Below are 111,098 nucleotides of genomic sequence, written 5' to 3'. Positions count from 1 at the left end.
GGCGGCAGCCTGGCGGATATCGCGGCCGATACGGGCTTTGCCGACCAGGCGCATTTCACCCGTCATTTCAAGAAGACGTTCGGCATGACGCCAGGCCGCTGGATGGCGCTTCGCAGGAGCGCCTGAGGCCGCCGGCCTTTGTGAAATTTCAGTCATCAAAGCTTCATCGAAGCGTCAATCTTCCATCACCTCGCCGTCATGCACTCACCTTAACCGGTTGGCGTCTTTGACACGCCAACCAACAGGTGATCCCATGACCAAATTTCTGCTTGCTACCGTAGCGCTTGCCGCGCTGATCGGCGGCTCCGCTTCTGCTGACGACAAGGTTTTCCCGGCCAAGCTCACCGGCCAGGCGATCCTTCCCGCCAACACGGTCGTTCCGGCTCCGGCCGATGCGCCGGCGTTCCTCAAGACCTCCGGCAAGTTCACCACCGCCGACCGCAAGCGCACCGACGCCCTCGCCACCCTGCCGGGCAAGGACGGCGCCCGCATCACCGACGTTAAGCTGCCGCTCGACGGCCAGCCGGTCCAGGGCTTTTCCGGCATCAAGACGATGGCTGACGGCACCTTCTGGACGCTGTCGGACAATGGTTTCGGCTCGAAGTTCAACTCGTCCGACTCGATGCTCTTCCTGCACCAGATGAAGTTCGACTGGGCCACCAACAAGGCTGAAGTCGTCAAGAACGTCTTCCTCTCCGACCCGAACAAGATCGCTCCGTTTCCGATCGTCACCGAAGCCACCGAAACCCGTTACCTGACCGGCGCCGATTTCGACATCGAATCCGTGCAGCCGGTCGCCGACGGCTTCTGGCTCGGCGATGAATTCGGCCCTTATCTCCTCAAGGTCGACACCCAGGGCCGCTTGACCGACGTCATCGCTACCACCGTCGACGGCAAGCTGGTGCTTTCGCCGGACAACCCGCTCATCCAGCTGCCGGGCAACCCTGCTGCCAAGATGCCGGTCTTCAACCTGAAGCGTTCCGGCGGCTTCGAGGGCCTCGCTATGGCGAAGGACGGCTCCAAGCTCTACGGCCTGCTCGAAGGCCCGCTCTACAAGGACGACGGCCAGGTCGAACAGGCTGACGGCAAGACCGCCATCCGCGTCATCGAATTCGACGTCGCCTCCAAGAAGTGGACCGGCCGTTCGTGGCTGTATCCGTTCGCCGACAAGGGCGCCGCGATCGGCGATTTCAACATGATCGATGCCTCAACCGCCCTCGTGATCGAGCGCGACAATGGCGCCGGCACCAAGGACAAGGCCTGCGCCGATTCGAAACAGCCGAAGCCGGATTGCTTCGACGTTCCGGCCGAGTTGAAGCGTGTCTACAAGATCGAGTTCAACGACGCCAATGTCGGCAAGGCCGTTCGCAAGATCGGTTATATCGACCTGATGAACATCCAGGACCCGGACAACAAGAAGAAGGTCGGCAGCGTCGCCGGCGTCTACGACATGCCGTTCGTGACGATCGAGAACGTCGACGTGATCGACGCCACCCACATCATCATCGGCAACGACAACAACCTCCCCTTCTCGGCAGGCCGCGCCGTCGACAAGGCCGACAACAATGAGTTCAGCGTGCTCGAAGTCGGCGAATTCATGTCTGCTAAGTAATTAGCAGGCGTCCCAACAGCGAAAAGCGTCCGGTGAAAGCCGGGCGCTCTTTTTGTTTGGGACACGGGGATAGAGCAGTGGCCTACGCAGGTGTTTCACCGGCGCCATTCATCCATTAAATGGCATTATGTTATGTATTTCGCACATCTACAGCAATAAAGCGTGTTGAGATAGGGTCTCCGTCATTGAGGTGGCGGCATGGGCTGACAGCTCTTGCCGCAACGTGAGCTTGCCTGCGTAGTCGGTAGCCAGTGACTGGAAAGGTTTGAACTCAAAAATGTCCACAAAAGAGAAGCCACTTATCGCGATTGTCGGGGCAACGAGCAAACAGGGGCGAAGCGTAGCCGCGACACTCCTTCGTAGCGAGCGTTTCCGTGTACGTGCTTTAACCCGGAAAAAAGATTCAACCGAGGCTTTAAGCCTGGAAAAACTCGGTGCCGAAATCGTGACAGTCCCTCTTGAACCTGGTTCTCAGAAGGATCTCATTGCTGCATTCAAGGGCGCGGATGGCGCATTTCTGATGACGCCACCCATCGCCCCGCCGCAGACAACCGAGGCTCCTCTCGGCCGTGAAATGGCGGATGCCACAGTTGAGGCAGGCGTCGGGCATATTGTGTTCAGCACCCTTGAGAATGTCGACAAGATCTCGGCCGGGACGAAGTATGCCCCGCACTTTACCGACAAAGCGTGCGTTGCAGACTACATTCGCGGCCTGCCGATCTCTCATTCCTTCATAATGCCGGCATTCTTTTACACAAACCTTCTCGAGTATTATGTGCCGCGCTTGGAGGGGGATACTCTGCTCTTGCCGGTTTATCTTCCTGAGGATTTCCGAGCGCCTTTTGTCGATCCGCTCACGGCGACAGGACCGGTTGTCCTCGAGATTTTTTCAAATCCCGGGCGTTACAATGGAAAGACTCTGCCGATCGTCGGCGATATCATTTCTCCGCGCGAGATGATCGAAACTTTTCAGCGCGTGACCGGCCTCAAGGCTGAGTATCGGAACGCGTTTACCAGGAATGGCCTTCTGCAATATTTTCCGGAGTTTGCCGCTAACGAACTTCTCGTGCGAGAGCTTCTAGGGATGGTCGAGTATGCTGTCGAATATGGTTATTTCGGCAAAGAGCATGATCTCGAATGGAGCCGTCGTCTGAACCCCGACACGCTCAACTGGGAGCAGTATCTGCGGACGACGGGGTGGCGTGGCCATAGGCGATCCTTCGGCCTCTAGTTCACGATGGCCGGATTCCCGGTAATTCAGAAACCTTGGCTACAAGAAAGTCGGCGAGAAGCCGGACGCGTGTAATGGCTGCGCGCTCTGGAACGATCAGCAAGCTCACCGGGACCGGTGGAGGACGATAGTCCCCAAGCACGATCTCGAGCTGACCGTCGTCCAGAAGATCGTGGACCAACCAGAGATGTGCAGGACCAATGCCGCGTCCGGCGGCAAAGGCTTGGCGCGCCGCAAGCCCGTGATCGACGCGCAATTTCCCACCGACTGGTATCATCAGGCTTGTGCCATCGTGAGAGAAAAGAATGATCTGATCGCTCCCCGCAACATTCGACATCACTACCGTTTCGAACCGTGACAGATCGGCTGGGTGCTCAGGCCGTCCGTGAACGGACAAATAATTCGGAGCACCCACCAGCAGCCGATGGCTTTCCCCGAGCGCATGAAGCTTCATCGAGCTGTCAGTGAGAGGCCCAAGACGGAGCGCAATGTCAACACCTTCGCGAACCAGATCGATGCGCTCGTCGGTCAGGTTGAGATCGATCCTGATGTCCGGATGCTTGTCCTGGAATTCAAAGATGAGGCGGGTGATGTGCATCACGCCGAGCGCTGCAGTACAGGAAAGCCGAACTGTACCCGCCGAAGCCTGACGGGCATTTCTTACCTCTTCGGCAGCCTGTTCGACCAGGCGCAATATCTGACGGCAATTCGTATAATAACGGCTACCTTCGTCCGTAAGAGTCACGCGACGTGTGGTTCGGCTGAGTAGAGATACACCGACCGCGTCCTCGAGTTCATTGAGGTGCCGTGTCACGGTCGATTGACCGATACCGAGTTCTCTTGCGACCATCGACAGGTTGCCGCGTTCGGCGACGCGAACAAAGGTGCGCATTCTGTCAAGAGACAGTCCCGCATTATCCATTTTTCAGCACAGCGATCCTCATTATGCCCCTATAGGGAATAATCTCGCCTGTGCCTAGTTCGAAGCGTAAAACCGCCTTCGAACACAGCCCGTTCACAGCTCTTCCACTCATCGCTCGATGAGCCGAGCGCCTCGCCGAAGTCTGGATATTGCGCCGGCATCGATGGCCCTTATCTGATCTGCGATATCCGATGATGCTTCCAACGCCTTCACTGTCGCGGGGTCGGCGGTCATGGGCGATCCGGCGAATGGAGGTTCAGGCGCATATTCCATCATCAGCTGGATTTTCCGCGCGACATCTTCACCTGCCAGTTTGGCGGCCATGACCAAGCCAAGATCGATACCTGCCGTGACGCCGCTACCGGTGGCTCGCGTCCGGTCAAACACGACCCGCCGATTTGCGGGAATTGCTCCGAAAGCTGAGAGCCTATGCAACGCCGTCCAGTGAGTGGTGCACTCGTAGCCCTGAAGCAGACCAGCGGCGGCAAGCACCAGCGTGCCTGTGCAGGCGGCCATCAAGAACTGACAGCCGGGCTCCTGGCGCTTTAGAAACGAGAGAAGACGTTCGTCCTGCATCGCATCGAGATGACCGGGCCCGCCCGGGACAACCACGATGTCGAGTTGACCGCATTCTTCAAGCAACATGCTTGGGACGATACTCAGTCCGCTCGCACTTCGAACGGGAGCGCGTCCCTCGGCCAGCAGATGGCAACGCGTATTCGGCAGCCGCGTCAGAACTTCCCAAGGTCCGGTCAAATCAAGCTGGGTCAGTCCGGCAAACAGGACAAAGCCGATCTCACGAGGGGGCGCGCTCACAGACATCGAAGCTTGCTCAACCAATTGACGGATAATATCGGTTTCGCGAGCATGCACATGAAGATGCCGGTGGACGCAACCGAAAAATCCACTGCCGCTCCAATCGCGAGTGATTGTTTATGGCAGGTTGGAAACCTACTTCGAGGTTCGGCTGCAGGCAGGCGCGCCTCCGGCAATCCGCTACTTTGCTCGATGCGAAGGACGCTGGACATCTCCTTGCCCAACAATGTGATCTTGAATTGTATATGGAAACATGCGCGACTGAATGATGACTCAGCCCTCATCGCCGAGGTGGGCAATTACAGATGTTTTTGGTTGTGCGGAGAGAGACGTGCGCCTCGCTTTTAACCTGATTTCGTTCGCTTTCTTTGCTTTATTGTCTTCGCAAGAAGCCCAGCTCTCCGGCCGATGGCAGCAGATTTCCTCCGACGCGGGATCATGCGCAGCTTGTTTTGTTGGGATCGTGAGGCAGGGCACAGTTCTTATCGTCAGCGCAAACAACGGTTGGTCTGCAACAGTACAAGCGGATCGAAACGGCCCTGCACACTTCGCCACCGGCCGGGGGCGGTGGAAAATGCGGCCCGGCACGATCTACAGCAACAAGGCTTTCGATGTTCTTTTCGCCCTTCGTGACGAGCAGCTGATGATGTTCATGGTCGTCGATCTCGGGAATGGTTCGAAACGGACCATTACAGCCGTTTTCGCCAGACCGGTCCCGAAACTCCCCGTGACCAGGGCCTAATGCACGTCTCCGGCCCCTCACCCGCGATAATTGAACAGCCATTTGATGAATGCGGCCGATATCGTCACGAAGGCCATCAGTCCCGCCCAGGTTTCCAGATAGAAGGGCGGCGGGGCCAGCAGCTTTCCTTCGATGTTGAAGTAACCCAGCGTCATCAGCGTTGCGCAGACGACGAACGCGAGCGTCGCCCAGATCCAGATATGCAGGTATGACATCCATCTCCTCCCTTTTGACGCGCCGTAAAATAAATCAACGGCGTCGCCAGGGAAGTCGTCCAATCGGAGTATGCTCTCAGGTCGAATGAGGGTGCTGAAGGCAGCCGGCATGGTGACGGCACTTGCTTGGCCCCAGTTCCATGCGTCCCTGCCCGGCCTACTCGAACCGGAACGCCAGCCGTCTGCCCGTCAGCCTCGCCAGCTGCTGCAGGCGGCCGTCCAGACGCTCGCCGGCGAAATCGCGGTAGGCGGAGGGCACGACGAATTCGAGATCAAGATCCGGTTCGAAGGACGGGCGGAAGGTCAGGTGGTGGACGAGACCCGGCATCGAGGCCGAGAAGAGGTAGACGACCCGGAGCAGACCGCCGAGCAGCTTTGCAAGATCGAGCAGGCGGGGCGTCGCGATCGTCGCCAGCGGGCCGGTGGCGCCGTCGTCGTGCAGGCCTTCGAAACGGTAGTAGTTTGCGAGCGCCAGATAGGCCCGGCCGGCATGGGTGATGCCGACGAAGGAGGAGTGCGCGATCAGGTTCAGCGCCTGCAGGCCACGATAATCCGGGTGGGCGCGCCAGCTGATATCGGCGAGCAGGCAGGCGGCCTGGCGATAGCGGCTTTCCTCTTCCGTCTCGACGATCCCGAAGGCCGGCACCATGCGGCCGGTCCATTCGGCAAGCTCGCGGGCGTGTTCGGGCGAACGGGCGCGCAGGATGGCCAGTTGGTCAGCGGCGACCAGCAGCGGGTCGCTTTCCCGCTCCTCGTCCGGCAGCCGCGAAAACAGATAACCTTCGCGAACGCCCTGGGCGGAAAAGCTCACCCTGGCCGGCTTCATGATGGCCAGCACTTCCTGCATGGCGATCGCGCCGAAGGGCAGCAGCGAACGGCGGTTTTTCGAAACCGCCTGCCAGGCGGGTTCCTTGCTATCCTTGGCGGCGATCACCTCGTCGAGGAATTTCTGCATCTCCTCAAGCGTAAGTTCGTAGCCCTGCATCATGTGCAGCGGATACTTGCTCATCTCCATGTGCAGTTTGGCGATGTTTCGCCAGGTGCCCCCGACCGCGTAGAAGGTGCGGCCCGCGCCGTTCTCCAGAAACCGCGCCGTGTTGACCTGCTTGCGGGCGAAGGCGCGCGCCTTGGAGAGCGAATTTCCGGAGGATTCCGACAGCCGCAGGCCCCCGAGCGGCAGGGTGATGCCCTTGCCGGATTCCTTGCCCTTGATATCGATCAGCTCCAGGGAGCCGCCCCCAAGGTCGCCGGCAATGCCGTCCGGATCATGAAAGCCGCTGATGACGCCGAGTGCCGAATAACGCGCCTCTTCCTCTCCCGACAGAAGCTGGATCTGCTGGCCGAGAATCTCCTCTGCCTGGCGGATGAAATCCGGGCCGTTCGACGCTTCGCGGGCGGCGGCGGTCGCCAGCACATAGACTTCGGTGGCGCGAGCCTGGGTGGAAAGCGCGCGAAAACGCTTCAGCGACGACAGGGCGCGCTCGACACCCTCGTCATCCATGCGCCCGTTCGAACCCAGCCCCTTGCCGAGGCCGCACAGCACCTTCTCGTTGAAGAGAACGGTCGGGGCACGGGACAGGCCTTCGTAGATGACGACGCGGACGGAGTTCGAGCCGATGTCGATAACGGAGACAGGAGCGACCCCCGGAAGGCGCCCCTGGGCTTCTGATCGTACCATAGTGCCTATTTCTTGCGTCCCGACACAAGGCCGGCGATGAGTTTCGGAGCGCTCGACTTCAGGGCTTCACCGCGCCCCGAGAGGCTCGGATTGGTCATGAAATAGTGCTGCGCGTTAAAAGGTTCCTCGCCCTTGCGCACTTCCATGCGCCGCGACGTGCCGTCGGCCAATATCTCGTAGCTCTGCTGGTTGTCAATCAGGTTGCCGAGCATGATCTGTGAAAGCACCTGCTCGTGCACGGTCGGGTTGAGGAGCGGCACCAGCGTTTCGACCCGGCGGTCGAGGTTGCGCGGCATCATGTCAGCCGAGCCGATATAGACCAGCGCCTTGTCGGACGGCAGGCCGAAACCGTTGCCGAAGCAGAAGATACGGCTGTGTTCCAGGAAGCGGCCGACGATCGACTTGACGCGGATATTGTCGGAGAGGCCGGCCACCCGCGGGCGCAGGCAGCAGATGCCGCGCACGACGAGATCGATGTCGACGCCCGCGCGGCTGGCGCGATAGAGCGCGTCGATGATCTCCGGATCGACCAGCGAGTTCATCTTCATCCAGATTGCCGCCGGCTTGCCTTCCTGGGCGTGGCAGATCTCCTCCTCGATATGGCGCAGGATGCGCGGCCGGAGCGTATAGGGCGAGACCGCCAGCTTCATGCTTTCGGCCGGCTCGCCGTAACCGGTGATGAAGTTGAAGATGTTCGCCATGTCGTGGGCGATCTTCGGGTTGCAGGTGAAGAAGGACAGGTCCGTATAGATCTTGGCGGTGATCGGGTGGTAGTTGCCGGTGCCGAGATGGCAATAGGTCCTGAGCTTGCCGTCCTCGCGGCGCACCACCATCGACATCTTGGCATGGGTCTTCAGTTCGATGAAACCGAAGACGACCTGCACGCCGGCGCGCTCCAGGTCTCGCGCCCAGCGGATGTTCGCCTCTTCGTCGAATCGGGCCTTGAGCTCGACCAGCGCCGTCACCGACTTGCCGGCCTCGGCCGCGTCGATCAGCGCTCGGACGATCGGGCTGTCGTTCGAGGTGCGGTAGAGCGTCTGCTTGATGGCGAGCACGTCCGGGTCGCGCGCCGCCTGCAGAAGGAACTGCACAACCACGTCAAAGGACTCATAAGGGTGATGGACCACCATGTCCTTTTCTCGGATGGCTGCAAGGCAGTCGCCGGCGTGTTCGCGAACCCGCTCGGGAAATCGGGCATTGTGGGTCTCGAAGCGCAGGTCGTCGCGTGGCGCCTTGGTGATCTCCGACAGGGTGTTGAGCGCCAGAAGGCCCGGCAGAACCGCGACGCGGTTTTCCGGCACGCCGAGTTCCTGCACCACGAACTGGCGGAGCGACGCCGGCATTTCCGAATCGGTCTCGATGCGGATGACCTTGCCGCGGCGGCGGCGCTTCAGCGCCGTCTCGAAGAAGCGCACCAGGTCTTCGGCCTCTTCCTCGACTTCGATATCGCTGTCTCGAATGATGCGGAACGTGCCGGCGCCCTTCACCTCGTAACCGGGGAAGAGCCGGTCGGTGAACATGCCGACCACATCTTCAAGGGTGATGTAGCGGATCGCCGAATTGAGGTCCGGCAGGCGGATGAAGCGGTCGAGTGTGGTCGGCAGGCGCAACAGGCCGGTCATCGGCTCCTTGCCGTGCTTGCTGTGCAGCTGCAGGCCCATCGAGAAGCCGAGATTCGGGATGAACGGGAACGGATGAGCCGGGTCGATCGACAGCGGCGTCAGGACCGGGAAAAGCTCGTCGTCGAAGGAGTTCGCCAGCCAGACGCTATCTTCGGCGGACAGCGCCGCGGGCCTGACGATCAGGATGTCTTCCTTGGCGAGATACTGCTGCAGCACGGCGAGCGAGGCCTGCTGCTCCATCTGCAGGTTGTCGATTTCCTGCAGGATATTATCGAGCTGTTCGGCCGGGGTCTTGCCGTCCGGGCTGCGGATGACGATGCCCTGGCGCACCTGGCCTTCGAGGCCGGCGACGCGCACCATGAAGAATTCATCGAGATTGGCCGCGGAGATCGACAGGAAGCGGACCCGCTCCAGAAGCGGATGGGCGGTATTCAGCGTTTCCTCAAGAACGCGGCGGTTGAATTGCAGCCAGGAGAATTCACGATTAATGAACCGGTCCGGACTGCTCATCAGGTCGAAGTCGGTATTGGCCGCTTCCAGACCAGGCTCGCGCGTTTCAGTCGTGATCGAATCCATCTCATCCATCCCATGCTACCCCCTAGGGCCGAATACAGTTTGACGAGGGAACTGTCACAGTCAATCGTCAGCGCCGGCACCGGTCCCGGAATTCCCAAAATCGTTCAGCACTTCCGCAGCCAGCGGACGCGTTATCTTCGTGCCGCGTGCCAGCGCCAGGCGGTCCAGCCGCTCGACGATCGTCTGCGCCGCACCGAGCGACCGCTCCATGCGGTTGACGATGTAGCCCACCAGTTTGTCGTCGATATAAAGCTGGCGGTCGGCGAACAGCTTGACGATCACCTGGGCCAGCAGGTCTTCATCCGGCTCGCCGATTTCCACGACGGTCGCCGCCTTCAGCCGGGATTTGAGGTCCGGCAGGGTGACGCCCCAGGAGACCGGCCACAGGCGCGAGGTCATCAGCAGGCTATGGCCGTTCTCGCGCACGCTGTTGATGACGTGGAAGAGTTCAGTCTCGTCGAATCCGCGGCGTTCGGCATCCTCGAACAGGACGGGACCCGCTGCAGCAATCGCCGCGGCATTCGAGCCGGCGACGGGATGGATCTCGGCCGCCCCCGCCTTTTCCCGCCAGATATGCGCCAGGTGCGACTTTCCCGACCCTACCGGGCCGGCCAGCACGACGACCGGCGACGGCCAGGCCGGCCATTCGTCGACGATCGCCACGGCCGCAGCCAGGCGTCCGGACACCAGGAGGTCGTCCCGGGTTCTCGCCGCATCATGAGTGAATTGCAGCGGCAGCTGCTCTTGTCTGCGCCGCTCGCGCTCGCTGGTCTCGGTCATTGGTCTTTCAAATGCTCTTCTGAGAGTCATTCGCTTGAGGATCATCCGGCGCTTGAGAATCATCCGGCGCGTGAGGATCATTCGGGGCGGTTATCTCTGCGCCGTTTTCGGCATGTTCCAGCACATGCGGCGGTTCGGCCTCTTCCCAGGGAAGAGCGGCCGCTCGGCCGTAATAGATGTCGCTGTCAAGATACCGCGACAGCACGAAACGGACAAGGACGCCGACAACGGCCGCAGCGGGCACCGCGATCAGCAGGCCGACGAAGCCGAATATGGCGCCGAAGGCGAAGAGCGCGAACATCAGCCAGACCGGATGCAGGCCGACACTTTCGCCGACCAGCTTCGGCTGCAGGATATTGCCCTCGACGAACTGGCCGACGAAGAAGACGCCGGCAACCGCCATGATCCACGGATAATCCGGCCAGAACTGGACCAGCGCCACGCCGACGGAGAGCACCAGGCCGATCAAGGAGCCTATATAAGGAACGAAACTGATCATGCCGGCGATGAAGCCGATCAGAAGCCCGAAATTCAGGCCGACAACGGACAAGCCGACCGCATAGAAGATGCCGAGGATGAGGCAGAGCGAGCCTTGGCCGCGAATGAAACCGGCGACCGACTCGTCCATTTCCCGGGCGATCTCGCGCACCGTCGCCACTTGGTCGCGCGGCACCCAGCTGTCCACTTTGGCGACCATCCGGTCCCAGTCGAGCAGGATGTAGAAGGCGACGACGGGCGTGACGATCAAAAGCGACACGACGTCGATGATTGCCTTGCCGGAATTCCAGATCTGGGTGAGCAGCGAACCGACGAAACCGGCGCCCTGGCTCAGCACTTCGGAGAAATTCTGCTTGACCGTCTCGATCTGGGCGCTGATCCAATGGGGCAGGAACGAACTTTCAGGGCTCGATATGATCTGCTGCAGCTGGGAAATATAGCCCGGCAGCGCGGCGGCGAACTCGGTGAACTGGTTGATGATGATCGGGATCACCAGCATCAGCGACAGCGCGAAGACCAGCACGAAACAGACGAGGATCACCACCGTCGCCATCAGCCGGCTCAAGCCCCGCCGTTCCAACCAGTCGGCCACCGGATCGAGGAAATAGGCGAGCGCCATGCCGGCCACGAAAGGCAGCAGGATCGAACGGAAGAACCAGAGAAACACCACGAAGACAATGAGAACGCCGACCCAGAAGAAGATGTAGCGCTTCAGGCTTGCGCCACTGATATGATATGCCATCGCCGCTTCCTCTGAATTGCCCGGGCGAAAAAGGGATAGGGAAGCCCGCAACCCAGGTCAAGGGTTTGGAAGCGGTGCAGCAAGACCTGTGAAAAGCCTTCGAAACCGCGTCCAACGCTTGCATCCGGCGCCATGTCGTGCAATTGCGGGCCGCTACAACGATCATTGGAGATGAACGATGAGCGAGGCGGGCAAGAACGGTCTCACCTATAGCGATGCCGGCGTCGATATCGACGCGGGCAACCTCATGGTCGAGAAGATCAAGCCGGCCGTGCGCTCGACCCGCCGGCCCGGCGCAGACGGCGAAATCGGCGGCTTCGGCGGCCTTTTCGATCTGAAGGCAGCGGGCTTCACCGATCCGATCCTCGTCGCCGCCAATGACGGCGTCGGTACCAAGCTGAAGATCGCCATCGACGCCGACTTCCACGACACGGTCGGCATCGACCTCGTCGCCATGTGCGTCAACGATCTGGTGGTCCAGGGCGCCGAGCCGCTGCTCTTCCTCGACTATTTCGCCACCGGTAAACTCGATCCGGACCAGGGCGCGGCAATCGTCTCCGGCATTGCCGCCGGCTGCCGCGAGGCGGGCTGCGCGCTGATCGGCGGCGAGACCGCCGAAATGCCCGGCATGTATTCCGACGGCGATTACGACCTGGCGGGTTTTGCAGTCGGCGCCGCCGAGCGTGGCCAGCTTCTGCCTGTCGGCGATATCGCGTCCGGCGACGTCATCCTCGGCCTCACCTCCTCCGGCGTTCATTCGAACGGCTTCTCTCTTGTCCGCAAGATCGTGACGCTTTCGGGCCTCGCCTGGGACGCGCCCGCCCCCTTCCGTGAGGGCATGACTCTGGGTGAGGCGCTTCTGACGCCGACCCGCATCTACGTGAAGCCGCTCCTGAAGGCGATCCGCGAGACCGGCGCACTCAAGGCGCTCGCCCACATTACGGGCGGTGGTTTTCCGGAAAACATCCCGCGCGTGCTGCCGAAAAACCTTGCGGCCGAAATCGATCTCGACTCCATCCCTGTCCCGCCGGTCTTCTCCTGGCTCGCCAAAACCGGCGGCGTCGAGGCGAAGGAAATGCTGCGCACCTTCAACTGCGGTATCGGCATGATCGTCGTGGTCGCGCCCGAGAACGCCCAGGCGGTCGCCGATATCCTGACCGGTGAGGGCGAGATCGTCGTGCCGCTCGGCCGCATGGTCGAGCGCGCCGAAGGCGGCACCGGCGTGATCTACCAGGGCACGCTCGGACTATGAGCGCACCGGCGGCAGAAACGGCGCGCAGAAAGCGCGTCGCCGTATTCATCTCCGGCGGCGGCTCCAACATGCTGGCGCTTGCCGATGCCTGCACCGCACCGGATTTTCCGGCGGAAATCGTCGCAGTCTTCTCCGACAAACCCTCGGCGGGCGGCATCGAGAAGGCGCAGGCGCGCGGCATCAAAACCTTCGTCTTCGAGCGCAAGGGTTTTGCCGGCAAGGCCGAACACGAGGCGGCGATCCTTGCGGCCCTCGACGAGGTCAAGCCGGACATCCTCTGCCTCGCCGGCTACATGCGGCTCTTCTCCGCCGAGTTCATCAGCCGATACGAAGGCAGCATCCTCAACATCCACCCTGCCCTTCTGCCGCTTTTCCCGGGCCTCCATACCCATGAACGCGCCATCCAGGCCGGCGTCAAGATCGCCGGTTGCACCGTGCATTTCGTGACCGAAGGCATGGACGAAGGCCCGATCGTCGCCCAGGGCGCCGTCCCGGTGCTTGCCGACGACACCCCCGAGACCCTGGCCGGCCGCGTGCTGACCGTCGAACACAAGCTCTATCCGCTGGCGCTGAAACTGCTGGCCGAAGGCAAGGTGCGGATGGAGGACGGTCGGGCGATCACCTCGCCCGGCACCGTGACCGGTATCGCGGATCAGCGGATCTTCTCGGCGGGTATCTGAACTTCAGGCCGCCAGCGCCCGGAGCGGGTGCAGCGTGCCGTCGCTATAGACGAAGCGGCCGGCGCGGAAGGTGGCTCGGATGCGGTGCACGTCGCCCTTTTCCACCACCACCAGATCGGCGCGCTGGCCGATGGCGATCTCGCCGCGGTCCGTCAGGCCGGCGGAACGGGCGGCATTGCCCGTCGCCATGGCGACGGCCGCCGGCAGGCCGCCTGCCGATACCTCTGCCAGCTTGAAGATGCCCGGCACGAAAGCGGCCGGATGGTAGTCGGCGGCAATCACCGTCAGCAGACCGGCCTTGGCGGCGTCAAGCGCGCTCAGATTGCCGGACATCGACTGGCCGCGCAGCGCGTTCGGCGCGCCCATCAGCGTCCAGAGTCCACGTCTGCGCGCCTCCTCGGCGGCCGGCAAGGTTACCGGGAACTCGCTGATCGTGACGCCGAGATCGAACATCTCGGCCACCTTTTCCACGCTGTCGTCGTCATGGGAAGCGAGCGACAGGCTGTGTTGCAAGGAGAGCGAAACGATTTCCTTCAGCTTCACGTCGATCTGTGGATCGTTGCGCATGGCAATGCGCTTCTGAACGATCTCGGCGGCCATTTCCTCGGAAATCGCCCGGCGTTCCGAGATGCTGGCGACGTAGGCTGCGATGTTGTTGTACTGGCCCTGGCCCGGCGTGTGGTCGGTCAGCGATACCATGTCGATTTCATCGGCCTTTAGCAGCCGTTCCAAAGCCGGCGCGGCGCCGACATTGGTGATCTCGTAGCGGGCGTGGACGCGGTGGTCGATCAGCAGGTTGTCGCGCAGGCGGTTGATGCCTTCGATGATGGCCGAGGTCGTTTCTAGCGAGCGGACATGGCCGTAGACGCTTTCGGTCGCGAAGGAAACAGCCGCATAGGCCGTGGTGACGCCGGCGGCGGCAAGCTTCTTGTCCAGTTCGTGGATGCCGAAATCGATCGGCATCTGGGCGTTCGGCCGCGGCGCGATCTCGCGCTCGATCATGTCGCCATGCAGATCGACGAAGCCCGGCATCAGCAGTCGCCCGCCGCCGTCGATCACGGCGCCGGCGACCGGTTCGGGGCGAATCTCGGCGATCACGCCATCTTCAATCCGCACAGAACCTGAGTTCACCACCTCGTTCGGCAGAACGAGGGTGAAATTGCCGAGCCACATGGCTTTCTCCTGACCATATAAGGATGATTATCAAGACGCAGCGCTTAGCCGCCATTCGTGACATTCATGTGAAATCCGGGCGGCTTAAGGTCAAGTCACATTCGCACGGCGTCTGAAACAACAGGCGAACGCGTCTATCGGGGCCTCAAGCATTGCGCGGCGGCACCGCCGGGACATCAGACGGTGAACGATGACCGGTTTATCACCGCCCATTGCAGCATCATGATTGTCTTCGCATCGATGATGTCGCCGTTGGCGATCATCGCGAAGGCCTCGTCGAGCGGCAGTTCGAGAACCTCGATATCCTCGTGCTCCTCGGCAAGCCCGCCGCCACCGTTCACCCGGTCGGAGAGATCGATCGGCGCGTGGAAGAAATGCACGAGTTCGGTAATTGCGCCGGGCGACATGAATGCCTTGAAGACAAACCGCACATCCCGCAGGCGGTAGCCGGTTTCCTCCATCGCTTCGCGCCGGATCGCCTCTTCCGGGTGGTCCTCGTCGAGCAACCCGGCCGGCACCTCGACCATCCATGCCGGCTTGCCGGTGAGGTAGGCGGGCAACCGAAACTGCTTCACCAGCACGACCATGTCGCGCCGGGCGTCGTAGAGAAGGATGCAGGCGGCCTCGGACTTATGGTAGATTTCGCGATGCAGGCGGTGCGTCTCGCCGCGGCGATCGGCGTAGTCAAGCTCGTAGCTCGAAAGCCGCGTCCAGCCGTCCGACAATATCTTCTCGCTGACGAGCTTCACCCGATCATCCTGCCCGGTCATGCAAAGTCCTTGCGAAGCCATACCTTGTTGTCGTGGAAGGCCGCGCCGCCATAGGGCGCCACGGCGTCGGCGCCGGTCAGCACGTTGATACCCTCGCCGTCGAGATGCTTGCGGTTTGGCCAAAGCCCCTCGGCGATCAGCACGCCCGGCCTTGCGCCGGCAACGATCTTCGCATGCAGGCGGATTTCGCCGCGGGTGTTGCCGAGCCGGACGATATCGCCGTCGACGATGCCGAGGCGCTCCGCATCGGTCGGCTCGATCATCACTTCCGGGCGCCCTTCCCGCTCGTAGGAGCTTTTCGTCTCGGTGAAGGAGGAATTGAGGAAGCTGCGGGCCGGCGATGTCGCCAGCCGGAAGGGATGCGCCTCGTCCGCCACCTCGATGACGTCAACTTGGTCGGGGAAGACCGGCAGTTCGGCGATCGGCCCAAGCGGCCCGACATTTTTCGGCGGCTTGTCCGGCGACGGGCCGTTCGCCCAGTCCGGCCTGAAGCGGAATTTGCCGTCGGGATAACCGAACCCCTTGATGTAATGGGCGGTTTCGAAATCCGGCTGCGCATCGATCCATTTGTCGCGCGCCAGATCCTCGTAGCCGCCCCAGTGGCTGGCCTTCAGAATGCGGTCGATATGCTGGCGTTCGTCGAGGCCGAAACCGGGGAAATGATCGACGCCAAGGCGCTTTGCCAGTTCCTCGATGACGAAGAGATTGGTGCGCACTGTCGACGGCGGTTCGACCAGCTTTGGCCCGAGCAGGATATGCTGCTGCCCACCGGCGCGGTAAAGATCGTCATGCTCGACGAACATCGTTGCCGGCAGGACGATATCGGCGACTTCGGCCGTATCGGTCATGAACTGCTCGTGCACCGCGACGAACAAGTCGTCGCGCAAGAAGCCCTGGCGGACGAGGCGCTGTTCCGGCGCAACGTTCATCGGATTGGTGTTCTGGATCAGCATGGCCGTCACCGGCCCACGGTCACGCAGCGCCTCGGCATCGCCGGTCAGCACCCGGCCGATCTGCGACTGGTCGAGCTGGCGGATATCCGGATCGGCATAGGCCGTGCCCATCAGTTCGGACTTGTTGAGTCGGAAAATTTCGCCGTTGTTGTGGAAGGCGCCGCCACCCTCGTATTGCCAGCAGCCCAGCACGGTCGCGATCGACAGCGCCGCATGCATGGCGACCGTGCCGTTGCGCTGGCGGGCAAACCCGTAACCGAGCCGGAAGAAGGTCTTTTGGGTCGTGCCGACGAGGCGGGCGAAGGTCTCGATCTCTTCCACCGACAGGCCGGTGATGGCGGAGGCCCATTCCGGCGTCTTCGCCTTCAGATGCGCTTCGAGGCCGGCCGGGTCGTCGGCATATTGGGCCATGTAGGCGCGGTCGGCATATCCGTCGCGAAAGGCGATGTGCATGACGGCGCAGGCGAGTGCTGCATCGGTTCCGGGGCGCACGGTCAACGCCATGTCCGCCTGTTTCATCGTCGGATTGTCGTAGATATCGATGACGACAATCCTGGCGCCGCGTTCCTTGCGGGCCTTCACCGCGTGGGTCATGACATTGACCTGGGTGGAGACGGCATTGGTGCCCCAGATCACCACGCAATCGGACTTCGCCATCTCGCGCGGATCGGGACCGCGCAGAGCGCCGGTGCCCATCACATAACCGGTCCAAGCCATGTTGGTGCAGATCGTGCCGAAGAAGCCGGAGTATTTTTTCGCATGCCGCAGCCGCTCGATCGAATCGCGCTGCACCTGGCCCATCGTGCCGGCATAGAAATAGGGCCAGATCGCCTCCGACCCGTGTTTCGCCTCGGCCTTGACGAAAGCGTCAGCGATCTCGTCGAGTGCGGCCTCCCACGAAACCTCCTGCCAGTTCCCCTCGCCCTTGGCGCCCAAGCGGCGCTTCGGGTGCATCAGCCGACCGGGGTGGTAGAGCCGCTCTGAGTATCGGGCGACCTTGGCGCAGATAACGCCGGCCGTATAGGTATTGTCGGCCGCGCCGCGCACGCGGCCGATACGGCCGTCGGCTGTGAGATCTATGTCCAGTGCGCAGGCCGACGGACAGTCGTGCGGACAGACGGTGTGTCCGACGGAATTGTGGCCGGACTTTTCTGGGGCGATTGGGGTTTTCGCGGTAATCGGGGTCGCAACGTTCATGGCTTTTCTATATTGCAAGCTGACGTCCGCAAAAAGCGTGATTTGCAGCGCATCAATTTAATTCAAGCGAGACACCAGCAACGATGAACTACCGGCACATCTATCACGCGGGCAATTTTGCCGATGTCCTCAAACACGCGATCCTGGCGCGGCTGATCCGCTATGCCCAGAACAAGGACAAGGCGTTTCGCATGCTGGATACCCATGCCGGCATCGGGCTTTACGACCTTTCCTCGGACGAGGCGCAGAAGACCGGCGAATGGCGCGACGGCATCGGCCGGCTAATGGAAGCGGAACTGCCGGCAAAGGTCGCAGACCTGCTGGAGCCTTATTTGACCGCAGTCAGGGAATTGAACCCGACCGGCGCGCTGAAACTTTATCCCGGCTCGCCGAAACTTGCCCGCATGCTGTTCCGCCCGCAGGACCGGTTGTCGGCGATGGAACTGCATCCGGAAGACTTCAATCGCCTGCACAACCTGTTCGAGGGCGATTTCCAGGTGCGCGCCACCGAACTCGACGGCTGGCTGGCGCTGGGCGCCCATCTGCCGCCGAAGGAAAAGCGCGGTATCGTGCTCGTCGATCCGCCTTTCGAGGAGGACGGCGAATACAGGCGGCTGGTGAAAGGCCTGTCGACCGGCTGGCGCCGCTTTCAGGGCGGCACCTTCTGCCTCTGGTATCCGATCAAGAAGGGCGCGCCCCTCAGGGCCTTCCACGACGAGCTGAAGGCGCTGGAAATCCCGAAAATGCTATGCGCCGAATTGACCGTCCAGAGCGACCGCGAGACGACCGGGCTGTCCGGCTCCGGCCTCATCATCGTCAACCCGCCCTTCACGCTGAAGGACGAGTTGCACGCGCTTCTGCCGACCTTGAAAACCATCCTGGCGCAGGACCGGTTCGCCTCGCAGCGCGCCTTCTGGCTGACCGGCGAGACCGTCGACAGCGACCTCGATTCGGAGTCTTGACCGGGCGAGGCTTCCCGCCCATGGTGCCGCGCATTGCAGGGGGCCGGCCGATGACCAACCGATTTATCGCTTTCCTTTTTCTCGCGCTTTTCGCATCCACTGCCTCCGCCCAGGAGCGCCGATCGGACAATCGGCAGGATCACGCAGGGCAGTTCGATTTCTACGTCCTGTCGCTTTCCTGGTCGCCGACCTTCTGTGCTTCGCAGAGTGGCGGCAAGAACGACCAGCAATGCAGCACGGACAAGGATTTCCGTTTCATCGTCCACGGGCTGTGGCCGCAATACGAAAAAGGCTATCCGGACTTCTGCGAAACGAAGGAACCGGGCCGCGTGCCGCAATCGCTCGGCCAGCCACTCTTCGACATCATGCCGTCGATGGGGCTGATCGGCCATCAGTGGCGCAAGCACGGAAGCTGCACCGGGCTCAGCCAGCGTGATTATTTCGGCAAGCTGCGCGAGGCCTTCTCGCGGGTCAAACTGCCCGCCGACCTGTCCCGCGGCGACTCGGCCGTGACGCTGTCGGCCGACCAGATCGAGGAAAAGTTCCTCGCTGCCAATCCGGGCATGAGCCGGCGCGGCATTTCGACGAGTTGCGAGGGCCGGCAGCTGGAGGAAGTGCGCATCTGCCTCAGCAAGGACCTGCAATTCCGCGATTGCGCCGAAGTCGATCGTGACGGCTGCCGGATCAGCCAGATCACCCTGCCGCCCGCAAGATGACATTTATCGAGAAGGACAAGACCATGAAGCTGCTGTATTCCCCGGCCTCGCCCTATTCGGCCAAGGTGCGCATGGCGGCGCGCCATCTCGGCATCGAGATCACTGAAGTGAAGACCGACACCAACGCGGCCCCGCCGGAGCTCGTGAGCAACAACCCCCTCGGCAAGATCCCGGTCCTGATCCGTGATGGCGAACCGCCGATCTACGACAGCATCGCGATCATGCATTGGCTCGATCGCCAGTCGGGCGGCAAGCTCTATCCGAAGAAGGACGCAAAGCGCACCGAGGCGGAAGTGCTGGAAGCGCTTTGCGACGGCATGATGGATTGCCTGCTGGCGATCGTCTACGAGCGTCGCTCGCGCGACGAGGACAAGGTCCACCAGCCGTGGATCGACAAACAGTGGGCCAAGGTGGTGCGCGGGCTCGATCACCTGGAAAATAACCTGCCGAAAACCGGCAAGAAACTGCATGGCGGCCATTTTGCGCTCGCCGCGTTGATCGGTTACCTCGATCTGCGCTTCAACGGCCAATGGGCCGCGGGCCGGCCGGAACTCGCCTCCTGGCCGGATATCTTTGCCAAGCGCTTCGCCTCCTACACCGCCATGAAATCGGCAGCCTGAAACAAAAAAAAGCCCGGACCGAAGCCCGGGCTTTCCCCAGCCTGTTAAGGCTATCGAACTTAGAACTTCACGCCGATACCGACCTTGACGCTGTGGTCGTCGAAGCCCTTCGAGACCGAACCGGAATCGAGCGAGTAGCTGTCCGAACCGTAATCGGTGTAGCGGTATTCGACACGAGCGGTGATGTTGTTGGTGACGAAAGCTTCGGCACCGGCACCGACCGTGTAACCCACACCGGTCTTGTTGTCGGACGAGGTCGCGTCGCGCAGTTCGTTGTCCTGCAGGGCGACACCGGCCGTACCGTAGATCAGGAAGGGGTTGAGGTCGTAGCCGACGCGGCCGCGAACCGAGCCGTTCCAGCCAGCCTTGCCTTCAAAGCCATCGTCCGTGGTGCTCTTCGTGCCGTTGTAACCGACGTCTGCTTCGACACCGTAAACGATCGAGCCGCTCTGGAAGTTATAGCCCGTATAAGCACCGCCGCCGAACTGGCCGTCGCGGTCGCCGCTACCGAAGCGACCCCAGTCATACTGACCATAACCACCGAGATAGAAACCCTGCCAGCTGGCAGCCGGGGCCGGCTCTTCGGTTGCAACCGGGGCCTGCGGAATTTGTTCGACGGCATCAGCGGCATTGGCCGCAGAGATGGCGATGAAGCTGACTGCCGAGGCCATCAGAGTTGCGATGAGAGTACGCATACATTTTCTCCTTTTACTGCTGCGCCGGGAATTCGCCGCGACAACATGGTTGGCGACACATTTGTTCCCTGCTCGCTGAAACGGAATGTGGAGGTCAATTGAGGAATAGAAAGAGCCGAAATGTGAATTGATTGTGGCACACAGAAGGCCAAACTTTGATGTTGCTGTATCGCAACACACGTTTGATTAACCTTAAGCAATGCTTACTTTAAATATAAAAATTTTTACATTTATAAATTACTTCTTAAATCCAAAGCACAACTCAGTCAATACACCTGCCAGCGCCAACCGGCGCGGGCGCCACTCGCCAAGTTCGACTTGTATTCGCAGCAAAACCGGATCGACCGCTTGTAGAAACAAAAAATTGATCAGAAACACGGACGTATTTCGCCTCTCCGCATGCGGGCGGCCGACGCCGACCGCCAGATTTCTGCCTTAAATATTCCACCGCGGGAACGGCCATTCCGGCCTTCGTCAAGAGCATGGGCGGAATTTTTGCCAGCGCTTTCAAAATCTGCCCCGAGACACTATTTCTCCGGCAGCGGCCTTTGTGCAGGGAATCGGGCCGCTTCAGCGCAATATTTTGACAAGCTGCCGTCGTCGGCACATGTCATGGACGCATGGTTCGAATCGGTGATGGCCGGATGCCGACATCCGGCGGAGACTAGGAATGAACGGAACGAAGCTGCCCGACGGCGGCGTTCTCTACGACGAGACGGAAGAAGAAGACGACGATGTGCTGGTGGCCGAGCCGGCCCAGGGTCCTGCTGCGTCGATTGACTGGAACGAAGGCTGGAAGAACGACAGCGGCCTGAAGGGCGCCGACCTGATCGCCGAATTCGTCAAGCACCTGCCGAACGCGCCGGGCGTCTACCGGATGTTCAACGATGCGCAGGACGTGCTTTACGTCGGCAAGGCGCGCAGCCTCAAGAAGCGCGTCGGCAACTATGCGCAGGGCCGCGTCCATTCCAACCGCATCGCCAAGATGGTGCGCGAAACCACCCATATGGAATTCGTCACGACGCGGACGGAGACCGAGGCGCTGCTGCTCGAGGCCAATCTCATCAAGCGCCTGCGGCCGCGCTTCAATGTTCTTCTGCGCGACGACAAATCCTTCCCCTATATCATGATCACCGGCGACCACCGGGCACCGGCGATCTTCAAGCATCGCGGTGCGCGGGCGCGCAAAGGCGATTATTTCGGCCCCTTCGCGTCGGCGGCCGCCGTCGGCCGCACCATCAATTCGCTGCAGCGCGCCTTCCTGCTGCGTACCTGCACCGATAGCGTCTTCGAGACCCGCACCCGTCCGTGCCTGCTGTTCCAGATCAAGCGCTGTTCAGGCCCCTGCACCCGCGAGATCAGCGACGAGGGGTATGCGGCGCTGGTGGGCGAAGCCAAGGATTTCCTTTCCGGCAAGAGCCAGAACGTCAAGTCGGCGATCGCCCGCCAGATGGCGGAAGCCTCCGAGGACCTGGATTTCGAGCGCGCCGCGATCTATCGCGACCGGCTGGCGGCGCTCAGTCACGTCCAGAGCCACCAGGGCATCAACCCGGCCGGCGTCGAGGAGGCGGATGTCTTTGCCATCTACAACGAGGGCGGCATGTCCTGCATCCAGGTGTTCTTCTTCAGGACCGGCCAGAACTGGGGCAACCGCGCCTATTTCCCGAAGGCCGATCCGCAGCTCTCCGGTGCGGAAGTGCTCAACGCCTTCCTCGCGCAGTTCTATGACGACAAGCCGGTGCCGAAACAGATCCTGCTGTCGGAAACCGTCGAGGAACAGGACCTGCTGGCGCTCGCCTTCTGCGAAAGGGCCGGCCACAAGGTGACGATCTCCGTGCCCCAACGTGGCGAGAAGAAGGACCTGACCGACCACGTGCTGGCCAATGCCCGCGAGGCGCATGGCCGCCGGCTTGCCGAGACCTCGTCGCAGGCGCGCCTGCTGCAGGGCCTGGCCGAGACCTTCGGCCTATCCTTCGTGCCGCGCCGGATCGAGATCTACGACAACTCGCACATCATGGGCACCAATGCTGTCGGCGGCATGGTCGTGGCGGGGCCGGAAGGCTTCGTGAAGAGCCAGTACCGGAAGTTCAACATCAAATCGACCGACATCACTCCCGGCGACGACTTCGGCATGATGCGGGAAGTGATGACCCGCCGCTTCTCGCGCCTCCTCAAGGAAGAGGGCATTCCGGACCGCACCGCCGTTGCCGGCGCCAGCGCCGAGGATGCGGCCGATGCCGCCTTCCCCGCCTGGCCGGACGTGATCCTGATCGACGGCGGCCAGGGGCAGATGAGCGCGGTACGTGCCATTCTCGACGAACTCGGCATTCGCGACGTGGTGACCGCGATCGGCGTCGCCAAGGGCGTCGACCGGGATGCCGGCCGCGAACGGTTCTTCGCCGACGGCCGATCCGATTTCTCGCTGCCGCCGCGCGATCCGGTCCTCTACTTCATCCAGCGCATGCGTGACGAGGCGCATCGTTTTGCGATCGGCTCGCACCGGGCAAGGCGCAAGAAGGAGATGGTCAAGAACCCGCTCGACGAGATTTCAGGGATCGGACCCGGCCGCAAGCGCAAGCTCCTGCAGCACTTCGGCACGGCGAAGGCGGTGTCGCGCGCCGGCCTGACCGACCTCATGGCAGTCGAGGGCATTTCCGAGGCTGTCGCCAAACAGATCTACAACCATTTCCACGAGAACCGGGCTGGCTAAATCGGCATGACGCCATCGGCTGCAAAAAAGCCGCGAAACCCTGTTGACGCCTTGGCCTCAACACATCAACTAGGAGCAAACATCCGGAAGGCTCCCCATGGCGTCGCGCGCATACAATATCCCCAATCTTCTGACCTACGCGCGCATCGTGGCCGTGCCGATCATCGTGGGCTGCTTCTTCATCGAAGGACAGCTTGAAAGCTCCGATGTGGCGCGCTGGACGGCGCTGGTTCTGTTCGCCGTCGCCTCGATCACCGACTATCTCGACGGGTATCTCGCCCGCATCTGGAACCAGACGTCGAATATCGGCCGCATGCTCGACCCGATCGCCGACAAGCTGCTGGTCGCCGCGGTGCTGTTGCTGCTCGCCGCCGACCAGACGATCGCCGGCTGGTCGCTCTGGGCGGCAATCACCATTCTCTGCCGCGAAATCCTGGTCTCGGGCCTGCGCGAATACCTGGCTGCGCTGAAGGTCTCCGTGCCGGTGACGCGCATCGCCAAGTGGAAGACGACGATCCAGATGGTGGCGATCGCCTTCCTGCTGGCAGGGCCAGCCGGCGACAAGATCGTGCCCTACACGACCCAGATGGGCATCGTGCTTCTCTGGCTCGCCGCGATCCTGACCTTCTATTCGGGCTATGACTATTTCAAGGCCGGCGTCAAACATCTGGTGGACGAAGAATGACCGTCAAACTCGTCTATTTCGCCTGGGTGCGCGAACGGATCGGCAGGCAAGAGGAAGACCTCGACCTGCCGGCAAGCGTCGTAACCGTTCGTGATTTGCTCGCCCATCTGACGACGCTCGGCGAGGAATATGAAAACGCGCTGCAATTCCCGAACGTCATCCGGGTGGCCATCAACCAGGAACATGCCGAACACGACGAACCGATCGCCGGCGCGCGGGAGATCGGCATCTTTCCACCGATGACGGGCGGGTGATAATGGCTGGGGCCGGCGCCAGTTGCAGAACATCCCACTTCTCCCCAGCGCGGAGAGGAAGGGGTTGCCCATGACCGCTCCCACCATTCGCGTCCAGTCCACTGACTTCGACCTGCAGGCCGAAATCTCAGCATTGACCGGCGGCCGCAAGAACGTCGGTGCCGTCGTCACCTTCACCGGCCTCTGTCGCGACGAACAGGGTGCATTGTCGGCACTCGAACTCGAACACTATCCAGGCATGGCCGAAGCGGAGATGTTTCGCATCGGGGAACTCGCGATCGAGCGCTTTTCGCTGCTCGGCCTCACCGCCATTCACCGCTTCGGCAAGATCATGCCCGGCGAAAACATCGTGCTGGTCATCGCCGCCGCCCCACACCGGCAGGCTGCCTTCGACGGCGCCAATTTCGTCATGGACTTTTTGAAGACCTCGGCCCCGTTCTGGAAGAAGGAACATACCGCCGACGGCACCCAAGGCGACTGGATCGCCGCCAAGGACGCGGACGACACCGCGCGGGACAAGTGGCGGTGATCTAAGGCACCACCCGCTCCCGCCGGCTCATCACCAAAACCAGGACCAGCATGGCGACAATCACCAGGTCGCGCCAGACGATCGGGCCGTAGCCGCTCCAGAGCGTCTCGGCAAAGCCGATGACGGCGGCGCCGGCGGCGGCACGCAGCGGGTTGGAATGGCCACCGGCCGCAGCGATCAGCACCACTTTCAGGCCGAACAACAGGCCGGCGCCAAAATCCATCGTGCCGTAGTGGGAGGTCGCGAGCACACCGCAGATCGAGGCATAGAGCGCCGCTGCCGCATAAGCCACGACGAAGACCCGTGCGGAATTGGCGCCGGACAGTTCCGCCGCCAGCGGATCGTCCGAGACTGCCCGCCACATACGGCCCCAATGGGTGCGCGCCAGCACCAGATAGCCCGCGCCGATAGCCGCCAGCATGATGGCAACGTTGGCGAGCTGGATCAACGTCAAGGTCACCGGAAAGCCGTCTGCATGCCAGAAGACGACCGCGTCGTTGAGGAAGGGCGGCAGCCAGAGCTCGCGGGTGTCGGCAGCGATACGGGCACCCTCCATCAGCACCATCAGCGCGCCGAGCGAGGCGACGATCACTGCATTCGGCGAGATTTTTGCAAGCGGGCGCATGACAATCTGCCCGATCGTCACCCCTGCCCCGATCCCACCGGCGATCCCCGCCGCAGCGCCCAAAGCCAGAGCCGCCGGCAGGACCAGCCACAGCCGGTTCCAGCTGAAATGGGCGAGGAGCAGATAGAGATGGCCGGAAAAGGCGAAGATCGCGCCATAGGTGATGTCGGCCCGTTTCGTCACGGCAAAGGCGATCGCATATCCGAAGGCGAGCGTCGCATAGAGCGCCGCCAGCGGAACCGCGTTCGCTAGTTGCTGCAAGAGATAGGCCATGGGCACTCCGATAGCGATAACGAATATAACTGGTCAATCCCATTTTACCAGTTATAATATCGCATGAGTTTCTCCTGGACCCCGCATCGTTTTGCCGGTGGCGCGCTGGCGCTGGATGTCGCCAACAGCGTCATCCTGCGCTTCGATCCCGAACGCAGCATCGACCGGTTCGCGGAACCGCCGCAGATGCATGCCTTTCCGAAAGCGGCCGAAAAATTCTCGGCCGAGCGGGCGCTGTTCGGCGATCTCGCGCCCGTTCAGGCCGAGAACCGCGCGCCGTTCATCGCGCTGCGCGAAGCGATAGACCGCTATTTTCGCGCCCGGGTGCTGGGCGACGACGCACAGACATTGCTTGCCGATTTCCTCGAAGCGACCGTGGCTATCCTTCGCCGTGCGGAGAGAAACTCATTGGAGGCGGCGACCGCCCATTCGGCGCTCCGGCTGCTTGCCGACGATGAACTGGCGCGGATGAAGATCTGCGGCAGTTGCGGCTGGCTGTTCATCGACCGAAGCCGTAACCGCAGCCGCACCTGGTGCGACATGGCGGTCTGCGGCAACCGCGTCAAAGCCAGCCGCCATTATCATCGCCGGAAGAAGGAGGCCGTGTCATGATGCGCCGGCTTATGGTTTTCAGCCTTGTAGTGCTTACCCTTTCCGCATGCCAGCGGGAAACCGAAAAGCTGGTGGAGGTGAGCGGGCATATTTTCGTGTTCAACTACCGGGTCGCCAGCGCCACCTATCTCGTGACGCTCAACAAGACCGGGCCGATACCGGACGGAACCGTGGCGATCGCCAAATTCGACAACCCCGCCGGCGGCGATCCGATCGTCATCAACGAAAAGATCTTCCCCGCATGGAACAAGATTACCCTGCAGAGCCCCAATGTCCGCTGCGTGCGCAAGGACAAGCCTTATTCCGTGGATATCAGGCTGGTGGATGCGGGCGGCCGGACATTGCAGGAATTGAAGACCCAGCTCGTCTCGGACGTCGACCAGTCGGTGCTTCCCAGCAAGCCGCTGGTGCTCGGCGCCGGCTACGAGCGGAACCCGGAAGTCTTCAAGCCAGACGGGACGGTGGACTACGGGCGGGACGACGACTGCCCGGCATGAACGGCAGCTCACGCCTGCTGCACGAGGCCGGCCCATAAAAAAACCGGAGCCAGGGCCCCGGTTTTGATGATTCCGATCAGAAGCTTGAGGCTCCTGACCTCAGATTTCAAATCAGCCGACAATCTCGGTTTCGGAGAACCAGTAGGCGATTTCCTGGGCGGCGGTTTCCGGAGCGTCGGAACCGTGAACCGAGTTCTCGCCGATCGACAGCGCGAAGGTCTTGCGGATGGTGCCTTCGTCAGCGTTGGCCGGGTTGGTGGCGCCCATGATCTCGCGGTTCTTGAGGATGGCGTTTTCGCCTTCCAGAACCTGAACGATGGTCGGGCCGGAGGTCATGCCTTCGACCAGTTCGCCGAAGAACGGGCGTTCCTTGTGAACGGCGTAGAAGCCTTCGGCTTCGCGCTTGCTCATCCACACGCGCTTGGAAGCGATGACGCGCAGGCCATTGTCTTCAAACACCTTGGTGATGGCGCCAGTGAGGTTGCGCTTGGTGGCATCCGGCTTGATCATCGAAAACGTGCGTTCAATCGCCATCGTTCTATCCTTCGTTTCCTGTGGCCCCGTGATTAAGGGGGAAAGTGGGCGGTCTTTACCCGCCCCTTTCACTGGAAACAAGGGGGTTCGGGCAATTTCACGCCGCTGTCACACTGCGCCCGACGCCATTATGCAGGTCGAGGCAGCGTTCGAACCACAACCCGACCGGGTCGTTGTCGGAAAACACCTTGGCCCCGGCGGTGACGCGCATCCATTGCAGCGCCCCGAACAGGATGTAGTCGACGAAAAGCGGGCCGTCGCCGCCGATGAAGTCATGATATTTCAGGGCGTGGCGGATCGGCTCCAGTTTTGGTGCGAAACCGTCGATCTCGGCTTGGCGGCTCGCTTCCATCTCCTCCAGCGTCCTGCCGAGCCGGGCCTCGCGGCTGGTGCGGAAATAGACCTGATCGGTCTCTCCGAGCATGTCATGAATGTTCTTGACCGCGATCTTGGTGATCGCCGTGTGCACCACCATCTGGGAAAAACCCTCGACGAAACGGGCAAGCGCCTTACCGGCCGGGCCGCCGAACAGCGTCGGCCGGTCCGGATAGGTCTCCTCCAGATAAAGCGCGATCTCGAAACTGTCGCGGATCAGCTCATTGCCGTCCCTCAGGATCGGCACCGTCTTCGAAAACCCGCCTTCGAGGCTGGGTATTTCGGTAAACGGCGTCGGCTTCTCGATGAAATCGAGGCCCTTGTGGGCGAGTGCCTGCACGACTTTCCAGCAATGCGGCGAAAACGGGCGGCTCTCGTCGGCGCCGCAGAGCGAATAGAGAATACGGGTCACGGCAGGCTCCTGATCTGGACATTCGGCTGGCGATATTGAAAGCAAATTGCTTTTTGAATCCAATCAGGAAATTTCATGGATCGCATTCGATCGACCGTTTCGACGGTCCCTTAACCGTAACTCCCGACGATCCGGCCCTTTTTAGCAAATGTTAAAACCGGTCCCGCATGGCTTGTTGCACTATCGAACAACTGTGGGGACGAGAGATGGCGGCCGAAGCGAGCAGAACGGTACAGGATCGCAGCCTGCAGGCTGTCGTCCAACTGATGGCGAAGCTGGACGTGAGCGGCCTGCCGCGCAATTACGAGCTCTTCCACGAGGCGCTGCTGGGCGGCGACCCCGCCCTTTCGCGCGAAGTGCTGGCGCTCACTGCCGGTCCTTCGCAGACGGTGCTCGACGAGATGGGGCTGCGTCATCAGCTCCCGGCCTTCGTGGCGCTCATGCCTGTCAGGGGGCGCGATCAGGAAATAAAGCTGCTGCTGGAACTTCGGGACAAGATGGCAAGCGGCGTTGCCCAGAAAAAGGGTTTCAGCCGGGTGCTGGAAACTGTAGCCCGCAGCCTGCGTCAGGACAGCACCGCGGGACCTGAGGATATTCTGGCCGAAATCGAATATCTGAGTGTCTCGCTCTCCGACGCCGTGGTCGCCGAAACCGAACTGGAAGCCATTCTTCGCTCCGGTGCCGATCGTCTCGTCAAGGCCGAACGCGAAGCGTCGGTTGCCCGCTCGGTGACCCTGCGCGACCGGCTGACCTCGCTGCCGAATCATGCGGCGCTTGCCGAACGGCTGGAGGCACTCTACGGTGTCGATGCCGACAGCCGCGATACCGCCCTCTTCATGGTGACGATTACCGACCTGCCGCATTTCGCCCGTACCTACGGCGATCCCGCCGTCAACCGGATCGTCAAGAAGGCCGCCTCGATCTTCCGCAAGGCGATCAAGAAGAACGATTTCCTGGCGCGCATCGGCAAGGGCGATTTCGCCTTCGTCTTTCGCGACGTCGGCCGCGACAGCGTGCAGCCGATCGCCGAACGGCTGATCGCCTCGATCACCGACAATCTCGTCTTTGCCGCCTCCGACGGCACAAGCGGCATCGGCCTGTCGGTCGGCGCAGCACTCACCGCAGACGCCTTCTCCCCACAGGAACTCCGCCTGCAGGCCGGCACGGCGCTTGAAACCGCCAAGGCCAATCCGCGCCTGATCGTCGCGGTTCACGGCGGCGGGCAGAAACGGACGTCCTAAGGGCGCATAGGGTTGTCGAACCAGAAGGCCGCGGTTGCCCGCGGCCTTCCATTTTGGCGAACGGTTGCCGGTTGGGGTAACCTCCGACAGCCGGCCCTCTTACCCCAGGCGGGGCCGCGGAATTATGCCGTCACGAACTGGTTCTGCTGCGTGAACCGAACGGAGACGTCGGTGACACCGGCAAAGCTCACCTCGAAGGCCGCCGAAGACGTGGCGGTGTCGATCACCTGTCCTTGGACGAAAGAGCCGGCGAGAATGTAATATTTCGGCTTCGGCGTGAATTGGTACAAGAGGCCGGGCTCGAGCTGGACGGCGATCGTCGGCTTGCCGGCCATGGCGATGCCGACATTCAGATAGACGCTCTTGCTGGCCTGCACCAGCACGGTCGGGATGGTGGCGTCGGCCTTGGCGAGGATGAGGCCTTTCGTAGAGTTGGACGGCCCCTCCGGAAAACCGGGGGCGCCATAGGGAAATGGCCCCTGATAGGTCACCGGCACCTGGTTCTGGCTGTCGATCATGACGCCGACCGAGCTCGCCGTCTGGAAGGAACGCGGCGAGCCGGGCGAGCCCTGCTGCTGGATGTAGCCAACCGTCACGGAATAGTCGATCGTCCAGTTGAAGGACGACGTGCTCGGCTGATCGGGGCTGCCAGAAGCGGCGCCGCCGACCATCCAGGCCAGCGACAGCGGGTCGACCGACGGTCCGATGACCTGAGGAATCGTCTGGAACAGGGCGAACTGCTGCCATTTCGCATTCTCGTTGAGAACCGTGAGGCTGTAGGGCTGGCCTGCCGCCTGTCCTTTGAAGGTCTTGATCGCGTTCTCGCCCATATAAATGGTCATAATACCTCTCCTCTTTCTGGTTGCCGCGACCACACCACGCGGTGACGGCGTCTGTGCTTCCGGCACCGGCTTCCGCGGAGCATCATTTGCACCAACACAACCTAGGATATTTAAATCTGAAAATATGTCACACAGGTAACAACCCTGATTTGCATTTTTGCTAAATATCAACCCTACAGACGGCAGCCATGTTTCCGATTTCAGGGTGGTCACGAGCAGATGAAAACGATGAAGAATCCCGCAATTTTCAACGAGATAAGGAAAATGGAATTATTCAGCGCCGCAGATGACGCCGTTATTTCCATGTTTGCAAAAAAGGTAAATATAAATACATACAACGATCAACAAACTCTCTTTTTAAGCGGCGATCCTTGCGATACACTTTATATTATACTCTCTGGAGGCATCTATCTTTATTTTATATCGGAGGAAGGCAATGAGGTGATTTTCTCCGACCTTCAACCGGGAGACGCAGTCGGCGAGATCGAGTTCGCTCTGAACTACCGGCATTCCTCGAACGCGGCGATCTGCGGAACGACGCGGTTGCTCGAAATCGACCGGAAGACCTTCAACGAACTCTCCACGATCCCGCAGGTGTCTTCATACCTGATGCGGACGATCGCCCGAAAGCTCCACCGCACCATCATGTTCGCAGAAGGGATGGCGCTTTACCCGCTGGAGACTCGCCTTGCGCGTCTCCTGCTCAATCTCGGCGCCTCGCACGGACGGTCGACCAGCGACGGAATCCTCATCGAAAAACCGATATCCCAGAGCCGCATGGGCCAGCTCATCAATGCCAGCCGGCCACGCATCAATGCGCAGCTCCAGGCCTGGAAGAGCGAGCGGCTGATCGGCGTGCGGCAGCACCGCATCGTCATTTTCAACAAGAGATCGCTGCAGATCATCTCGCGCCATTCAGACCCGGCGGCCTGAACGACGCGGATGCCGGCGAGCGTCAAGTCGATGCGGCGATGCGCGATGCCGCCGGCCCGTATGCTGCCATTCATGGGCAACCGTTCTTGACGATCGCAATCAGATCAGCGGTATCCTGGGTGAAACTCGGCCCGTAGACGCCGTCGAGCGCGCCGCTGGAGACAACGCTGACCGCCTTATGGACGTTGTTGGCGGTCACGAACCACGCCCCGCCGCTTGCGCCACCGCCATACATGGGATGTGGGCGAGCGTCATAGGCGGTGCCGGCCTGTACCACGATACGGGCGATTTCCCGGTACATATATTCGCCGCCGTCCAATCTCGCCGGGTAACCGGTGATCGTCACGTTATCATCGACATGAGCTCCATCGATGCCGAGTTCATATTTACCGACTGCGGATGCCACAGTGGTGCGCATCACCGAATAATCGAACTGTGATCGCGCGAGGCTCGGATTGTTGTCCGCGACCTCGGTCCAGCGCAACAGCACCGCCGCCTTGTCCATGCGGTAGAGCGTCCCGCCGCCGTTGGAATATCCCTGATAGAAGCGGATGTTGCTCGCCGCCATGTCGCCCTTCCAGAGACTATGGGCGGCGCCGATGACGATATTCGCATCCGCGACAAATTGGGCACTAGCGGTATAATCATGCCCGCCCCGTGTATAGAGCAGCTGCCCCCCGAACTTGTAGGGCGCGTCACCGATCGGCGCCCGCTCCGCATCGGATGGGAGGATATCTTCGCGGCCCTTTGAAAACCCGTCTGTGGGCAACGTCCGGATCGTCTCGCCGTCAGGGATTGCCGCGGCAATCCGTTCCGCAGTCCAGTAATCCGCGGCAGCGTTTGCCGAGGCCACGCCGTCAGGGCTCCAGCAGGTAAACTCCACCGCCCCGGCGCTGAGCGGCGTCATCAGTGCGGATGCCGACAGCAGTATCGACCACGTCAATCTTGTTACTCTCATGACATTCGCTCTCCCGATCGAAGTTCGGTCGCACCATCGCGGCCCACGGCGGCGCCGCCTCAATCATCTACCAGAGCGTGCAATCTTCTTCTGTTTCCCTCGGCACAGCGAAATACCGGCCCATCGGTGCCCTTGCCAACAAACAGGGTTTCGGCCAAAACCCCCGCCATGATCACGATTACCGAGCTTTCCGCCCGCATCGCCGGGCGCCTCCTCCTCGACAATGCCAGCGTGACGCTTCCGGCGGGCACCAAGGCCGGGCTCGTCGGCCGCAACGGCGCCGGCAAATCCACGCTGTTCAAGGTCATCACCGGTGAGCTGGGCTCGGAAACCGGTTCGGTCTCCTATCCAAAGAGCGCCCGGCTTGGCCAGGTGGCGCAGGAAGCGCCCGGCACGGAGGATTCGCTGATCGAAATCGTGCTTTCCGCCGACAAGGAGCGCGCAGCACTTCTGGCTGAAGCGGAAACCGCCACCGATCCGCATCGCATCGCCGATATCCAGATGCGGCTCGTCGACATCGACGCGCACTCGGCCGAGGCGCGTGCCGCCAGCATTCTCGCCGGTCTCGGTTTCTCCCAGGACGCTCAGTCGCGTCCCGCTTCGTCGTTTTCGGGCGGCTGGCGGATGCGCGTGGCGCTCGCCTCCGTCCTGTTTGCCGAGCCCGATCTGCTGCTGCTCGACGAACCGACCAACTATCTCGATCTCGAGGGCACGTTATGGCTGGAGGACTATATCCGGCGTTATCCGCACACAGTCATCATCATCAGCCATGACCGCGACCTCCTGAACAACGCGGTCAACGCCATCGTGCATCTCGATCAGAAGAAGCTGACCTTCTACCGCGGCGGCTACGACCAGTTCGAGCGGCAGAAGGCCGAGGCCGACGAATTGCAGACCAAGGCAAAGGCCAAGAACGAGGCTGCCCGCAAGCACCTGCAGAGCTTCATCGACCGCTTCAAGGCCAAGGCCACCAAGGCCCGGCAGGCGCAGAGCCGCGTCAAGGCGCTGGAGCGCATGGGGACAGTCGCCGCGGTGATCGAAGATCATGTGCAGCCAATCACCTTTCCCGAGCCGGAAAAACAGCCCGCCTCGCCGATCGTTGCGATCCAGAACGGCGCTGTAGGCTATGAACCGGGCAAGCCGATCCTCAAGAACATTACGCTGCGCATCGACAATGACGACCGCATCGCCCTGCTCGGTTCGAACGGCAACGGCAAGTCGACCTTCGCCAAGTTCATCGCCAGCCGCCTCAAGGCGGAAAGCGGCGATATCCGCCTGGCGCCGAACCTGAAGATCGGTTTCTTCGCCCAGCATCAGCTCGACGATCTCGTGCCGGCGGATTCGCCCGTTGCCCATGTGCGCCGGCTGATGCCGGATGCGCCCGAGGCCAAGGTTCGCGCCCGCGTGGCGCAGATGGGGCTTGCGACCGAAAAGATGGCAACGGCCGCCAAAGACCTGTCCGGCGGCGAAAAGGCGCGCCTGCTGATGGGCCTTGCCGCCTTCCACGCGCCGAACCTGCTGATCCTCGACGAACCGACCAACCATCTCGACATCGACAGCCGCCGGGCGCTGATCGAGGCGCTCAACGACTACGAAGGCGCCGTCATCCTGATCAGCCACGATCGCCACCTGATCGAGGCCACCGTCGACCGGCTATGGCTGGTCAACAACGGCACGGTGTCAAATTTCGAAGGCGACCTGGAGGAATATCGCAACCTGATCGTCAGTTCCGGTAAAAAAAAAGAAGAAAAAATTGAACTGACCGACGATCTCTCCTCGAAGGCGGACCAGCGCAAGGCGAATGCAGAAAAACGCGCCTCGCTGGCACCGCTCAAGAAAAAGATCAATGAAATCGAGGCCGTGACAGCCAAGCTCGAGAAATTGATCAAGGTTCTTGATAAAGAGCTTGCGGATCCCGCGCTCTATGAAAAAGCTCCCGCGAAGGCAGCCCAGAAGGCCAAGGAACGCGGCGAAGCGGCCGCCAAACTCTCCGCCGCCGAAGAGGAATGGCTGATGCTGTCGTCGGAATACGAAGAGGCGATGGCGAGCTGACCTTGCTCCTCTTGTGAATATTGCCTTCTGTCGTATTGATGAACGCGCGGGCCAACACGCCGATTAGGTCGAAAGAGCCTGAACGCTGTGGCCCCTTCAACGCGATTAATCCTTAAATTAGGAATGCATTATAATATGGTTTGATTGCTCACAGGGATGATCTTCAGACCTTATGTCGAATTCGCGGCGGCTTCTCGCTCTTTCTGGCCTGCTCGCGGATCGCCGCGGCAATATTGCCATCATGTTCTCATTGCTGCTCGTGCCGCTGATCACCGCCGTCGGTGCCAGCCTCGACTATGTGCAGGCCTATAACGCCCGCTCCAAAATGCAGGCCGATCTGGACTCCGCTTTGCTCGGCGCAGTGAAAAGCGTGGGAACGCTGGACAACGCGGCACTCAAGACGCGTATCCAGGAATGGTTCGCTGCCCAGACCGATCTCGGAAGCGGCGGCTACACGCTCGAAGACGTCGATATCGACACATCGAACCGTAGGATCACTGCGACAGCCCACGCGACGGTCAGCACGACGCTGCTCAGGATTGCCGGCATAAATGAAGTCGTCGTCGGCGCGTCGTCGTCGGTCGAAGGTCCGGGCCGCGCCTATCTCGATGTCTATATCATACTCGACAAATCAGCTTCGATGCTGCTGGCGGCAACGAGCACCGGTCAGTCCAGCCTGATGGCGTCTTCGGCGGCCTGCGCCTTTGCGTGCCACACGCCGGAAGGCTCGACCTTCACCTACAAGAGCAAGACCTACAGCAATGTCTACGACCTTTCGGTCGCGATGAACATCAAGCTGCGGGCCGATGTCTCGGTGGACGCCGCGCGAGAAGTGCTGGACCTCGTCGACACGGCAGACGCCGCCCATGAGCGCATCAGGGTAGGCCTCTATACTCTTGGCAAAACCACGACCCAGGTGTTGTCACCCACCTTCTCGACCGCCGCGGCCCGGACGAAGTTGAACGATAAAACCAGCGGCATGACGAGTGCGAGCTCGGAAGACGCGACCTATTTCGACTTTTCCCTGACGGCCCTAAAGCCCATGATCGGCACCGCCGGAGACGGGACCACCAAGGATGCTCCGCTGAAACTCGTGTTGCTACTGACGGACGGTGTCCAGTCCGAGCGCAACTGGGTGCTGCAAGACAATTCCGGGATCCGCTTTCCGACGGCAAAAAGCTCGCTGCAGACGGTCGTCACGCCGCTCAATTCCAAGTGGTGCAAGCCGGTGAAGGACATCAACGCCACGATCGGCGTCCTCTACACCGAATACCTGCCGATGACCTGGGATTGGGGTTACAACGCGACGCTCGGCAAGACGATGAGCAGCAGCGGCTTCAGCTCGATCTGGGGAGGCACGATCGCGTCCGGTAAGGGTAGCAATACCCGGACCGCCTATATCTCCAAGGCGCTCGAAGAATGCGCAACAAGCAGCGATCTGTTCCTGCAGGCGAGTTCGGCCGAGGATATCGCGGACGGCCTGTCCTCGCTCTTCAGGCAATACCTCTCCAAAGTCAGGCTGACAAACTAGATGGCGCGGATGCAACGTTTCAAAGCCCTCTTGAGGAACGAGCAGGGAGCCGCCGCGGTCGAGTTTGCGCTGCTGGTCTTGCCGTTCTTCATCTTCCTGTTTTGCATCCTCGACATGGCGCTCATGTTCTTCGTCGACAGTGCGCTCGATTCGGCCCTGCACACGGCCGCCCGTTCCGTCCGGGTCGGTAGCGCCCATTCGAACAACTGGAACCTCGCCACGTTCAAGAACAATGTCTGCGATGGCATGGCGTTCGCCTTTGGCTGCAAGGACGAGCTCCTCATCAGGACCACGGCCATGCCCGATTTCTCGTCGATGAGCTTCACGTCGCCCGTCAGCGGCGGCGTTCTATCCGTGACCGAGAGCTTTTCTCCGGCTGCGTCCGGAGATTACGTGATGATCCAGGCCTTCCTTCCCTGGAACAGCCTGCTGGCCACGGTCGGTGCAAATGTCAACACGCTCGCCGATGGCACCTATGTGCTCTCCGCCGCAGTGATTTTCAGAAACGAACCCTTTTGAGAAATCACTCGATGGCACAAAGGCATGATCCCGACCCAAGGAAGGCGAAACGGCGCAAAAGCAGCATGCGGGCCTTGCTCGCCGACCGCAAAGGTCAGTCCGCCATCGAATTCACCCTGCTTCTGCCCGTGATGGCCCTGCTGTTTGCCGGCACCGTCGATCTTGGAGAAGGCCTGATGGTGAAGCGGAAGATCAACCAGATCGCGGAAGTGGCAAGCGACATCGTCTCCCAGGAAACGAGCTGGAGCACCAGCGACCTCAATACCCTCCTCCAAGGGACCGCCTCCATTCTCATTCCCTTCGACAGCACCGCACTTGCAATCCAGGTGGCCATCATAGACTTCGACGCCGCCGGCAAGGCGAAGGTCAACTGGTCGAACGCCTATCAAACGAACGCGCAGGCATATGGGGACCCGCCGCCCTTCGAAATCCCCAGCGACCTGATTGAAAGCAACGTGCAGCTCGTCGCCGTGCAGGTGAATTATGCGATGACGACGCCCTTCACCTCGTTGTTTTCCAGCATCACCGGCTCCGGCAACTACAGCTTCGTCGGCAAGGCAATCTCGCGGCCGCGCGTCGGGGATAAAATCACGCGAAAGTAGGGCGTGCGGCAGAGATTGTTCCGGGTTGTGCTTTCAAAACGTCCGGCAGCTTCTCGGAGGCAGGGCGCCCGAGGGCAATCTCCGGCACACTCGAACCCGTCATCGCGAGGACTCCTTTCCTCATTCTCTACCGCATCCAGGCGGATAGGATCGAGATCCTGCGTATCTGGGACGGACGCTCGTTTCGCCAATTGAGCCCAACCGGCGACCCATCATAACCAGCCGTTAACCATAATCGGCGAATGTGACTTCACTTCAACTCCTTAGTCACTTTTTAGCCGAGTCGCTCCCATGTTTGTCCGCGTCCTTTGCGTCGCCGCTGCCGCCGCGTGCCTTCTTTCTTCCTGCGCCGGTCGCAGCCAAACCGAGAGCGGCTCGCTTGCCACCTCGTTTGCGCCCGCCAAGGCGATTTCCTCGGCCAACCCGGCCAGGAAGGCCGACGCGGATTCGCCGGTGGCGCTGACGCCCGTTGCCTGGGGGCGTTTCAACAATCCGGGCAGCCTTTCCGGCCGCACCCTCACCGTCTCGTCGCTTTCCGACATCAAGCTCGCCAACAAAGAGGTCGTGCTGACCTTCGACGACGGTCCGATGCCGAAGAAGACGGAGAAGATCCTCTCCATCCTCGACGAATACAACGTCAAGGCGACTTTCCTGATGGTCGGGCAGATGGCCAAGGCCCATCCGGAAATTGCCCGCAAGGTCGTCGATGCCGGGCACACGATCGGCAGCCATACCTATCGCCATGCCGACCTGCAGCACCTTTCCTTCGATGCGGCCATTGCCGAGATCGAAAAGGGGCGCGATGCGGTGATCAGCGTCACCCACGAGGATGCCGGCTTCTTCCGCTTCCCCTACCTTGCCGATACCGGGCGCCTGCGTCAGTGGGTGGCCTCGAACGGCATGGTCGTGCTGGACGTGCAGATCGACTCCAAGGATTATTTCGGCGTCTCTCCCGCCGCCGTCGCGACCCGGACGATGAATTCGCTGAGGGCAAACGGCAAGGGTATCATCCTGCTGCACGACATCCATGCCCGCACCGCCGCCATGCTGCCGGCGCTGCTGACGCAGTTGCAGGCGGAAGGCTACAAGGTGGTCAGGCTGCGCCACAGCAACTCATCGATGATGCTGGCTTCGCTCTTCGACTGAGAAGGGTCCACCCGAGGAGCTCGGGTCAGGCTTTCTTGACCCAGCGCCCCTCTTCCGATTGCTGCCAATAGGTCAGCGCATGCCCCTCGCCCTTCAGCTTCTTCCACTGGGCGCGGGCATTGTCGAGCTGGACGGCATCGTAGCCGTCGAACATGAAGACGATCCGGTCATAGTCTGCGATCGGTGGCGGCTCGGCACCATCCACCAGAAAGCGAACCGTCGCGCCGTTGCCGTTTTCGGCAGCGGATGTCAGAAGTACCGGCTGCGCCTCGGCCATCGGCGAGGCGTCGGTGCCATGCGGCAGAAAACTGTCCTCGCGAAAGGTCCAGAGATGCGCGTCGAGAAAATCCCGCCGCACATCGCCGCTCGTCTGCACCGCCACCTTCCAGCCGCGCTCGACGCTCTTTTCGAGCAGCGCCGGCAGCGCGTCCTCGAGCTTCGATTCGGTCAGATGATAGAAAAGAACCTCGGTCATTAGCTCTCGTAGTGCGCCCGCACGAGTTCGTCCAGCAGCCGGACGCCGTAGCCTGATCCCCACGATTGGTTGATCTCGCTCGACGGCGAGTTCATCGCGGTACCGGCGATGTCGAGATGTGCCCAGGGCGTTTCGCCCACGAAGCGTTTCAGGAGCTGCGCCGCCGTGATCGATCCTGCATAACGCCCGCCGGTATTCTTCATGTCGGCGAATTTCGAATCGATCAGCTTGTCGTATTCCTTGCCGAGCGGCATGCGCCACAGGCGCTCGCCGGTGACATCTCCCACACCGGTCAATTGGCCGGCCAGCGTGTCGTCGTTGGAGAACAGGCCTGCCTGCAGATTGCCGAGCGCCACGAGGATCGCGCCGGTCAGGGTGGCGAGATTGATCATGAACCTCGGCTTGAAACGGTCGTTGCAATAGTGAAGCGCATCGGCAAGCACCAGCCGGCCTTCCGCATCGGTGTTGATGATCTCGATCGTCTGGCCGGACATGGTGGTGACGATGTCGCCCGGTCGCTGGGCGTTGCCGTCAGGCATGTTCTCGACAAGGCCAAGAATGCCGATCGCGTTGACTTTGGCCTTGCGGGCGCCAAGCGTATGCATGAGGCCGATCACGGCTGCGGCGCCGCCCATGTCGCCCTTCATGTCCTCCATGCCGGCACCCGGCTTGATGGAGATGCCGCCGGTATCGAAAACGACGCCCTTGCCGATGAAGGCGACCGGCGCATCCTTCGGCTTGCCGCCCTTCCATTGCATGACGGCGAGCCGCGGCGGCCGCACCGAACCCTGCGCGACGCCGAGAAGCGCACCCATGCCGAGTTTCTTCATCTCCTTTTCGGTGAGGATTTCCACCTCCACGCCGAGTTTTTCGAGCTCCTTCGCCCTGTCTGCAAATTCGACCGGCCCGAGCACGTTCGGCGGCAGGTTGACCAGTTCGCGGGCCAGCAGCACGCCGCCGGCGATCGCTTCGGATTCGGCAAACGCCTTCTTGGCGGCGGCATGCGCGGCGGTGACGATCGTCACCTTGACGGTCTTCGGCGCCTTGTCGTCGTCTTCGCCCTTCTTGGTCTTGTAGGTGTCGAAGCTGTAGGCGCGCAGCAGCATGCCGAGCGCGAATCCGGCCAGTTCGGCAGCACCAACGGCAATGCCCGGCACGTCGGCAAAGATTGCAACCTTGGTCATCGACTTGACGGTGGAAGCCGCGACGCCGCCCGCCTTCAGCCAGTCGTAGGCGGTCAGCGTCTCGGCCTTGCCGAGACCCAATACGACCAGCCGATCAGCCGGCGACCCCTGCGGCGCGATGAGGTCCAGCGTCGACATCGGCTTGCCGGAAAACTTCGCGATCTCGGCCGCCCGGGTCACGATGCCGGCAGGATCGGCATCGGCGGCACCCGCCGCTGGCCCTTCGCCGGCAAGCTTGAACTGGATGGCAAGGCCGCCGTCGATCTTGGCGGACTTGGCGAAGGAGATATCGAATTTCACGGACATTGCGACTCCAGGAGGCTTTCGAAAGAACGCGGCGATCATCGCCGTTTCGGCCGCGAGCGCAAGGGCGAGATATCGCTACCGTCTCAGCCCGGAGGCAGGCTCGCTCTCCGACGCGTCAAAAAGCCCGATTTCGCAAGCGGACATTCCCTTCTATCGGTCCGCCACCCTTTCTATCGGTCGCCGGCCCTGTTCAAATCCAGCGCATCTTGCTCTAGGGTCGCGCCGCCCGACGACCAATGGATAAGTTCGCATGACCTCGCCCTCCCAAACCACCCCCGAATGGCTCGCCGCCATGCGGCGATTCCTTGCCACGCCGAGGGGATGGTTCATCGTGCTGATGGCGCTCTGGTGGGTGCTGCTTGCAGTCTTCTATCTGGTGCCACAGATAGATCTTGCGGTGGCGCGCGCCTTCTTCGAACAAGCCGCCTGCGGCGAGGCTATCGAACGTGGCCGCGTCTGCGGCAGTTTCCCCTATGGCGCCGAAACGCTCTTCATACTGATCCGGCGCATTCTCTTCTACCTGCCGGCGCTGGTCGCGATCTGTATCCTCTACCGGCTGATCGCCAACCTGCAGCACCATGGCACGACCTACAGCCCGCGCAAGACGCGGAATTATTCCATCGCCCTGATTTCCTTCCTGATCGGCCCTTACGTGCTGGTCAACCTGATCCTGAAGCAGGTCTCCAACCGTCCCCGCCCCTACGAGACCGACTTTTTCGGCGGCAGGGACGTGTTCACACCGGCCGGTGATTTCGGCGGCGCTTGCGTCGGCAACTGTTCCTTCATCTCGGGCGAGGCGGCCGGCGCCGGATGGCTGGCCTGCCTCATCGTTTTGCTGCCGAAACCGCTGCGTCCGGTGCTCGGTCCGCCGCTGATCGCCATCTCGCTGATCTCGCCGGCGCTGAGGACCTCCTTCGGGGGCCACTACTTTTCTGACGTGACGCTCGGCTGGCTGTCGTCGCTGGTGGTCTATGCGGGGGTGGCTGCGTGTTTCGAAATGTCACAGCGAGCAAGAAAACGGAATTCGCAAACAAATTTGTGACGCGACCCCTGTCGCAATGCTGATATCAATCGCTTAGATAGGCGCGACCGTCATCTCGGGGCAACAAGCTGTCACCATTCCCCGGGTGACGTTGTGCAGGGTATCCAGGCTGGAATGAAGCTTCTCGAAGTCTACATATTGCGCCGGATTTTTCAGATGTTCCTGGTGACGCTCCTGCCGGTGCTCACCATCATCTGGACCATCCAGGTGCTGGGACGCATCAACCTGGTCACCGATACCGGCCAGTCGATGGGCTCGTTCGCGACTCTTGCCACCTTCATCCTGCCCACCATCATCCCCGTCGTGCTGCCTTTCGCACTCGTCATCGGCATCACCCAGACGCTGACGGCGATGAACAACGATTCGGAATTGCCGGTCATCGACGCGGCCGGAGCATCGCGCAACATCATCTACCGGCCGGTGCTGATGCTCGGGATCGCGCTCAGCATGTTCTCCTTCCTGGTAACGAATTTCGTCGAGCCGCCCTCGCGCGTCGCCGCCCGCCAGATGGTCGCAGCCGCCTATGCGGACCTGCTCTCCTCGGTCATCGAGGAGAAGACCTTCCGCAGCATCGAGCCGGGTCTCTACGTGCAGATTTCGGAGCGCCATTCCGGCCGCGTGCTCAAGGGCCTGTTCGTCGTCGATTATCGCGACCCGAATTTCGATCTCATCTATTATGCCCGCGAGGGATCGATCGACGAAAGCGGCACCTCGCTCACCATGCGCGACGGCGAGGTCCATCGCAAAGCCGTCGACGGCCGCATCTCGATCATCAAGTTCGTATCCTACGCCTTCGACCTGTCGGCGATGGCGAAGGCCGAAGGCGGCCTCCCGCAGTATTCGTCCGACCGCAGCCTCTCCTTCCTCCTGAACCCGGATCCGAACGACCCGCTCTATCAGAAGTCGCCGGATGCCTACCGGTCGGAACTGCACCGGCGCTTGTCCGACTGGCTTTTCCCGATCTGCTTCGCGCTGATCTCGCTGGTCATCGCCGGCAGCACCCGCTCGCACCGGCAGACCCGGGTCCATCCGATGGTATTTGCGCTGTTCCTTGCGTTTGGCGTGCGCTGGCTCGGTTTCTCGGCCACCAACATGGTCGAACGCCACCCGCTCTACACTCCGCTTCCTTACGTGGTGCCGGTTGTCTTCTCGCTGATCGCAATCTTCATGCTTGCCACCAACCGGCAGTTCTCGGCGCCGCGCTTCATCACCCGCGGCATGTCGCGCCTGGCCAGCAGCCTGCAGCGCCGGATGCCCGCCTCGCGGACTTCGGGCGGAGGTGCGGCATGATCTTCACGACGCTCGGCCGGTATTTCTTCCGCCGCTATATCGTCACCGCGCTTTGGTTCCTGCTCGGCGTCAGCGCCATCATTTTCCTTGCCGACTTCAGCGAAACCAGCCGCCGCATGTCGGGCTTTACCGGCTACACGGTTTCGACCGGGCTGCTGATGACCGCCATGCGCTTGCCGCTCATCCTGCAGCAGATCATCCCGACGCTCAGCCTCTTCATCGGCATGACGGTGCTGATCGCGCTGAACCGCCGCTATGAACTGGTGGTGACGCGTGCGGCCGGCATTTCGGTCTGGCAGTTCGTCTCGCCCTTCGTCATCGGAGCGTTTCTGATCGGGCTCGCCACCTTGTTCGTGGTCAATCCGCTCGCCGCGTGGGGCCAGCGCGAATCAGCCTCCATGGAGGCTAGCTGGCGCGAAGCGAGCAACCGGTCGCGAGCATCCGCCTTCATCCCCTGGATCCGGCAGATCAGCGGCGACGACGATACGATCATCGGCGCCAAGAGCTATCAGGAGAAGGGAACGCTGCTCGTCGACGTGGTGGTTTTCCAGTTCGACAAGGACGGCCGCGTGGCCCTGCGGCAGGATGCCAAGACCGCAAAATTGGAAAATGGTTACTGGCTGCTTAAAGAGGTTCTGGAGAACCGGCCGGGCGAAATTCCGGTGCGTCGCGAGACAGCACAGGTTCGCACCAACTTGAAGCAGGAATACATTCAAGAGAGCCTGGCGCAGCCTGATACTGTTGCGTTTTTTGATCTTTCCAGAAAAATTGAGGTCAGCAAATCGTTCGGCATTCCCACAAAGGCGCTCGAGACGCAGTATCATTCGCTGCTCTCCCTGCCGATCCTGCTCGTGGCAATGACTCTCATTGCCGCGACAGTTTCATTAAAATTCAGTCGGTTCGCCCAGTCCCGCTCCGTGATTCTGGGTGGAATAGTTTCTGGCTTCGTGCTTTATGTCGTCACTGTGCTTGTGAAGGCATTCGGGAGCAGTGGGGCAATTCCTCCCTTCGTGGCGGTCTGGATTCCAGTGATCGTCGCGACGGCGCTGGGGACGACAATTCTGCTTCATCAGGAGGATGGCTAGTGGCGGTAAGTGACCGCAAACATATAAGACGGCTCGCCGCCGCCCTGCTGACAGGTGTGTCTGTATGCGTATTCGGCGTATCCGCAACGGTTGTGCAGGCGCAAGGTCTGGTGCCTCAGGCAGCGGACGGCGCCAAGATGCTGCTGCGCGCCAATGAGCTCGTCTATAATCAGGATGCCAAGCTGGTCACCGCAACCGGTGGCGTGCAGATCTATTACAATCGCTACAAGATGGTAGCGCAGCGCGTTCAGTACGATCAGAAGAGCGGTCGCGTCATGGCGACCGGCAATATCGAGCTGATCGAGCCGGGCGGCAGCCGCGTCTACGCTGAGCAGCTCGACGTCACCGACAACTTCGGCGAAGGTTTCATCAACGCGCTTCGCGTCGAGACCACCGACAATACCCGCCTTGCCGCCGAGAGCGCCGAGCGCCAGCCCGGCGACCTGATGGTGCTCAACAACAGCGTCTACACCGCCTGTCTTCCTTGCACCCAGACGCCCGGCAAAGCTCCGCTCTGGCAAGTGAAGGCACAGCGTATCGTTCGCAACGGCCAGACCCATACGATTCGCCTGGAAAACGCCCAGTTCGAATTGTTCGGCCTGCCGATCGGCCGTCTGCCGTTTGCGATCGAGGTTCCGGACGAAACGGTCGAGCGCAAATCGGGCCTTCTCTTCCCGCAATACAGCGCGAGCGACAATCTCGGCTTCGGCGTGACCGTGCCCTACTATCACGTGTTCTCGCCGAGCATGGATGCGACGCTCAGCCCCACCTATTTTTCCAATCAGGGACTGCTGCTCCAGGGCGAGATCCGCAACAAGTTCGAGACGGGCGAGCACACGTTCCGCTTCGCCGGCATCCACCAGAACGACCCGAAAGCCTTCGATCCGAATACCAGCGACAGTGCTGCGGACAACCGCTTCATGGCCGCCTCCAAGGGTGAGTTCAGGATCAATCCGCGCTGGACATTCGGCTGGAACGTCATGACCCAGAGCGACAACAACTTCTCGCGGACCTACAAACTGACGGGCGTCGGCGGCGGCACGTTTACCAATGACGTGTATCTCACCGGGCTGGGGACGCGGAACTATTTCGACCTGCACAACTATTATTTCAACATCCAGGACGACACCTATAGCAACACGGCCGAACAGAAGCAGGCGATCGTCTATCCTTCGCTCGACTATACCTACTACGCGCCGGAACCGATCCTCGGCGGCGAGCTTTCGGTCACCTCCAACATTACCAACCTGTCCCGTCGCGAAGACGACTGGTACAGGGAAGGCACGACCAATCGTTTCCCGGGCCTTGAAGGCAGCTACAGCCGCTTGACCGTGGAAGCCGAATGGAAGCGCACCTTCAACACGCTCGACGGCCTGCTGCTGACGCCGATCCTCGCCGCCCGCGGCGACGGCATCCGCCATACCGGTTCCGGCACTCCGGGTGCCTATTTCGGCGATATGGAGACTGAAGGCGCCAACGGCCGTTACATGCTCACGGCCGGTCTCGAGGCGCGTTATCCGATCCTGCTGACCACCGAAAACAGCAGCCATATCATCGAGCCGATTGCGCAGATCTTCGCGCGTCCCGACGAGCAGATGGCGGGCGGGTTGCCGAACGAGGACGCGCAGAGCTTCGTCTTCGACGCCACCAGCCTTTTCGAGCGTGACAAGTTTTCGGGCTTCGACCGTGTCGAAGGCGGCACGCGCGCCAATGTCGGCCTTCGTTATACCGGTACGTTCGCAAACGGCATCGGCGTGCGCAGCGTTGTCGGCCAGTCCTATCAGATTGCCGGCCAGAACTCGTTCGCCACCGAGGACCTGGTTCATGCAGGCGCCGATTCCGGTCTCGAAACGCGGCGGTCCGATTATGTCGCGATGGCAGCCATCGATCTGCCACAGGGCTTCACGATCGGGGCAAACGCCCGCTTCGACGAAAAGACATTTGCGATCAAGCGCACCGATGCCTCGCTCGGCTACACGACGCCGCGGGTAAGCGGCACGCTGGTCTACACGCAGGTCGATGCTCAACCGGAATACGGTTCGGACGACGCAAGGGACGTGCTGAAGCACTCGATGAGCTTCCGGATCAACGAAAACTGGGCGCTTGCCGGCACCGCGACCTGGGACCTTGTGGACAAGCAATTGATCCGGCGCGGCATTGGCATCAGCTATGCGGACGAGTGCACGATCTTTACGCTTGCCTATACGGACAAGCCGTCGGACACGGCCGCCAACGACTGGACTGTCAGCGCGCGCTTGAGCTTCCGCACGCTTGGCGATATCAGCGTCGGCTCCACCGAAGGTTTCGACCAGGACTACCGCAACTGACATGGCGGTTCGTCCGGTCGGTGAACCGTCATCGTTTCGCCGCAAGAATTGTGCAAGCGGTCGCAGATAGAGTATGAAATGCGAGGCCGGTCGGGTTCAAGTGCCCACCGGGGCGGGAAAAGGGATTGGTATCATGTTCGCAATGACCGCAACGCGCAAGCTGATGCTGGCCGCGGCCGCTTTGGCCGCCTCGGTCGTCATCCAGCCCGGCGTCCAGCAGGCGCAGGCCGCAAGCGAAGTCTCAGCCGTCGTCAACAGGACGGCGATCACCAGCAGCGATGTCGCCAAGCGCGTCGCCTTCCTGCGCCTTCAGCGCCAGAAGGCCGATGCCAAGACGGCGCGCGAGGTACTGGTGGATGAGGCGCTGAAGCGCCAGGAAATCTCCCGCGTGAAAATGTCGGTCAGCACCGAGGACGTCGACAAGGCCTTCGAGCGGTTTGCCGCCGGCAACAAGCTGAGCGTGGCGCAGATGAGCCAAATCCTCGATAAAGCCGGCGTCGGCGTCGAGCATTTCAAGAATTACATCGCGGTGCAGATGAGCTGGCCGCGACTGGTCAACGCCCGTTACGGCGGCTCGCGCGGCCGCATGTCGAGCCAGGAACTCGTCAAGCGCATGATGGAGAACAAGGAAAAGCCGGTCACCACCGAATATTTCCTGCAACAGGTAATCTTCGTCGTGCCCCCGGCCAAGCGCAACGCCATTCTCGCCAAGCGTCAGAAGGAAGCGAACGCCGCGCGCTCCAAATTCCCGGGCTGCGAGCAGTCGAAGGATTTCGCGGCGACCATGCTGGACGTGTCGATCCGCGACCTCGGCCGCGTTCTCGCCCCCGAACTGCCGGCCGACTGGAAGCCGCTGATCGAGAAGACAGCCGACGGCGGCACGACGGGGACCCGCGTCACCGAACGTGGCGTCGAGTTCCTGGCCATCTGCAAACAACGCCAAGTGTCGGACGATCTCGCGGCGGAAGTCGTGTTCCGCGCCGAGGATCTCGGCAAGGAGAAGAAGGGCGCTCCCGACCCCAACGACAAGAAATATCTCGACGACCTGCGCAGCAAGGCACAGATCGAGTATCGCTAAGAATATCGCTGACCTCGACATTAAGTCATTCCCGGAGCCGTAATGCCTCTCGACCGTCCGCTTGCGTTGACCCAGGGCGATCCTGCCGGCATCGGCCCCGATATCACGCTTGTCGCCTGGGCCTCGCGCCAGAAATACGACCTGCCGCCTTTCCTCTTCCTCGGCGATCCGGCCGTGCTCAAGGCCCGCGCCGTGATGCTCGGCCTCGACGTGCCGATCCGGGAGGCGGATAGCGACAGCGCGATGTCGATCTTTCAGGATGCCCTGCCCGTGCTGCCAATTGCCGCCGGTGCGGAGATCGCCGCCGGCGAGCCGCATGTGGCAACCGCCAAGGGAACGATCCAGGCAATCCAGACCGCCGTTTCGCTCTCGCTCGAAGGCAAGGCCGCCGGTACGGTCACCAATCCGATCGCCAAGTCCATTCTCTACCAGGCAGGCTTCGGTTTCCCCGGCCACACGGAATTTCTCGCCGACCTTGCCGAGCGCGCCACGGGCAAGAAGATCCTGCCGGTGATGATGCTGGCGGGGCCGAAGCTTAGGGCGATCCCCGTCACCATCCATATCCCGATCAGCCAAGTCCCGGCGGCCCTCAATGCGGACCTGATCGCCGAGACCTGCCGTATCGCCCATCACGATCTCAAGACCCGCTTCGGCATCGACAAGCCGCGGCTTGCGGTTGCCGGCCTCAACCCGCATGCCGGTGAGGATGGCGCGATCGGCCGCGAGGACCAGGACATCATCCATCCGGCGATCTTCAAGCTGCGGGCCGAGGGCCTGCATGTTTTCGGACCACTGCCGGCCGATACGATGTTCCACGACGAGGCGCGCGCTCGCTACGACGTGGCGATCTGCATGTATCACGACCAGGCACTGATCCCCGCCAAGGCGCTCGGCTTCGACACCTCCGTCAACGTCACGCTCGGCCTGCCGTTCATCCGCACATCGCCGGATCACGGCACGGCGTTCGGCATTGCCGGCCAGGGTGTCGCCCGCGAGACAAGCCTCGTCGAGGCGATCAAGCTTGCCGGCAATCTCGCTCTGACGTCGAAAGCCGGCTGATGGCCACTCTGGACGGCTTGCCGCCGCTACGGGACGTGATCCAGCGTCACGGGCTCGATGCCAAAAAGGCGCTCGGCCAGAATTTCCTTCTCGACCTCAATCTCACCCAGAAGATCGCCCGCAGCGCCGGGCCGCTACAGGATGCGACCGTCTTCGAGGTCGGACCCGGACCCGGCGGCCTGACCCGAGCCATCCTGTCGCTTGGCGCCAAAAAGGTGATCGCCGTCGAACGGGACAGCCGCTGCCTTCCTGCTCTCGCGGAAATCGGCGAGCATTATCCCGGCCGGCTGGAGGTGATCGAAGGCGATGCGCTGAAGACCGATTTCGCGGCGCTCGCGCCTGAAGGCCCGGTGAAGATCATCGCCAACCTGCCCTACAATGTCGGCACTCAGCTTCTCATCAACTGGCTGCTGCCTTCGCCCGACCGATGGCCGCCCTTCTGGGAAAGCCTGACGCTGATGTTCCAGAAGGAAGTCGGCCAGCGAATCGTCGCCGACGAGGAGGACGACCACTACGGCCGTCTCGGTGTGCTCGCCGGCTGGCGCACCGATGCGCACATGGTCTTCGACGTGCCGCCGCAGGCCTTCACGCCGCCTCCGAAGGTCACCTCCACGGTCGTCCACCTGACGCCGCGCCAAAATCCCCTGCCCTGCGACGTCGCCAAGCTGGAGCGCGTCACCCACGCCGCCTTCGGCCAACGCCGCAAGATGCTGCGCCAGAGCGTCAAATCACTCGGCGGCGAGGCGCTGCTGGTGAAAGCCGGGATCGACCCGGCGAGGCGGGCGGAGACGCTGTCGGTCGAAGAGTTCGTTCGGTTGGCGAACTGTCTCTGAGCGGCGGCAGTGACCGCTTTCAGCCCAACTGCAGTTGGCGATCTTGGCGTAGACGAGCGGCTTTATCCCTCAGGTCGGCCGCTAAGGTGATCTTTGCCGTCGCCTGATCGCAGACGTTGCCGGAGACCACCTTGGACAATCATATCGCGCCATTTCCAAAACCTCGCGAGAAGCGCCCTGAACGGACGCATCGCGGCGAGCGACAAGCGCCAGCTCCGCTCAGGTTCATCTAGTTTGGTCATGTTGCCGGCGCGCCTGCTCGATCACGTCCCGATTTGAATCTGCCCAGGTCACCAAGGCCATGACTGGGGCGAGAAGCGACCTGCCGACTGCAGTCAGTTCGTAATCCACGCGCGGTGGGATCGTCGGAAAGTGGGTGCGACTGATCAAGCCATCGCGTTCCAATTGACGAAGCGTGATCGTGAGCATCCGTTGCGAGATCCCGTCGATCTGCCGTCGCAATGCATTGAAGCGGACCGGCCCATCCTTCAGTGCCACGAAGATGTAAAGACTCCACTTATCGGCAATGCGATCGAGGATCTCCCGAACGGGACGGCAGTCGGCGTCTTCGCTTGGGGTAGGAAACTCTATGTCACTGAGTGTCACGAAAGTGCCTTCTTGCGAACAGTCAAACGGTTACTTTAATAGGGTCGGTCACAATTTTATACTACTCTAATCTCCCAGGAGCAACCAATGACCAACATCCTTCTCGTTACCTCCAGCCCACGCGGTCCTCAGAGCCTTTCCACCCGATTTGCCCGTGACATCGCTGAAAGCCTCAACGCCCGTTCTGCCGGCACAATTGTCGAACGTGATCTTGGGGCGGCACCGCTGCCGCATATCACAGCAGCCTATATCGACGGCCGCATTGCGCCGCCCGAGACACGTACACCCGAACAGATCGAAGCCGTCGATCTCGCTCAAAGCCTCGTTGATGAGATCCAGGCTGCCGACGTGATTGTCATTGGCTCGGGCATGATCAACTTCGGCCCGCCGACGCAGCTCAAGGCTTGGTTTGACTACATCACTTGGCCTGGCGTCACCTTTCGCTACGACGCAACCGGTGTAATGGGATTGTTGCCCGCCAAGAAAGTCTATCTCGTGACGGCAACTGGCGGCGTCTTTTCGGAAGGCAGGAACGCCCCGTTGGACTTCCAGACCACCTATCTCGTGCATCTTCTCGGTTTTATCGGACTGACGGATATCGAAGTGGTCCGCGTGGAAGGAACACTCGTCAGCCCGGACGCAGCCAAGGCTGCGGTCGCCTCCACCGAAGCACAGATCCGGGCTGCACTAGAGCGTGCCGCCTGACCGGCAAACCCATCAGTCAACTACCCAACAAGTTGGAGAATGGCCTGATGCGAGCGGGGTCGAAGAGTTCGTGCGGTTGGCGAACTGCCTCTGAGCAATCGTCTACGCCACCAGGGCCGCTGCCGGTTTCTTGAGACGTAAACCGAGAACCAGCGGGATGCTGGCGGCGTAGACAGCGACCACCGACAGCCAGATCGCACCTGGCCATTGCTCCCGGACGACGAAATAGAAGCTGGAAAAAGCCAACGGTCCCACGATCGAGGCCAGGCTCACGGCCGAGGCCAGCACGCCCTGGAACTGGCCTTGCTGGCTCTCGTCGACCTGCCGGGTCGCCAGAGACTGCAGTGCCGGAACGCCGATGCCGCCGAGGGCGAAAACCGGCATGATCGCGAAGATCATCCAGCTCTCGGTCGCAAAGGCCATGACAGTCAGTGCAATGCAGGCGCTGGCAACACCCGTCAAAATGGCAGTTCGCTCGCCGAGCAGCTTCACGGCCGGTCCCGGAAGGAACGCCTGGGCGAGCGTCTGGCAGACACCGAATGTGCCGAGCGAAAGACCGATCCAAAGCCCGTTCCACCGGAAAGCGTCGCTCCCCCAGAGGGCCCAGGAGGTGCCATAGGCCTCGCCGGTGGCGCTGAAGACGAAAAAGATGAAGACGATCGGCAGCAGGCTCTTCACCGAGAACACCCAGCGCAGCGGCGACAGCGGGTTGAGTGCTCCGAGGTCGATTTTCTCCCTTTTGGGTGTGCGTGACTCCGGCAGGATGAAGAATGCCAGCAGAAGGTTGCAGGCGTTGAGCATGGCCGCGGCCATAAAGGGTAGCCGCAGCCAATAATCACCGAGGGCGCCGCCAAGAATGGGGCCGACGATGAAACCGATGCCGAACATGGCGTTGAACAGGCCAAAGCGGCGGGCGCGCTTATCCTCGGGAGAAATGTCGGTGATGTAAGCGGCGGCCACGGACGTGTTGGCACTGGTCAGCCCGGCAATGGCGCGACCGAGCAACAACATCCAGAGGCTGGGCGCAAAGGCGAGGAACAGGTAATTGATGGCCGCGCCGGCAAGCGAGATCAGAAGCACCGGGCGTCGCCCGAGCCGGTCGCTCAGCGAACCGAGCACCGGTGCGAAGATGAACTGCATCACCGCGTAGAGGGCAGTCATGATGCCGATATAGGGAGCCACGTTTTCGGTGTGGGTGACGTCCTGCAGCAGCGAGGGCAGGATCGGAAAGATGAGGCCGATGCCGACGGCATCAAGGACGATGGCGGTGAAAATAACGATGAGGGATCTGTTCATGGCACGCTCCGGTGGACGCGAGCATGCAAGCGCCGCCGGGCGCCATCGCTCGCGATTAGGCCTGACGGACGTCAGGCGTTCTTTTCTGGGGAACGCTGGCCGACCCACGCTCGAAAGGGCATGAATGGCGTGTGCTTGACCACCTGGACGACAATTCGTCCACCTGTTTACTCCGCCACTGAGCGGATCAAGGGAAGCAGTCGCTTTTCGCGATATTTGCCAGTTACACCCGACGACTAAATTCGACAAGGCTCTTTTTTGCCGCCACTTCCGCCAACGACCGTCTTTGAAGTCCCGGGGGGCCAGCCACCACCGCATCTTTCTCCGCTTCGGATCCAGAATGGACAGCAGCGTTCAGCCTGCCGGGAACCTTTGGTGTTCCCTCTCGTTCGAATTTAAGAGCTGAGGACGCCTTGCATGGCGATTAGAACTGTTCAGTTTCTGGCAATCATCGTCTCTGCGCTCACGCTGATTCCGGCGGGAGCGCATCTTGCCGCTCTGCCCAACAAGATTGACTTGCCGCAGGCCGAGTATTTCACCGTGCAGGGGATCTACCGAGGCTGGGCCGCTCTCGGGGCGTTATGGGCACTTGCGTTGATCCTCAACATCGTGCTCGCATTTTTCGTCCGCTCGCAGGCTCGGCCCCTCGGATTTTCCGTGGCCGCCGTCGCTTGTTTTTCCGCGATGATCATCATCTTTTATCATTGGACGTTTCCGGCCAATCAGGCGACGCAGAATTGGACCGTTGCTCCTGCAAATTGGCAAGCGCTGAGGCAGCAATGGGAATACTCCCATGCGGCGAACACGGTGATCGCCTTCCTGGCTGTCTGCTTCGTTGCATTGTCCACGCTTTGTTGGAAGCCGCCTCACTGAGAGCTCCTCCGCAACTTGACCTTCGAATAGCTTAAAGCTTCGGCTCTTCCGTCAGCAGTTCGCTGACGAAATCGAACAGGCCGTGGCGGCGGTCGCGGCGGATGCGTTCGGCGTTGACGATGCAGCTGACATGCCCGAAAGCCTCGTCGAGATCGTCGTTGACGATGACGTAGTCGTATTCACGCCAGTGCTCGATCTCGGCGCGGGAATTCAGGAGCCGCGTGCGGATCACTTCTTCCGAGTCCTCGGCGCGGCGGTGCAGGCGCGACTGCAGCTCGGTCATGGTCGGCGGCAGCACGAAGATCGAGACGACGTCGGCCGCCATCTTTTCCTGCAGCTGACGGGCGCCCTGCCAGTCGATGTCGAACAGCATGTCGCGGCCCTCGCTCATCGCCAGTTCCACGGGCTCGCGCGGGGTACCGTAGAAATTGCCGTGCACCTCGGCCCATTCGAGCAGGTCGCCGGCGTCGCGCATCTTCTCGAATTGCTGCACGGTGATGAAATGATAGTGCTTGTCGGCGATCTCGCTCGGCCGCTTGGCCCGCGTTGTGACGCTGATCGAGATTTCGAGGCTGCGATCCGCATCGAGAAGATTGCGGGCGATCGTCGACTTGCCGGCGCCCGACGGCGAGGAAAGAACCAGCATCAGTCCGCGCCGGGCGATCTTCACGGGCGAGGACGGCTTGCCCTGGGACGATGGGGCCGGGCTCATGTCTTACTCCAGATTCTGGACCTGTTCGCGGAACTGGTCGATGACGACTTTCAACTCGATTCCGGCGGAGGTGACCGCGGCCGAATTGGACTTCGAACAGATAGTATTCGATTCCCGGTTAAATTCCTGTGCAAGGAAATCAAGCCGCCGGCCGACCGGGCCGCCCTTGTCTATAAGTTCGTTGGCAGCCGCCACATGGGCCTTCAGTCGGTCGATCTCTTCGCGTAGGTCCGCCTTGGTGGCAAGCAACGCCGCCTCCGCATGCAGCCGGTCGCGGTCGAGGGTCGGCGCCTCCTGGAGAAGCGCTGCGAGCTGGAAGGAGAGTTTGCGGGCGATCTCCTCCGGCGTGCGGGAAGGATCGGCTTCGACAACCTGGGCAAGCTCGGCGATGCGGGCGACCTGGCTCTTCAGCACGGCCGCAAGCGCCGTCCCCTCGCCTTCGCGCATCCGCTGCAGATGGCCGATCGCCTCATCGAGGCTCGTGAGGATCGCGGTATCGCGTGCCGCGACCGTCTCCTCGTCTTCTTCCGCCTCGCGGATGTCGACCAGGCCGCGAATGCCCATCAGCGTATCGAGCCTGAGCGGCGACGGATCGACGAGATCTCCGAGTTCGGCACGCAGCGCCAGCACGGCAGCCAGCGCATCGCGGTTCAGCACCGCCTCCACCTTGGTTTCTGCAACAGTGAGGGTGAGGGTCGCCTGCAGATTGCCGCGTGAAAATTTCTCCGTGATCAGCCGGCGGACATCCGGCTCCAGCCGTTCGAGGCCGGGCGGCAGACGCAGCCTCATGTCGAGGCCTTTGCCGTTCACCGAGCGCAGTTCCCATGCGTAACGGTTGCGCCCGCTCGTGCCTTCGCTGCGGGCAAAACCGGTCATGGACTGCAATGTCATCGGTGTCTCCAGATCATGCTTTAAAGGAAGCGGTCAGTTGCTCTTCGGCGGCTTTTCCGCTTCGTCGCCATCCGGCTGGCCGTCCACTACTTCCGGGTTGGCGGCACGCTCGGATTCCATTCTACGCCAACGGCGGACGTTGGCATTGTGTTCCTCCAGCGTCGCGGCGAACACATGTCCGCCGGTGCCGTCGGCCACGAAATAGAGGTCCTTGGTCCGCCAGGGATTGGCCACGGCCTGCAGCGCCGCGCGGCCGGGATTGGAGATCGGCGTCGGCGGCAGGCCCTTGATCTGGTAGGTGTTGTAGGGCGTCTGCTTGGCAAGGTCCGACTTGAAGATCGGCCGGTCGGAAGGTTTCCCCTCGCCGCCGAAGATGCCGTAGACGATCGTCGGGTCCGATTGCAGGCGCATGCCGCGCTGCAGCCGGTTGATGAAGACGGAGGCCACATGGGCGCGCTCGTCTTCCTTGCCGGTCTCCTTCTCGACGATCGAAGCGAGCACGACGAATTCTTCCCTGGTCTTGACCGGCAGGTCCGGGTCGCGGCGCTCCCAGATCTGGTCGACCATCTTCTGCTGCGCAACCCGCATCTGCTGGATGATGTCGGCACGCTTGCTGCCGCGCGAGAACTTGTAGGTATCGGGCCTCAAGCTTCCCTCGGCCGGCAGTTCGGACGGCAGGTCGCCTTCGAGCACCGTATCTTCGGCGAGCCGCAGCATCATCTGACGCACCGTCAGGCCTTCCGGCATGACGACCGAATAGAGGATCGACTTGCCGGATTCCAGCACACCCATGATGTCCTTCATGGAGGCGCGCGCCTTGATCTCGTATTCGCCGGCCTTCAGCGTGTCGCCCTTGCGCAGGTAGGTCGCCGTCACGTAGCGGAAGACGCGCGCATCGGAGATGATGCCGTTGCGCTCGAGATTGGTGGCGATTTCCGCAAGCCCGTTGCCGGGGCGGACCATGAAATGAGTATTGGCTTCGAGCGGGCCCGGCTGCTGGAAGGCCGAGATCATGTAGTAGAAGCCGGCAATCCCGATCACGCAGAGAACGACGACCATGGTCATCACGAAATTCAGGAAGATGACGACCTGGCTGCGCGCCTTCTTGGAACGGCGGGGCGGTTCCGGAACACGTTCGGGCTTCAGGGCCTCGTTCGGCGATTTCGGAATAATCGGCCCCCTGCCATTGCCGGGCGGCAGTTCACTGACATGATTCGTATCGTTCAACCGCGCCCCCCGGGGTTAACGCCCCCTACAGACTCAAAGACTTGCAACCCGCTGTTTGGCCAACCAATGCGGCGAAAAACAGGTCCAGAAGATGATACGAGCCGGCTCGCGAGTCCAGCCGGCATATGTTTCAGGGGCCGAAACGATCCATGCCCGAAAAGTTCGGCCCCAAAGATCGGGCGCCAGAGATCAAGCCAGAAAGATCAGGCCTCGTAGCGGCGCAGCACGAGTGATGCGTTGGTGCCGCCGAAACCGAAGGAGTTCGACAGCGCCACGTTGATCTCGCGCTTGCGGGCCTTGTGCGGCACCAGGTCGATTGCCGTCTCGACATCGGGATTGTCGAGGTTGAGCGTCGGCGGCGCGATATTGTCGCGGATGGCGAGCGCCGAGAAGATCGCCTCGACCGCACCGGCAGCACCGAGAAGATGGCCGATCGCCGACTTGGTCGACGACATCGAGATCTTCGAGGCCGCATTGCCGACCAGGCGCTCGACTGCGCCGAGCTCGATCGTATCAGCCATGGTCGAAGTGCCGTGGGCATTGATGTAGTCAACGTCCGACGCCGAAATACCCGCACGCTTCAGCGCCGCGGTCATGCAGCGGAATGCGCCGTCGCCGTCTTCCGAAGGCGCGGTGATGTGGAAGGCGTCCCCGGACATTCCGTAGCCGACCACCTCCGCATAGATCTTGGCGCCGCGGGCCTTGGCATGTTCCAGCTCCTCCAGAACCACGATGCCAGCGCCCTCGCCCATAACGAAACCGTCGCGGTCCCGGTCATAGGGGCGCGAAGCCTTCTGCGGATCGTCGTTGTGCTGGGTCGAAAGCGCCTTGCAGGCAGCGAAGCCGGCCAGCGCAATACGACAGATCGGCGATTCCGCACCGCCGGCGACCATCACCTCCGCATCGCCGAAGGCGATCATCCGGGCCGCATCGCCGATGGCGTGCGCGCCGGTGGAACAGGCCGTGACGACCGCGTGGTTCGGACCGCGCAGTTTGTGGCGGATCGATACCTGGCCGGAGACAAGATTGATCAGCCGGCCGGGAATGAAGAATGGCGAAATGCGGCGCGGGCCCTTGTCGCGCAGGGTGTAGCCTGCCTCGACGATGCCTTCGAGGCCACCGATGCCCGAGCCGATCAGCACGCCGGTGGCGATCTGGTCCTCGTCGGTCTTCGGATGCCAGCCGGCATCTTCGAGCGCCATCTCGGCGGCGGCCACGCCGTAGATGATGAAGGGATCGACCTTGCGCTGTTCCTTCGGCTCCATCCACTGGTCCACGTTGAACGTGCCATCGGAGCCGTCGCCGACAGGAATGCGGCAGGCAATCTTTGCGGGAAGGTCTTCGACCTCGAATTCAGTGACGACGCGGGCGGAATTTTCGCCGGCCAGCAAGCGCGACCAGCTGACTTCCGTTCCGCATCCGAGAGGAGATACCATGCCGGTACCGGTGATAACGACCCGTCTCATCGCCAGTGCCCTACCCTATAATTTTTCTCGATTTTTCAGGGCCCAAGCCCCAATTGCTGAAACGGCCCGAACAAGCGGGCCGTTTTCGGGATCTGCCTTGCGACGTCATCCCCTCTATGTCGGGTCGATCAGGCCTGGGCCTTCTCGATGAACTTCACAGCGTCGCCGACGGTCAGGATGGAATCGGCAGCATCGTCGGGGATTTCAACGCCGAATTCTTCCTCGAAAGCCATGACCAGTTCGACGGTGTCGAGCGAGTCCGCACCAAGATCGTCGATGAAGCTTGCGCCTTCGACGACTTTGTCGGCGTCGACGCCGAGGTGGTCAATAACAATTTTCTTAACGCGTTCTGCGATATCGCTCATGTCGGTTTCCTCGACCTTTGTCTTTATCGAATGCCCGATCGGCATCCGCACCCTGTTAAAAACCTGCGACCGCCGCTTGTTCAGCGCCGATGCGGGCAAACCCGTTCTCCCCTTTTCAGGTTCCAATCCTATCGCGCTCACGCAATATGACGGCCTGCATATCAGGGTGACCATTCACAGTCATGGCCCGCTTAACATGGTTTCCCTGTTCAGCAAAGCCAGAATTTGTTCCATTGCACAGCCGCCAACAACCGATTGTAACGTGTTTTCTTGAAGGCGGCACTCAATCAGATCATCGCCATGCCGCCGTTGACATGCAGGGTCTGGCCGGTGACGTAACCAGCCTCGCTGGAGGCGAGATAAAGGACCGCGGACGCGATGTCCGATCCGGCACCCATGCGCTTCATCGGAATGGCGCCGAGGATCGCCTCTTTCTGCTTGTCGTTGAGCTTGCCGGTCATCGCGCTGTCGATGAAGCCCGGCGCCACGCAATTGACCGTCACGTTGCGGGTGGCGATTTCCTGGGCGAGCGACTTCGAGAAGCCGATCATGCCGGCCTTCGAGGCACAGTAATTGGTCTGGCCCGGATTGCCGGTGACGCCGACCACCGAGGTGATGTTGATGATGCGGCCATAACGGCGGCGCATCATCGGATGGGTGAGTTCGCGGGTCAGGCGGAAGACCGCCGTCAGGTTGACTTCCAGGACGTTGTCCCAGTCGTCGTCGCTCATGCGCACGAACAGGCCGTCCTTGGTGATGCCGGCATTGTTGACCAGGATGTCGACCCCTTCGAGCTCGACCTCGGCCTTCTCACCGAGCGCCTTCACTTCGGCGCGGTCGGAGAGATTTGCCGGGAAGATCTTGACGCGCTCGCCGAGTTCGGAGGCCAGCGCCTCGAGCTTCTCGACGCGGGTGCCGTGCAGGCCGACGGTGGCGCCTCGGCTGTGCAGCATCCGGGCGATCTCTTCGCCCAGCCCGCCGGTTGCGCCCGTCACCAATGCCTTGCGGCCGGTCAAATCAAACATGATCGTGTTCCTTCGCGTGTCTTTGGTTTCAGCCGAGAATGGCTGTGAGCGCGGCTTCGATATCGGCCGGCGTGTTGACGGCAATGCCGGAGATATTCTTGTCGATACGACGGGCAAGGCCGGTCAGCACTTTTCCCGAACCGATCTCGTATAGGGTCGTCACGCCGTTGGCGCCGAACCATTCCACCGTCTCGCGCCAGCGGACTTGGCCCGTCACCTGGGTGACCAGCAGCTTGGCGATCTCTTCGGCGTCATAGACCGGCACGGCGCGCACGTTGGCGATTACCGGCACGACCGGATTATGCTTCTCCACCTTGTCGAGCGCGTGACGCATGGCGTCGGCCGCCGGCGCCATCAGGTCGCTGTGGAAGGGTGCGGAGACCGGCAGCATGATGGCGCGTTTGGCACCCTTTTCGGTCGCAAGCCCGGCTGCCTTCTCGACAGCCGCCTTGGAGCCGGAGATGACGAGCTGGCCGCCACCGTTGTCGTTGGCAATCTGGCAGACGCCGGCATCGCGGGCCGCAGCGCAGATCGCGTCGACGTCGCCATGTTCGAGGCCGATGATCGCCGCCATGGCGCCCTGCCCGACCGGGACCGCCGACTGCATGGCATCGCCGCGGATGCGCAGGAGGCGCGCCGTGTCAGCCAGCGAGAATGTGCCGGCGGCACACAGCGCCGAATATTCGCCGAGCGAATGGCCGGCCACGAAGGCAACCTTGTCGGCGAGCTTCAGGCCGCGCGCTTCCATCACCCGGATCGCTGCGACCGAGACCGCCATCAGCGCCGGCTGCGCATTGGCGGTCAGCGTCAGCGTTTCTTCCGGGCCGTTCCACATGATGTCGGAGAGCTTCTGGCCGAGCGCCTCGTCGACTTCATCGAAGACGGCGCGGGCTTCGGGAAAAGCCTCCGCCAGATCCTTGCCCATGCCGACAGCCTGGCTGCCCTGGCCGGGGAACGTGAATGCGATCGTGCTCATGGGGATGATTTCCTTCCCTTATGTTTTGCCTCTCCATTCACATTCCGGCCCGGAGAGTCAAGGGCAGCGCGGTTTTCGAGGCCTTTTACAACCTGTTGTCCCCTTGCGCTTCATCAAATCCGGCTTAGAGTGCCGCCGACTTTTTGAGAACGGGATCTCATTTCCATGAAGTATAAAAAACTCGGCCGCACGGACCTGTCCGTGTCGGAAATCTGCCTTGGCACCATGACCTGGGGTACCCAGAATTCGGAAGCCGAAGCCCATGAGCAGATGGACCACGCCTTCGAGAACGGCATCAACTTCTTCGATACCGCGGAGCTCTATCCAACCACGCCGGTAAGTCCCGCCACCCACGGCCGCACCGAGGAATATATCGGCACGTGGCTGAAGAAGAGCGGCAAGCGCAAGGACCTGGTCCTCGCCACGAAGATCGCCGGCAGCGGCCGTCCGCATATCCGCGATGGGCGCGACATCGAGCCCGCCACCATCCGCCAGGCGGTCGACGCCAGCCTGACCCGCCTGCAGACCGATTATCTCGACCTCTACCAGATCCATTGGCCGAACCGCGGCACTTTCCATTTCCGCAATTCCTGGACCTTCGACGTCTCGCAGCAGAACCGCGACAAGGCGGCGGCCGAAATCGCCGAGATCCTGGAAACGCTCGGCGAACTGGTGAAGGAAGGCAAACTGCGCGCCGTCGGCCTTTCCAACGAAAGCGCCTGGGGCGCGATGAAGTACCTGCGGCTTTCGGAGAAAAAGGCCCTGCCGCGCATCGCCTCGCTGCAGAACGAATACAATCTCCTCTATCGCCACTTCGATCTTGACCTCGCCGAGGTCGCGCACCACGAGGATGTCGGGCTGATGGCCTATTCGCCGCTCGCCGCCGGCATCCTCACTGGCAAGTACCAGAACGGCGCAAGGCCGGAAGGCTCGCGCGCCACGATCAACAAGGACCTCGGCGGCCGCCTGACGCCCTATCAGGAGCCGGCAGTGAAGGCCTATATCGAGGTCGCGGCCAAACACGGCCTCGACCTCGCCCAGATGGCACTCGCCTTCTGCCTGTCGCGTCCCTTCATGACATCGATCATCGTCGGCGCGACGTCGATGGCACAGCTGAAGCACGACATGGCCGCCGCCGACCTGACATTGTCGGACGAAGTCTTCGCGGACATCGCCAAGGTCCACCGACAGTATCCTATGCCGCTCTAGCAAATGCCAAGGGCCGGAGGACATCTACCTCCAATAGGCGACTTGCTCCGGCCCGCAAAAGGACCGCTAATCAGTGCCCTCCATATCCGGAGCGACGCGCTGAAGCCATGCAATCCGTTGTGCCCCGAAGAGAGTTCGCCCGGCGTCGGAAGCAACTTAAACTGACGCAGAAGGAACTTGCCTCGGAACTGGATCTGCCGCCGGACGAGCTGCGGAAGCTGGAAAAAGGCGACCAGCCGGTGCGCAGGCTTCACCTTCTGGCCCTCGACCAGCTGAGGCTGGAGGCCGCGGTGCGGGATTCAGCCCTCGTGACCGCAGCGATGCTTCTGAACGCCGAGCAACTCCTGGAAAGCGTCGGCTACCGTATCATCCGAAGCCAAGACACAGGCAGCGAGTGGAGCCCGGACTAGGGGCGGGAATAGCGCCGGAGACCGGATTTCGAACCTTCCCCTTGCCATCTCGCCAAAAATCCGTATAAGCGCGCTGTTCGCAACACCCGGTCTTCTGGCTGGTGGCTGAACGGAGGGCAGGTTTCTTTGAAAAAAGAAGCCGCAGGGACCATAGGGTCCAAGCCTCCCGTGTCTCCGCTCTCGACCGTCTCGATACAACACTTTTCTTGCCTCGGGTTTTCCCGTCCAGGAGCAGTCGTTGAGGCTTAGCCGCCGAGGTCCGGGTAGACAACCGCAAGAAAAGGCAAAGCTTACATGGCTCTTTATGAACACGTATTCCTTGCCCGGCAGGATATGTCCGCTCAGCAGGTTGATGCCCTCGTCGAACAGTACAAGGGCGTCATCGAAGCTAACGGCGGCAAAGTCGGGCGCATTGAAAACTGGGGCCTCAAGTCCCTCACCTACCGCATCAACAAGAACCGCAAGGCTCATTACGCCCTGATGGACATCGACGCACCGGCTCCGGCCGTGCACGAGATGGAACGCCAGATGCGCATCAACGAAGACGTTCTTCGCTACATGACGATCGCCGTCGAAAAGCATGAAGAAGGTCCGTCGGCGATGATGCAGAAGCGCGACCGCGACGACCGTCCGCGCCGCGATGGCGACGACCGTGGCCCGCGCCGCGAATTCGGCGACCGTCCTCCGCGCCGCGAAGGCGGCTTCGGCGACCGTCCGGACCGTGGTCCGCGTGAAGGCGGCTTCGAGCGCCGTCCGCGCGAAGACCGTGCGTAATAGAGGCTAAGGAGAAAAGACCATGGCTGACGTATCATCATCCTCCTCCCAGGCACGCCGTCCGTTCCATCGCCGCCGCAAGACCTGCCCGTTCTCGGGTGCCAATGCGCCGAAGATCGACTACAAGGACGTACGCCTCCTGCAGCGCTACATTTCCGAGCGCGGCAAGATCGTTCCGTCGCGCATCACGGCCGTTTCCCAGAAGAAGCAGCGCGAACTCGCCAAGGCGATCAAGCGCGCCCGTTTCCTCGGCCTGCTGCCCTACGTCGTAGCGTAATTACGAATACCGGACCCGCTGATTAAGAGTCAGCGGGTCTATCCCTTCCGCGATGGGCGCGGATCGGAACTTCAAAATCCCATGTTGGGGATGATGTACCTGAGAGAATTCATCAGGTGTGATCCCCTAACTGCTTCAAAAAGCAGGACAGCGAGACCGTGACGGACAAGATACAGACAGTGCTGCCCACCGGCATTCTTGCCGGCATTGCCGCCACCCTGCTCGTGCTGGGTGCGAATGCGCAGCTGTCGTTTGCGTCCTTGCTTTACGCCGCCTCCTCGCTTCCGATCTTCATCGCCGGCCTCGGCTGGGGCAACCGCGCCGCCGTCATCGGCATCGTGACCGCCGCCGTTCTCGGCGCCATCCTCGTCTCGCCGATGTTTGCGGTCGCCATGGCGGTGTTCACGCTGATCCCGGCCGGCTGGCTTTCGCATCTCGCCAACCTGGCGCGTCCCGCTTCCGAACTCGGCGGCCCGGACAACCTGATGGCCTGGTACCCGATCTCGGATATCCTTCTGCATCTCTGCGGCCTGGTGACGATCGCCGTCATCGCGCTGGGCGTTGCGATCGGCTACGGCCCGGAACTCACCGACCAGATGGTCGACGCGATGACCGCGGCCCTCAAGGCCCAGGAGCCAGCCTTCACGCCGGAACCGGCGGGCATGGCGCAGACCAAGTCGCTGCTGGTGCTGATGTTGCCGCTCGTCCAGGGCGGCGTCTGGGTGACGCTGCTGTTTACCGCATTCTATATCGCCGTGCGCATCGTCTCGCGCTCCGGCCGGGCCTTGCGTCCGCGCGAGGACATGCCGTCGGCGCTCCGGATGAACCGGCATGCGATCTTCATCTTCCTCGGCGGCATCGTGCTCTCCTTCCTCGGCGGCGTTCCAGCGATGATCGGCGCAACGATCTGCGGCACGTTCGGCGCCGGCTTCCTGATGGCCGGTTTCGCCTCCTTGCATTTCCGCAGCCTCGGCAAGGACTGGCGCATCCCGGTCCTCGTCCTCTGCTACCTCTCTTCAATGCTCGTCCTGCCGGCGATCGCGATCCTCATACTGGGGCTTTCCGATACGAGGCGGACGATCGCGCTCACTCCGCTCAAGGCCGACGCGAGCCCCGACAACAAGACCACCGAAAACAAGAACTGAAAAACAAGAACTGAAAAACAAGAACCGACTGATCGAAAGGAAATCTAACCATGCAAGTCATTCTGCTTGAACGCGTACCGAAGCTTGGCCAGATGGGCGAAACCGTCAAGGTCCGCGACGGCTTTGCCCGCAACTACCTTCTGCCGCTCGGCAAGGCTCTCCGCTCCAACGAAGCCAACAAGAAGCGCTTCGAATCCGAGCGCGCCACGCTCGAAGCCCGCAACCTCGAGCGCAAGGGCGAAGCCCTGAAGGTCGCCGAAGTTCTCGACGGCAAGTCCTTCGTCGTCGTGCGCGCCGCCGGCGAAACCGGCCAGCTCTATGGCTCCGTCGCTGCCCGTGACATCGTCGACGCGTTGGCTGCCGACGGCTTCACCATCGGCCGCAACCAGGTCGACCTCAACACGCCGATCAAGGAAATCGGCCTGCACAAGGTCTCCCTGCACCTGCATGCGGAAGTCGAAGTTTCGGTCCAGCTGAACGTCGCCCGCTCGACGGAAGAAGCTGAACGTCAGTCCCAGGGCGAAAGCCTCACCTCGGCCGACGCCATCTACGGCGTCGACGAAGATGCCCTGCGTCCGGAAGACTTCTTCGATCCGGAAGCCGACGGCGCCGGCGAAGACGAATAATCGTCGCTTCCAGAGCATTTCAAAGAGCGCCCGGTCCGAAAGGTCCGGGCGTTTTTTTGTCTTTTTCGGGCTATAAAAAGGGTGAGCTTCCCCGAGTCGATTCGCTCCGGGACACAGTCAAACGGATTTACGGTTTCCGACCATTTTTCGCTTCGCGGCGCGCTTTTGCCTGTGAACTACTGTGGGAATCGATATTGCCGTTTCGTGACAGGCCAGACACCTCTAAGGGTACTGCCGGGGTACAGGGACAGAACGGAAAACACCATGAACGACGCAGTACGCAAGCTCGCCAACATCCAGCCGGCAGAGCCGCATTACCGCGAAGCCCCGAACAATATCGAGGCCGAACAGGCGCTTCTCGGCGCGATCCTGGTCAATAACGACGCCTATTACCGCGTCTCCGATTTCCTGAAGCCCGTCCATCTCTACGAGCCGCTGCACCGCAAGATCTTCGAGGTCACCGGCGACATCATCCGCATGGGCAAGACCGCCAACCCGGTGACGATCAAGACCTTCCTGCCCGCCGACGACAAGGTCGGCGACCTGACGGTGGCGCAATATCTCGCCCGCCTCGCCTCAGAAGCCGTGTCGATCATCAATGCGGAGGACTACGGCCGGGCGATCTACGACCTGGCGCTCCGCCGCGCGCTGATCACCATCGGCGAGGACATGGTCAACATCGCCTTCGACGCGCCGCTCGACATGCCGCCGCAGACCCAGATCGAGGATACCGAACGGCGGCTGTTCGAACTCGCTGAAAACGGCCGGTACGACGGCGGCTTCCAGTCGTTCAACGATGCGGTGGCGCTTGCCATCGACATGGCCGGCCAGGCCTTCGAGCGAGACGGCCATCTTTCCGGTGTCTCGACCGGCATCATGTCTCTCGACAGCAAGATGGGCGGGCTTCAGCGCTCCGACTTGATCGTGCTTGCGGGACGCCCGGGCATGGGCAAGACCTCGCTTGCGACCAACATCGCCTATAACATTGCCGCCTCCTACGAGCCGGAAGTGCAGCCGGACGGCTCGTACAAGGCCAAGAACGGCGGCGTCGTCGGCTTCTATTCGCTCGAAATGTCGGCCGAACAGCTCGCCACCCGTATCATCTCCGAGCAGACGGAAGTCTCCTCGTCAAAGATCCGCCGCGGCGACATCACCGAGGCGGATTTCGAAAAGCTCGTCGCCTGCAGCCAAATGATGCAGAAGGTGCCGCTGTTCATCGACCAGACCGGCGGTATCTCGATTGCCCAGCTTTCCGCCCGCGCCCGCCGACTGAAGCGCCAGCGCGGCCTCGATTGCCTGGTGGTCGACTATATCCAGCTGATGACCGGCTCGGGCAAATCCGGCGAGAACCGCGTCCAGGAAATCACCCAGATCACCACCGGCCTGAAGGCGCTCGGCAAGGAACTCAACGTGCCGATCATCGCGCTGTCGCAGCTCTCGCGCCAGGTGGAAAGCCGTGACGACAAACGCCCGCAGCTCTCCGACCTTCGCGAATCGGGCTCGATCGAACAGGACGCCGACGTGGTGCTGTTCGTGTTCCGCGAGGAATACTACGTGAAGAACATGGAACCCCGCGACATCGCCGACCCGAAATATCCCGAATGGGAAGCGCTGATGGACAAGGTGAAGGGCACCGCCGACGTGATCATCGCCAAGCAGCGCCACGGGCCGACCGGCACCGTCAAGCTCGCCTTCCAGTCCGAATACACCCGCTTCGCCGATTTGGCCGATCCGAGCTTTACGCAATACGAAGAGCATTGATCGGGGCGTTTGCCCATCACCCCTAACTCTCTCCCCGCTCGCGGTAGGGCGATCATATGAGGGTGCGTGGAGCCCTCCCCCTTGTCGGGAGGGGTTGGGGAGGGGACTTGGCTCGCAGCGTCGCCTGAACTCCCCATGGCCCAAAAGATTGTGCAGCGCGAAGGATTTTGCGGGCATGGTCTTTTTCCTGCCTTCGAAACCGGTAGGATCGCTGCAACCGTTCTCATCCCCCGATCCTCATGCCCTACGAGCCGACATGACCGATTTCGACAGCGAGCTTTCCTATCCCGACGATTTCGATATCGCGCCGGTCCGGCTGACGGTCGACCTGGGGGCGCTTGGCGACAATTGGCGGCAGATGGCGCGGCGGTCGGGAACGGCGCGGACGGCGGCCGTCGTCAAGGCCGATGCCTACGGGCTCGGGCTCGAGGATTGCGGCATCACGCTTTACGAGGCCGGCGCCCGGGATTTCTTCGTGGCGGTGGTGCAGGAAGGCATGACGCTGCGCACCTATGCGCCCGACGCCCGGATCTACGTGCTCTCCGGCATCTGGCCCGGCCAGGAGCGGATGTTCTTCGAACACGATCTGGTGCCGGTTCTGGCCTCGGAAGAACAGCTCGCCTTCTGGATGTCGGTAACATCGGAATATGGCGACCACCCCTGCGCGCTGCAGGTGGACACCGGCTTCAATCGTCTCGGCCTGCCGCTCGAGGATGCCATTGCCTTTGCCAACGACGTGTCGCGTCCGGCAAGCTTCTCGCCGGTCCTGGTGCTGTCGCATCTCCATAGCGGCGACACTCCCTCTTCGCCGCTCAATCAGAAGCAGCTTTCGGCTTTCCAAAGGGTTGCCGAGGCTTTCGAAGGCATCGAGACGAGCCTTTCGGCTTCCGCCGGGATCTTCCTCGGCCCCGACTATCATTTCGATCTCACCCGCCCCGGCATCGCGCTTTACGGCGGCGAGGCGGTGGCCGGGGTGCCGAACCCGATGAAGCCGGTCGCCAAGGCGGAAGCCCGCATCATCCAGATCCGCGACGGGAAAAAGGGCGAGACGGTGAGCTACGGCGGAACCTACCAGCTTTCCCGCGACAGCCGGCTGGCGGTCGTGTCTGCCGGATATGCGGACGGCTACAAGCGCGCACTCTCCGGCTCTGGGGTGCCGCTACGCAAGACAGTCGCCCAGGGCGGTTTCGGCTTCGTCGCCGGCCGCAAGGTGCCGGTCATCGGCCGCATCACCATGGACCTGACGATCTTCGACGTCACCGATATCCCGGCATCGAACATCCAGGCCGGCGACTATGTCGAACTGTTCGGCCCGAACGTCGCCCTCGACGACGTTGCCCGCGCCGCCGGCACGATCGGCTACGAGCTGCTCACCAGCCTCGGCCTGCGCTATGAGCGGCGTTATATTTATCCCGACGACTGATCGGCATCCGCTTGCCTCTTGGAAGCGGAAATCCCTCGTGCTATATGAGAACAAAAGGAGATCGAAATGACCGAGATCCATCTCAGCGACGAGGACCGCGACTTCATCGAGGAACAGGTGAAGGCCGGGATTTATAAGGATGTCGACGAAGTCGTGGCAGCGGGACTGCGACTGCTTGGGAGCAAGGAAGGCAAGCTCGTCGAGCTGCAGCGCCTTATCCAGGAGGGGATCGATGACGTCGAAGCCGGCCGTGTCCATCATTATGCTTCCGGGGAAGACTTGCTGAACGACATCAAGCGCATGTCGGCCGAACGCAAGCAGAAGACGGGGACCGGCCATTAAAACCCGAGACGCCGTCTGGACCACCACAGCGCGTGCCGACTTGATCGAAGATCACGCCTATATATCTCTCGAAAATCCCCCCGCAGCAGATCGGTTTGTTCTCGACATCTTTGCAAAGGTTCACTCCTTCGCCGAGCTCGGTCTGACCGGTGTCGAGCGAGAATTCGGCACCGGCATCCGTAGCTTCGCCTATCGAGAACGGATCATCTTCTTTCGGATCAGCGAGACCGAGTTGACCGTTCTCCGCGTCCTGCACGGCCACCAGAACGTCTCCCCCGACGATTTCACGACAAGCGAAACCTGAAATTCCCCATGGCAAAATCCAAAACCCAATTCGTGTGCCAGAACTGCGGCACGGTGCATAACCGCTGGGCCGGCAAGTGTGACGGCTGCGGCGAGTGGAACACCATTATCGAAGACGACATGATGGGCGGCATCGGTAGTGGGCCCGGCAAGGTGCCGAAGAAGGGCCGCGCCGTGGCGCTCACCACGCTGTCGGGCGAGACCGAGGAGGCGCCGCGCATCTTCACCGGCATTTCCGAGCTCGACCGAGCGACCGGCGGAGGTTTCGTGCGCGGTTCTGCGGTGCTGGTCGGCGGCGATCCGGGCATCGGCAAGTCGACGCTGCTGATGCAGGCGGCGGCGGCCCTTTCCCGCCGCGGCCATCGGATCATCTATGTCTCGGGCGAAGAGGCGGTGGCGCAGGTGCGGCTTCGTGCCCAACGCCTGGATGCCGCCGATACCGAAGTGCTCCTCGCCGCCGAAACCAATGTCGAGGATATTCTCGCTACCATCGGCGAGGGCAAGCGCCCCGACCTCGTCATCATCGATTCGATCCAGACGCTGTGGAGCGACACCGCCGATTCGGCGCCCGGCACCGTCACCCAGGTGCGCACCGGCGTCCAGGCGATGATCCGGTTTGCCAAGCAGACCGGGGCCGCCATGGTCCTCGTCGGCCACGTCACCAAGGAAGGCCAGATCGCCGGCCCGCGCGTCGTCGAGCACATGGTCGATGCGGTCCTCTATTTCGAAGGCGACCGCGGCCACCACTACCGCATCCTGCGCACCGTCAAGAACCGATTCGGGCCGACCGACGAGATCGGCGTCTTCGAAATGTCCGACAAGGGCTTACGCGAAGTCACCAACCCGTCCGAACTCTTCCTCGGCGAGCGCAACTCGAAATCACCAGGCGCTGCGGTCTTCGCCGGCATGGAGGGCACAAGGCCGGTTCTCGTCGAAGTGCAGGCGCTGGTCGCGCCGACCTCGCTCGGCACGCCCAGGCGCGCCGTGGTCGGTTGGGATTCGTCGCGCCTGTCGATGATTCTCGCGGTGCTGGAAGCCCATTGCGGTGTGAAGCTCGGCCAGCACGACGTTTATCTGAACGTGGCCGGCGGCTACCGCATCACCGAACCGGCCGCTGACCTTGCGGTCGCTTCTGCGCTGGTCTCGTCGCTTGCCGGTCTTGCTCTGCCGGCCGATTGCGTCTATTTCGGCGAAATCAGCCTCTCGGGCGCGGTGCGGCCGGTTTCACAGACTGCGCAACGCCTTAAGGAAGCTGAGAAACTTGGTTTTTCAGGGGCGATGCTGCCGGCCACGTCCGCCGAAGTGCCGAAGGGTGCCAACGGACGCTGGGTGACGATCGAGGACCTGCCGGATCTGGTATCCCGCATCGCGGGTTCCGCCGCCAAGCTGAGACAAACGCCGGAAGATGATTGATCTTCCGTTAACAAGCCCGCTGATGTATGACGGCTGCGGTAAGGCGGGGCGCCGGGCTTGAAGCCGGCAAGTCTTGAAGTCGGCAAGTCTGGAGTAGATCATATATGCCCATCACGATTTTCGATGGTATCGTCATCGCTGTGACGCTGTTTTCCGCCGTTCTCGCCATGGTTCGCGGTTTTTCGCGAGAGGTGCTGTCGATAGCAAGCTGGGCCGGCTCGATCGCCGCCGCCTATTACCTCTATCCCCTGGTTCTGCCCTATGTGAAGCCGCACCTCAGTGACGAGCGCATCGCGATCGCCGCGTCCGCGGGCGCCATCTTCCTGATCGCGCTGATCGTCATCTCGTTCATCACCACGCGGATCGCCGATTTCATCATCGACAGCCGCATCGGTGCGCTCGACCGGACGCTTGGTTTCCTGTTCGGCGCCGCTCGCGGCATCCTGCTGCTCGTCGTCGCTGTCGCGTTCTGGAACTGGCTGGTGGCCGCCAATGCCCAGCCGACCTGGGTGACACAGGCGAAATCGAAGCCATTCCTCGATACGCTGGTCGCCCGCCTCGAAGCCGTGCTGCCCGCCGATATCGAGCCGCAGATCCGCGCCCGCATCCTCGGCAAGGAAGCAGCGCCTGCCGATGGCGCTCCGGCTCAGGATCAGCCGGCGGCAGATGACGCGCCTGCGACAAATAATTGACGTGATCTTGCGCTTGATGCAGCGCAAAACGTCACCATTTGTGGTATCATTCGCATCTAAGTGAAAAACAGGCTGGTTTCCGGGGAGCTTCTCCCCCGGCCGGCCTTTCCATTTTTCCGACAGGGACAGGTTGTCCACAGGGATAAGGGGCCAAGATGAAACAGCCGGTTTCCGAGACATTCGCCGAGGACAGCGTCAATGAGTGGGATGGCGATACGCTGCATGAGGAATGCGGCGTGTTCGGCATTCTCGGCCATCCCGAGGCCGCGACGCTGACGGCGCTCGGGCTGCACGCCCTGCAGCACCGCGGCCAGGAAGCGGCCGGCATCGTCTCCTTCGACGGCTTGCGCTTCCATTCGGAACGCCGCATGGGCCTCGTCGGCGACCATTACACCGACCCTGTCACCCTTGCCCGCCTGCCCGGCAATATTGCCATCGGCCACAACCGTTATTCGACCACCGGCGAAGTCGCGCTGCGCAACGTCCAGCCGCTGTTTGCCGAACTCGAAGTCGGCGGCATCGCGGTTGCCCACAATGGCAATTTCACTAACGGCCTGACGCTGCGCCGGCAATTGATCGCCGGTGGCGCCATCTGTCAGTCGACCTCCGATACCGAAGTCGTCCTGCACCTCATCGCCCGCTCCCGTTATTCGTCGACCGCCGACCGGTTCATCGATGCGATACGGCAGATGGAAGGCGGTTATTCGATGCTCGCCGTCACCCGCACCAAGCTGATCGCCGCGCGCGACCCCACCGGCATCCGCCCGCTGGTCATGGGCGAACTCGACGGCAAGCCGATCTTCGCCTCGGAAACCTGCGCGCTCGACATCATCGGCGCCAAGTTCGTCCGCGACGTGGAGAATGGCGAAGTCATCATCTGCGAGATCCAGCCGGACGGTTCGATCTCGATCGATGCCCGCAAGGCCGGCAACGGCCAGCCGGAGCGCCTCTGCCTGTTCGAATACGTCTATTTCGCCCGCCCCGATTCCGTCGTCGGCGGCCGCAGCGTCTATGTCGCCCGCAAGAACATGGGCATCAACCTCGCGAAAGAAGCGCCGGTCGAAGCCGACGTCGTTGTGCCGGTGCCGGATGGTGGCACGCCCGCTGCCTTGGGTTACGCGCAGGAAAGCGGCATTCCATTCGAATACGGCATCATCCGCAACCACTATGTCGGCCGCACCTTCATCGAGCCGACCCAACAGATCCGCGCCTTCGGCGTCAAGCTCAAGCATTCCGCCAATCGGGCGATGATCGAGGGCAAGCGCGTCGTGCTCGTCGACGATTCGGTGGTGCGCGGCACGACGTCGCTGAAGATCGTCCGGATGATCCGCGATGCCGGCGCCAAGGAAGTGCATCTGCGCGTCGCCAGCCCGATGATCTATTATCCGGATTTCTACGGCATCGACACGCCGGACCGCGACAAGCTGCTCGCCAACCAGTACGACAGCCTGGAAGCCATGTGCCGGTATATCGGTGCGGACTCGCTGGAATTTCTGTCGATCAATGGCCTCTACCGCGCCGTCGGCGGCGAAGACCGCAACAACGCCCGCCCGCAATTCACCGACCACTACTTTACCGGCGACTATCCCACCCGCCTGCTCGACAAGGACGGCGAGACGATGGGGCGCAAGGTTTCGGTTCTGGCCAGCAACGGGTGAGGTGAGCTTCTCCCGAAGCTGAAATCAAACGTCGAGCCAGATCGCCCCCCTCTGCCCTGCCGGGCATCTCCCCCATAGGTGGGGAGATTACAAGCGGCATGCTCTTCCCGCCAAACTCCTGATGCGATTGACAGCAACGTTTGTTGTTTGGGGAGGGCGGTGCGCCCATCCGATCTCCCCACCCGTGGGGGAGATGTCCGGCAGGACAGAGGGGGGCTGGCTGGTTCGGCGCTCAATGAACAGGGTCTCCAATGACGACGACGCCTCTCCACCGCGCAAGGACTTGCGTAGGCTGGACCGCTGTGACAAGCACAGGGATGAGGGAGTCCGAGGCCGAACCTGTGCGAAAGAGGCCGCCTCCTCCACGAAATATCCACCGGCAACGCTAACCCGTTGCATGTATTGTTAAGGGCGGAAAATCATGACTATCGATCTGAAGGGCAGGATCGCGCTAGTGACCGGCGCGTCGCGGGGCATCGGCTATTTCACAGCGCTCGCTCTGGCAAAAGCAGGCGCGCATGTGATTGCCACCGCCCGCACGGTCGGCGGCCTCGAGGATCTCGACGACGCGATCAAGGCGGCCGGCGGCACCGCCACGCTGGTTCCCTTCGACATCACCGACATGGCGGCGATCGACAAGCTCGGCGCCTCGATCTTCGAGCGCTGGGGCAAGCTCGACATCCTCGTGGCGAATGCCGGCATCCTCGGCGTCATCTCGCCGCTCGGCCATATCGAGGCAAAGGTGTTCGAGAAGGTGATGCTGACCAATGTCACCGCCATCTGGAGGCTGATCCGCTCGGTCGAGCCGCTCTTGACCAAATCCGATGCCGGCCGCGCGCTGATCATGTCATCGGGCGTCGCATCCAAGGCGCCGGCCTTCTGGGGGGCCTATTCGATCTCCAAGGCCGCCGTCGAGAACATGGCCCGCATCTGGGCCGCTGAGACCGATCACACGCCACTCAAGGTCAACATCGTCAATCCCGGCGCCACCCGCACCGCGATGCGCGCCCAGGCCGTTCCCGGCGAAGATCCGGAAACCCTGCCGCATCCCTCGGAAGTTGCCGAAAAGATCCTCTTCCTCGCCTCCCCCACCCTTCAGGATACCGGCCGTCTGTTCGTCGTGCGCGACAACAAGTTCGCGGACTTCCGCGCGCCGGAATAACGGCAACTCCTCTGTCACGGGATATCCGCGTTTGACAGAGGTCGTTTATCCGCGCCCGATAGGGAACACCTGAAACGGTGCCCCGGTAATGCGAGAAAGCCTATGCCTTCGCCTTTGACCAACGAGCAGAGAGAACAAGCGACAGCGACCGCCAATCTGGTCGCCGCAGCGATGGCCCGCCTTCACCGAGAGCACGGCGAGGCAGCCGTCATGGAAGCGATGCGGCTGATCAGTTCCGCCATGACCGACGATGCGCGGCGCAAATCCATCGCTCAGGCCCTGCTCGACAACAGCAATCCGCCGACTGACAAAGGCCGCTGACGCGGCCGCTATCGGCCTAGACGTTCTCCGCCTCCTGATCCAGCGTCTTGGCGCGGCGTTGCAGACTTTCGCTGAGCTTGCGAAGCTGCTCCTCGTCCAGTTTTTCAATGCCGATGAACTCGTTGGCGGCCTGGCTCGACAGGATCAGCTCGTCGAGTTTCGCCTGGACCGCCTCGCCGTCCCTGTTCTGGGAATTTTGCAGGACGAAGACCATCAGGAAGGTGATGATGGTCGTGCCGGTATTGACCACAAGCTGCCAGGTTTCCGAAAATCCGAAGAACGGTCCGGTGACGCCCCAGACGACGATCAGGACGACGGCCGCCACAAACGTGACGGGCTTTCCCGACCAAGAGGCTATGGCGCTCGAAAAAATATCGAAGATGTTGTGTTGTCTATTGGAGGCGGCCATTTGATACCCATCCGGTTGGCAGGATTCGTGCCAATCAACGTGCGAAGTCCACGTTTTGATCCCGGCGGCGGATCGGACACCGGCCCGGCGAATACCCCATGTATAAAGATCCGCTTTTCCGCTATAGTGCGGGTCCTGCGATCGGGCGCAGGAACTTCATGTTTCGGGGGGAATTCTGATGAGAAACATTGCTTTCTACTTCTTCGGCGCAGCCGTGCTCTGTGTCACCGTCGGCATGTTCTGGGGCATTCACATGGCGATTTCAGGCGACCATCTGATGGCGCCGGCGCATGCGCATCTAAACCTGGTCGGCTGGACGACGATGGGGCTTTTCGGTCTCTACTACACGGTGACCCCGGCGGCGGCCAATTCCGTGCTGTCGAAGGTCCATCTCGGTTTTGCGGTTCTCGGCGTGCTCTGTATCGTGCCGGGCATCGCGATGGCGGTGTCCTCGGGCGGCGAGGCGCTTGCCGCGATCGGCTCGATCCTCACCGTCGTGTCAATGCTGATCTTTCTGTTCACCGTTGCCCGGAACGGCATCGGCCGCAAGACGGCGTAGGGCCGGTTAGGACATCCCGCGCGGGTAAAGCCCACTTGACCAAACGGCTTGCCCGCGCCATAACCACCTCCATGAAAACGGCGATTTCCATTTGTGGGATCATTATCCGCTAGCGTTCGCGCTGGCCCGGCCGTTTTCGTCTCTCGAAAAGCCTTGAAGACAAACGACCCGGCCGGAGCCGGATGCTTTCGTGTTTCCTGAACGCGAAAGCATCCGGCTCCTAGTTGATAGTGAGAGCGGGATGTCGTCCGAAAACCGCGTACACTTTTCGGCATCCCGCTCGACCGGATGCTCGCCGTGCGAGACTTTTGGGGAGATTTTTCGATGAGCATTTCGCTCAGGTTCTACAATACGCTGACCCGTGAAAAGACGGCGTTCACACCGATCGACCCCCAGAACGTACGCATGTATGTCTGCGGCCCGACGGTCTACGACTATGCCCATATCGGCAATGCCCGACCGGCCATCGTCTTCGACGTGCTTTTCCGGCTGCTCCGCCATGTCTATGGCGAGGCCAACGTCACCTATGCCCGCAACATCACCGACGTCGACGACAAGATCAACGCCCGGGCGCTACGCGACCATCCCGGCCTGCCGCTCAACGAGGCCATCCGCCTTGTCACGGAAAAGACCGAGACGCAGTACCACGAGGACGTCGCCCTGCTCGGCAATCTGAAGCCGACCGTCGAGCCGCGTGCCACCGACACCATTGCCGAGATGATCGAGATCATCGAGAAGCTGATCGGCAATGGCCATGCCTATGTCGCAAAAGGCGAAGTGCTGTTCGACACCAAGTCGATGGCCGACTACGGCCAGCTTTCCAAGCGTCCGCTCGACGAACAGCAGGCCGGCGCCCGTGTCGCCGTCGATGCGCACAAGAAAAACCCCGGCGATTTCGTGCTGTGGAAACTCTCCTCCCATAACGAACCCGGCTGGGAAAGTCCCTGGGGCCGCGGCCGTCCGGGCTGGCATATCGAGTGCTCGGCGATGAGCCGCCGTTATCTCGGCGAGGTGTTCGACATCCATGGCGGCGGGCTCGACCTGATCTTCCCGCACCATGAGAACGAGATTGCCCAGTCGCGCTGCGCCCATGGCACGGACGTGATGGCGAATGTCTGGATGCATAACGGCTTCGTGCAGGTCGAAGGCCGCAAGATGTCGAAGTCCGAGGGCAATTTCATCACCATCTACGACCTGCTGCACACCGAAAAATTCGGCGGCCGCCAATGGCCGGGCGAGGTGCTGCGGCTGGCCATGCTGATGACGCACTACCGCGAGCCGATCGACTTTTCGGTGAAGCGGCTGGAAGAGGCCGAGCGCCTTCTCGCCAAGTGGCCGACGGCGGAAGCCTCCGGTGCCGCCCCTTGCGATGCGGTGGTGAACGCGCTTGCCGACGACCTCAACACGGTCGCAGCCGTGCAGGCACTGCACGCGTTGGCACAGGAGGCCCACGGCGATCCGGACGCGCTTGCGGCGTTTGCCGCCAGTGCCGCTTTTCTCGGCGTGCTGCCTGAGAAAACCGAGGTCGACGAGGCGCTGGCATCCGCCGTCGACGCCCTGGTCGCCCTGCGGCTCGAAATGCTGAAGGCGAAAAATTTCGCTGAGGCCGACCGCATCCGCAACGAACTGTCGGACAAGGGCATCCAGTTGAAGGACGGCAAGGACGCGGCGACGGGCGAGAGGGTGACGACCTGGGAGGTGAAGCGGTAAGCTTCACTTCCAGAACAACGCAGGAGGAGCAATGCGATGATCGATCACATGGGCATCAAGGTCGCCGATTTCGACCGGGCCAAGGCATTCTACGACGCAGCCTTCGCGCCGCTCGGCGCCTCGCTGCTTTACATGGTACCGGCTGAATATACGGGCGGCGTCAAGGTCGGCGGCTACGGACGCGAGCGGCCGATCTACTGGCTGCACGAGGACAAACCGGCAGGCGGCCATTCGCAGCACGTCGCATTTACGGCGCGCAACCGCGCCGAGGTGGACGCCTTCTACAAGGCCGCGATCGCCGCCGGCGGAACCGACAACGGTGGCCCCGGCCTGCGCACCCACTACCACCCTAACTATTACGGCGCCTTCGTATTTGATCCCGACGGCAACAATATCGAGGCGGTGTGTCACGCGCCGGAAGGTGTGTGATGGTGCTGGAGCGGTAGGATGGCTATGGCGGTTGTGGCTACCCCCCTCTGCCCTGCCGGGCATCTCCCCCACAAGGAGGGAGATCGGCTGGGCGCGCCCGCTTGCCCGGGCATTGATCGACTTCTTCCCCGCGCTTACGCCCTGAGATCTCAGCACTCCAATTCGCAGCAGCGTATCAGCTCTCCAAATTTGGAAACTCGGCTTGCCTTGCGAGAACACCTATCCCAGATTGCGGCATCCAATGTAGGCGAGTGTGTTCGCCACACTCCGATCTCCCCCCTTGTTGGGGAGATGTCCGGCAGGACAGAGGGGGGTAGCCGCGCGCGCCGCACCGATAAGGAGCATGACATGCCACATGCCCCAATCCCGCCGCAGCGCCGCGCCAATGCCCGGAGAATGCGCAAAGCACTCACCGATGCCGAACTGAAACTCTGGAACGAATTGCGCGCCCACCGCCTGATGGGTCTGAGCTTTCGCCGCCAACTGCCGATCGCGGGTTACATCGTGGATTTCGCCTGCCCGACGCACCACCTCATCGTTGAGGTCGATGGTTCGCAGCACGGCAACGACGAGGATCTTCGGTATGACGCAGAACGAACCCGGCGCCTGGAACAGGATGGCTGGACCGTCCTGCGCTTCTGGAATGACGACGTCCTGAAAGACATCGACAATGTCTGTCTCCATATCCTGAAAATTGTTGGGGAGGCCTGAAGATGACCCAGATCCACACCGGCGGCTGCCAGTGCGGCGCTGTGAGGTACCGGGCGGAAGGGGAGCTCGGGTTTCCGCATCTGTGCCATTGCCGCATGTGCCAGAAGGCGGCCGGCAATTATTTCATGCCGCTCGGCGGGGTGATGTACGAAAACTTCAAGCTGACGCGCGGCGAGCCGGCCTGGTTCCAGTCGTCGGAAACCGTACGCCGCGGCTTCTGCGAAAAATGCGGCACGCCGCTCTTCTATGACGGGTCGAGCGACCATATCAGCATCACGCTCGGTTCGCTCGACGATCCGCAATCGGTGAAGCCGGAGGTGCAGACCAATCTTGCCCACAAGATGCCCTGGTTCGGGACCCTCGACAGCCTCCATCACGATGCAAAGATGGACATGACGCCGCAGGAGGAAGAGACGATCTCGGCAAGCAGCAACCAGCACCCCGACCACAACACCGAGGTCTGGCCGCGCGGGAACGGGGATGCGGAGGGTCGGTCATGAGCGATGTCGTCCGGACCGGCGGCTGTCAGTGCGGCGCGATCCGCTTCCGGCTCTCAGGAGACGCGCCGGATGCCTCGATCTGCCATTGCCGCATGTGCCAGAAGGCGTTCGGCGCCTATTACGCACCGCTGGTGGCGGCCGGCGAGGCGGAACTGACCTGGACGCGGGGCCAGCTCAAATATTTCCACTCGTCGAACCATGTGCGGCGCGGCTTTTGCGAAAACTGCGGCACGCCGATGACCTACGAGGCGGCCGACGGGATCGCCATTTCGGCCGGCAGTTTCGACGAGCCGGGCCAGCTTCCCCCCGTCGTGCAGTTCGGCGTCGAAGGCAAGATCGGCTTCGTCGACCGCCTGCATGAACTTCCCGAGCGAGATACGATGGATGACATCGCCTCGGCGCCGTTTCTCGACGACATCGTCTCCTACCAGCATCCCGACCACGACACAGACACCTGGCCGAACAGTCCCAAGGAGGACAAACAGTGACAGAAACTTTGAGAACAGGCGGCTGCCAGTGCGGCGCCGTGCGCTTCCGCATCCACGGTGAACTCGGCCGCGCCTCGATCTGCCATTGCCGCATGTGCCAGAAGGCCTTCGGCGGCTTTTTCGGACCGCTGGTCACCGCGCCGAAGGACGGCGTCGAATGGACCCGCGGCGAGCCGAAATATTTCCAGTCTTCGGTGAATATCGACCGCGGCTTCTGCGAAGACTGCGGCACGCCGCTCACCTACCGTTATCCCGGCGGGCTGGAACTGGCGATCGGCGCCTTCGACGACCGCGGCGACCTCGCCCCGAAGATCCAGGTGAACTATGCCTCGCATATCCCGTGGGTGACAACGATCTTCGACCAGCCGGTGCGCGACAGCGGCGAGGACGCCGTCAAGCAGGAGCAGATCATCTCCTTCCAGCATCCCGACCACGATACCGAAAACTGGCCGGCGAAAGGACTGCACCTGTGACCGAAGTTCTGCGTACCCTCTATCCCGAGATCGAGCCCTACGCGACCGGGCAGCTCGATGTCGGCGACGGCCATGTGATCTATTGGGAGCGGGTCGGCACCAAGGGCGGCAAGCCGGCCGTCTTCCTGCATGGCGGCCCGGGCGGCGGCTGCAATCCGAACCAGCGCCGTCTCTTCAACCCGGAACTCTACGATGTGCTGCTGTTCGACCAGCGCGGCTGCGGCAAGTCCACGCCGCATGCAAGCCTGGACGCCAACACCACCTGGCATCTGGTCGCCGACATCGAGCGGCTCAGGCAGATGGTCGGCGTCGAAAAATGGCAGGTGTTCGGCGGCTCCTGGGGTTCGACGCTGGCGCTTGCCTATGCTGAAACCCATCCCGAGCGGGTCACCGAACTTCTGGTGCGCGGCATTTATACGCTGACCAGGCCGGAGCTCGACTGGTACTACCAGTTCGGCGTCTCGGAAATGTTCCCGGACAAATGGGAGGCCTTCGTCGCCCCTATTCCGGAAGCCGAGCGCCACGAGATGATGGCCGCCTATCACCGCCGCCTCACCGGCACCGACAAGGCCGAGCAGATCCGCTGCGCCAAGGCCTGGAGCGTCTGGGAGGGCTCGACCATCACGCTTCTGCCGAGCCCCGAACTGGCGTCGGACCACGACGACGATCATTTTGCGCTGGCCTTCTCGCGTATCGAAAACCACTTCTTCATGAATGCCGGCTGGCTGGAGGACGGGCAGCTCCTGCGCGACGCTACGAAGCTCAAGGGCATTCCGGGCGTCATCGTGCACGGCCGCTACGACATGCCCTGCCCGCTGAAATATGCCTGGCAGCTTTCGAAAGTCTGGACCGAAGCGGATTTTCACATCATCGAAGGTGCGGGACATGCGGTCTCGGAACCCGGCATCACCGACCAGCTGATCCGCGCGACGGACCGGTTTGCGGGGAAGATTTGACCATGGAACCCGGGGCTACCCCCCTCTGCCCTGCCGGGCATCTCCCCCTCAAGGGGGGAGATCGGCAAGACGCACCGTTTCCCCAATATGCTCGCCGTATCGGCAAGCCTTCCGGCAGTGAGCCGGCACAGATGGTGACGAGGCATTGCTACTATCCAATCTCCCCCCTTGAGGGGGAGATGGCCGGCAGGCCAGAGGGGGGTGCCGCCGCCGCCAATGTAATGATACCGCTCCAGGAGGAGCACCCATGACACGCGAACGCATCTATCTCTTCGACACCACGCTGCGCGACGGGCAACAGACCCCGGGCGTCGATTTTTCCGTCGAGGACAAGATCGCCATCTCCAACCTGCTGGACGAGTTCGGCCTCGATTATGTCGAGGGCGGTTATCCCGGCGCCAACCCGACCGACACCGCATTTTTCTCGGAGAAGCGCACGGCGAAGTCGAAATTCGTCGCCTTCGGCATGACCAAGCGGGCCGGCATTTCCGCCTCCAACGATCCGGGCCTGGCCGTGCTGCTGCAGGCGAAAAGCGACGCCACCTGTTTCGTCGCCAAGAGCTGGGATTATCACGTCCGCGTCGCGCTCGGCTGTTCGAACGAAGAGAACCTCGAATCGATCCGCGACAGCGTCGAGGCCGCTCGCGGCGCGGGCAAGGAGCCACTCGTCGACTGCGAGCATTTCTTCGACGGCTACAAGGCCAATCCCGAATACGCGCTCGCCTGTGCCAGGACGGCCTACCAGGCCGGCGCGCGCTGGGTGGTGCTCTGTGACACCAATGGCGGCACCCAGCCGGGCGAGATCCGCGCCATCGTCGAGGCGGTGATCGCGTCCGGCATTCCCGGCGCCTCGCTCGGCATCCATGCTCATGACGATACCGGCCAGGCGGTCGCCAATTCGCTCGCCGCGATCGAGGCGGGCTGTCGGCAGATCCAGGGAACGCTCAACGGCATCGGCGAGCGCTGCGGCAATGCCAATCTGGTGACGATCATCGCGACGCTCGCCCTGAAGGACGCTTACGCCACACGGTTCGAGACGGCGATCGATGCCGAGCGGCTGACTGGCCTCACCCGCCTCAGCCACGCCTTCGACGAACTCTTGAACCGCTCGCCGAACCACCAGGCGCCTTATGTCGGTGCCTCCGCCTTCGCCACCAAGGCCGGCATCCACGCCTCGGCGCTGCTGAAAGACCCACGCACCTACGAACACGTGACGCCGGAAAGCGTCGGCAACCTGCGCAAGGTGATGGTGTCCGACCAGGGCGGCAAGTCGAACTTCATCAACGCGCTGAAGCGCCGCGGCATCGAGGTCGGCAAGGACGATCCGAAGCTCGACCAACTGATCTCGATCGTCAAGGAACGCGAGGCGACCGGTTATGCCTATGAGGGCGCCGACGCGAGTTTTGAGCTGCTCGCCCGCCGCACGCTCGGCACCATTCCCGACTTCTTCGCTGTCGAGGGTTTTCGCGTCATGGTCGAGCGCCGGTTCGACAGCCACGGCAAGATCAAGATCGTCTCGGAAGCGGTGGTCAAGCTCGTCGTCGACGGCCAGACGCTGATGTCGGTCGCCGAAGGCGACGGGCCGGTCAATGCGCTCGACCGGGCACTGCGCAAGGACTTCGGCAAATACCAGCACGAGATCGACGACCTAGTGCTCGCCGACTTCAAGGTGCGCATCCTGAACGGCGGCACCGAGGCGATCACCCGCGTGCTGATCGAATCCACCGATGGCGACGGCGTGCGCTGGTGGACGGTCGGCGTCTCCGAGAACATCATCGACGCCTCCTTCCAGGCGCTGATGGATTCTGTGATCTACAAGCTGATGAAGAACCGCCAGCTGGCGGGGAAGATTGCAGCGGAGTGAGGGTCCGTAAAACACAGCGGCCTGATCGGCGTTGCCCGACCGGCATATGCTGCGCGAGTCGATCGTTTCCTCGACTTCGGCGGCATGCTGGTTTAATGCTCCGACGTAACAACGAATGGTCAGAGGTTTTGGTCAAGCCAAGAGCCGGCACCTTTGCACCCGATCTGCGGCTCTTCCCCGGATGAGCGCAATCGCAACCTGCGGAAAGCCTACCCATGACGGCGTCCCCGAATTTTCGTATCCGACCTTGACCGGCTCCAACCCACCCTCATCGCTTGAACTGCTCGGCTGGTCCGATTTCTTTGCGGCTCAGGTCGAGCCGGGCGAGACCGAACTCCTGGTCCGGCGCATTGCCTCGGTTCATCGGGCACGCATCGACGCAATCGACGTCAGCGGACCGGTCGGGATCGAACTTCCGCCCAATAGCAATACCGCGGATTTTGCGGTCGGCGACTGGGTTCTTGCCGACCCGCTGACGGGCATGCTCGTGCGCCGTCTCGACCGGAAAACCGTGTTTCAACGGCGCGCGGAAGGCGGGCATGGCCAGCAGCTTGCCGCAGCCAATGTCGATACGCTGTTTATCGTCACCTCGTGCAATGCCGATTTCAACCCGGGACGGCTGGAACGCTACCTGATCATGGCCAACCAGGCCGGGACCGATCCGGTGATCGTGCTGACCAAGGCCGATACCGTCGAAGATGCCGGGCCGTTCGAGCAACAGGCCAAGGCGCTGCAGCGCGACCTGCCGGTCGTCGTCCTCAATGCGCGCACAGCGGATGCCGTTGCCTTGCTGAAGCCCTGGTGCGGCGTAGGGCAGACGGTGACGCTGGTGGGCTCCTCCGGCGTCGGAAAGTCGACGCTGGTGAACACCCTTGCTGGGCCTCAGTCCGACACGATGCAGAAGACCGGAAGCATTCGTGAACGTGATGCAAAGGGTCGTCACACCACGACGGCACGATCGCTGCATGCGATTGGCGGCGGCGGCTGGGTGATCGATACGCCGGGTATTCGGACGCTCTATGTCAGCGACGTTACCGACGGCATCGATACGCTGTTTGCCGAAATCACCGATCTGGCGCCGAATTGCCGGTTTCGCGATTGCACCCACGCCCACGAACCGGGCTGCGCCGTGCAGGCGGCCGTTGCCAAAGGCGAACTTTCCGCCGATCGCCTGGAACGCTGGCGCAGCCTGCTTGCGGAAAACCGCGACAGAACACCGGTGCTGAGCGGGCCAAAGGGCAACAAGATCGTCCGCAAGAAGAAATACTGAAGGTTTCGCGCGCGAATACCGTCCCTGCAGGAGTTGGCAGGCGGCCCCAAATCCTGTGGCCCCGATCCGGCCCATTGTATTTCAGCGGCTTTCGTACCATATAGACGGCACATTGAGGCAGCCGCTCGCGGTAATGACGTAGCAGCGCCTGGCAACCAACCCCCTCACTATTTCATTAATCCAAAGAGGCTTCGGCATTCTGCCGGAGCATCGAGATCGGAGACGTTCATGTCTGATAAAAAAGCAAACACCGCGGACCAGCCTTACGAGCCTATCCCCTTCGCCAAGAAGCATCGCATTTCGGTTGAGGATGCGAAGGCGATCATCGAAAAGCACGGCGCAGACCGGAAGTCGGCCGACAAGGAAGCACGGCGCGTAGCCGTCTAATCCTTCTCGCCTATAAGACGACTGGAAGAACCGGAGACTGAGGATGCCGCACCCGGCTATTGAACCTTCAGTCCCAGTTCCGCCAGGATATCCCCGGCCTGTTGCCGCGAGATCGTCGCTCCCTTGAACTTCTTGGCATCGATCAGCTTCAGGCCGCCGAGGTCCGCGCCGCGCAGATCGGCCCCTTCGAACCTCGCATCGACCAGGCCCGTGTCGCGAAGGCTGCATCCGTCGAACACCACATCGCGAAAATCGCATTTCGACAGATCGGCCATGCCGAAATCGACCCGCTCGATCCGGGACTTCCGGAACGACAGTGCGGGAAGCCTTGCCTGCGCCAGGATGGTCTCCTTGAACGACAGGCCGAGCGAGGCAATTCGCGTCAGGTTGGCACCCGTCAGCTTGCAGCCGACGAACCGGGTGTCGTTCATTTTGGCTTCCAGGAAAGCGGCGTTGTTGAAGTCGCAATTCCGGAACTCCGCCTCCGCGAGGTTGGCGCCCGTAAAATTGGCGAACGGTCCCCGGCATCCCTCGAACTTCGCCCCTTCGAGGTCGGCGGCCCGCAGATTGACGGTCGTCATCCGGCAGTTTCTGAATTCCCAGCGCTGCAGATCCAGCCCCGACAGGTCCGCTTCCTCCAGAATGCAGCCGCTCAGGACCACAGTGCTTCCTGCGGCGGTAAAGCCAAGCATTTCCGCGCGTCCGATCCGCTGTTCGGAAACCTCGATCGGGCTCTGCTCCGACATGACATTCGCCTCCACCGACATCCGTTTGTCTGATTGATCAGAGATTCGGCTTGGAAACAACCGGCTGCGCGCGGTGGTGAAGACCTGCTTTCGTCACCGGCCATCTTGGCGATATCGATCGTACTCTCCGCACTCTCGCTGTTGATTGGTACGCCTGATGAAGTCGAATATCAGCGCTGCGGCTTCGGCTGCATGCGTCTCGAACAGCAGGTGGCCCGCGTCGAGTACGTGGGTTTCCATTCTCGGCAGAGCCCGCATCCAAGAGAGGACCTCAGCAAGGTCAAAGAAGGCGTCGTGCCGTCCCCAGACCATCAGCGAGGGAGGCTGCCGGCGCGCGAGATATTCCGCAATGGCGTCGAAGCGGGCGACGTGGTTTCCGTAGTCGGCGACGAGGGCTCGCTGCACCTCCGTCCGGCCTGGCAAACACATGATCCGCCAATCTTCTTCCCAGTATTCTGCCGGGATCCGCGCGGCAACATCCCGCGGGACGCCCGCAACATACTGGTCGCGCGTGCCCTCGAATGTCAGGTGTGTGGTTGCCGCCGCCTCGTTTTCCGGGCTCGGGTCAGCCCAGAATGCCTGCGTCGCGGCCCATTCCGGCCCGAGCCCCGTCCGATGAGCGTTGGCGTTCTGAATGATGAGACCCAGAACTTGCTCCGGTGCGTTCATGGCAATGTGTAGTCCCACAGGGGCGCCGAAATCATGGAGGTAGACATAGCGCGGCCCGACTTCGAGCCGATCCAGCAATTCCCGGATTGCCTCGCCGAAATCGGAAAACGAGACCCTCGGCAGAACGTCGGATTGCCCGAAGCCGGGCAGATCCGGCGCGATCACGTGAGCGATCTGCGACAGCTGCGGTATGACCTCCCGGAACATTCGAGAAGAGTTCGGGAACCCATGGAGGAGTAGCACGGCGGGCCTGGAGGTCTCGCCTGCCCTTATGAAGGACAATTCTGTGCCGCCCGAAAGGCGAAGTCGCTGCGGGGTGGCCGGACACATTGCGGGCTCCTCTTATCGACTGTCTCAAATCCCGGAATGCCCAGCTCCGGGAAACGTTCCAACAGGTGGCGCGGAGACGGTTCTTGCAACTTGGCAGATCACGCCCGCACGTACTGACTGACGCGCTTGCCGCGGGTGGTGATCAAGCAAAGCGTGCCTTCGATGCGATGATAACCGTGAGGAAGATCGACGTTGGGGCCGATCGAAGCGGGGCTGTCGCCTTCATACCTCCTCGAAACTCAGCCCCCAATCCTCCTCGCCGTACCACTCGCCCTCCTGGGGCGGCTCCCGCCAGCGCAGGCTCCGCACCTGATAGCCGCGGCGCGAGCGGAAGGCTTCCGCCAGTCCTTCGTGGCGGCCCGGCGGAGGTGGTTGCTGGCCTTCGGCCCAGACGAAGGAGACCGGCTGCAGGAATCTGGCGCCGAAACCTTTTGCGCGGTGGTCGATCATCAGGAAGCCCGCGCGGCCGGTAAAGCCGCTCCGCCGGCCGTTGTCGATCGCCGGAAAGCCGAGCGGGAAGAGCGTGCGCCCCGAGACCGCCAGATTGTCGATCCAGGCGGCCGGCGGGTGGTCCAGCGCGAAATTGGCGTAGATCACGTCCGCATCCTCCTTCGGCCATTCGGTCGCGTCGCCGCGGACGAGCTCGACATTCGCGTAAGCCGCCAGGTTCTGCCGCGCCTTTTCCGCGAGAGCCTCGTCGTATTCGACGGCGATCACCCGGCCCGACGGCCCCGCCAGCTCCGCGATGATGGCCGTGTAATATCCGGTCCCGGCGCCGAGATGAGCGACGGTCTCGCCGTCGCGGATGCCGAGCGCGTGCAGCGCGCCGGCATGCAGCGACGGCATGCCGTTGTTGACGCCGCGCGCCGTGTCCAGGCCGACCAGCACATCCTGGTAAAGGACCAGCGGATCGGTCGAGGCAAGCTCGCGATAATTGCGGAAATCGTTGTAGACCCAGGGCGGCGGGCCGACGAATTGTTCGCGCGGCACCGTGGCGAAAGCGGCGAGGAGCCGGGCGTCTGCACTCACGCCGGCCTTGGCCAGGATCTGGCGGGCGTAGATCTGCCGGTGCAACGGCTGGTTTTCGAACTCCATCCAATTCCTCCGTTCTGACAGGGAATCACTATCGCAAGCCAAGCCGACAGAATCGCGACAAACGATAGGCTCTTCAATGAAATGAATTGGTCCGGCTCAACCTATTCGTTTAAATGGGGGATAACCAGAACAACATACCGGAAACACCCCGCATGACCACCGACATCGCCCCGGCGACAATAGCGAAGAACGAGGATACCCCGCGCGGTTTCGCCTTCGGGCTGACGGCCTATTTCCTCTGGGGCTTCCTGCCGTTCTACCTGAAGGCTGTTGCCCATATTCCTTCGCTCGAAGTGCTGGCGCACCGGGCCATCTGGTCGGTGCCTGTGGCTGGAATCGTTCTCCTGATCCTGCGTCGCACCGGCGATCTCAAGGTGGCGGTGCAGAACCCGCGCATGCTGGCCATGGCATGCCTCACCGCCCTTATCATCATGGCGAACTGGGGCATCTATGTGTGGGCGGTCGCCGCCGGCCGTGCGCTCGACGCGGCGCTCGGTTATTTCATCAATCCGCTGTTCAGCATCTTCCTCGCAGCCGTCCTGCTCAAGGAAAGGCTGGCGCCGGTTCAGCTCGCCGCGATCGGCCTCGTGGTGGTCGCGGTGGCGATCCTCACCTATGACGCGGGCGGATTGCCCTGGGTTTCGCTGGCACTCACCGTCACCTGGGGGTTCTATGCGCTGTTCCGGAAAACCCTGCCGATCGGTCCGAACCAGGGTTTCTTCCTGGAAGTGCTTCTGATCAGCATTCCCTGTCTGCCTTATGTGATCTGGCTGGAATCGACCGGCCAGGGCCATCTCCTCAATTCGACCGGGTGGGACACGTTCATCCTGATGGCCGCCGGCATCATCACCGCCGCACCGCTGATGATCTATGCCAATGGCGCAAAACTCCTGAAGCTCTCGACCATCGGCATCATGCAATATATCGCCCCGACGATGATCTTCCTGATCGCGGTTTTCGTTTTCCACGAGCCGCTCAGCCTGGTGAAGCTCGGGGCCTTTGCGCTGATCTGGGTGGCGCTCGCCGTCTACACCTGGTCGATGCTGAAACAGACGCGCGGCCGATAACCCTTTCCGGAGCATAAGAATGCAGATCAGCGACATTCCGTTCAGCACGACCGACTGGAGCAGGGTGCCCAAGACCGAGCACAAGGGCGAGACTGGCCTCACCACCTGGCAGACATGCCATTTCGGGAAGATCCGGTTGCGGATGGTCGAATATTCGCCCGGCTATCTCGCCGACCACTGGTGCGTCAAAGGCCATATCCTGCTCTGCCTCGAAGGCGAGCTGACGACTGAACTCGCCGACGGCCGGGTCTTCGTGCTGAAGCCCGGCATGAGTTATCAGGTGGCTGACGATGCCGAGCCCCACCGCTCCTCGACAGCGGTCGGCGCAAAACTCTTCATTGTCGACTAGAGCTTAAGCAACGGCGCTCAAAGCCTTGAAATCACAGCGTCCTCGCCGCTGGACGGCGGACGCTCCTCGCCCTGCTCCAGGATCGCCGGGACGATTTCCTCGACATTGGCGATGACAAGCGGCTGGACCAGATGGGCGCGGTGGATAAAACCCTGCTCGCGCATGTGGGTGATGAGGTCGAGCATCGGATCCCAGAAACCGCCGATATTGGCAAAGACCATCGGCTTCTCATGCCGTCCGAGCTGCGCCCATGTCATGATCTCGACGATTTCCTCCAGCGTGCCTATTCCGCCCGGCAGGGTCACGAAAGCGTCAGCGCGCTCGAACATCTTGTGCTTGCGCGCATGCATGTCCTCGGTCACAATCAGCTCGTCGAGCTGGCCAAGCGAATGGCGCGTGGCCTCCATGTCGACCAGGAATTCGGGAATGATGCCGGTGACCTGACCGCCGTTCGACAGAACGCCGGCCGCGACCGCACCCATGATACCCTTGGTGCCTCCGCCATAGACAAGCCGAAGCCCATGGGCGGCGATGGATTTTCCGAGCGCACGGCCGGCCTCGATATAGGCGGGATCGCGTCCCGGCTGCGAACCGCAGTAAACGCAGATGGATCGAATCGGCACAGTTTTCTCCATAAGGCATTTCAAGTAGAGGGCCAAAGCGAGCCCCGGTCGTCAAAATTGACGGGAAATGCCCGGAAGAGCAAGGGTTTATCGTGTGAAAAGCTTGTGAATGCGGGAGGAAAAGGTTAATCCGGATATGCGATGGCTATAGCTGTCGGGAGAGGCATTGATGATGAAAAACCGCGCCGGCTGGCTGGCTCTGATCGTATTGGCTATCGCATCGCTGCTGATGGTGTTCTTCGTGATGCCTGCGATAAACAAGGATTCAAAGCCGATCGGCGACGCGATCAATGCTGCAGGCAATGCCGTCAAGGACGCGGTGACGGAACCACAGCAGGCAGCCAAGGCGCCTGATGCCGCAAAGCCGGCCGACCCGGCCGCTGCGCCGCAGACGGCCCCGCCCGCAGCGGGCTCCCAGGCGGCCTCAACCCAGACGCCCCCCACTCAGGCTGACGCGGCGATGGCGCCGCCCTCCTTCGACGTGTTGCGGGTCGAACCGGACGGTTCGACCGTGATCGCCGGCCGCGCCGCGCCGCATTCCAAGCTCGAAGTCACCGATGGCACCACGGTCGTCGCCAAGGTCGATGTCGGCCCGAGCGGCGATTTTGCCGCCATCCTCGACAAGCCGCTGCCGCCCGGCGATCACCAGCTGGTGCTGAAGGCAACCGGCAAGGACGGCAAGGCCACCGTTTCGGAAGAAACCGCGACGGTTTCCGTGCCTGCCGACAAGAACGGCAAACTGCTTGCAATGGTCACCAAACCCGGCAAGGCAAGCCGCCTGATCGCCACACCGACCCCAGACACCGCAAGTCTCCCTTCTATGGCTGCAGCGCCGCCGGCGGCTCCCCAGGGCGCGACTTCGGCCGCGACCAATCCGGCTATCGCCGGCCCCGCTCCAGCGCTTGCCGCACCCTCGTCCGCGCCGTCCACCTCGGTTGCGACGCTGCCGGCACCGCCCTCCGGCTCATCCACTCTCGCGTCGTCCGCGCCGAATATCCCGGTCTCGGCGTCCGCCTCCCCGGGGGCGGCGGCGCCTGAACTGCGCGTCACCGCCGTCGAGATCGAGGGCAACAAGATTTTCGTCGCCGGCAGCGCGAAGGCCGGCACGTCGCTGCGCGGCCAGGCCGACGGTCGGCCGATCGGCACCGCCCAGGCGGGCCAGGACGGCAGTTTCGTTATCGAAGGGACTATCGACCTTGCGGTCGGCGACCACCGGATCGGCGTCGAAGCGCTCGGAGCCGGCGGCCAGGTTCTGGTACGGGTCGAAGTGCCCTTCAACCGCCCGGCCGGCGATCAGGTTGCTGCCGTAGCGGCGCCGCAAGCCCCCAATAACGGCATGTCTGCGGCCGACAGCGGCGCCTTCGACAAGCTGCGCAACGAAACCGTACGCGCCTTCAACCTGCTGCGCGCGCTCTACGACAACGGCCGCGTTCCTTCGGCGGAACAGATGGTCGCCGCCCGCTCGGCCACCTCAATCGCGCTGAAGTCGCTCTCCGAATACCGGCTGCAAGCCGACGCTGTGGCCTCCGCCCGCGTGCTTGCCGAAACCACAGCCCAGAATGCTGCGGCAGCGGTCGCTGCCCTCGACGCGCTTCCCAAGGATGTCGCAGGCGTCGGCGCCGGCCTGAAGCGGATCGGCGACATGATCGCCCGCGCCGTCGGTCCGATCATTGCCCGCGAACTGCACGGCGTCGAAGTGGCCACCGCCGCTCCGATGACCGCAACCGATGCCGGCGGCGCCCGCACCATACAGCAGGAGGCGCTGACGCAGAGCGAACGCAGCTCGGTCATCATCCGCCGCGGCGACACGCTCTGGCAGATCTCCCGCCGCGTTTATGGCCAGGGCGTGCGCTATACGACGATCTACCTCGCCAACGAGGCCCAGATCCGCAATCCCGACGTCATCCAGCCAGGCCAGATCTTTGGGGTCCCGGACGAGGCACGGCCGGACGCAGAAGAACTCCACCGCCAGCGGATGATGCACCGCCGGTCGTAAGGGCCAGAATTGGGGTATCATTACCCCTCCTAGCCCATTCGGGACGTCGCTTGGGACTGCGGCGGGTCCCCAATCTCCCTCATTCCTGTGCTTGTCAGAGGAATCCAGCCGCGCCGCGTCGGCGGTGCGAAAGACTCTTGCAAGCCGTAGTGACCACTGCCACTCTTCAACCATGAAGGGTTACGTCTACATTCTCGCCTCGAGGCGCAACGGCACGCTCTACATCGGCGTGACACGCGATCTTCCTGGCCGCCTCTACGAACATCAGAACGAACTGACACCCGGCTTCACATCGCGATACGGCGTTAAGACACTCGTCTGGTTCGAGGAATACGACCTCCTCGTTGACGCGATCACCCGCGAAAAGACGATGAAGAAATGGCCGCGGAAATGGAAACTCAACCTTATCGAGGAACGCAATCCGGATTGGGAGGACATCGCCTCGCATCTGCATTCGTTGTGAGGATAGAGTCCCTGCCGCGCAGACGCGCGGCTGCTGGATTCCTGTGACAAGCACAGGAATGAGGGTGGGTGGGGCCGAGGTCTTCATCCAAATCCGATGTGTCTGCGGAAGCTGGTTTCCAGACTGCCTTTGCAAAGAAGAGCCAAAGCACGCGGGGCGTAGAGTCTGGTCGGGACGGCTCCCCAATCTCCCTCATTCCTGTGCTTGTCACAGGAATCCAGTAGCACCTCGTCTGCGGTGCGAAGACTCTTCCCGGACACTTCCTTCACCCGATAACCGGGGACAATTTTCCCCACCCACAAAAAAACGCCCCAACGCCGTCAACCCCTTACCGGCATTCACGTCCCCGTCCATCCCCGTCTCCCGAACCCGCTCCACAATCAACCCGTCATCGGATGGGAAACCGGGTTCGCGAACCGGCCTCCTCCTCAGGGTTCTCGGACCCCGGTTTCCGGTGATGGCTGCAACGATGATCGACGTGGGCTCGGAAATCCTCGAAAGACCATCGAAACAGTCGGGGCAGGCGGAAAGCCTGAATACCCAATATACCGAAATACCCCGCCTGCCCCATTCCCAAACCAAAACCGCGCCGGGATGACGCCCGGCGCGGCCAAAACTGCTTGCAGTTCGAAATCGCGGCTGGCTGGGCCGGCACGGCCTGCCATAGTGCCGTCCGGGTTTGCTGAGTCGCGCTATCAGCCGCGTTTTTCCGCCCCTCGTGATGCCGCCTTACCACCGCCATATCCCCAGGATCGTCCGGAAACGCTCGTTTCGGGACTCAAGCTCCCGCCTGCTCCGTTTCAGCCAGCCTCGCGCAGGTTAGGGGGAATACCGCGGTGATCAGGCGGCGTGCTCGCATATTATCTCCGACTCTGATCCATGCCGCGCGGACAGGAGAAGAAAATGGTTTCCAGCATTAATTCCGTTCGGATTTGGTCCTCTCAGGCGGCCCTCAATGCATTCAAGGATGTCTCCGACAACAGGACGCCCGGCAGCCCGACGTCCGGCTCGTCCTCCTCGTCGCTCGCCGACATGCTGTTTCCCGGCAGCAGCGGTGGTGACGACTATGAGGACGACAAGATCGCGGCGCTGATCGCCTCGCTGCAGCGGACGATGAACGGCACCGTCCCCGACGAGACGGCCGGCGACGGTTCGGTCGGCGACATGTCCAGCAAGGCGTTCATGAAAGCGCTGCAGGAGAAGCTGGACGCGCTGAAGGCGAACCCCGACAGCAAGGCGATGGCCGAGGCGATGCAGAAGGCGCTCGACGCCGGCACACTGAAGATGACCGACGCGGTCGCCGGCGACCAGATCACCGCCTGGGACATGACCGACGGCAAGCAGACCTCGACCAGCGTCACCTCGGTCGATAAATCCGACTGGACCCAGTTCCTGAAGGACCGCCTGACGCGGGACGACGGCGGCAAATTCGTGCGCAACGCCGATGGCAGCTATATCGAGAAGGCAACCGGGGCCAGCTCCTATTTCGGCATGGTCGGCGAGGCCTATTATTACATTTCCTGGCCGACGCCGGCAGCGACCACCAAGCCCGCCGCAGGCACCACGCCCGCCGCCTCCACCAGTACCAAGTGACACGACAGGCCAAGGCGGGCGAAAATCCCGCCCGGCCTTCCTTCCGTCCTCCGCCCGGCCTTTGAACTTTCACGAAACCGTCATTGCAACATCCGCCGCCGGACCTTATGTGCGGGAGGCGTTTTGACGCGCCCGTTATCGGGACAGTCGTATTTGGGAACGCCCCTCATCCGCCTGCGTCCTGCGGACCCCTCTGCCGTTTGAACGGGAAGAAGGGCGCAAGCCGTCGGCTTTCTGCCTCCCCCAGCGATGGTGCGGGACGGCTTGAGGCCAGCGGCTTCTCCTGCCGAGGGTCGGAGCGAGAGGCAATTCCATATGCGGCTGACCCGCGCCCGCTCCGGAGACATCGATGGCGAATACCAAGAAGACCATTTCGGCGGATGCCAGCAATCCGCTCGGCACGCTCGTCAACCTGTGGCCCTATATGTGGCCCGAGGGTCGCGCCGATCTGAAGGCCCGGGTCATCTGGGCGACCTTCTATCTGTTCCTCGCCAAGTTCGTGCTTCTGACGGTACCTTATTTCTTCAAATGGGCGACCGATGCGCTGAACGGCAAGCTGGATATGGCCGGCATCCTGCCGGCCTTCCTGCTCGGCGCCGTGGTGCTGGTCATCGCGCTCAACTTCACCCGCATCCTGCAGGTCGGCCTCAACCAGCTGCGCGACGCGCTGTTTGCTTCGGTCGGGCAATATGCCGTGCGCCAGCTCGCCTACCGCACCTTCGTGCACATGCATCAGCTGTCGCTGCGTTTTCATCTGGAGCGCAAGACCGGCGGCCTGTCGCGGATCATCGAGCGTGGCACCAAGGGCATCGAAACGATCGTGCGCTTCACAATCCTCAATACTGTGCCGACGCTGCTCGAATTCGTGCTGACGGCCGTGATCTTCTGGGTCAGCTACGGCTTCTGGTATGTCGCGGTGACGGCGGTCACGGTGGCGCTCTACATCTGGTTCACGGTCAAGGCCAGCGACTGGCGCATCGCCATCCGCCGCTCGATGAACGACAGCGACACGGACGCCAATACCAAGGCGATCGATTCGCTCCTCAATTTCGAGACGGTCAAATATTTCGGCAACGAGGAGATGGAAGCCAAGCGCTTCGACAGTTCGATGGCCCGTTACGAGAAGGCGGCGACCGACGTCTGGACCTCGCTCGGCTGGCTGAACTTCGGCCAGGGCGTCATCTTCGGCCTCGGCACGACCGTGATGATGGTGATGTCTGCGCTTGCCGTACAGCGCGGCGAGCAGACGATCGGCGATTTCGTGTTCGTCAACGCGCTGCTCTTACAGCTTTCCGTGCCGCTCAACTTCATCGGTTTCGTCTACCGCGAAATCCGCCAGGGCCTCACTGACATCGAGCAGATGTTCGAGCTCCTGGAAGTGCAGCCCGAGGTCGTTGACCGGCCGGATGCCAAGCCCCTCGACATCGCCCAAGGGTCGATCTCCTTCAAGGACGTGCATTTTTCCTATGATGCGGCCCGGCCGATCCTGAAGGGCGTCTCCTTCGACGTGCCGGCCGGCAAGACGGTGGCGATCGTCGGGCCATCCGGTGCCGGCAAGTCGACCATTTCGCGCCTGCTCTACCGGTTCTACGACATCCAGGACGGCTCTATCACCATCGACGGGCAGGACGTGCGCGACCTGACGCAGCATTCGCTGCGCGCGGCGATCGGCATGGTGCCGCAGGATACGGTGCTGTTCAACGACACGATCGCCTACAATATCCGCTACGGCCGACCTTCGGCCACCGAGGAAGAGGTGCTGGCCGCCGCCGACGTGGCGCAGATCGGCCACTTCATCAGCGCCCTGCCGGACGGTTTCGAGACCAAGGTCGGCGAGCGGGGCCTGAAGCTGTCCGGCGGCGAGAAGCAGCGCGTGGCGATCGCCCGGACCGTCCTCAAAGCTCCGCCGATCCTGATCCTCGATGAGGCGACTTCGGCGCTCGACACCACGACCGAGCACGAGATCCAGTCGGCGCTCGACGTGGTCTCCAGGAACCGCACGACGCTCGTCATCGCCCACCGGCTTTCGACCGTCATCGGCGCCGACGAGATCATCGTCCTGCGCGACGGGCGGATTGCCGAGCGGGGCACGCATAGCTCGCTGCTCGACCAGAACGGGCTCTACGCCTCGATGTGGAACCGCCAGCGCGAAGCGGTGCAGGCGGAAGAACAGCTGCGCAAGGTGCGCGAGAGCGACGACCTCGGCGTGGTGCTGCGCGGCGTCCCGGCGGCGGAATAGGCCGGTGGCGGACACGAACTCCAAAACAGGACAGATCTCAACGTGAAACGCTACCTCACCCCCCGCATGCTCGTCCTCGGCAGCGTCGCCATCGCCTATATGCTGGTGCTGGTCTTCTTCGGCTCGCCGCTGCTCGCCTTCACCACCTGGATGGGCTGGGTCGATCCGCAGGCGGCGCGGTAAGCGGACGCACTGTTCACAGGGCGATGACTGTTCATGTCGCCATCGGGATGCCATCTAACGTGTAACTTCAGACACAATAAATTCAAGGTGGTAGCACAATGAAAAAGATCGGCTTTCTCTCCTTCGGGCACTGGACACCCTCGCCACAATCTCAGGCGCGGTCGGCATCCGATGTCCTCCTGCAATCCATAGAACTGGCGGTGGCTGCCGAGGAGCTCGGTGCCGACGGCGCCTATTTCCGCGTCCACCATTTTGCGCGGCAGCTCGCCTCGCCCTTCCCGCTTCTGTCGGCCGTCGGCGCCCGCACCAAGCGCATCGAGATCGGCACCGCCGTCATCGACATGCGGTATGAAAACCCGCTCTACATGGCGGAAGACGCCGGCGCCGCAGACCTCATCGCCGGCGGACGCCTGCAGCTCGGCATCAGCCGCGGCTCGCCGGAACAGGTGATCGACGGTTTCCGCTATTTCGGCTACCAGCCGGCGGAAGGCGAGACCGACGCGGATCTCGGCCGGCGCCATGCGGAAGTGTTTTTCGACGTGCTGCGCGGCGAAGGTTTCGCCAAACCCAATCCTCGGCCGATGTTCCCCAACCCACCCGGCATGCTGCGCCTGGAGCCGCATTCGGCGGGCCTGCGCGACCGCATCTGGTGGGGTTCCAGCTCCAACGCGACCGCCGTCTGGGCCGCCAAGCTCGGCATGAACCTGCAGAGCTCGACGCTCAAGACCGACGAGAGCGGCGAGCCGTTCCACATCCAGCAGGCCGAGCAGATCCGCATCTACCGCGAGGCCTGGAAGGAAGCCGGCCATGCCCATGAACCACGCGTCTCCGTCAGCCGCAGCATTTTCGCGCTGATGAACGACACGGACCGCGCCTATTTCGGTGGCAGCGGCGAGAGCCAGGACCAGATCGGCAATATCGACCCGCAGACCCAGGCGATCTTCGGCCGCTCCTATGCCGCCGAGCCGGACAGGCTGATCGACCAGCTGAAGGCCGACGAGGCGATCGCCGAGGCCGATACGCTGCTTCTAACGGTGCCGAACCAGCTTGGCGTTGAGTATAACGCGCATGTGCTGGAGAGCATCTTGAAGCACGTGGCGCCGGGGCTGGGGTGGCGGTAACCAAGCGCAACCGCAACTAAACCTTGGACAGTACCTAACGACGGCTTGACGTACGGAGCCGTCGTTCCAGTGCACTCATACGCGCTAACTATCATCAGCATCCGCGATGTATCCACCGGTCTGCCGCTTCCAGAGCCGGGCATAGAGTCCATCGCGGGTCAGCAGCTCGTCGGGCGTTCCCTCTTCGACGATACGGCCTTTGTCGAGAACGATGATCCGATCCATTTTGGCGATCGTCGACAACCGGTGAGCGATGGCAATCACCGTCTTGCCGTTCATCAGCACGGCCAATTTATCCTGAATGGCTGCCTCCGATTCGCTGTCGAGCGCGGAGGTCGCCTCGTCGAGCACGAGGATCGGTGCGTCCTTGAGAAGGACCCTTGCAATGGCGACGCGCTGCCGCTGGCCGCCGGACAATTTGACACCGCGATCACCAACGAAGGCATCGTATCCCTTGCGCCCTTCGCCGTCGGTCAGTTCGACGATGAAACCGTCCGCCTGGGCGGCGCTGGCCGCCTGTTCTATTTCCTCCTGCGACGCAGGCGGCCTTCCGTAGCGGATGTTGTCTCCGACCGAGCGATGCAGCAGGGCGACATCCTGGGAAATGACGCCGATCTTCTCCCTGAGACTTGCCTGAGTGACCGAGCGAATGTCCTGGCCGTCAATCAGGATCGAGCCGCTCGTCAGGTCATAAAACCGCAGAAGCAGGCTCACCAGCGTCGTCTTGCCCGCCCCGGAAACCCCAACCAGTCCCACCTTCTCGCCTGCCTGAACCTTCAAGGTCAGGCTATCGAGAACCTTTCGGTCGGCGCGATATGCAAAGCCGACATTCTCGAAGCAGATCTCGCCGCGCGAAACGACCAGCGGCGGCGCATTCGGTGCGTCGTTGATGGTTGGCGGCGTGGTCATTACCGGCATGGCGTCCCGGATGGTGCCGACGGCCTGGAAAATCTGCTGGCCCATCTGCAGAAATGCGCGGGCATTTCCCGACAGGCGCTGGGTGATGTAAAGCGAGGCGACGAACTGGCCGGTGCTGACAAAGCCGGCGATCATGCCCCAGAAACCGACGGTGAGCATGGCAAACCACAGGAGCACATTGAGGGTTATGATGCCGGTGTCGGTGGTCAGGTAGATACGCCGTTCTTTCTGCTGCGTTTCCACGACATTTGCGAAGACGTTGCGCAAGGCACCGGCTTCGCTGTCTTCCGCGGCGAATTGCTTCACCATCTGAATATTGCTGTAGAGATCGGTCATCGACCCCACGACCAGGCTGCGCTGGCGGGCCGAACGGCGGGAGCGCTCGGTGAAATGGGGGACCGCTATAACGGCAATAACAACGCTGGCGGCAATCCAGATAAAAGCCGGCAGCGCGAGCGGCCAGGCCACGGTCCCGAGCAGGAACAGCGACCCGATAAACTGCACGAGGAAATGCGGGATCGTCTGAAAGGCCACGACGACCTGCTGCTGGACCGCGGATGCGACCTGAGACAGGCGCGAGGCCACCTGGCCGGCGAAAAGGTCATGGAAGAACCCGAGGTCCTGTCTTTCCACGGCTTTATGCCCCTGCCACTGGATTGCCACCGGCATGCAGACTGCGACCGCTTGCGAGGCAAGCGTATTGGCGAAAAACGCGAAGACAGGCAGAACCGGGAATAGCAGCACTCCCATGGTCAAAAGCAGGCGCCACTGATCGTGGAGAAAGGTTGCGGCTCCTTTTGCAGCGACGCCGTCAACGATGATCGACAGGCTCCAGATCAGGAAAAGGTTGATGCATTCCACCAGCATGGCAAACACCGAGATGGAAATCAGAACTCCCCGGAACATTTTGATGAAGTGCAGGAGCAGCACGAAAGGGCCGCGGGAGGGCAGACGCTCATGGGGGATTTCGAGGGGCCGGATCAGGGTTTCGAAGGGACGATAAACGAAATCTGAAAAGGACATGACAGCTGAAAGACCATCTTGAGATTGAATCGTCGAAAGATTTAGCGCACCATTTAACCACAGATTGTTTCTCGGCGCGAAGCTTCTCTTAGGTCGTATTCTCTGGAGAAGATCAATTCCTGTGCTCGCTTCGCCCTGCAACCGGCGCTGGCCACCGTGCGGAACCACACAAGCGCGATCGCCGCGAAAGCGATTGCGACCGAACCCGTCAGTTGCGTCTTGGAACCGCATTGCCGCAAAAACGGTTTCGCTGTAGTCAGGTGACCCTGACCATACGGGAGAAAACGTTGATCAACCTCTTCGACACCATCCGCAACACGCTCGTGCCGATCCATAAGGAAGGTTACATCTTCGTCGCAGCCTTCTTCATCGCCTCGCTGATCCTTGGCTACCTCGCCGAGCCGCTGTTCTGGGTCGGCCTGGTGCTGACTTTATGGTGCGCCTATTTCTTCCGTGATCCGGAACGGGCGGTGCCGCAGGACGACGACCTGATCCTCAGCCCCGCCGACGGACGCGTCAGCCATGTCGCCATGGTCGTGCCGCCGGTCGAGCTGCAGCTGGGTTCCGAGCCGATGCTGCGCATCTCGGTGTTCATGAACGTCTTCGACTGCCACATCAATCGCTCCCCGGTGCGCGGCCAGGTGTCGCGCATCGAGTATCGCCCCGGCCAGTTCGTCAATGCCGAACTGGACAAGGCAAGCGACGACAACGAGCGCAATGGGCTGGTGATCGACACCCGCCATGGCAAGGTCGGCGTCGTGCAGATCGCCGGCCTGGTGGCGCGGCGCATCGTCTGCTGGGTGAAGCCGACCGAACCGGTCAATGCCGGCGAACGGTTCGGCCTGATCCGCTTCGGCTCGCGGCTCGACGTGTTCGTGCCGGCCGGCGGCCAGCCGCGCGTGTCCGTCGGCCAGCGCGCCATCGGCGGGGAAACCGTGCTTGCGGAATTCGGCTCCGCCAAGGGCCCGACCCTCAGCCGCCGAACGTAAAGGGAAGACAGAGCATCATGGAGACGCCCGCTTCGCCGCCCTCGCCCCCTCATTCGCACACGGAGCCGAACCAGCAGAACGAAGAGGCCCGCGGGCCCCGCCTGCGCGAAATCCCGCTCCGGCTGCTGGTCCCGAACCTGATCACCGTGCTCGCCATCTGTGCGGGCCTGACGGGCATCAGGCTCGCCTTCGAGGGGCGCTACGAGCTGGCAGTCGCCATGGTGCTGCTGGCCGCCTTCCTGGACGGCATCGACGGGCGTGTGGCGCGGCTCCTGAAGGCCACGTCGAAATTCGGCGTGCAGATGGATTCGCTCGCCGACATCATCAATTTCGGCGTCGCTCCGGCGCTGGTCTCCTACGCCTTCCTGCTCGACCAGGCGCATTCGATGGGCTGGATCGCCGCCCTGCTCTATGCAATCGCCGCCGGCCTGCGCCTCGCCCGGTTCAACGTCATGGAAGACCGCAACATCAAGGCCGACTGGCAGTCGGAATTCTTCGTCGGCGTGCCGGCGCCGATGGGCGCCATGCTGGTATTGCTGCCGGTCTATCTTGGCTTCCTCGGGCTCGAGGCGACGCCGATCTTCGTTTACGCAAGCGTCGCCTATACGCTGCTGATCGGCTACCTGCTCGTCTCCCGCCTGCCGGTCTGGTCCGGCAAGTCGAGCCGCATCCGCCGCGACCTGATGCTGCCGATCATGCTTGCCGTGGTGCTCTATGTAGCGCTGCTGATGAGCTATACTTGGCAAGTGCTGTCGACCACCGTCGTCGCCTACCTCCTCGTCCTGCCGTTCAGCGCCCGCGCCTGGCACCGCCGTTACGGCACGATCACCATCGAGGACGACAGTACACATGTCTGAGTCTGCGCGAACTCGGTAAGCTGCAACTTTCGCGCAACAGTTTCCCGCAAGATGACAGTTCTACGAATGCCGGGCGGCAGTGCCGGCTTGCCGGCCACGATTCCGCCCGCTTTTATGGGAAAAGCCGCGATCGCAAAAATGCAAACAAGAGATTCGCGTGTTGAGGAGACAGCCATGAGCACCGAGAAGAAGATCGAATCAAAACCGGAAATGACCACGCCCTACCGTCCGCTGGGCTTGAAGGCCGTGGTTGCGGCCGCCCTGATGTTGAACCGCAAGCCGAAGCTTACTCCGGCGGGTTGATCAGTCGGCTGATCGGCGTCATTCGCCGCTGAAAAAGCTCCACAGGAGCCCGAGCGCGAGCAGGCCCATGACGATGCCGATAACGACATCCAGCACCCGCCAGGCGGCGGGTCTGGCAAACAGCGGCGCCAGGAAACGTGCGCCGTAACCGAGCCCGAAGAACCAGACGAACGAGGCCAACGCCGCACCGGCGCCATAGGCCACCCGTTCCGCTCCTTCGAAGGCCGCAGACAGGCTGCCGAGCAGGACGACCGTATCCAGATAGACATGCGGGTTGAGGAAGGTGAAGGCCAGGCAGGTCAAGACCGCCGCCTTCAGCCCCATCGGCTCCGGCGCGCCTGCGACCATCGCGGCCGGTTTCAATGCCCGGCGGAAGGCCATGAAGGCGTACGTTCCGAGAAACACCGCACCGCCGAGCGTCACCACCGAGATCAGCACCGGCGACCGAGAAACGAGGGTGCCTAGCCCGCCGACGCCGGCGGCGATCAGTGTCGCATCCGAAAGGGCGCAGATCAGGCAGAGGATGAAGACATGGGAGCGGATCAGCCCCTGACGCAGGATGAAGGCGTTCTGGGCGCCGATGGCGATGATCAGCGAAGCACCGAGTGCGAGGCCGGAAAGGCCGGCGGAAAACAGGTTCATGAAATTGTCCGTCTGAAGGAAGAGAGCCGAGGGTCAGAAAAGCGACATCTGGGTCGAGTCGGGTGTCGGCTTTTTCGGCGGCTCCTCTTCCGGCTGCGCGACCGCGACCGGTTTCTGCAGGTCCGGCCCCATGTTGGCGACCTTGTTGACGAGGTCGGAAACCGGCAGCGCCTCGAAGAAATCTTCCTGAACCGGCCGGATCAGGTCGGCCACCTCACGCGGCTCCTGCGTCTTGCAGTCGAGCCACCGGGCAAAATCCTCGGGCTCGATGACGACGGGCATGCGGTCGTGGATGTGGCGAATGCCGCCGTTGGCCGCCGTCGTCATGATCGCTGCGGTATCCACCTCGGAACCATCGGCAGAAGACCAGGTCTCCATCAGACCGGCAAAGGCGATGACGCCGCCGCGCTTCGGGCGGATCCAATAGGCCTGTGGCCTGACGCCGCTTTCCTTCGGCGGCCGGCGCCATTCGTAGAAACCGCTGGCGGGGATCAGGATACGGCGATGGCGCATGGCGGCGCGGAAGGACGCCTTGCCGATCGCCGTCTCGGAGCGCGCGTTGATCAGCAGCGGAAACTCCTTCATGTCCTTCACCCAGCCGGGGATCAGGCCCCAGCGGGCAAGGAAGGCGCGGCGCTCCGGCAGGTTGCTGCCCGGCTCACGCTTTTCCGACGACATGACGACGAGGATCGGCTGGGTCGGGGCGATATTGTAGCGGGCCGGGAAATCATCGAGATCCGCCAGGTTGAAGAATTCAGAAATATCCTTGGGGGTCGCCGTCAGGGCGTAGCGTCCGCACATGCAGACTATGTGGCATCGGGCCTTGGAAGGGTCAAGCGCTGATGATCGGGCGCCGATGTCATACGCTTCTGGGACCGAAGAGGATGATCGCGCCGCCGACGAGGCACACCGTGACGCCGAGAACATCCCATCGGTCCGGCACCCGGGCCTCGATAGCCCAGAGCCAGAGGATCGAGGCGAGGATATAGATGGCGCCATAGGCCGCGTAGGTGCGCCCCGCCGCCTCGCTCGGCACCAGCGCCAGCAGCCAGGCGAAGACGATGAGCGACACAACGCCCGGCGCCAGCCACCAGACCGGCTTTTCCAGCCTGAACCACGCCCAGAAGGCGAAACAACCGGCAATCTCGGCAAGCGCGGCGATGGCGTAGAGGATGTAAGTTTTCATGGGAGACGTGGGCTTGAAGGAGATGGCATCTGGGGCACGTTTTCATATGATCGAAACGATGGAAACCGAAATCTGCGCGATCCCGTCATAACGCGGGCATGCACGGCCACATGTAAATTATTCGCTTACAGCCTTGACCTCGTGTAAGCAATATACTTACATGCTGCATGATCAGATCCTTCAGGAACAAGGCGCTGGCTGCCCTGTTCCAGAGCGGCAAGACGAGCAAGATCGACGCGAAGATGCACAAGCGCATCCTTGTGCGGCTGGACCGTCTTGAAGCGGCCGAGCGCCCGGAGGACATGAACCTGCCGGGGTTTGATTTTCATGCCCTGCATGGCCTTGATCCGACCCGCTATACCGTTCACGTCAACGGGCCGTGGTGCATCACATTCGAATTCGACGGCAAGGACGCCGCCCGTGTTGATTTCGAGCAATACCATTGAAGCGGCGGTTTAGGGATGAGATCGATGGCGGAATATGACGTGAAAAGGCCGATTGAACGTTGCCCGTCGCATCCCGGGGCGCTGCTTGATGAGATCATCCCCGCGACAGGCAAGACGAAGGTCGAGATCGCCGAACTGCTCGGTATCTCCCGCCAGCAGCTCTATGACATCCTGCGCGAGCGCAAGCCCATCTCCCCAAATGTCGCGGCCCGACTCGGGAAGATGTTCGGCGACGGTGCCGCTATCTGGCTGCGCATGCAGGCCGCCTATGACGCCTGGCACGCGGAACGCGAGGTGGACGTCAGCAAGATTCCGACATTAAGTGCCGCCTAATAAGACAAGACGCAAAGACCGTAGTATGCCCCAATCCCCCCAAGCCGCGTCCTCCGCCATTCTCGAACGCGATGGCCGGTTTCTGCTGATTCGGCGTGTGAACCCGCCGTCGATGGATCTGTTCGCGTTTCCGGGCGGTCGGGCCGAGCCCGGCGAGACGCCGGAGCAGACGGCAGTGCGGGAATTTTCCGAGGAGACCGGCATTACGGCGCGCAATCCCGTCCTCTTCGCCACCTATGATCTGAAGAACGAGAAGCAAGGCGGGCAGCATTTCTTTCTGTCGGTCTTTCGCGTGGAGGCGGACCCCGACACCCAGGCGATCGCCGCCGACGATGCGGCCGATGCCGGCTGGTATACGCTTGAAGAGATCCGCGGCCTGTCCGTGCCGGCGAGCGTGCTCGAATGCGCCGAGAGGCTGGCGGCGGAGATCAATGCCCGCTAAGAAGGCTCGCTAAGACCGGCGCAATCGCGCCGCATCGGGACCCGTTCATGAAGCTCATTCAGCGACTTGGCTGCCTGACACTGGTTGCTATCCTCGCGGCAACGCCGCTTGCCGCCCAGTCGACGAAACAGCAGCCGTCCGCACCGCCACCGCCTCCCCCGGCGGCCGAGGAAAAGCCGGCGCCCTACGACGGGCATCTGACCCGGCTGGCGGAAGTGCTCGGCTCCATCCAGTATCTGCGCGCGCTCTGCGGCGCATCGACGTCCGAATGGCGGGCCTCGATGCAGCAGTTGCTGGATGCCGATACCGGCACCGAGCCGAAGCGCCGCGAGAGGTTGACTGCGGCCTTCAACCGCGGGTATCGGTCGTTTGCAGCCGTGCATACGTCCTGCACGGATGCGGCCAGGACAGCCGAGGAGCGTTATCGTATCGAAGGCGCAACACTTGCGACAGAAATCGCAGCGCGCTTCGGAAATTAGAGGATTATTTACCTCTTTTGGCGGGAGGCCGTGTCGTTTTGATAAAAGGCTGATAAAGTTTTTAACGGGCTAGTAATTAAACGGGCACCGAGGACGACAGAATGCAGACAGGCCGCAACGACATCGACGACATGATTGTGCATGAGAAGATGCAGGCTGCCTTGGAATATCAGAGCGAGGCATGGGCAGACGGCCGTGCCGACGGTATCGAGCCAGAAATCATTGCCGACGCAGCTCTGGTACTTGCCATGCGGGAAACCATCCGCATTCATGGAGAAATGGGCGCCGAAGCCATGCTTGATTCGCTCAAGAGCCGCATGCTCGCCGGCGAATTCTCCCCCGAGCGCACTGTTCAATAAACGATAGAGGTTTCCCGTGCGAAACGCGGCGGAAACGACGATGCCCAAGCTCTCCATCCGCCTTTCGGCGGCAATCGTGCTTGCCGCCGCCATGACAATGGCGGTCGGCGGCCAGGCCCTGGCGCTGTCCGAGCTGCGCCCGAGCGTCGAGCCACAAGAACCGGAGCGTGGCCAGAGCCGCGCCATCGTCCAGGCTTTCGAAGGCACGACCCTGCCGCAGCCGGGACCCGCAATCAATCGATCTGCACAGGCCGGCGACAGCACCAAGACGACCGCTCCGCCGGCAAACCCGAACACCGCGCCGAGCGACGACAAGCCGGCGGAAATCATCCGCGACATGACCAAGCTGCCGGCGCCGGTCAAGCAGATGCGTGAAAAGCTCGTCGAGGCCGCGGCCTCGGGCGATGTCACCCGCCTGCGCGACCTGATGGGAACAGGGGCCACCCAGACGCAGGTGATGAACGGCGAATTCGAGGATCCGATCGAAACGCTGAAGAGTTTTTCGGGCGATGCGGACGGCCAGGAAATCCTCGCCATCCTCCTCGATATCCTTTCAACCGGCGCGGCGCATTTCGACATCGGCACGCCGGAAGAAGCCTATGTCTGGCCCTATTTCGCCGGCAAGCAGCTTTCGAAGCTGACGCCGCCCGAACGGGTCGACCTTTTGCGCATCGTGACGGCCGGCGACCTCGCCGGCATGGAAGAGAACGGCAACTACAACTTCTTCCGCGCCGGCATCAGCCCGGACGGCAAATGGAAGTTCTTCTCCGGCGGCGACTGAGCGGGCGACTCGCGTTTTTTTCGCGTCAGTCGCCACCACTGCATTTGCCGAACCGTCGCTACCCCCCTCTGTCACTTCCGTGACATCTCCCCCTCAAGGAGGGAGATCATGGGGATTGCCGCATCGGGTCCATCCCAATAATAACGTCCCAAAAAGATAACCTGGCGTATTGGACCCCAGGCGGTACCCCCAGCCAATCTCCCCCCTTGAGGGGGAGATGCCCGGCAGGGCAGAGGGGGGTGTAGCGGCATATTCGGCCGCCACCGCATTTGCCGCCCGGCATGCCTTGCCGCCGCCCCTGCGAAGACTTAACTCTCAGGTTCAGAACAACCGGATTCCCGCGCCATGCCCGCCGCCTTTCTTCCTTCGCGAAGCCTGATCCGCCTCACCGGCAAGGATGCGCAGGATTTCCTGCAGGGGCTGATCACCACCGACATCGATTCGCTACCGGAAGGTGAAGCCCGGCCGGGTGCGCTGCTGACGCCGCAGGGCAAGATCCTGTTCGATTTCCTGGTCTGGCGGGAGAGAGACGGGTTCGTCATGGAGACCGAGACGGCGCAGCGCGAGGCGCTGATGCGGCGGCTGACGATGTACAAGCTGCGCGCAGCCGTGGATATCACGGCCGGTCCGGAAGACGGTATCACCGTGTTCTGGGGTGATGATTCGGGCAAGGGCTCGGTGAAGGATGCGGCCTTTGCCAAGGCCGGCATCGCCCTCACCCGCGCTCCCGGCAATCTGGATGACGGATCAGAAGAGGCTTATCACGCGCTGCGAATCGAAGCCGGCATCTCGATCTCCGGTCACGACTATGCGCTGCAGGATGCCTTTCCGCACGACGTGCTGCTCGACCAGACGAGCGGGCTTTCCTTCCGGAAGGGCTGCTATGTCGGGCAGGAGGTCGTGTCCCGCATGCAGCATCGCGGCACGACTCGGCGACGGGTGGTGATCGTTTCGGGCGATGCCGCCCTGCCCGCTTCCGGCACCGAGATCGTGGCAGGCGGCAAGCCGGTCGGGACGCTCGGATCGGTTTCCGGCAACAAGGGCCTGGCGATCGTGCGCATCGACCGCGTCGGCGACGCTTTGGCGCGTGGTGTGGCGCTTTCAGCCGGCGACGTCGCGGTCAGCCTGGCGCTTCCCGCCTGGAGCGGGCTCTCCTTCCCCGCCGAGGCTGAAGAGGCCGAGACGTGAGCCCAGTGGTGACGGCACCACGTGCCTGGCAACGAATGCTGTCGGGACGCCGGCTCGACCTGCTCGACCCCTCGCCGCTCGACATCGAAATCTCCGATATCGCCCACGGACTTGCCCGCGTCGCCCGCTGGAACGGCCAGACGCGCGGCGACCACGCGTTTTCGGTCGCCCAGCACTGCCTTGTCGTCGAGGAGATCTTTCGCCGCTGCAACGAGGCCTGCGCGCCCGATGCGCTGCAGATGACGATGCTGCACGATGCGCCGGAATATGTGATCGGCGATATGATCTCGCCGTTCAAATCAGTGGTCGGCGGCGGCTATAAGGCGGTCGAGCAGCGGCTGGAGGCCGCGATCCACCTGCGTTTCGGCCTACCGCCGCATCCGAGCCGCGAACTCAAGGCGCTGATCAAGAAGGCCGATACGATCGCTGCCTTTTTCGAGGCCACGGAACTTGCAGGCTTCTCGGTCACGGAGGCGCGAAAATTCTTCGGCCAGCCGCGCGGCATCACCTCAGACATGCTGCCGATCCAGCCGATGCCGGCGCTGACGGCGCAACAGCTTTTCCTCGACCGATTCCATCAGATCGAGGCCGAGCGCAAAGCCCTGGGCAACGCACCATGACCGCGATCGTCGTCTGCCCGCTGAGTTCCATCGCCGAGACAGCCGTCCGGCACAAGGCGCGCGAAATGGTGAGCCTGATTGCCGAGGGCCAGGACTTTCACCGGCCGGGCGTGATTTCCGCCGAGCGCCACTTGAAGCTGGCGATGAACGATATCGGTTTTGCCGGCACGGGAGGCCTGATCGCCCCGAGCGAGGTGCATGTGGAAAGCCTGATCGGCTTCGTGCGCAATTGGGACCAGTCGGCGCCGATCGTCATCCATTGCTGGATGGGTGTCTCCCGTTCTCCGGCCGCAGCGGTGATCGCCGCGCTTTCGCTACACCCCGAGGAAGACGACTTCGCACTGGCTGCAAGGCTTCGCAGCGTCGCGCCGCATGCGACGCCGAATACGCGACTGATCGAGATCGGCGACCGGCTGCTTGGCCGCAACGGCCGGCTGATCGCCGCCATCAAGGGGATAGGCCGCGGCGCCGAGACCGACGGCCGGGCGTCCTTCATCCTGCCGCTAAAAATCTCGCCTTGAACCTGAAAGTTGAATTTTCCTAATTGTTTAGCTGGAGGCGGGAAACCTCCATTTTTCTCTTGACCTCGCGGCCTGCTGCGCCAATTAACGGCGAAACCGAAAGAAGGAGCAGACCGCCGGATGGACCAGGCGTCGGAATTTGTTGTGGCAACCAGAGCGGCGCTCGCTCAGTTGAGCGCGCTGGCGGTGCAATATTCCTTCTCCGCCGTCGGTGCGATCGTTCTCCTCATTCTCGGCTGGATGGCCGCCGGCCTGATCAGCCGCTGGGCCCATCGCGGCCTGTCGCGCATCCACGGCATCGACGCGACGCTGTCGCAATTTTTCTCCAATATCATCCGTTATGCGATGCTGGTTCTCGTCATCGTCATGGTGCTCGGCCAGTTCGGGGTGCAGACGGCATCGGTGCTCGCGGCGCTGGGCGCGATCGGCCTTGCGGTCGGCCTGGCGCTGCAGGGTACGCTGCAGAACATCGCGGCGGGCATCATGCTCCTGGTCCTGCGGCCGTTCCGGGTGGGGGAGAGCATCGAGACTGGCAGCGTCACCGGCACGATCGTCGATGTCGGACTGTTTGCGACCGAACTTCGGACCGCCGATGGCGTCTATCGGCTGGCGCCGAACTCGACGTTGTGGAACGTGCCGATCACCAATTACAGCCGGCTGAAAACACGCCGCAACGAGATTTCGGTCAGCATCGGCACCGACCGCGACATCGGCCGGACCCAGGCGAAACTGATGGCGATCGCCAGCGGCGACAGGCGGGTGCTGAAGGATCCGGCGCCGACCGTCTACGTGTCCGAATTCGATGCCGGCAGCGCCAAGCTGACGCTGCGCTACTGGACGAAGAGCAGCGACTGGTGGGAAACCGGCCGTGACCTGACCAGGGACGTCAAGCTCGCCTTTGATAAGTTCCCTGGCGACAAATTCCTTGGCGACAAATCGCCGGAACAGATTCCAGACCCTCAGGTAGAAACCCGCGACGTCACCGGTGAGAGCGGACCTCCGGCTCCTCACGGTGCGGACGAACCGGTTACGCAGCGGACCTGAAGGAAAGGATGCATCGGGGCCGGCTTTTCACGAGGAAGCCGGCCCCGATGCCCAAATTTTTTACGAGAATCTGCTCGGCGATCGCCGTCACACGGCTTTGAGGTCGTATTCCTCACTGCCCGACCAGACGATGTCCCAGGAAGCGCCCGGACGGACGTTGCGGATGGCCGTCGGTTCGAAGGCGACGAGACAGCGGCCCTGATCGTGCCGTACCGACGGATAGATCAGTCCATCATGCCCGTCGCGCCTCAATCTTTCGGCGAGCGCCTGCCCCTGGGGGTAGCCGATCGCGGGATCCGGATCGAGCGCCGGGTGTTCCCTCTCGTCGGCGATGTCCGGATACTCGCCGATAAAATCCGCCAGCAGTTCGACATAACGCGCCGTTTCCTCAAAGACGCCGATGAACCGCAGTTCCCGCGTCTTGTGGAAGGCGACCTCGGCAATCGACGTCATTGTGTCCCAGCTGCAGTACCAGGCGCCGCGGTTTTCGTCGTTGAAGCGGTTTCCACCTTTTCGCGTGTAGGTGAAGGCGGCGTTGATATGAGTGTTGCCGTAGACCTGCAGGTCGTGCTTGCGGCGTTTCCAGGCGAGCTCGCGGCGGTCGAGATAGAGGTTCAACCCGCGCTCGGCGGTCAGCCGCGCGCTGGTCATGCCCTCGATCTCGGCAAGGATCGCCAGTTCCTCGTCGCTATCCACCAGGCCGCGCAGGCTCGGCGGCTTGTGGTAGGTCGCCGGGATCAGCCGCACAAGGGCCCGGTCGCTAACCGAAGTCACGATCACGCGCCGCCCCGCAGGGCATCGAGGTAATTGCGCACCGCGAGGAATTGCGGCAGCCCCTCGTCGATCAGCGTATCGATGGGGCGGGTGCCGCGGAACAGCGGCCCCTCGTTCGGCAACGTCATCCATCTGGAAGCAATCGGATCGCTGAAATAGAGTTTCAGGGCTTTGTAGATGCCGATGACGGCGCTGAGACGCAGCATCTGGTCCTTGGTGAGGCCTCCGGAATATCCGGGTTTTCGGGCACGTTTCCAGGTGCTTTCCGACATGTCCGCGAGGGCCGCCGCTTCGTTCACCGGCACGCCCCATTCGGCGACGACATTGCCAAAGGCCTTCAGCGCGACGGCCGTCAGCTGTTCCGCTTTTTCTTTTCTGGCTGCGACTTCCATGGCAAGGCTCCTGCTTGGCCTTAAGTTTAGGCCATTTGCACTCAATGTAAAGGTCAAATGACCCTTTTTGATACATTGGCCGAATTGCCGCTATTTGCTATCGCTTGGGGGAACTGTCTGCAGAAGGTCGGTCGAGATGCGCATTCCTCCAGAATTCCATGTCTTCGAGACCGAACATTGGCTCGTCAACCACCGGACCAATTCCGCCCTTCCCGGTTATCTGATGATCGGCTCGAAGCGCTTTGTGAATGATCTCTCCGAGCTTGCGGAGGAGGCGTTGCGGGAACTCGGGCCACTGATGGCGAAGGCTCAGAGGGCGCTGGGCCGAGGCCTGAACGCGGAGCGGGTCTATATCGGGCGTTACGGCCATACGCCGGGCCATTCGATCCATTTCCACGTGATCCCGATCTACGGCTGGGTGGAAGCACTTTTCTGGCAGGACGATCGCTACCGGATGCTCAACACTTTCGCGGAAGGCCCGGGCGAGACCGCCACAGATGGCGCAGAACTGACGTTCTTCGTCTGGCGGGAATTTTGCGAACGGTCGGTACCGCCGCCGATCCAGGGGCCGAGCGTTGCAGAGGTCGTCGAGCACTTGCGGGGTGTTTTCCAGGCCGGGTGACCGGCGCGGATGGGACACGGTCATTGCGGCACGGGACCGTGACCGACACCCAACCCGGCGCCTGATTGGTTGTGGAACACGGCTCTTCCCTTCCCTCGGCCGGCAATTGTATAACCGGCTGATTGAACCCTTCACCCGCGAGCGTGCCGATGATCGAAATCCTCCTCCTGCTGCTGGTGATCCTGATGGTGGGGCTCTACCGCAAGACATCGACCCGGGTGGCAGCGCTCGAAAAAGAGCTGGAGGCGATCAAGGTCGGGCTGCTTTCCACGCAGCCGGTTTCCACGGCGGCACCCGTGGCTGCCCCGGCGACAGTTCCCGCTGCGGCGGCTGTTATCGCCACCGAAGCGGTGACCGAAGAACCGGCGGTTCGAGCAGAACCGGTGCCCCAGGCCGAACCGGTTGCGGCAGAGGCCCTGCCGGAGGAGACGATTGCGGCAAGCGTGGCGGCCGAGGACGTTGCGGCCCGCGAAGAGGCTCCCGCCCCGGTCGCGACGACGACACGGACACCAACGCCCGCAAAACCGAAAAACCGCGAAAATCTCGAGAGCTATCTCGGCGCCCGCTGGCCGGTCTGGGTCGGCGGCGTGGCGCTTGCCTTCGGCGGCATCTTTCTGGTGCGCGCGTCGATCGAGGCGGGGCTGCTCGGACCGGGCGCGCGCCTCGTGCTCGCCTGCCTGTTCGGCCTCGTGCTGATGGCCGGCGGCGAGATCGTCCGGCGCCGGGCGATGCCGCAGGTATCCGATCGGTTCAGCAATGCAATGATCCCCGGCGCGCTGACGGCAGCGGGAGCAGTGACGCTGCTGGGCGCTATCTATGCGGCCTACGGAGTCTACGAATTCATCGGCGCGACGCCGGCCTTCATCCTGCTGGCGCTCGTCTCCTTCGCGACGATCGGGCTGTCGCTGCTGCACGGGCAGGCGCTCGCCGGGCTCGGCCTGCTCGCCTCGCTGCTGACGCCGGCCCTCGTCGCCAGCGAACAACCGAACGCCAACGCGCTATTCATCTTCCTCGGCCTCACCTGGGTCGCGGTCAACGCCGCCTCGCGCTTCCGCCGCTGGACCATCGTGCCGATGCTCGCCAATATCGGCATCGGGCTGTGGGCGATCGCCTACACGTTCGGCGCTAATGATTTCGACCCGATGCCCCCGACGCTGACGCTGATCGTGATGATCGCCGGCACCGGCTTCTTCTGGCCGGGTGCCGTCTATGGCACCGACCGCGTGGCAAAGAGCGGCTGGAGCGGGCTGCTCGGACGCCAGCCGCTGACCATCACGCTCTCGGTCGCGATCATGTCGGCTCTGCCGGCGCTCGCCATGCTAGTGGCGGATTCGGTCACCGGCGTCGATCCGTATTTCGCCTCCGCTGCCGTGATCGCGGCACTCGCCGCACTCGGCGCCAGCCGCGCCTATACGGTTTGGCCGGCGATGATCGCCGCCGGCGGGGCGGTGTTGAACCTCTTCGTCGTGGCGCTTTTGCTCCTCGATACCTATGTGCCGCAACCGGTCGGCAACGAACCGCTGCCGGTCGTAACCTATGCGACGGAAGTCGGCGTCAGCCTGCTGCTCGGGGCGGTCTTCACCCTGCTCGGCTTTGCGTTCCTGAAGCGCTTCCGCAAGACCGAACCGGAATTTTCGATGGTCTGGAGCGTCCTGATGTCCGGCGTGCCGGTGGCACTGGCGACCATCAGCTTCCTCAATTTCGGCAATCTCGGGCACGACTGGACCCATGGGCTTTACGGGCTCGGCCTCGGCCTCGTGCTGCTGGCGGGCGCCGAATGGCTGTTCCGCGAGCGTGACGAGACGAGCGAAGGACGCATCGACTGGGCGGCCAACCTGGTCGTTGCCGGATCGTTTGCGGGCTTCACGCTGGCGCTGCACGCGCTGACCAACGGCATCGTCACCACCATTCTCGTCTCGGTACTCGGGTTTGCCTATGTGCTCGGCATGCGGGCTCGGCCATGGCCGGCGCTGCCGTGGATGATGGCGGCGGCTATCCTGATCGTGTTCGGGCGGATCGCCTGGGAGCCGACGCTGATCGGCCAGAACAGCCTTGGCACCACGCCGTTCTTCAACGCGCTTTTGCCGGGCTACGGCATTCCGACGCTGCTGGCGATCGTGACCGCCTATCTGTTGAAGGACTCTTCGGATTTCCGCATCCGCAACCTGATGCAGGCGCTTGCGTCGCTCGCCTCGCTGATGACGGTCGCGGTTCTGGTGCGCCATGCGATGAATGGCGGCGTGCTCGACGACCGGGTGCCGACGCTCGGCGAGCAGTCGATCTACACGCTGCTGACGGTCGGTTTCTCAGGGATTTTGATGACGCTCGATTTCAAACGCCCAAGCCCTGTCTTCCGCTGGGGTTCGATGATCGCCGGCGTGCTCGCCACCGCCAATGCGCTGTCGCTGCACGTGTTCGGCCTCAACCCCTATTTCAGCGGCGAAAACACCGGCGCTTGGCCTTTCTTCAACCTGCTGCTGCTCGGTTATCTCTTGCCAGGCCTCGCCTATGCGCTGGTCGCCTATTACGCCCGCGGGCGGCGGCCGATGCCCTATGTGATCATGCTGGCGCTGGCCGGCGCGGTGCTCGGTTTCCTGTGGGCGACGCTTTCGGTGCGGCGCTTCTGGCAGGGCGAGAACATTGCCGACTGGAAGGGGTTCATGGCCGCCGAGACCTATACCTATTCGGTGGTCTGGCTGCTGATCGGCGTGGCGCTGCTGGCGATCGGCTCCAAGCTCGACGCCAAGAGCCTGCGGCTCGCCTCCGCCGGTCTCGTGCTGGTCGCCGTGGTAAAAGTGTTCCTGGTCGACATGTCGAATCTCGAAGGGAT

General features: G+C 62.2%; 119 protein-coding genes and 1 pseudogene (2 of these 120 cut by a window edge). 82 read left to right on the top strand and 38 right to left on the bottom strand.

Annotation, left to right across the window (positions count from 1 at the left end; genetic code table 11):
* The 3 genes from RG540_RS05425 to RG540_RS05415 form a co-directional block, all read left to right on the top strand.
* Positions 1–126, top strand: the end of a protein-coding gene (locus RG540_RS05425; RefSeq protein WP_038593105.1) for an AraC family transcriptional regulator. The gene continues 663 nt to the left of window position 1, outside the view; only the last 126 of its 789 coding nucleotides appear in the window; the start codon falls outside the window, past its left edge; it ends in the stop codon at positions 124–126.
* A 127-nt stretch (positions 127–253) separates the two neighbouring features.
* Complete coding sequence (locus tag RG540_RS05420) at positions 254–1,612, top strand: esterase-like activity of phytase family protein (RefSeq protein WP_038585477.1); 1,359 nt, start codon at positions 254–256, stop codon at positions 1,610–1,612.
* Positions 1,613–1,889: 277 nt separating this feature from the next.
* The gene (locus RG540_RS05415) at positions 1,890–2,843 is read left to right on the top strand and encodes an NmrA/HSCARG family protein (protein WP_038585475.1); all 954 of its coding nucleotides are present in this window, start codon (positions 1,890–1,892) and stop codon (positions 2,841–2,843) included.
* Position 2,844: 1 nt separating this feature from the next.
* Here the strand turns inward: RG540_RS05415 and RG540_RS05410 are convergent, their stop codons facing one another.
* Both RG540_RS05410 and RG540_RS05405 read right to left on the bottom strand, forming a co-directional pair.
* Entirely contained in the window at positions 2,845–3,765 is a 921-nt protein-coding gene (locus RG540_RS05410; RefSeq protein ID WP_038585472.1) for a LysR family transcriptional regulator, read from the bottom strand.
* 108 nt (positions 3,766–3,873) lie between these two features.
* Positions 3,874–4,638: a DJ-1/PfpI family protein gene (locus tag RG540_RS05405; protein ID WP_244446626.1), complete on the bottom strand. Its 765-nt coding sequence runs from the start codon at positions 4,636–4,638 to the stop codon at positions 3,874–3,876.
* A 274-nt stretch (positions 4,639–4,912) separates the two neighbouring features.
* Between RG540_RS05405 and RG540_RS32295 the strand changes: the two genes are divergently transcribed.
* Complete coding sequence (locus RG540_RS32295) at positions 4,913–5,323, top strand: hypothetical protein (protein ID WP_157884584.1); 411 nt, start codon at positions 4,913–4,915, stop codon at positions 5,321–5,323.
* A 17-nt stretch (positions 5,324–5,340) separates the two neighbouring features.
* On the opposite strand, the gene RG540_RS05400 is transcribed toward RG540_RS32295, so the two are convergent.
* From RG540_RS05400 to RG540_RS05380, 5 genes are all read right to left on the bottom strand, one after another.
* A complete protein-coding gene (locus RG540_RS05400) occupies positions 5,341–5,538 on the bottom strand; it encodes a hypothetical protein (RefSeq protein WP_038541799.1) in 198 nt (65 codons plus the stop codon).
* Between the two features lie 157 nt (positions 5,539–5,695).
* Complete coding sequence (ppx, locus tag RG540_RS05395; protein ID WP_038585466.1) at positions 5,696–7,216, bottom strand: exopolyphosphatase; 1,521 nt, start codon at positions 7,214–7,216, stop codon at positions 5,696–5,698.
* Between the two features lie 5 nt (positions 7,217–7,221).
* Entirely contained in the window at positions 7,222–9,414 is a 2,193-nt protein-coding gene (locus tag RG540_RS05390; protein ID WP_038585463.1) for an RNA degradosome polyphosphate kinase, read from the bottom strand.
* A 60-nt stretch (positions 9,415–9,474) separates the two neighbouring features.
* Positions 9,475–10,194 (bottom strand): DnaA regulatory inactivator HdaA, encoded by a 720-nt coding sequence (hdaA, locus tag RG540_RS05385; RefSeq protein WP_038585461.1) that lies wholly within the window; start codon positions 10,192–10,194, stop codon positions 9,475–9,477.
* Positions 10,195–10,201: 7 nt separating this feature from the next.
* Positions 10,202–11,434, bottom strand: a complete 1,233-nt coding sequence (locus RG540_RS05380) for an AI-2E family transporter (RefSeq protein WP_038585459.1) — start codon at positions 11,432–11,434, stop codon at positions 10,202–10,204.
* Between the two features lie 178 nt (positions 11,435–11,612).
* Here RG540_RS05380 and purM point away from each other — a divergent pair, with 178 nt between their 5' ends.
* The gene (gene purM, locus RG540_RS05375) at positions 11,613–12,686 is read left to right on the top strand and encodes a phosphoribosylformylglycinamidine cyclo-ligase (protein WP_038585457.1); all 1,074 of its coding nucleotides are present in this window, start codon (positions 11,613–11,615) and stop codon (positions 12,684–12,686) included.
* Positions 12,683–13,366 carry a phosphoribosylglycinamide formyltransferase gene (gene purN / locus RG540_RS05370; protein ID WP_038585455.1) on the top strand — a complete coding sequence of 228 codons (684 nt, stop codon included), beginning with the start codon at positions 12,683–12,685 and terminating at the stop codon, positions 13,364–13,366. The genes purM and purN overlap by 4 nt, the downstream gene beginning before the upstream one ends.
* Before the next feature lie 3 nt (positions 13,367–13,369).
* On the opposite strand, the gene RG540_RS05365 is transcribed toward purN, so the two are convergent.
* The 3 genes from RG540_RS05365 to RG540_RS05355 form a co-directional block, all read right to left on the bottom strand.
* Positions 13,370–14,539: an alpha-D-ribose 1-methylphosphonate 5-triphosphate diphosphatase gene (locus tag RG540_RS05365; protein WP_038585451.1), complete on the bottom strand. Its 1,170-nt coding sequence runs from the start codon at positions 14,537–14,539 to the stop codon at positions 13,370–13,372.
* A gap of 176 nt (positions 14,540–14,715) precedes the next feature.
* Positions 14,716–15,309, bottom strand: coding sequence for an NUDIX domain-containing protein (locus tag RG540_RS05360; protein WP_038585448.1), 594 nt, complete (start codon positions 15,307–15,309; stop codon positions 14,716–14,718).
* Positions 15,306–17,459, bottom strand: a complete 2,154-nt coding sequence (locus tag RG540_RS05355) for a molybdopterin-containing oxidoreductase family protein (protein WP_038585445.1) — start codon at positions 17,457–17,459, stop codon at positions 15,306–15,308. Before RG540_RS05355 ends, RG540_RS05360 begins: the two co-directional genes overlap by 4 nt.
* Before the next feature lie 83 nt (positions 17,460–17,542).
* Between RG540_RS05355 and RG540_RS05350 the strand changes: the two genes are divergently transcribed.
* Genes RG540_RS05350 through RG540_RS05340 form a run of 3 tightly spaced genes read left to right on the top strand, consistent with a single transcriptional unit; the run spans position 17,543 to position 19,757 of the window.
* A complete protein-coding gene (locus tag RG540_RS05350) occupies positions 17,543–18,421 on the top strand; it encodes a 23S rRNA (adenine(2030)-N(6))-methyltransferase RlmJ (RefSeq protein WP_038585442.1) in 879 nt (292 codons plus the stop codon).
* Positions 18,422–18,471: 50 nt separating this feature from the next.
* Positions 18,472–19,137, top strand: a complete 666-nt coding sequence (locus RG540_RS05345; protein ID WP_038593103.1) for a ribonuclease T2 family protein — start codon at positions 18,472–18,474, stop codon at positions 19,135–19,137.
* Between the two features lie 23 nt (positions 19,138–19,160).
* Positions 19,161–19,757, top strand: coding sequence for a glutathione S-transferase (locus RG540_RS05340; RefSeq protein ID WP_038593100.1), 597 nt, complete (start codon positions 19,161–19,163; stop codon positions 19,755–19,757).
* A 59-nt stretch (positions 19,758–19,816) separates the two neighbouring features.
* On the opposite strand, the gene RG540_RS05335 is transcribed toward RG540_RS05340, so the two are convergent.
* Complete coding sequence (locus RG540_RS05335) at positions 19,817–20,452, bottom strand: outer membrane protein (RefSeq protein WP_038585440.1); 636 nt, start codon at positions 20,450–20,452, stop codon at positions 19,817–19,819.
* Positions 20,453–21,122: 670 nt separating this feature from the next.
* On the opposite strand from RG540_RS05335, the gene uvrC reads away from it, so the two are divergent.
* From uvrC to RG540_RS05315, 4 genes are all read left to right on the top strand, one after another.
* Positions 21,123–23,162, top strand: a complete 2,040-nt coding sequence (gene uvrC / locus RG540_RS05330; RefSeq protein ID WP_038585437.1) for an excinuclease ABC subunit UvrC — start codon at positions 21,123–21,125, stop codon at positions 23,160–23,162.
* 97 nt (positions 23,163–23,259) lie between these two features.
* Positions 23,260–23,847 (top strand): CDP-diacylglycerol--glycerol-3-phosphate 3-phosphatidyltransferase, encoded by a 588-nt coding sequence (gene pgsA, locus RG540_RS05325; RefSeq protein WP_038585434.1) that lies wholly within the window; start codon positions 23,260–23,262, stop codon positions 23,845–23,847.
* Positions 23,844–24,101, top strand: coding sequence for a molybdopterin converting factor subunit 1 (gene moaD / locus RG540_RS05320; protein ID WP_038585430.1), 258 nt, complete (start codon positions 23,844–23,846; stop codon positions 24,099–24,101). The genes pgsA and moaD overlap by 4 nt, the downstream gene beginning before the upstream one ends.
* 70 nt (positions 24,102–24,171) lie before the next feature.
* Positions 24,172–24,630 (top strand): molybdenum cofactor biosynthesis protein MoaE, encoded by a 459-nt coding sequence (locus RG540_RS05315; protein ID WP_038585427.1) that lies wholly within the window; start codon positions 24,172–24,174, stop codon positions 24,628–24,630.
* A gap of 1 nt (position 24,631) precedes the next feature.
* Here RG540_RS05315 and RG540_RS05310 read toward each other — a convergent pair whose 3' ends face one another.
* Positions 24,632–25,528, bottom strand: a complete 897-nt coding sequence (locus RG540_RS05310) for a branched-chain amino acid ABC transporter permease (protein WP_038585424.1) — start codon at positions 25,526–25,528, stop codon at positions 24,632–24,634.
* A 63-nt stretch (positions 25,529–25,591) separates the two neighbouring features.
* Between RG540_RS05310 and RG540_RS05305 the strand changes: the two genes are divergently transcribed.
* Positions 25,592–26,140, top strand: coding sequence for a CGNR zinc finger domain-containing protein (locus RG540_RS05305; RefSeq protein ID WP_038585421.1), 549 nt, complete (start codon positions 25,592–25,594; stop codon positions 26,138–26,140).
* A complete protein-coding gene (locus tag RG540_RS05300; protein WP_038585418.1) occupies positions 26,137–26,637 on the top strand; it encodes a hypothetical protein in 501 nt (166 codons plus the stop codon). The genes RG540_RS05305 and RG540_RS05300 overlap by 4 nt, the downstream gene beginning before the upstream one ends.
* A 111-nt stretch (positions 26,638–26,748) precedes the next feature.
* Here RG540_RS05300 and ndk read toward each other — a convergent pair whose 3' ends face one another.
* Both ndk and RG540_RS05290 read right to left on the bottom strand, forming a co-directional pair.
* Positions 26,749–27,171 (bottom strand): nucleoside-diphosphate kinase, encoded by a 423-nt coding sequence (ndk, locus tag RG540_RS05295; RefSeq protein WP_007769585.1) that lies wholly within the window; start codon positions 27,169–27,171, stop codon positions 26,749–26,751.
* A 97-nt stretch (positions 27,172–27,268) separates the two neighbouring features.
* Positions 27,269–27,958 carry a glutathione S-transferase family protein gene (locus tag RG540_RS05290; RefSeq protein WP_038585415.1) on the bottom strand — a complete coding sequence of 230 codons (690 nt, stop codon included), beginning with the start codon at positions 27,956–27,958 and terminating at the stop codon, positions 27,269–27,271.
* 206 nt (positions 27,959–28,164) lie between these two features.
* Here RG540_RS05290 and RG540_RS05285 point away from each other — a divergent pair, with 206 nt between their 5' ends.
* A complete protein-coding gene (locus tag RG540_RS05285) occupies positions 28,165–29,199 on the top strand; it encodes a GGDEF domain-containing protein (protein ID WP_046600180.1) in 1,035 nt (344 codons plus the stop codon).
* Between the two features lie 122 nt (positions 29,200–29,321).
* Here RG540_RS05285 and RG540_RS05280 read toward each other — a convergent pair whose 3' ends face one another.
* Complete coding sequence (locus tag RG540_RS05280) at positions 29,322–30,041, bottom strand: hypothetical protein (protein ID WP_038585412.1); 720 nt, start codon at positions 30,039–30,041, stop codon at positions 29,322–29,324.
* Between the two features lie 219 nt (positions 30,042–30,260).
* Between RG540_RS05280 and RG540_RS05275 the strand changes: the two genes are divergently transcribed.
* A complete protein-coding gene (locus tag RG540_RS05275) occupies positions 30,261–30,974 on the top strand; it encodes a Crp/Fnr family transcriptional regulator (protein WP_080724886.1) in 714 nt (237 codons plus the stop codon).
* Positions 30,975–31,044: 70 nt separating this feature from the next.
* On the opposite strand, the gene RG540_RS05270 is transcribed toward RG540_RS05275, so the two are convergent.
* Positions 31,045–31,932 (bottom strand): hypothetical protein, encoded by an 888-nt coding sequence (locus tag RG540_RS05270; protein ID WP_157884583.1) that lies wholly within the window; start codon positions 31,930–31,932, stop codon positions 31,045–31,047.
* 168 nt (positions 31,933–32,100) lie between these two features.
* On the opposite strand from RG540_RS05270, the gene RG540_RS05265 reads away from it, so the two are divergent.
* From RG540_RS05265 to RG540_RS05245, 5 genes are all read left to right on the top strand, one after another.
* Positions 32,101–33,984 carry an ATP-binding cassette domain-containing protein gene (locus RG540_RS05265; RefSeq protein WP_038585403.1) on the top strand — a complete coding sequence of 628 codons (1,884 nt, stop codon included), beginning with the start codon at positions 32,101–32,103 and terminating at the stop codon, positions 33,982–33,984.
* A 172-nt stretch (positions 33,985–34,156) separates the two neighbouring features.
* Positions 34,157–35,515 carry a TadE/TadG family type IV pilus assembly protein gene (locus RG540_RS05260; RefSeq protein WP_038585400.1) on the top strand — a complete coding sequence of 453 codons (1,359 nt, stop codon included), beginning with the start codon at positions 34,157–34,159 and terminating at the stop codon, positions 35,513–35,515.
* 9 nt (positions 35,516–35,524) lie between these two features.
* The gene (locus RG540_RS05255) at positions 35,525–36,034 is read left to right on the top strand and encodes a TadE/TadG family type IV pilus assembly protein (RefSeq protein ID WP_157884582.1); all 510 of its coding nucleotides are present in this window, start codon (positions 35,525–35,527) and stop codon (positions 36,032–36,034) included.
* A 65-nt stretch (positions 36,035–36,099) separates the two neighbouring features.
* A complete protein-coding gene (locus RG540_RS05250) occupies positions 36,100–36,636 on the top strand; it encodes a TadE/TadG family type IV pilus assembly protein (RefSeq protein WP_051909244.1) in 537 nt (178 codons plus the stop codon).
* A gap of 291 nt (positions 36,637–36,927) precedes the next feature.
* Positions 36,928–37,782, top strand: a complete 855-nt coding sequence (locus RG540_RS05245) for a polysaccharide deacetylase family protein (RefSeq protein WP_038585394.1) — start codon at positions 36,928–36,930, stop codon at positions 37,780–37,782.
* Between the two features lie 25 nt (positions 37,783–37,807).
* On the opposite strand, the gene RG540_RS05240 is transcribed toward RG540_RS05245, so the two are convergent.
* Together RG540_RS05240 and RG540_RS05235 are read right to left on the bottom strand one after the other, a co-directional pair.
* On the bottom strand, positions 37,808–38,257 hold the full coding sequence (locus RG540_RS05240) for a DNA polymerase III subunit chi (protein ID WP_038541713.1): 450 nt from the start codon (positions 38,255–38,257) through the stop codon (positions 37,808–37,810).
* Positions 38,257–39,747 (bottom strand): leucyl aminopeptidase, encoded by a 1,491-nt coding sequence (locus RG540_RS05235; protein WP_038585392.1) that lies wholly within the window; start codon positions 39,745–39,747, stop codon positions 38,257–38,259. The genes RG540_RS05240 and RG540_RS05235 overlap by 1 nt, the downstream gene beginning before the upstream one ends.
* A gap of 250 nt (positions 39,748–39,997) precedes the next feature.
* Between RG540_RS05235 and RG540_RS05230 the strand changes: the two genes are divergently transcribed.
* The 7 genes from RG540_RS05230 (at position 39,998) to rsmA (ending at position 48,461) form a co-directional block, all read left to right on the top strand.
* On the top strand, positions 39,998–40,789 hold the full coding sequence (locus RG540_RS05230; protein ID WP_038585389.1) for a phosphatase PAP2 family protein: 792 nt from the start codon (positions 39,998–40,000) through the stop codon (positions 40,787–40,789).
* A gap of 114 nt (positions 40,790–40,903) precedes the next feature.
* A complete protein-coding gene (lptF, locus tag RG540_RS05225) occupies positions 40,904–42,079 on the top strand; it encodes an LPS export ABC transporter permease LptF (RefSeq protein WP_038585387.1) in 1,176 nt (391 codons plus the stop codon).
* Positions 42,076–43,164 carry an LPS export ABC transporter permease LptG gene (lptG, locus tag RG540_RS05220; RefSeq protein ID WP_038585384.1) on the top strand — a complete coding sequence of 363 codons (1,089 nt, stop codon included), beginning with the start codon at positions 42,076–42,078 and terminating at the stop codon, positions 43,162–43,164. The genes lptF and lptG overlap by 4 nt, the downstream gene beginning before the upstream one ends.
* On the top strand, positions 43,164–45,491 hold the full coding sequence (locus tag RG540_RS05215; protein WP_038585381.1) for an LPS-assembly protein LptD: 2,328 nt from the start codon (positions 43,164–43,166) through the stop codon (positions 45,489–45,491). The genes lptG and RG540_RS05215 overlap by 1 nt, the downstream gene beginning before the upstream one ends.
* 163 nt (positions 45,492–45,654) lie before the next feature.
* Positions 45,655–46,569 carry a SurA N-terminal domain-containing protein gene (locus tag RG540_RS05210; protein WP_244446658.1) on the top strand — a complete coding sequence of 305 codons (915 nt, stop codon included), beginning with the start codon at positions 45,655–45,657 and terminating at the stop codon, positions 46,567–46,569.
* A gap of 42 nt (positions 46,570–46,611) precedes the next feature.
* Positions 46,612–47,628, top strand: a complete 1,017-nt coding sequence (gene pdxA, locus RG540_RS05205; RefSeq protein WP_038585378.1) for a 4-hydroxythreonine-4-phosphate dehydrogenase PdxA — start codon at positions 46,612–46,614, stop codon at positions 47,626–47,628.
* Positions 47,628–48,461 carry a 16S rRNA (adenine(1518)-N(6)/adenine(1519)-N(6))-dimethyltransferase RsmA gene (gene rsmA, locus RG540_RS05200; RefSeq protein WP_038585375.1) on the top strand — a complete coding sequence of 278 codons (834 nt, stop codon included), beginning with the start codon at positions 47,628–47,630 and terminating at the stop codon, positions 48,459–48,461. Before pdxA ends, rsmA begins: the two co-directional genes overlap by 1 nt.
* A gap of 225 nt (positions 48,462–48,686) precedes the next feature.
* Here rsmA and RG540_RS05195 read toward each other — a convergent pair whose 3' ends face one another.
* Positions 48,687–49,067: a winged helix-turn-helix transcriptional regulator gene (locus tag RG540_RS05195; protein WP_038585372.1), complete on the bottom strand. Its 381-nt coding sequence runs from the start codon at positions 49,065–49,067 to the stop codon at positions 48,687–48,689.
* Between the two features lie 87 nt (positions 49,068–49,154).
* On the opposite strand from RG540_RS05195, the gene RG540_RS05190 reads away from it, so the two are divergent.
* Complete coding sequence (locus RG540_RS05190; protein ID WP_038585369.1) at positions 49,155–49,772, top strand: FMN-dependent NADH-azoreductase; 618 nt, start codon at positions 49,155–49,157, stop codon at positions 49,770–49,772.
* Between the two features lie 102 nt (positions 49,773–49,874).
* Here the strand turns inward: RG540_RS05190 and RG540_RS05185 are convergent, their stop codons facing one another.
* Complete coding sequence (locus RG540_RS05185) at positions 49,875–51,068, bottom strand: TCR/Tet family MFS transporter (RefSeq protein WP_038585366.1); 1,194 nt, start codon at positions 51,066–51,068, stop codon at positions 49,875–49,877.
* A 516-nt stretch (positions 51,069–51,584) separates the two neighbouring features.
* Between RG540_RS05185 and RG540_RS05180 the strand changes: the two genes are divergently transcribed.
* On the top strand, positions 51,585–51,941 hold the full coding sequence (locus RG540_RS05180) for a DUF1772 domain-containing protein (RefSeq protein WP_244446625.1): 357 nt from the start codon (positions 51,585–51,587) through the stop codon (positions 51,939–51,941).
* A gap of 31 nt (positions 51,942–51,972) precedes the next feature.
* Here the strand turns inward: RG540_RS05180 and gmk are convergent, their stop codons facing one another.
* The 5 genes from gmk to RG540_RS05155 all read right to left on the bottom strand — a co-directional run bounded on the left by gmk (position 51,973) and on the right by RG540_RS05155 (position 56,602).
* Entirely contained in the window at positions 51,973–52,653 is a 681-nt protein-coding gene (gene gmk, locus RG540_RS05175) for a guanylate kinase (protein WP_038541680.1), read from the bottom strand.
* Positions 52,654–52,656: 3 nt separating this feature from the next.
* Positions 52,657–53,544, bottom strand: coding sequence for a YicC/YloC family endoribonuclease (locus RG540_RS05170; RefSeq protein WP_038585362.1), 888 nt, complete (start codon positions 53,542–53,544; stop codon positions 52,657–52,659).
* 33 nt (positions 53,545–53,577) lie between these two features.
* Positions 53,578–54,771 carry an endolytic transglycosylase MltG gene (mltG, locus tag RG540_RS05165; RefSeq protein WP_038585358.1) on the bottom strand — a complete coding sequence of 398 codons (1,194 nt, stop codon included), beginning with the start codon at positions 54,769–54,771 and terminating at the stop codon, positions 53,578–53,580.
* A 203-nt stretch (positions 54,772–54,974) separates the two neighbouring features.
* A complete protein-coding gene (gene fabF, locus RG540_RS05160; RefSeq protein ID WP_038585355.1) occupies positions 54,975–56,237 on the bottom strand; it encodes a beta-ketoacyl-ACP synthase II in 1,263 nt (420 codons plus the stop codon).
* 128 nt (positions 56,238–56,365) lie between these two features.
* The gene (locus RG540_RS05155; RefSeq protein WP_003502080.1) at positions 56,366–56,602 is read right to left on the bottom strand and encodes an acyl carrier protein; all 237 of its coding nucleotides are present in this window, start codon (positions 56,600–56,602) and stop codon (positions 56,366–56,368) included.
* On the opposite strand from RG540_RS05155, the gene RG540_RS32290 reads away from it, so the two are divergent.
* Positions 56,601–56,876 (top strand): hypothetical protein, encoded by a 276-nt coding sequence (locus tag RG540_RS32290; protein WP_151041553.1) that lies wholly within the window; start codon positions 56,601–56,603, stop codon positions 56,874–56,876. The two genes, RG540_RS05155 and RG540_RS32290, sit on opposite strands and share 2 nt — an antisense overlap.
* 13 nt (positions 56,877–56,889) lie before the next feature.
* On the opposite strand, the gene fabG is transcribed toward RG540_RS32290, so the two are convergent.
* Positions 56,890–57,627: a 3-oxoacyl-[acyl-carrier-protein] reductase gene (gene fabG / locus RG540_RS05150; RefSeq protein WP_038585353.1), complete on the bottom strand. Its 738-nt coding sequence runs from the start codon at positions 57,625–57,627 to the stop codon at positions 56,890–56,892.
* Between the two features lie 28 nt (positions 57,628–57,655).
* Positions 57,656–58,603 (bottom strand): ACP S-malonyltransferase, encoded by a 948-nt coding sequence (gene fabD / locus RG540_RS05145; RefSeq protein WP_038585351.1) that lies wholly within the window; start codon positions 58,601–58,603, stop codon positions 57,656–57,658.
* Between the two features lie 165 nt (positions 58,604–58,768).
* Between fabD and RG540_RS05140 the strand changes: the two genes are divergently transcribed.
* From RG540_RS05140 to RG540_RS05070, 15 genes are all read left to right on the top strand, one after another.
* Entirely contained in the window at positions 58,769–59,812 is a 1,044-nt protein-coding gene (locus RG540_RS05140) for an aldo/keto reductase (RefSeq protein ID WP_038585349.1), read from the top strand.
* A 107-nt stretch (positions 59,813–59,919) separates the two neighbouring features.
* Positions 59,920–60,222 carry a helix-turn-helix domain-containing protein gene (locus RG540_RS05135; RefSeq protein ID WP_038585346.1) on the top strand — a complete coding sequence of 101 codons (303 nt, stop codon included), beginning with the start codon at positions 59,920–59,922 and terminating at the stop codon, positions 60,220–60,222.
* Between the two features lie 294 nt (positions 60,223–60,516).
* Complete coding sequence (rpsF, locus tag RG540_RS05130; protein ID WP_038541657.1) at positions 60,517–60,996, top strand: 30S ribosomal protein S6; 480 nt, start codon at positions 60,517–60,519, stop codon at positions 60,994–60,996.
* A 22-nt stretch (positions 60,997–61,018) separates the two neighbouring features.
* Positions 61,019–61,273: a 30S ribosomal protein S18 gene (rpsR, locus tag RG540_RS05125; protein ID WP_038585342.1), complete on the top strand. Its 255-nt coding sequence runs from the start codon at positions 61,019–61,021 to the stop codon at positions 61,271–61,273.
* 158 nt (positions 61,274–61,431) lie between these two features.
* Positions 61,432–62,418 (top strand): membrane protein, encoded by a 987-nt coding sequence (locus RG540_RS05120; RefSeq protein WP_038585340.1) that lies wholly within the window; start codon positions 61,432–61,434, stop codon positions 62,416–62,418.
* A 50-nt stretch (positions 62,419–62,468) separates the two neighbouring features.
* Entirely contained in the window at positions 62,469–63,044 is a 576-nt protein-coding gene (gene rplI / locus RG540_RS05115; RefSeq protein WP_038585337.1) for a 50S ribosomal protein L9, read from the top strand.
* Between the two features lie 264 nt (positions 63,045–63,308).
* A complete protein-coding gene (locus tag RG540_RS05110) occupies positions 63,309–64,805 on the top strand; it encodes a replicative DNA helicase (protein ID WP_038585335.1) in 1,497 nt (498 codons plus the stop codon).
* A gap of 256 nt (positions 64,806–65,061) precedes the next feature.
* Positions 65,062–66,228 (top strand): alanine racemase, encoded by a 1,167-nt coding sequence (gene alr / locus RG540_RS05105; protein WP_038585332.1) that lies wholly within the window; start codon positions 65,062–65,064, stop codon positions 66,226–66,228.
* Positions 66,229–66,294: 66 nt separating this feature from the next.
* Positions 66,295–66,570 carry a type II toxin-antitoxin system ParD family antitoxin gene (locus tag RG540_RS05100; RefSeq protein WP_038585329.1) on the top strand — a complete coding sequence of 92 codons (276 nt, stop codon included), beginning with the start codon at positions 66,295–66,297 and terminating at the stop codon, positions 66,568–66,570.
* A gap of 40 nt (positions 66,571–66,610) precedes the next feature.
* Positions 66,611–66,874: a type II toxin-antitoxin system RelE/ParE family toxin gene (locus tag RG540_RS05095; protein WP_038585327.1), complete on the top strand. Its 264-nt coding sequence runs from the start codon at positions 66,611–66,613 to the stop codon at positions 66,872–66,874.
* 8 nt (positions 66,875–66,882) lie between these two features.
* Positions 66,883–68,286 carry a DNA repair protein RadA gene (radA, locus tag RG540_RS05090; protein ID WP_038585324.1) on the top strand — a complete coding sequence of 468 codons (1,404 nt, stop codon included), beginning with the start codon at positions 66,883–66,885 and terminating at the stop codon, positions 68,284–68,286.
* Between the two features lie 104 nt (positions 68,287–68,390).
* Positions 68,391–68,978: a CvpA family protein gene (locus RG540_RS05085; RefSeq protein WP_038541640.1), complete on the top strand. Its 588-nt coding sequence runs from the start codon at positions 68,391–68,393 to the stop codon at positions 68,976–68,978.
* 155 nt (positions 68,979–69,133) lie between these two features.
* Positions 69,134–70,636: an amidophosphoribosyltransferase gene (purF, locus tag RG540_RS05080; protein WP_038541635.1), complete on the top strand. Its 1,503-nt coding sequence runs from the start codon at positions 69,134–69,136 to the stop codon at positions 70,634–70,636.
* Between the two features lie 421 nt (positions 70,637–71,057).
* A complete protein-coding gene (locus RG540_RS05075) occupies positions 71,058–71,798 on the top strand; it encodes an SDR family NAD(P)-dependent oxidoreductase (RefSeq protein ID WP_038585321.1) in 741 nt (246 codons plus the stop codon).
* A gap of 102 nt (positions 71,799–71,900) precedes the next feature.
* The gene (locus tag RG540_RS05070; RefSeq protein WP_038585318.1) at positions 71,901–72,119 is read left to right on the top strand and encodes a hypothetical protein; all 219 of its coding nucleotides are present in this window, start codon (positions 71,901–71,903) and stop codon (positions 72,117–72,119) included.
* A gap of 16 nt (positions 72,120–72,135) precedes the next feature.
* Here the strand turns inward: RG540_RS05070 and RG540_RS05065 are convergent, their stop codons facing one another.
* The gene (locus RG540_RS05065) at positions 72,136–72,528 is read right to left on the bottom strand and encodes a low affinity iron permease family protein (protein ID WP_038585315.1); all 393 of its coding nucleotides are present in this window, start codon (positions 72,526–72,528) and stop codon (positions 72,136–72,138) included.
* 178 nt (positions 72,529–72,706) lie between these two features.
* Here RG540_RS05065 and RG540_RS05060 point away from each other — a divergent pair, with 178 nt between their 5' ends.
* The 11 genes from RG540_RS05060 (at position 72,707) to RG540_RS32820 (ending at position 81,875) form a co-directional block, all read left to right on the top strand.
* Positions 72,707–73,087, top strand: coding sequence for a hypothetical protein (locus RG540_RS05060; protein ID WP_038585312.1), 381 nt, complete (start codon positions 72,707–72,709; stop codon positions 73,085–73,087).
* A gap of 324 nt (positions 73,088–73,411) precedes the next feature.
* The gene (gene cysS / locus RG540_RS05055) at positions 73,412–74,797 is read left to right on the top strand and encodes a cysteine--tRNA ligase (protein WP_038585306.1); all 1,386 of its coding nucleotides are present in this window, start codon (positions 73,412–73,414) and stop codon (positions 74,795–74,797) included.
* A gap of 36 nt (positions 74,798–74,833) precedes the next feature.
* On the top strand, positions 74,834–75,226 hold the full coding sequence (locus RG540_RS05050) for a VOC family protein (RefSeq protein WP_038585303.1): 393 nt from the start codon (positions 74,834–74,836) through the stop codon (positions 75,224–75,226).
* 348 nt (positions 75,227–75,574) lie between these two features.
* On the top strand, positions 75,575–75,937 hold the full coding sequence (locus RG540_RS05045; RefSeq protein WP_038585301.1) for an endonuclease domain-containing protein: 363 nt from the start codon (positions 75,575–75,577) through the stop codon (positions 75,935–75,937).
* 2 nt (positions 75,938–75,939) lie between these two features.
* Positions 75,940–76,437, top strand: a complete 498-nt coding sequence (locus tag RG540_RS05040) for a GFA family protein (protein ID WP_038585297.1) — start codon at positions 75,940–75,942, stop codon at positions 76,435–76,437.
* Entirely contained in the window at positions 76,434–76,925 is a 492-nt protein-coding gene (locus RG540_RS05035) for a GFA family protein (protein WP_038585294.1), read from the top strand. The genes RG540_RS05040 and RG540_RS05035 overlap by 4 nt, the downstream gene beginning before the upstream one ends.
* Positions 76,922–77,398 (top strand): GFA family protein, encoded by a 477-nt coding sequence (locus RG540_RS05030; RefSeq protein ID WP_038585291.1) that lies wholly within the window; start codon positions 76,922–76,924, stop codon positions 77,396–77,398. The genes RG540_RS05035 and RG540_RS05030 overlap by 4 nt, the downstream gene beginning before the upstream one ends.
* Entirely contained in the window at positions 77,395–78,354 is a 960-nt protein-coding gene (pip, locus tag RG540_RS05025) for a prolyl aminopeptidase (RefSeq protein WP_038585289.1), read from the top strand. The genes RG540_RS05030 and pip overlap by 4 nt, the downstream gene beginning before the upstream one ends.
* Before the next feature lie 247 nt (positions 78,355–78,601).
* Complete coding sequence (cimA, locus tag RG540_RS05015; protein WP_038585281.1) at positions 78,602–80,218, top strand: citramalate synthase; 1,617 nt, start codon at positions 78,602–78,604, stop codon at positions 80,216–80,218.
* Positions 80,219–80,399: 181 nt separating this feature from the next.
* Positions 80,400–81,488 carry a ribosome small subunit-dependent GTPase A gene (gene rsgA / locus RG540_RS05010; RefSeq protein WP_244446624.1) on the top strand — a complete coding sequence of 363 codons (1,089 nt, stop codon included), beginning with the start codon at positions 80,400–80,402 and terminating at the stop codon, positions 81,486–81,488.
* 228 nt (positions 81,489–81,716) lie between these two features.
* Positions 81,717–81,875: a hypothetical protein gene (locus RG540_RS32820; RefSeq protein WP_167551670.1), complete on the top strand. Its 159-nt coding sequence runs from the start codon at positions 81,717–81,719 to the stop codon at positions 81,873–81,875.
* 56 nt (positions 81,876–81,931) lie between these two features.
* On the opposite strand, the gene RG540_RS05005 is transcribed toward RG540_RS32820, so the two are convergent.
* Both RG540_RS05005 and RG540_RS05000 read right to left on the bottom strand, forming a co-directional pair.
* Positions 81,932–82,621, bottom strand: coding sequence for a pentapeptide repeat-containing protein (locus tag RG540_RS05005; RefSeq protein WP_038585279.1), 690 nt, complete (start codon positions 82,619–82,621; stop codon positions 81,932–81,934).
* A 93-nt stretch (positions 82,622–82,714) separates the two neighbouring features.
* A complete protein-coding gene (locus RG540_RS05000) occupies positions 82,715–83,497 on the bottom strand; it encodes an alpha/beta fold hydrolase (RefSeq protein ID WP_244446623.1) in 783 nt (260 codons plus the stop codon).
* A gap of 211 nt (positions 83,498–83,708) precedes the next feature.
* On the opposite strand from RG540_RS05000, the pseudogene RG540_RS33100 reads away from it, so the two are divergent.
* Positions 83,709–83,820 (top strand): annotated as a pseudogene (locus tag RG540_RS33100) (VOC family protein); the annotation flags it as partial.
* A 22-nt stretch (positions 83,821–83,842) separates the two neighbouring features.
* Here RG540_RS33100 and RG540_RS04995 read toward each other — a convergent pair.
* Complete coding sequence (locus RG540_RS04995) at positions 83,843–84,715, bottom strand: protein-L-isoaspartate O-methyltransferase family protein (RefSeq protein ID WP_038585277.1); 873 nt, start codon at positions 84,713–84,715, stop codon at positions 83,843–83,845.
* Positions 84,716–84,867: 152 nt separating this feature from the next.
* Here RG540_RS04995 and rarD point away from each other — a divergent pair, with 152 nt between their 5' ends.
* Both rarD and RG540_RS04985 read left to right on the top strand, forming a co-directional pair.
* Positions 84,868–85,782 (top strand): EamA family transporter RarD, encoded by a 915-nt coding sequence (gene rarD, locus RG540_RS04990; RefSeq protein ID WP_038585275.1) that lies wholly within the window; start codon positions 84,868–84,870, stop codon positions 85,780–85,782.
* Between the two features lie 19 nt (positions 85,783–85,801).
* Positions 85,802–86,131 (top strand): DHCW motif cupin fold protein, encoded by a 330-nt coding sequence (locus tag RG540_RS04985; protein ID WP_038585273.1) that lies wholly within the window; start codon positions 85,802–85,804, stop codon positions 86,129–86,131.
* A gap of 17 nt (positions 86,132–86,148) precedes the next feature.
* Here RG540_RS04985 and RG540_RS04980 read toward each other — a convergent pair whose 3' ends face one another.
* Positions 86,149–86,766, bottom strand: coding sequence for an LOG family protein (locus RG540_RS04980; protein WP_038585271.1), 618 nt, complete (start codon positions 86,764–86,766; stop codon positions 86,149–86,151).
* A 157-nt stretch (positions 86,767–86,923) separates the two neighbouring features.
* Between RG540_RS04980 and RG540_RS04975 the strand changes: the two genes are divergently transcribed.
* The 6 genes from RG540_RS04975 to RG540_RS04955 all read left to right on the top strand — a co-directional run bounded on the left by RG540_RS04975 (position 86,924) and on the right by RG540_RS04955 (position 94,349).
* Positions 86,924–88,750, top strand: a complete 1,827-nt coding sequence (locus RG540_RS04975) for a LysM peptidoglycan-binding domain-containing protein (protein ID WP_051909242.1) — start codon at positions 86,924–86,926, stop codon at positions 88,748–88,750.
* A gap of 172 nt (positions 88,751–88,922) precedes the next feature.
* Positions 88,923–89,213 (top strand): GIY-YIG nuclease family protein, encoded by a 291-nt coding sequence (locus RG540_RS04970; RefSeq protein WP_038585269.1) that lies wholly within the window; start codon positions 88,923–88,925, stop codon positions 89,211–89,213.
* 903 nt (positions 89,214–90,116) lie between these two features.
* Complete coding sequence (locus RG540_RS04965) at positions 90,117–90,806, top strand: hypothetical protein (RefSeq protein ID WP_038585267.1); 690 nt, start codon at positions 90,117–90,119, stop codon at positions 90,804–90,806.
* Positions 90,807–91,155: 349 nt separating this feature from the next.
* Complete coding sequence (locus RG540_RS04960) at positions 91,156–93,045, top strand: ABCB family ABC transporter ATP-binding protein/permease (protein ID WP_038585264.1); 1,890 nt, start codon at positions 91,156–91,158, stop codon at positions 93,043–93,045.
* 42 nt (positions 93,046–93,087) lie between these two features.
* On the top strand, positions 93,088–93,228 hold the full coding sequence (locus tag RG540_RS32280; RefSeq protein ID WP_157884581.1) for a hypothetical protein: 141 nt from the start codon (positions 93,088–93,090) through the stop codon (positions 93,226–93,228).
* 98 nt (positions 93,229–93,326) lie between these two features.
* Positions 93,327–94,349, top strand: a complete 1,023-nt coding sequence (locus tag RG540_RS04955) for an LLM class flavin-dependent oxidoreductase (RefSeq protein WP_038585261.1) — start codon at positions 93,327–93,329, stop codon at positions 94,347–94,349.
* 84 nt (positions 94,350–94,433) lie between these two features.
* Here RG540_RS04955 and RG540_RS04950 read toward each other — a convergent pair whose 3' ends face one another.
* A complete protein-coding gene (locus RG540_RS04950; protein WP_038585259.1) occupies positions 94,434–96,290 on the bottom strand; it encodes an ABC transporter ATP-binding protein in 1,857 nt (618 codons plus the stop codon).
* Positions 96,291–96,580: 290 nt separating this feature from the next.
* Here RG540_RS04950 and RG540_RS04945 point away from each other — a divergent pair, with 290 nt between their 5' ends.
* From RG540_RS04945 to RG540_RS33450, 3 genes are all read left to right on the top strand, one after another.
* Entirely contained in the window at positions 96,581–97,279 is a 699-nt protein-coding gene (locus RG540_RS04945) for a phosphatidylserine decarboxylase (RefSeq protein WP_038593084.1), read from the top strand.
* A 17-nt stretch (positions 97,280–97,296) separates the two neighbouring features.
* Positions 97,297–98,136, top strand: a complete 840-nt coding sequence (locus tag RG540_RS04940; protein WP_038585256.1) for a CDP-alcohol phosphatidyltransferase family protein — start codon at positions 97,297–97,299, stop codon at positions 98,134–98,136.
* A gap of 174 nt (positions 98,137–98,310) precedes the next feature.
* Entirely contained in the window at positions 98,311–98,439 is a 129-nt protein-coding gene (locus RG540_RS33450; RefSeq protein WP_255759033.1) for a hypothetical protein, read from the top strand.
* An 18-nt stretch (positions 98,440–98,457) separates the two neighbouring features.
* On the opposite strand, the gene RG540_RS04935 is transcribed toward RG540_RS33450, so the two are convergent.
* The 3 genes from RG540_RS04935 to RG540_RS04925 are packed head-to-tail and all read right to left on the bottom strand — an operon-like array spanning position 98,458 to position 100,267.
* Entirely contained in the window at positions 98,458–99,075 is a 618-nt protein-coding gene (locus tag RG540_RS04935) for a LysE/ArgO family amino acid transporter (RefSeq protein ID WP_174479294.1), read from the bottom strand.
* 39 nt (positions 99,076–99,114) lie between these two features.
* On the bottom strand, positions 99,115–99,882 hold the full coding sequence (locus RG540_RS04930) for an SOS response-associated peptidase (protein ID WP_038585251.1): 768 nt from the start codon (positions 99,880–99,882) through the stop codon (positions 99,115–99,117).
* 58 nt (positions 99,883–99,940) lie between these two features.
* Positions 99,941–100,267 (bottom strand): YnfA family protein, encoded by a 327-nt coding sequence (locus RG540_RS04925; RefSeq protein ID WP_038585248.1) that lies wholly within the window; start codon positions 100,265–100,267, stop codon positions 99,941–99,943.
* Positions 100,268–100,434: 167 nt separating this feature from the next.
* Here RG540_RS04925 and RG540_RS04920 point away from each other — a divergent pair, with 167 nt between their 5' ends.
* The 10 genes from RG540_RS04920 (at position 100,435) to RG540_RS04875 (ending at position 106,480) form a co-directional block, all read left to right on the top strand.
* The gene (locus tag RG540_RS04920; protein WP_038585245.1) at positions 100,435–100,713 is read left to right on the top strand and encodes a type II toxin-antitoxin system RelE/ParE family toxin; all 279 of its coding nucleotides are present in this window, start codon (positions 100,435–100,437) and stop codon (positions 100,711–100,713) included.
* A 15-nt stretch (positions 100,714–100,728) separates the two neighbouring features.
* Positions 100,729–101,046, top strand: coding sequence for a HigA family addiction module antitoxin (locus RG540_RS04915; protein ID WP_407668866.1), 318 nt, complete (start codon positions 100,729–100,731; stop codon positions 101,044–101,046).
* 25 nt (positions 101,047–101,071) lie between these two features.
* Positions 101,072–101,488, top strand: coding sequence for an NUDIX hydrolase (locus tag RG540_RS04910; protein ID WP_038585240.1), 417 nt, complete (start codon positions 101,072–101,074; stop codon positions 101,486–101,488).
* A 47-nt stretch (positions 101,489–101,535) separates the two neighbouring features.
* A complete protein-coding gene (locus tag RG540_RS04905; RefSeq protein WP_038585237.1) occupies positions 101,536–101,967 on the top strand; it encodes a TIGR02301 family protein in 432 nt (143 codons plus the stop codon).
* A gap of 101 nt (positions 101,968–102,068) precedes the next feature.
* Complete coding sequence (locus tag RG540_RS04900) at positions 102,069–102,326, top strand: hypothetical protein (protein ID WP_007752665.1); 258 nt, start codon at positions 102,069–102,071, stop codon at positions 102,324–102,326.
* A 40-nt stretch (positions 102,327–102,366) separates the two neighbouring features.
* Positions 102,367–103,107 (top strand): hypothetical protein, encoded by a 741-nt coding sequence (locus RG540_RS04895; RefSeq protein ID WP_038585234.1) that lies wholly within the window; start codon positions 102,367–102,369, stop codon positions 103,105–103,107.
* A gap of 345 nt (positions 103,108–103,452) precedes the next feature.
* Positions 103,453–104,295 carry a CAF17-like 4Fe-4S cluster assembly/insertion protein YgfZ gene (gene ygfZ, locus RG540_RS04890; protein ID WP_038585231.1) on the top strand — a complete coding sequence of 281 codons (843 nt, stop codon included), beginning with the start codon at positions 103,453–103,455 and terminating at the stop codon, positions 104,293–104,295.
* 35 nt (positions 104,296–104,330) lie between these two features.
* Positions 104,331–104,915 carry a YfbR-like 5'-deoxynucleotidase gene (locus tag RG540_RS04885; protein ID WP_038585228.1) on the top strand — a complete coding sequence of 195 codons (585 nt, stop codon included), beginning with the start codon at positions 104,331–104,333 and terminating at the stop codon, positions 104,913–104,915.
* Positions 104,912–105,436, top strand: coding sequence for a tyrosine phosphatase family protein (locus RG540_RS04880; RefSeq protein WP_038585225.1), 525 nt, complete (start codon positions 104,912–104,914; stop codon positions 105,434–105,436). The genes RG540_RS04885 and RG540_RS04880 overlap by 4 nt, the downstream gene beginning before the upstream one ends.
* A gap of 120 nt (positions 105,437–105,556) precedes the next feature.
* Positions 105,557–106,480, top strand: a complete 924-nt coding sequence (locus RG540_RS04875) for a mechanosensitive ion channel family protein (protein ID WP_038585223.1) — start codon at positions 105,557–105,559, stop codon at positions 106,478–106,480.
* A gap of 87 nt (positions 106,481–106,567) precedes the next feature.
* Here the strand turns inward: RG540_RS04875 and RG540_RS04870 are convergent, their stop codons facing one another.
* Both RG540_RS04870 and RG540_RS04865 read right to left on the bottom strand, forming a co-directional pair.
* Positions 106,568–107,260, bottom strand: coding sequence for an RES family NAD+ phosphorylase (locus tag RG540_RS04870; protein ID WP_038585220.1), 693 nt, complete (start codon positions 107,258–107,260; stop codon positions 106,568–106,570).
* A complete protein-coding gene (locus RG540_RS04865) occupies positions 107,257–107,646 on the bottom strand; it encodes an MbcA/ParS/Xre antitoxin family protein (RefSeq protein WP_038585217.1) in 390 nt (129 codons plus the stop codon). The genes RG540_RS04870 and RG540_RS04865 overlap by 4 nt, the downstream gene beginning before the upstream one ends.
* A gap of 136 nt (positions 107,647–107,782) precedes the next feature.
* Here RG540_RS04865 and RG540_RS04860 point away from each other — a divergent pair, with 136 nt between their 5' ends.
* A complete protein-coding gene (locus RG540_RS04860) occupies positions 107,783–108,268 on the top strand; it encodes an HIT family protein (RefSeq protein WP_038585214.1) in 486 nt (161 codons plus the stop codon).
* A gap of 149 nt (positions 108,269–108,417) precedes the next feature.
* A protein-coding gene (locus RG540_RS04855; RefSeq protein ID WP_157884580.1) for a DUF2339 domain-containing protein crosses the window boundary here: on the top strand, positions 108,418–111,098 show its 5' portion. Its footprint extends 127 nt past the window's final position; the window shows 2,681 of its 2,808 coding nt (coding positions 1–2,681); it begins with the start codon at positions 108,418–108,420; the stop codon falls past the right edge of the window.

The sequence above is a fragment of the Neorhizobium galegae bv. orientalis str. HAMBI 540 genome (assembly GCF_000731315.1).
Lineage (GTDB): Bacteria > Pseudomonadota > Alphaproteobacteria > Rhizobiales > Rhizobiaceae > Neorhizobium > Neorhizobium galegae.
The sequence above is the reverse complement of the archived record's forward strand: the minus strand, read 5'-3'. Positions and strand labels throughout refer to the sequence as shown.

Bases quoted from the DNA above. Each gene is read 5' to 3' on its own strand.
- RG540_RS05390 (WP_038585463.1), bottom strand. From the start codon at position 9,414: ATGGATTCGATCACGACTGAAACGCGCGAGCCTGGTCTGGAAGCGGCC.
- purM (WP_038585457.1), top strand. From the start codon at position 11,613: ATGAGCGAGGCGGGCAAGAACGGTCTCACCTATAGCGATGCCGGCGTC.
- RG540_RS05380 (WP_038585459.1), bottom strand. From the start codon at position 11,434: ATGGCATATCATATCAGTGGCGCAAGCCTGAAGCGCTACATCTTCTTC.
- RG540_RS04950 (WP_038585259.1), bottom strand. From the start codon at position 96,290: ATGTCCTTTTCAGATTTCGTTTATCGTCCCTTCGAAACCCTGATCCGG.
- RG540_RS33450 (WP_255759033.1), top strand. From the start codon at position 98,311: ATGAGCACCGAGAAGAAGATCGAATCAAAACCGGAAATGACCACGCCC.
- RG540_RS04875 (WP_038585223.1), top strand. From the start codon at position 105,557: ATGGACCAGGCGTCGGAATTTGTTGTGGCAACCAGAGCGGCGCTCGCT.
- pdxA (WP_038585378.1), top strand. From the start codon at position 46,612: ATGCCTCTCGACCGTCCGCTTGCGTTGACCCAGGGCGATCCTGCCGGC.
- RG540_RS05190 (WP_038585369.1), top strand. From the start codon at position 49,155: ATGACCAACATCCTTCTCGTTACCTCCAGCCCACGCGGTCCTCAGAGC.
- ppx (WP_038585466.1), bottom strand. From the start codon at position 7,216: ATGGTACGATCAGAAGCCCAGGGGCGCCTTCCGGGGGTCGCTCCTGTC.
- RG540_RS04965 (WP_038585267.1), top strand. From the start codon at position 90,117: ATGGTTTCCAGCATTAATTCCGTTCGGATTTGGTCCTCTCAGGCGGCC.
- RG540_RS05345 (WP_038593103.1), top strand. From the start codon at position 18,472: ATGACCAACCGATTTATCGCTTTCCTTTTTCTCGCGCTTTTCGCATCC.
- RG540_RS04955 (WP_038585261.1), top strand. From the start codon at position 93,327: ATGAAAAAGATCGGCTTTCTCTCCTTCGGGCACTGGACACCCTCGCCA.
- RG540_RS05185 (WP_038585366.1), bottom strand. From the start codon at position 51,068: ATGAACAGATCCCTCATCGTTATTTTCACCGCCATCGTCCTTGATGCC.
- RG540_RS04905 (WP_038585237.1), top strand. From the start codon at position 101,536: ATGAAGCTCATTCAGCGACTTGGCTGCCTGACACTGGTTGCTATCCTC.
- RG540_RS05110 (WP_038585335.1), top strand. From the start codon at position 63,309: ATGAACGACGCAGTACGCAAGCTCGCCAACATCCAGCCGGCAGAGCCG.
- RG540_RS05245 (WP_038585394.1), top strand. From the start codon at position 36,928: ATGTTTGTCCGCGTCCTTTGCGTCGCCGCTGCCGCCGCGTGCCTTCTT.
- RG540_RS05005 (WP_038585279.1), bottom strand. From the start codon at position 82,621: ATGTCGGAGCAGAGCCCGATCGAGGTTTCCGAACAGCGGATCGGACGC.
- fabG (WP_038585353.1), bottom strand. From the start codon at position 57,627: ATGTTTGATTTGACCGGCCGCAAGGCATTGGTGACGGGCGCAACCGGC.
- rsmA (WP_038585375.1), top strand. From the start codon at position 47,628: ATGGCCACTCTGGACGGCTTGCCGCCGCTACGGGACGTGATCCAGCGT.
- RG540_RS05135 (WP_038585346.1), top strand. From the start codon at position 59,920: ATGCAATCCGTTGTGCCCCGAAGAGAGTTCGCCCGGCGTCGGAAGCAA.
- RG540_RS32820 (WP_167551670.1), top strand. From the start codon at position 81,717: ATGTCTGATAAAAAAGCAAACACCGCGGACCAGCCTTACGAGCCTATC.
- RG540_RS05140 (WP_038585349.1), top strand. From the start codon at position 58,769: ATGAAGTATAAAAAACTCGGCCGCACGGACCTGTCCGTGTCGGAAATC.
- RG540_RS05050 (WP_038585303.1), top strand. From the start codon at position 74,834: ATGATCGATCACATGGGCATCAAGGTCGCCGATTTCGACCGGGCCAAG.
- RG540_RS04860 (WP_038585214.1), top strand. From the start codon at position 107,783: ATGCGCATTCCTCCAGAATTCCATGTCTTCGAGACCGAACATTGGCTC.
- RG540_RS05410 (WP_038585472.1), bottom strand. From the start codon at position 3,765: ATGGATAATGCGGGACTGTCTCTTGACAGAATGCGCACCTTTGTTCGC.
- RG540_RS05085 (WP_038541640.1), top strand. From the start codon at position 68,391: ATGCCCATCACGATTTTCGATGGTATCGTCATCGCTGTGACGCTGTTT.
- RG540_RS05155 (WP_003502080.1), bottom strand. From the start codon at position 56,602: ATGAGCGATATCGCAGAACGCGTTAAGAAAATTGTTATTGACCACCTC.
- RG540_RS05075 (WP_038585321.1), top strand. From the start codon at position 71,058: ATGACTATCGATCTGAAGGGCAGGATCGCGCTAGTGACCGGCGCGTCG.
- RG540_RS04930 (WP_038585251.1), bottom strand. From the start codon at position 99,882: ATGTGCGGACGCTACGCCCTGACGGCGACCCCCAAGGATATTTCTGAA.
- RG540_RS05230 (WP_038585389.1), top strand. From the start codon at position 39,998: ATGACCTCGCCCTCCCAAACCACCCCCGAATGGCTCGCCGCCATGCGG.
- RG540_RS04975 (WP_051909242.1), top strand. From the start codon at position 86,924: ATGATGAAAAACCGCGCCGGCTGGCTGGCTCTGATCGTATTGGCTATC.
- RG540_RS04895 (WP_038585234.1), top strand. From the start codon at position 102,367: ATGCCCAAGCTCTCCATCCGCCTTTCGGCGGCAATCGTGCTTGCCGCC.
- moaD (WP_038585430.1), top strand. From the start codon at position 23,844: ATGACCGTCAAACTCGTCTATTTCGCCTGGGTGCGCGAACGGATCGGC.
- ndk (WP_007769585.1), bottom strand. From the start codon at position 27,171: ATGGCGATTGAACGCACGTTTTCGATGATCAAGCCGGATGCCACCAAG.
- rpsF (WP_038541657.1), top strand. From the start codon at position 60,517: ATGGCTCTTTATGAACACGTATTCCTTGCCCGGCAGGATATGTCCGCT.
- RG540_RS05400 (WP_038541799.1), bottom strand. From the start codon at position 5,538: ATGTCATACCTGCATATCTGGATCTGGGCGACGCTCGCGTTCGTCGTC.
- RG540_RS05035 (WP_038585294.1), top strand. From the start codon at position 76,434: ATGAGCGATGTCGTCCGGACCGGCGGCTGTCAGTGCGGCGCGATCCGC.
- lptG (WP_038585384.1), top strand. From the start codon at position 42,076: ATGATCTTCACGACGCTCGGCCGGTATTTCTTCCGCCGCTATATCGTC.
- RG540_RS05310 (WP_038585424.1), bottom strand. From the start codon at position 25,528: ATGGCCTATCTCTTGCAGCAACTAGCGAACGCGGTTCCGCTGGCGGCG.
- RG540_RS05305 (WP_038585421.1), top strand. From the start codon at position 25,592: ATGAGTTTCTCCTGGACCCCGCATCGTTTTGCCGGTGGCGCGCTGGCG.
- RG540_RS04940 (WP_038585256.1), top strand. From the start codon at position 97,297: ATGGAGACGCCCGCTTCGCCGCCCTCGCCCCCTCATTCGCACACGGAG.
- RG540_RS05065 (WP_038585315.1), bottom strand. From the start codon at position 72,528: ATGGCCGCCTCCAATAGACAACACAACATCTTCGATATTTTTTCGAGC.
- RG540_RS05340 (WP_038593100.1), top strand. From the start codon at position 19,161: ATGAAGCTGCTGTATTCCCCGGCCTCGCCCTATTCGGCCAAGGTGCGC.
- RG540_RS05270 (WP_157884583.1), bottom strand. From the start codon at position 31,932: ATGAGAGTAACAAGATTGACGTGGTCGATACTGCTGTCGGCATCCGCA.
- RG540_RS05275 (WP_080724886.1), top strand. From the start codon at position 30,261: ATGAAAACGATGAAGAATCCCGCAATTTTCAACGAGATAAGGAAAATG.
- RG540_RS05300 (WP_038585418.1), top strand. From the start codon at position 26,137: ATGATGCGCCGGCTTATGGTTTTCAGCCTTGTAGTGCTTACCCTTTCC.
- RG540_RS05285 (WP_046600180.1), top strand. From the start codon at position 28,165: ATGGCGGCCGAAGCGAGCAGAACGGTACAGGATCGCAGCCTGCAGGCT.
- cysS (WP_038585306.1), top strand. From the start codon at position 73,412: ATGAGCATTTCGCTCAGGTTCTACAATACGCTGACCCGTGAAAAGACG.
- rpsR (WP_038585342.1), top strand. From the start codon at position 61,019: ATGGCTGACGTATCATCATCCTCCTCCCAGGCACGCCGTCCGTTCCAT.
- RG540_RS04970 (WP_038585269.1), top strand. From the start codon at position 88,923: ATGAAGGGTTACGTCTACATTCTCGCCTCGAGGCGCAACGGCACGCTC.
- RG540_RS04985 (WP_038585273.1), top strand. From the start codon at position 85,802: ATGCAGATCAGCGACATTCCGTTCAGCACGACCGACTGGAGCAGGGTG.
- RG540_RS05070 (WP_038585318.1), top strand. From the start codon at position 71,901: ATGCCTTCGCCTTTGACCAACGAGCAGAGAGAACAAGCGACAGCGACC.
- RG540_RS32290 (WP_151041553.1), top strand. From the start codon at position 56,601: ATGTCGGTTTCCTCGACCTTTGTCTTTATCGAATGCCCGATCGGCATC.
- RG540_RS04910 (WP_038585240.1), top strand. From the start codon at position 101,072: ATGCCCCAATCCCCCCAAGCCGCGTCCTCCGCCATTCTCGAACGCGAT.
- RG540_RS05260 (WP_038585400.1), top strand. From the start codon at position 34,157: ATGTCGAATTCGCGGCGGCTTCTCGCTCTTTCTGGCCTGCTCGCGGAT.
- RG540_RS05355 (WP_038585445.1), bottom strand. From the start codon at position 17,459: ATGAACGTTGCGACCCCGATTACCGCGAAAACCCCAATCGCCCCAGAA.
- RG540_RS05235 (WP_038585392.1), bottom strand. From the start codon at position 39,747: ATGTCCGTGAAATTCGATATCTCCTTCGCCAAGTCCGCCAAGATCGAC.
- pgsA (WP_038585434.1), top strand. From the start codon at position 23,260: ATGGCGTCGCGCGCATACAATATCCCCAATCTTCTGACCTACGCGCGC.
- RG540_RS05170 (WP_038585362.1), bottom strand. From the start codon at position 53,544: ATGACATTGCAGTCCATGACCGGTTTTGCCCGCAGCGAAGGCACGAGC.
- rarD (WP_038585275.1), top strand. From the start codon at position 84,868: ATGACCACCGACATCGCCCCGGCGACAATAGCGAAGAACGAGGATACC.
- RG540_RS05100 (WP_038585329.1), top strand. From the start codon at position 66,295: ATGACCGAGATCCATCTCAGCGACGAGGACCGCGACTTCATCGAGGAA.
- purN (WP_038585455.1), top strand. From the start codon at position 12,683: ATGAGCGCACCGGCGGCAGAAACGGCGCGCAGAAAGCGCGTCGCCGTA.
- RG540_RS04980 (WP_038585271.1), bottom strand. From the start codon at position 86,766: ATGGAGAAAACTGTGCCGATTCGATCCATCTGCGTTTACTGCGGTTCG.
- RG540_RS04995 (WP_038585277.1), bottom strand. From the start codon at position 84,715: ATGGAGTTCGAAAACCAGCCGTTGCACCGGCAGATCTACGCCCGCCAG.
- hdaA (WP_038585461.1), bottom strand. From the start codon at position 10,194: ATGACCGAGACCAGCGAGCGCGAGCGGCGCAGACAAGAGCAGCTGCCG.
- ygfZ (WP_038585231.1), top strand. From the start codon at position 103,453: ATGCCCGCCGCCTTTCTTCCTTCGCGAAGCCTGATCCGCCTCACCGGC.
- rplI (WP_038585337.1), top strand. From the start codon at position 62,469: ATGCAAGTCATTCTGCTTGAACGCGTACCGAAGCTTGGCCAGATGGGC.
- RG540_RS05360 (WP_038585448.1), bottom strand. From the start codon at position 15,309: ATGACCGGGCAGGATGATCGGGTGAAGCTCGTCAGCGAGAAGATATTG.
- lptF (WP_038585387.1), top strand. From the start codon at position 40,904: ATGAAGCTTCTCGAAGTCTACATATTGCGCCGGATTTTTCAGATGTTC.
- fabF (WP_038585355.1), bottom strand. From the start codon at position 56,237: ATGAGACGGGTCGTTATCACCGGTACCGGCATGGTATCTCCTCTCGGA.
- RG540_RS05250 (WP_051909244.1), top strand. From the start codon at position 36,100: ATGCGGGCCTTGCTCGCCGACCGCAAAGGTCAGTCCGCCATCGAATTC.
- RG540_RS05335 (WP_038585440.1), bottom strand. From the start codon at position 20,452: ATGCGTACTCTCATCGCAACTCTGATGGCCTCGGCAGTCAGCTTCATC.
- RG540_RS05265 (WP_038585403.1), top strand. From the start codon at position 32,101: ATGATCACGATTACCGAGCTTTCCGCCCGCATCGCCGGGCGCCTCCTC.
- fabD (WP_038585351.1), bottom strand. From the start codon at position 58,603: ATGAGCACGATCGCATTCACGTTCCCCGGCCAGGGCAGCCAGGCTGTC.
- rsgA (WP_244446624.1), top strand. From the start codon at position 80,400: ATGAGCGCAATCGCAACCTGCGGAAAGCCTACCCATGACGGCGTCCCC.
- RG540_RS05210 (WP_244446658.1), top strand. From the start codon at position 45,655: ATGCTGGCCGCGGCCGCTTTGGCCGCCTCGGTCGTCATCCAGCCCGGC.
- RG540_RS04880 (WP_038585225.1), top strand. From the start codon at position 104,912: ATGACCGCGATCGTCGTCTGCCCGCTGAGTTCCATCGCCGAGACAGCC.
- RG540_RS05315 (WP_038585427.1), top strand. From the start codon at position 24,172: ATGACCGCTCCCACCATTCGCGTCCAGTCCACTGACTTCGACCTGCAG.
- alr (WP_038585332.1), top strand. From the start codon at position 65,062: ATGACCGATTTCGACAGCGAGCTTTCCTATCCCGACGATTTCGATATC.
- RG540_RS04925 (WP_038585248.1), bottom strand. From the start codon at position 100,267: ATGAAAACTTACATCCTCTACGCCATCGCCGCGCTTGCCGAGATTGCC.
- RG540_RS04885 (WP_038585228.1), top strand. From the start codon at position 104,331: ATGCTGTCGGGACGCCGGCTCGACCTGCTCGACCCCTCGCCGCTCGAC.
- RG540_RS05350 (WP_038585442.1), top strand. From the start codon at position 17,543: ATGAACTACCGGCACATCTATCACGCGGGCAATTTTGCCGATGTCCTC.
- purF (WP_038541635.1), top strand. From the start codon at position 69,134: ATGAAACAGCCGGTTTCCGAGACATTCGCCGAGGACAGCGTCAATGAG.
- gmk (WP_038541680.1), bottom strand. From the start codon at position 52,653: ATGAGCCCGGCCCCATCGTCCCAGGGCAAGCCGTCCTCGCCCGTGAAG.
- RG540_RS05060 (WP_038585312.1), top strand. From the start codon at position 72,707: ATGAGAAACATTGCTTTCTACTTCTTCGGCGCAGCCGTGCTCTGTGTC.
- RG540_RS05420 (WP_038585477.1), top strand. From the start codon at position 254: ATGACCAAATTTCTGCTTGCTACCGTAGCGCTTGCCGCGCTGATCGGC.
- RG540_RS05045 (WP_038585301.1), top strand. From the start codon at position 75,575: ATGCCACATGCCCCAATCCCGCCGCAGCGCCGCGCCAATGCCCGGAGA.
- RG540_RS05000 (WP_244446623.1), bottom strand. From the start codon at position 83,497: ATGTTCCGGGAGGTCATACCGCAGCTGTCGCAGATCGCTCACGTGATC.
- uvrC (WP_038585437.1), top strand. From the start codon at position 21,123: ATGAACGGAACGAAGCTGCCCGACGGCGGCGTTCTCTACGACGAGACG.
- RG540_RS05255 (WP_157884582.1), top strand. From the start codon at position 35,525: ATGCAACGTTTCAAAGCCCTCTTGAGGAACGAGCAGGGAGCCGCCGCG.
- cimA (WP_038585281.1), top strand. From the start codon at position 78,602: ATGACACGCGAACGCATCTATCTCTTCGACACCACGCTGCGCGACGGG.
- RG540_RS04960 (WP_038585264.1), top strand. From the start codon at position 91,156: ATGGCGAATACCAAGAAGACCATTTCGGCGGATGCCAGCAATCCGCTC.
- RG540_RS05280 (WP_038585412.1), bottom strand. From the start codon at position 30,041: ATGACCATTTATATGGGCGAGAACGCGATCAAGACCTTCAAAGGACAG.
- RG540_RS05415 (WP_038585475.1), top strand. From the start codon at position 1,890: ATGTCCACAAAAGAGAAGCCACTTATCGCGATTGTCGGGGCAACGAGC.
- radA (WP_038585324.1), top strand. From the start codon at position 66,883: ATGGCAAAATCCAAAACCCAATTCGTGTGCCAGAACTGCGGCACGGTG.
- RG540_RS05040 (WP_038585297.1), top strand. From the start codon at position 75,940: ATGACCCAGATCCACACCGGCGGCTGCCAGTGCGGCGCTGTGAGGTAC.
- RG540_RS04920 (WP_038585245.1), top strand. From the start codon at position 100,435: ATGATCAGATCCTTCAGGAACAAGGCGCTGGCTGCCCTGTTCCAGAGC.
- RG540_RS05240 (WP_038541713.1), bottom strand. From the start codon at position 38,257: ATGACCGAGGTTCTTTTCTATCATCTGACCGAATCGAAGCTCGAGGAC.
- RG540_RS04900 (WP_007752665.1), top strand. From the start codon at position 102,069: ATGCAGACAGGCCGCAACGACATCGACGACATGATTGTGCATGAGAAG.
- RG540_RS05365 (WP_038585451.1), bottom strand. From the start codon at position 14,539: ATGTGGCTCGGCAATTTCACCCTCGTTCTGCCGAACGAGGTGGTGAAC.
- RG540_RS04915 (WP_407668866.1), top strand. From the start codon at position 100,729: ATGAGATCGATGGCGGAATATGACGTGAAAAGGCCGATTGAACGTTGC.
- RG540_RS04865 (WP_038585217.1), bottom strand. From the start codon at position 107,646: ATGGAAGTCGCAGCCAGAAAAGAAAAAGCGGAACAGCTGACGGCCGTC.